The organism is Agromyces soli, assembly GCF_022811605.1.
Classification (GTDB): Bacteria; Actinomycetota; Actinomycetes; order Actinomycetales; family Microbacteriaceae; genus Agromyces; species Agromyces soli.
This window is the reverse complement of the sequence record NZ_CP094533.1, coordinates 1,839,783-1,950,594: the sequence shown is the minus strand read 5'-3', so window position 1 is coordinate 1,950,594 and position 110,812 is coordinate 1,839,783. Positions and strand designations below refer to the sequence as shown.

Here is a 110,812-nt window from a genome sequence, read left to right as displayed (position 1 = left end):
CGGCCGACGCCGTAGATGTAGGTCAGTGCGATCTCCACGCGCTTCTCGCGCGGGATGTCGACTCCTGCCAGACGTGCCATGGTGGCTTCTCCTGTGAGTGAGTGGAGGTGTGAAGCAGTGCCGGTGCCCGGGCCTCCTCCCGAGGTGTCCCCCGCTCCCGAGTCGTCGGGCGGCGGGTTCTGGCACTGCCGTGTTCAGTTGTCGCGGATCCGTGCGCGGCACGGACCGCCGCAGGTCAGCCCTGGCGCTGCTTGTGGCGCGGGTTCGACTTGCAGATGACCATGACGCGGCCGTGACGGCGGATCACCTTGCAGTGATCGCAGATCGGCTTGACGCTGGGGTTCACCTTCATGAGGGATGTTTCCTTCGATTCGCTGTCCTCGTACCCGCGGGATGCCGCGGGCCGTTACTTTCCGACAGCCTTTACTTGTAGCGGTAGACGATGCGCCCGCGGGTCAGGTCGTAGGGGCTCAGCTCCACGATGACGCGGTCCTCCGGGAGGATGCGGATGTAGTGCTGCCGCATCTTGCCGGAGATGTGGGCCAGCACCTTGTGGCCGTTGGTCAGCTCGACGCGGAACATTGCGTTCGGGAGCGCCTCGATGACCGAGCCCTCGATCTCGATGACACCGTCTTTCTTGGCCATAGCCTCACTATCGCTTGGGGTAAAGGTGGTCGGTCGTGCGATGGTTCCGCACCTCTGACGCCCTGTCGGCGCATGCCGCAGCGCAGGTGCAGAACACCAAGGATCTACTGTAGACCACTCGCGGACGAATCGCCAACCGAGCGGCCGCGCACCGATTCGGCGGCGGCCGTCGCCGCCCGCTTGGCCTCGGCCGCGCCCTCGGTCGCCAGCGCGGCCCCGGCGATGGCCCGGGCATCCTCCAGACCGTAGCGCGCGAGCGAGGCGCGCACGTCCGCGAGCGCCGACGGCGACATCGACAGGCTGGTGGCGCCGAGGCCCACGAGGACGACGGCGAGCAGGGGGTCGGCGGCGGCCTCGCCGCAGATCCCCACGGGCGTGCCGGTGCGCGCCCCGGCGGCGCCGACCTCCTCGATGAGGCGGAGCACGGCCGGATGCCACGGGCTCTGCAGCTGGGCGACCGTGCCCAGCAGGCGGTCGGCGGCCATCGTGTACTGGGTGAGGTCGTTCGTGCCGATCGAGGCGAAGGCGCAGGCGTCCAGCACGCGGTCGGCCAGCAGCGCCGCGGCGGGCACCTCGATCATGACGCCCGCGGTGCGGATGCCGAGCTCCGCGGCCAGCGCGGTGAAGTACCGGGTCTCCTCGACCGTCGCGATCATCGGCGCCATGACCCAGAGCTCGGCGTCGGTCGCCGCGTCGGCGGCGGCGAGCGCCGTGAGCTGCTCGCGCAGGACGGCTTCGGACCGGCGCAGCGCGCGGATGCCGCGGAGCCCGAGCGCCGGATTCTCCTCCTCGGCGTCGTTCAGGAAGGCGAGCGGCTTGTCGGCGCCCGCGTCGAGCACCCGCACGACGACCTTCTTGCCGGCGAACTCGTTGAGCAGCTTCGTGTACTGCTCCTGCTGCTCGGCGACGCTCGGCGCCCGATCGGCGTCGAGGAAGAGGAACTCGGTGCGGAAGAGGCCGACCCCCTCCGCGCCCAGCCGCAAGGCCTCCGCCGCGCCCCCGACCGAGCCGAGGTTGGCGAGGAGCGGCACCGGGGCGCCGTCGGCGAGCGCCCCGGGCGTGATGGGCGCCTCCGCGGCGAGCCGTCGGGCCGCGCTGCGCTCGCGCGCCTCGGCGAGCTGCGCCTCGCTCGGCGCCACCACGACGACGTCGTGCTCGGCGTCGACGAGCACCTGCTCGCCGTCGACGAGCCCTGCGGCGCCGGCGGCGCCCACGATCGCGACGATGGACTGCTCCCGCGCGAGGATCGCGGTGTGCGAGGTCGGGCCGCCGTCGACCGTGACGAGCGCGAGCACCTGCTCGAGGTCGAGCACCGCGGTATCGGCCGGCGCGAGGTCGCGCGCGACGAGGACGAAGGGATGGCCCGGGTCGGGCACCCCGGGCGCCGGCAGCTCGAGGAGGTGCGCGACCACCCGCTGCGAGACGTCGTCGAGGTCGGCCGCCCGCTCGCCGAGATACCCGCCCATTCCGGCGAGCACGTCGCGGAAGGCGGCGAAGGCCTCGTAGACGGCGCGCTCGGCGGTCTTGCCCTCGGCCAGCCGCTTCACGACGTCGGTGATGAGGCTCGGGTCGCCGGCCATCATGGCCTGGGCCTCGAGGACGTCCTTCGCGGCGCCGCCGGCCCGCGCGCCCCGGCGCTGCAGTTCGTCGGCGACAGCGGCGAGGGACGTGCGCGCCCGCTCCTCCTCCTGGGACGCGTCGAACCCGCTCGCTCGGTCCTCCGGCGCTGGGAGCGGCTCGGCCATGCGCACGACGGGCCCGACCGCGATCCCCTGCCCGATGCCGATGCCCTGGATCTCGCGCATGCGGTCCTCCCCCGTCGGTGGCGTCCCTTGCTCCTCGTTCACCATAGCCCGCGGACGCGCAGGGAGGAACGGTGGAGGCCGTGCGCGGCCGCCCGGCTCGGGTCGTGGCGCTCAGGGGATGGGGACCGGCGTCACGCCGAAGGGCGCGAGCCCGGCTGCCCCGCCGTCCTCGGCCGTGAGCACCCAGATGCCGTCCGCGTGCACCGCGACGGAGTGCTCGACGTGCGCGGCGTCCGAGCCGTCGGCGGTCGTCACGGTCCAGCCGTCGTCGCGCACGAACGTCTCGATCGAGCCCGCGACGATCATCGGCTCGATGGCGACGACGAGCCCCGGCTTCACCGCCGGCCCACGGCGATCGACGCGGTAGTTGAACACCGGCGGTTCCTCGTGCATGCGCCGGCCGATGCCGTGCCCGACGTAGTCGAGCAGGATGCCGTACTCTCGGCCGGTGCCGCCCGGGGCATCCGCCTCCGCGACGACCGCGTCCTCGATCGCAGCGCCGACCTCGTTCAGGTGGCGCGCGCTCGCGAGCGTCGCGATGCCCGTCCAGAGCCCGAGCTCGGCGACCCGCACGAGCTCGCGGCGGGCCGCGACGACATCCGGGCGCTCGGGGTCGTCGAGCACCACCGAGAAGGCGGCGTCGCCGTTCCAGCCGTCGACCTCGGCGCCGCCGTCGACCGAGACGAGGTCGCCGGGCCGGAACGGCCGGTCTCCCGGGATGCCGTGCACCACGTCGTCGTCGACCGAGACGCAGAGCGTGTGGCGGTAGCCGGGCTCCAGCTGGAAGTTCGAGCGGCCGCCGCGATCGAGGATGAGCCGCTCGGCGGCGGCGTCGAGCTCGAGCGGCGTCGCCCCGACTGCGATCAGCGCGCGCGCCTCGGCGAGGGCCGCCGCCGTCACCTCGCCGGCCGCGCGCATCGCGCGGAGCTCGGCCGGCGACTTCAGGATCGAGCGGCGGAACACGGGCTCAGGCGAGGGCGCCCGGGTGCACCGGCGCGAGGCCGCGAGCCGCGAGCGACTCGAAGATGCGGGTGGTGACCTCGTCGAGCGAGCCGACGCCGTCGATGCGCACGACGATGCCGCGGGCGCGGTAGACGTCGAGGATCGGCGCGGTCTCGCGCTCGTAGATCGCCAGCCGGTTCGCGATGACCTCTTCGGTGTCGTCGGTGCGGCCCTGCTCGACGGCGCGCTGGCGCAGCCGGGCGATCGACTCCTCACGGGGCACCTCGAGCTCGATGACGGCGTCGAGCGCCTCGCCGCGGGGCTCGAGGAAGGCGTCCAGGTCGGCGACCTGACCGCGGTTGCGCGGATAGCCGTCGAGGAGGAAGCCCTCGGCCGCATCGGGCTGGGCGAGCCGGTCGGCGACGAGCGCACTCGTGAGCTCGTCGGGCACCAGGTCGCCGGCCTCGATGATCGACTGCACCTGCTTGCCGAGCTCGGTGCCGCCCTTCACGTTCGCACGGAAGATGTCGCCGGTCGCGATCTGCGGCACGTCGAACGCCGCGGCGACGAGCACGCCCTGGGTCCCCTTGCCGGAGCCCTGCGGGCCGACGATGAGGAAGCGGGCAGAGCGGGCGGAGTCGGCGCTGGTCATCGGAGGAGTCCTTCGTAGTGTCGCTGCTGGAGTTGCGCGTCGATCTGCTTGACGGTCTCGAGACCGACGCCGACGATGATCAGGATCGATGCACCGCCGAACGGGAAGTTCTGGTTGGCCCCGACCAGCGCGAAGGCGATGAGCGGGATGAGGGCGATGAGGCCCAGGTAGAGCGAGCCCGGGAACGTGATGCGCGTGAGCACGTAGTCGAGGTACTCGGCCGTCGGGCGGCCCGCGCGGATGCCGGGGATGAAGCCGCCGTACTTCTTCATGTTCTCGGAGACCTCGTCCGGGTTGAACGTGATCGCGACGTAGAAGTAGGTGAAGCCCACGATGAGCAGGAAGTACAGCAGCATGTAGAGCGGGTGGTCGCCCTTGGTCAGGTAGTTCGTGATCCACGCGACCCAGGGCTGGATCTCCTCGCCCGCCTTCGGCTGGTTGAACTGCGCGATGAGCGCCGGCAGGTAGAGCAGCGACGAGGCGAAGATGACGGGCACGACGCCGGCCATGTTCACCTTGATCGGGATGTACGTGTTGTTGCCGCCGTAGGTGCGCCGCCCGACCATGCGCTTCGCGTACTGGACGGGGACGCGCCGCTGCGACTGCTCGACGAAGACCACCGCGACGACGACCACGAGGCCGATCGCGAGGACGATCGCGAAGACGTCCCAGCCGCGCGAGATGCCGATGGCCCAGAGCGAACCGGGGAAGGTCGAGGCGATCGAGGTGAAGATGAGGAGCGACATGCCGTTGCCGATGCCGCGCTCGGTGATGAGCTCGCCCATCCACATGATGAGGCCGGTGCCCGCGGTCATCGTGATGACCATCAGGAGGATCGCGTACCAGGCGTCGTTCGTGATCAGCTGCGAGCAGGAGGGGTCGGCCGAGCCGCTGAACAGCGCGCCCGAGCGGGCGACCGTGATCAGGGTGGTCGACTGCAGCACACCGAGGGCGATCGTGAGGTACCGGGTGTACTGGGTCAGCTTGCCCTGGCCCGCCTGGCCCTCCTTGTAGAGGGTCTCGAAGTGCGGGATGACGACGCGGAGCAGCTGGACGATGATCGACGCGGTGATGTACGGCATGATGCCGAGCGCGAAGATCGACAGCTGCAGCAGCGCACCGCCGGAGAAGAGGTTGACGAGCTCGTAGAGGCCCGAGGCGCCCTGGTTCGCCGCGAGGCAGGCCTGGACGTTCGAGAAGTCCACGAACGGCGCGGGGATGAACGAGCCCAGACGGAACAGGGCGATGATGCCCAGGGTGAAGCCGATCTTCCGGCGCAGGTCCGGCGTGCGGAAGATCCGCCCGATCGCGTTGAACACTCGTCCTCCTGTTGCTCCGTCGTGGAGCGTCATACACTGCAGCCGGGCGCGGCGCCCGGATGCGATTCGAGCCTGTCAGGACCCCCGTGAATCATACGCGAGGTCCCGACAGGCTCGAACTTCGATGGTGGATCGGTTACTTGACCGAGCCGCCCGCCGCGACGATCTTCTGCTCGGCCGAGCCGGAGACCTTGTCGACGGAGACGTTCAGCTTCACCTGCAGGTCGCCGTTGCCGAGCACCTTGACGCGCTCGTTCTTGCGGACCACGCCCTTGGCCACGAGGTCGGCGACGGTGACGTCGCCGCCCTTCGGGTAGAGCGCCGCGAGCTTGTCCAGGTTCACAGCCTGGTACTCGACGCGGAACGGGTTCTTGAAGCCGCGGAGCTTCGGCGCACGCATGTGGTACGGAAGCTGGCCGCCCTCGAAGCCGGGGCGCACCGTGTTGCGGGCCTTCGTGCCCTTGGTGCCGCGACCGGCGGTCTTGCCCTTCGAACCCTCACCGCGACCGACGCGGGTCTTGTCCTTCTTGGCACCGGGAGCCGGACGAAGGTGGTGCACCTTCAGGACCTGCTCGCGAGCCTCGACGACCTCGGCCTTCGGCGCCGACTTCTTAGCCGGAGCCTTCTTGGCGGGCGCCTTCTCGGCCGGAGCCTTCTCAGCGGTGTCGGCCTTGGCGGCGGCGGCCTTCTTGGCCGGAGCCTTGGCGGCCGGCGCCTTCTCGGCGGCGGCCTTGGCCGGCGCCTTCTTCGCGGGAGCCTTCTTCGGGGTCTCCTCGGCGACGTTCTTCTCGTCAGCCATTAGTCAATCTCCTCAACCTTCACGAGGTGGGCGACCGTCTTGACGTAGCCGCGGTTCTGCGGCGTGTCCTCACGGACGACGGAGTCGCCGATGCGCTTCAGTCCGAGGCTGCGGAGCGTGTCGCGCTGGTACTGCTTCTCGCTCACCTTGGACTTGATCTGGGTCACCTTGAGCTGCTTGGCCATCAGGCACCTGCCTTCGCTGCTGCGGCGGCCTCGGCCGCCTGGGCCTCGGCACGCAGCAGACGGGCGGGCGCGACCTCGTCGTAGTCGAGACCACGACGGGCGGCGACGGCGCGCGGCTCCTCGAGCTGCTTCAGCGACTCGACGGTGGCGTGCACGATGTTGATGGTGTTCGACGAGCCGAGCGACTTCGACAGCACGTCGTGGATGCCGGCGCACTCGAGCACGGCGCGGACCGGACCACCGGCGATGACACCGGTACCGGGCGACGCCGGACGCAGGAGGACGACACCGGCGGCCGCCTCACCCTGCACGGGGTGCGGGATGGTGCTGCCGACGCGCGGGACGCGGAAGAAGTTCTTCTTCGCCTCCTCGACGCCCTTCGAGATGGCCGTCGGGACCTCGCGCGCCTTGCCGTAGCCGACGCCGACGAGCCCGTTGCCATCGCCCACGACGACGAGCGCCGTGAAGCTGAAGCGACGGCCGCCCTTGACGACCTTGGACACGCGGTTGATGGTGACGACGCGCTCGAGGAACTGGCTCTTCTCGGCGTCGCGGCCACCGCGGTCGCGACCGCCCTGGCCGCGGTCGCGGCCGCCACGGCGGCCATCGCGCTCGCGGCGCTCGGGCTGCTGCTCGGTACCGGCAGCGGTCTCGACGGGTGCCTCAGCGGCCACCTCGGTCTCCTTCACAGTGTTCTCACTCACAGGTTCAGCCCTGCCTCTCGCGCTCCATCGGCGATCGCCGCGACACGACCGGCGTACTTGTTGCCGCCGCGGTCGAAGACGACCTCGGCGATGCCGGCCTGCTTGGCGCGCTCGGCGACGAGCTCGCCGACCTTCTTGGCCTTGGCGGTCTTGTCACCGTCGAACGCGCGGAGGTCGGCCTCCATGGTCGACGCGGAGGCCACGGTGCGGCCCTGGGCGTCGTCGACGACCTGCACGAAGACGTGGCGGGCCGAACGGGTCACGACGAGGCGCGGACGCAGCTCGGTGCCGACGATCTTCTTGCGAAGGCGGGTGTGGCGGCGCGAGCGCGCAGCCGACTTGCTCTTCACGGCCATGGTTACTTACCAGCCTTTCCGGCCTTGCGACGCACGACCTCGCCGGCGTAGCGGATGCCCTTGCCCTTGTACGGCTCGGGCTTCTTGATCTTGCGGATGTTGGCGGCGGTCTCGCCGACGGCCTGCTTCGAGATCCCCGACACGGTGATCTTGGTGTTGCCCTCGACCGCGAAGGTGATGCCCGCGGGCGCCTCGACGACGACCGGGTGCGAGAAGCCGAGCGCGAACTCGATCGCGCTGCCCTTCTGCGCCACGCGGTAGCCGGTGCCGACGATCTCGAGGCCCTTCGAGTAGCCCTCGGTGACGCCGATGATGTCGTTGGCGATGAGCGTGCGGGTGAGGCCGTGGAGCGAACGCGACTCGCGCTCGTCGTCCGGGCGGCTGACGATGACCTGGCCGCCATCGACCTTGGCCTCGATGGGGCTCGCGACGGTGAGCGAGAGCTCGCCCTTCGGGCCCTTGACGGTGACGGCGGAGCCGTCGATCTTCACCTCGACACCGGCGGGGATGTCGATGGGGAGTCGTCCGATTCGTGACATGGACTTACCACACGTAGGCGAGGACTTCCCCACCCACGCCCTTCTTCTCGGCCTGGCGGTCGGTGAGCAGACCGCTGGAAGTGGACAGGATCGCGACGCCCAGGCCACCGAGGACCTTGGGGAGCTCGGTCGACTTCGCGTACACGCGGAGACCGGGCTTGGAGACGCGCTTGATGCCGGCGATCGAGCGCTCGCGGTTGGGGCCGAACTTGAGGCTCAGCGTGAGGGTCTTGCCGACTCGCGCGTCGGTCACCTCGAAGTCCGCGATGTAGCCCTCGTTCTTGAGGATCTCGGCGATGTGGCCCTTCAGCTTGGAGTGGGGCATCGACACCGCGTCGTGGTGGGCGGAGTTGGCGTTCCGCAGACGGGTCAGCATGTCAGCGACCGGGTCGGTCATCGTCATGACGATGTGTTCCTAACGTTCACCAGGTTTCAGGACCCGGTACACGGGGACTGACCTGTGGTGGTGCGGTTCGCGGTTGCGAACCGTCGAATGCCTGTGCCGGCGCCGCTCCCCTCGACTGGCTCGGGGAGCGGTGCCGGCTCATGCACAAACTCGTAGAGTCTACTACGCGTTCTCGACCTGCTTGAACGGGAAGCCGAGCGACTTGAGCAGCGCGCGACCCTCCTCGTCGTTCTTGGCGGTGGTCACCACGGTGATGTCCATGCCGCGAACGCGGTCGATCTTGTCCTGATCGATCTCGTGGAACACGCTCTGCTCCGAGAGACCGAAGGTGTAGTTGCCGTTGCCGTCGAACTGACGGTCGCTCAGGCCGCGGAAGTCGCGGATGCGCGGGAGCGCGAGCGACAGGAGGCGGTCGAGGAACTCCCACATGCGGTCGCCGCGCAGCGTGACGTGCGCGCCGATCTGCTGGCCCTCGCGCAGCTTGAACTGCGCGATGGACTTGCGGGCCTTCGTGACCTGCGGCTTCTGACCGGTGATCTTCGTGAGGTCGGCGATCGCGCCGTCGATGACCTTGCCATCGCGCGCGGCCTCGCCGACACCCATGTTGACGACGATCTTGACGAGACCCGGGACCTGGTGCACGTTCGTGTAGCCGAACTGCTCCAGGAGGCCCTTCGAGATCTCCTCGCGGTACTTCTGCTTCAGGCGGGGCTGGATTTTGCCAGCCGCCACGGCAGTCTCAGTCATCAGAGGTCCTTACCTGACTTCTTGGCGTAACGAACGCGGACGGTCTTGGTGACCCCGTCCTTCGTCACGGTTTCGTTGCGGAAGCCGACGCGGGTCGGCTTCTTGGTCTCGGGGTCGACGATCGCGACGTTCGAGACGTGGATCGGGGCCTCATGGGTCTCGATGCCGCCGGTCTTCGAACCGCGCTGGGTCTGGCCGACCCGCACGTGCTTCGTGACGTAGTTGACGCCCTCGACGACGACGCGGTTCTGGTCGACCAGCACCTCGATGACCTTGCCCTGCTTGCCGCGGTCTCCACCGCGGGCCTGGCTGCGGCCGGAGATGACCTGGACCAGGTCGCCCTTCTTGATGTTCGCCATGGGTTAGAGCACCTCCGGAGCCAGCGAGATGATCTTCATGAACTTCTTGTCGCGCAGCTCGCGGCCCACCGGGCCGAAGATACGGGTGCCGCGCGGCTCGCCGTCGTTCTTGAGGATCACCGCAGCGTTCTCGTCGAACTTGATGTAGGAGCCGTCGGGACGACGGGTCTCCTTGCGGGTGCGGACGACGACGGCCTTGACCACGTCGCCCTTCTTCACGTTGCCGCCGGGGATCGCGTCCTTGACCGTCGCGACGATGATGTCGCCGAGGCCGGCGTAGCGGCGGCTGGAGCCGCCGAGCACACGGATGGTGAGGAGTTCCTTCGCACCCGTGTTGTCGGCCACCTTGAGCCGGGATTCCTGCTGAATCACTTCAGTCTCCTTCTCGGAAGCAAGCCCAGGGGCTTACTTGGCCTTCTCGACGATCTCGACGAGGCGCCAGCGCTTGGTGGCGCTGAGCGGCCGGGTCTCGGAGATGACGACCAGGTCGCCGATGCCGGCGGTGTTCTGCTCGTCGTGCGCCTTGACCTTCGAGGTGCGGCGCATGACCTTGCCGTACAGCGGGTGCTTCACGCGGTCCTCGACCTCGACGACGATGGTCTTGTCCATCTTGTCGCTGACGACGTAGCCGCGGCGCACCTTGCGGTACGGACGCTGCTCGGCCGTCTCGGCGACCTCGGCCGTGGCGGCCTTCTTGGTCTCAGCCATGATCAGGCCTCCTTCGTCTCTGCGGCGTCGGCGGCCTCGTCAGCGGCCTTGGCCTTCTTGGTCTTCTTCTCGGCCTTGGCGGGGACCTCGACCGGGGCGGGGGTGGCCCGGATGCCGAGCTCGCGCTCGCGGATCACCGTGTAGATGCGGGCGATGTCGCGCTTGACCGCACGGAGGCGGCCGTGGCTCTCGAGCTGGCCGGTGGCCGACTGGAAGCGCAGGTTGAACAGCTCTTCCTTGGCCTTCTTCAGCTCGTCGACGAGACGCTCGTCTTCGAAGGTGTCGAGCTCGACGGTCTCGAGCCCCTTGGTTCCGACGGACATTACGCGTCGCCCTCCTCGCGCTTGATGATGCGTGCCTTGAGGGGCAGCTTGTGGATGGCACGGGTCATGGCCTCGCGTGCGAGCTCCTCGGAGACGCCCGAGACCTCGAACAGGACGCGACCCGGCTTGACGTTGGCGACCCACCACTCGGGCGAACCCTTACCGGAACCCATGCGGGTCTCGGCCGGCTTCTTCGTGAGCGGACGGTCCGGGTAGATGTTGATCCACACCTTGCCGCCACGCTTGATGTGACGCGTCATGGCGATACGAGCGGACTCGATCTGACGGTTGGTCACGTAGGCGGGGGTGATGGCCTGGATGCCGTACTCACCGAAGCTGACCTTGGTGCCGCCCGTGGCGGCGCCGTCGCGCTTCGGGTGGTGCTGCTTGCGGTACTTGACTCGACGGGGAATCAACATGGTTACGCCTCAACTCCTGCTGCCGCCGGCTCCGCAGCCTTGGGGGCGCGGTCGCGGCGGGGACGGTCGCGGTCGCCGCGCGACGGCTTCTGGGCCGCCTGCTCGCGCGCGAGCTCCTTGTTCGTGATGTCGCCCTTGTAGATCCAGACCTTCACGCCGATGCGGCCGAAGGTGGTCTTGGCCTCGTAGAAGCCGTAGTCGATGTTCGCGCGCAGCGTGTGCAGCGGCACACGACCCTCGCGGTAGAACTCCGAGCGGCTCATCTCGGCGCCGCCGAGACGGCCGGAGACCTGGATCCGGACGCCCTTGGCGCCGGCGCGCTGCGCGCCCTGCAGACCCTTGCGCATCGCGCGGCGGAACGCCACACGAGCGGAGAGCTGCTCGGCGATGCCCTGCGCGACGAGCTGGGCGTCGGCCTCGGGGTTCTTGACCTCGAGGATGTTCAGCTGGATCTGCTTGCCGGAGAGCTTCTCGAGGTCGGCGCGGATGCGCTCGGCCTCGGCGCCGCGGCGGCCGATGACGATACCCGGGCGGGCCGTGTGGATGTCCACGCGGACGCGGTCGCGGGTGCGCTCGATCTCGATGCGCGAGACACCCGCGCGGTCGAGCGAGGTGGTCAGCATCTTGCGGATGCGGACGTCCTCGGCGAGGTAGTCGGCGTAGCGCTGACCGGGCTTGTTCGAGTCGGAGAACCACCGCGACACGTGGTCGGTGGTGATGCCCAGACGGAAGCCGTACGGGTTGACCTTCTGACCCATTACTTCGTACCCTCCTCGGGCGTGGCGAGCACGACGGTGATGTGGCTCGTTCGCTTGTTGATGCGGAAGGCACGGCCCTGCGCACGCGGCTGGAAACGCTTGAGGGTGGTGCCCTCATCGACGAATGCACGCGCGACGTACAGGTCCTGCTCGTCCAGGTAGGTGTTCGTGGCATCGGCCTTGACGCGAGCGTTCGCGATGGCCGAGGCGACGAGCTTGTACACCGGCTCGCTCGCGCTCTGGGGCGCGAACTTCAGGATGGCCAGGGCCTCCTGAGCCTGCTTGCCGCGGATCAGGTTGACGACGCGGCGAGCCTTCATGGGGGTGACGCGGATGTGTCGCACGCGGGCGATCGACTCCACCATTTCTTCCTCCTTCACACCACCGCGACTAGCGGCGGCGGCCCTTCTTGTCGTCCTTCACGTGTCCACGGAAGGTGCGGGTGGGCGCGAACTCGCCGAGCTTGTGGCCCACCATGGTCTCGGTGACGAACACCGGGATGTGCTTGCGGCCGTCGTGCACGGCGATCGTGTGCCCGAGCATGGCCGGGATGATCATCGAGCGGCGCGACCACGTCTTGATGACGTTCTTGCTGCCGGCTTCGTTCTGGACGACGACCTTGCGAAGCAGGTGCTCGTCGACGAAGGGGCCCTTCTTAAGACTGCGAGGCATCTTCTCTTACTCCTACTTGCGCTTCTTGCCGACGGTGCGACGACGGACGATGAGCTTGTCGCTTTCCTTGTTGGGGCGACGAGTGCGTCCCTCGGGCTGACCCCACGGGCTGACCGGGTGGCGACCACCGGAGGTCTTGCCCTCACCACCACCGTGCGGGTGGTCGACCGGGTTCATGGCGACACCGCGGACGGTCGGGCGAACGCCCTTCCAGCGCTTGCGGCCGGCCTTGCCCCAGTTGATGTTGGACTGCTCGGCGTTGCCGACCTCGCCGATGGTCGCGCGGCAGCGCGCATCGACGTTGCGGATCTCGCCCGAGGGCAGACGCAGCTGGGCGTAGGGGCCGTCCTTCGCGACGAGACGCACCGAGGCGCCCGCCGAACGGGCCATCTTCGCGCCGCCGCCGGGACGGAGCTCGATCGCGTGGACGACGGTACCCGTCGGGATGTTGCGCAGCGGCAGGTTGTTGCCGGGCTTGATGTCGGCCGCGGGGCCCGACTCGATCAGGTCGCCCTGACGGAGCTTCGCCGGCGCCAGGATGTAGCGCTTGGTGCCGTCCGCGAAGTGCAGCAGCGCGATGCGCGCCGTGCGGTTCGGGTCGTACTCGATGTGCGCGACCTTGGCGGGCACGCCGTCCTTGTCGTTGCGACGGAAGTCGATGACGCGGTACTGGCGCTTGTGGCCACCGCCGATGTGGCGGGTGGTGATGCGACCCTGGTTGTTGCGGCCACCGGTCTTGGAGAGCGGGCGCAGCAGCGACTTCTCGGGCGTCGAACGGGTGATCTCGGCGAAGTCCGAGACCGAAGAACCGCGACGACCGGGGGTCGTGGGCTTGTACTTACGAATAGCCATTGTTTTCTACGCTCCTCAGCCGACAGCCGTGAAGATGTCGATGGAACCGGACTTGAGGGTGACGATCGCGCGCTTGGTGTCCTTGCGCTTGCCGATCCCGAACCGGGTGCGACGGGTCTTGCCCTGACGGTTCAGGGTGTTGATCGACGCGACCTGCACGTTGAAGATCTTCTCGATGGCGAGCTTGATCTCGGTCTTGTTCGAGCGGGGGTCCACGATGAACGTGTACTTGCCCTCGTCGATCAGGCCGTAGCTCTTCTCCGAGACGACCGGCGCGATGATGATGTCGCGCGGGTTCTTGTTGAAAGCGGCGGAGCTCATGCGGAGACCTCTTCCTTCTTGGCCTGCTTCGCGGCGACGAACGCCTCGAGCGCGGCCGTGCTGAAGACGATGTCGTCGGAGACGAGCACGTCGTACGCGTTCAGCTGGTCGGCGACGATCACGTGCACGGCCGGGATGTTGCGGACGGCGCGCTCCGAGAGCTCCTCGCCACGGGCGAGGACGACGAGGAAGTGCTTCGCCGGGGCGATCTTGCCGAGCAGCGCCACGGCGTCCTTCGTCTTGGCCACGTCACCGGCCGCGAAGCCCTCGACCGCGTGGATGCGGCCGCCGCGGGCGCGGTCGGAGAGCGAGCCGAGCAGGGCGGCCGCGATCATCTTCTTGGGGGTGCGCTGCGAGTAGTCGCGCGGGGTCGGGCCGTGCACGACGCCACCACCGGTGTGCTCCGGGGCGCGGACCGAGCCCTGGCGCGAACGGCCGGTGCCCTTCTGCTTGAACGGCTTGCGACCCGAACCCGACACCTCGCCGCGGTTCTTGGTCTTGTGCGTGCCCTGGCGGGCGGCGGCGCGCTGCGCGACGACGACCTGGTGGATGAGCGGCACGTTGGTCTGCACGTCGAAGAGCTCGGCGGGGAGCTCGACCGTGCCGGTCTTCTTGCCGGTGACGTCGAGGACGTCGATGGTGTTGGCGGTAGCCATGGACTACGCCCCCTTCACAGCGTTACGGACGAACACGAGACGGCCGCGCGCACCGGGGACGGCGCCCTTGACGAGCAGCAGGCCCTTCTCGGCGTCGACGGCGTGCACGCGGAGGTTGAGCACGGTCACGCGCTCGCCACCCATGCGACCGGCCATGCGCATGCCCTTGAAGACACGGCTCGGGGTCGACGAAGCACCGATCGAACCGGGCTTGCGGTGGTTGCGGTGGGCACCGTGCGAAGCGGAGACGCCCTTGAAGTTGTGGCGCTTCATGACACCGGCGAAGCCCTTGCCCTTCGAGGTGCCGACGACGTCGACCAGCTGGCCGGCCTCGAAGGTGCCCTCGACGGTGAGCTCCTGGCCCGCCTCGTACGACGCGGCGTCCGCGGTGCGGATCTCCGTGACGTGACGGCGGGGGGTGACGCCGGCGGCCTGGAAGTGGCCCTGCAGCGGCTGGGTGACCTTGCGCGGGTCGATCTGACCGGCCGCGATCTGCACGGCGGTGTAGCCGTCCTTCTCGGGGGTGCGGATCTGGGTGACCACGTTGGGGTCGATCTGGATGACGGTCACCGGGACGACCTTGTTGTTCTCGTCCCAGACCTGGGTCATGCCGAGCTTGGTGCCGAGCAGACCCTTCACGTTCTTGGTAGCGGTGGACATTTCGAACCTCAGAGCTTGATCTCGATGTTGACGTCGGCCGGGAGGTCGAGACGCATGAGCGAGTCGACGGCCTTGGGCGTCGGGTCCACGATGTCGATTACACGCTTGTGGGTGCGCATCTCGAAGTGCTCGCGGCTGTCCTTGTACTTGTGGGGCGAACGGATGACGCACACCACGTTCTTCTCGGTCGGAAGCGGCACGGGGCCGACGACCGTGGCGCCCGCGCGGGTCACCGTGTCGACGATCTTGCGCGCCGAGGTGTCGATGACCTCGTGGTCATACGACTTCAGTCGAATGCGGATCTTCTGTCCCGCCATGTCGAACTCTCTCTCTGTCAAGGCGTCGTACCCCTTCCGAGGGCATTGGACGCCGCGTGGTTCCTGTCACCACTGTTCTGCTGTCAACGGCCTGATCATCGAGCCTGTCGAAGGCACCCCGCGCGCTGCGAACAGCTGCGATGGCCTCGACACGCTCGACCTCGAGCCACCTCCGCCCGCCCGGACTCGCGTCCGGCCGGAGACACAGGTCGCCCCGGGTCTCGATGATGGAGGTTGTCGTGTCCTGCTGCCTGCGGCCTAGCCTGACGCCGGAGGTCCTCGCGGACCCGGGGGCTATGCACTGCCTGGCAGTGATCCGAACGGCGCGCAGGGGCACACCGTTCGAAATGTTGAACTCAACGAGTTTGCCATATCCGGCGGGTCCGTGCAACCCGGGCGTGTCGCGCGCGCCCGACTCCCAGGCGCCTCCCGGCTACGGCGGCTCCTCCCCCGGAATCCCGGGCCTCCACGGGGCATGATGGAGGAGAACGACCGACGACGCAGGGAGGCCCCCGATGACCGATCCGACCGTGCAGCCGAGCACCCAGGAAGGGCCGGGCAGCGTCTCGGCCACCCGCCGCTCCTCACGCCGATACCTCGGTCGGAACGCCCGCGGCGCGACGGTCGAGATCGGCGCGCCGGAGCTCGACGGGGCGCACTTCACCCCGGGCGAGCTGCTGAAGCTCGCCCTCGCGGGCTGCGTCGGCCTCTCCGCGGATCGCGTCGCCGCCCGACGGCTCGGCGACGACTTCGCACTGACGGTCTGGGCGCACGGGCAGTCGGAGGAGGCATCCAACCGCTACGAGGCGATCGCCGAGGAGCTCGTGCTCGACCTCTCCGGCCTCGAGGAGGCGGAGCGCACGAAGCTCATCGACATCATGGCCCGAGCCATCGAGAAGGCCTGCACCGTCGGGCGCAGCGTCGAGGGCGCGATCGACGTGAGCACCGAGATCGACGGCACCCGGGTGGGCTGAGGCCCCCGCCTCAGCGCTGCGGCGCCTCGCAGGCCCGGCCGCGCTCTTCGGCCGCGATCCCCGGCATCGCCACCCCCGCGCCGACGACGACCGCCACCGCGGTCGCGATGCCGCCGAGCACGAGCGTCGGCCGTGCGAGCACGCGCCCGCGCGCCCGCCGGAACGGATCCTCGATCCAGCGCTTCGACCCCGCCGAGACGGCGAGGGCGAGCACGACGAGCAGCGCCATCAGCCACGGCGGGCTCGGCACGCCGGTCAGGTACGGCGCGAACATGAAAATCGGCCAGTGCCAGAGGTAGAGCGAGTACGAGACGTCGCCCGTCCACTGCACCGGGCGCCACGCCGCGATCCGCGCCGGCGACCAGGCCGGTTCCGGCATCCCCGCCCAGATCACGGCGACCGTGCCGAGCACGGGCGCGAGCACCACGAAGCCGGGGAACAGCTCCGGCTCGCGGAACACGGCGACCGGCACGAGGATCGCGACGAGCCCCGCCCACGAGACCGCGCTCCGCAGCTGCGGGGTCCAGCGCCGCGGGACCGTCTCGGCGGCGCGGTGCCGGGACACCCAGAGTGCGAGCAGCGCGCCGGCGCCGAACTCCCACGCCCGCGCGAAGGTGCCGAAGTAGGCGAGGTTCGCGTCGGCCGCCGTGAGCAGGATCGAGTGCACGAAGGAGGCGGCCGTCACCGCGCCGAGGAGCACGACCGTCAACGTGCGTCCGGAGCGCCCCAGCTTCACTGCGAGCGCGAAGGCGAGGATGACCGCGAGCGGCCAGAGGAGGTAGAACTGCTCCTCGACCGAGAGCGACCAGAAGTGCTGCACCGGCGTCGACTCCAGATCGGCGCGGCGCGGGATCTGCGAGTCGATCGCGAGCTGCCAGTTCTCGAAGTAGAGGGCGCTCGCCACGATGTGCCGGAACCAGCGCCGCCACTCCTCCATCGGCACGACGGCGATCGTGAGCGCCGAGACGGCGACGAGCACGGCGACCGCCGCCGGCAGGATGCGCCGCGCGCGGCGCAGGTAGAAGCGGGCGAGTGAGACGCGCCCCTCGACCTCGGCCTCCCGCACGAGCATCCCCGTGATGAGGAAGCCGGAGACGACGAAGAACACGTCGACCCCCATGTAGCCGGCAGGGGCGACGGCGGGCCAGCCGTGGTGGAGCACCACGACGCCCACCGCGAGGGCCCGGAGCGCCTGGACCTCCGGGCGGATCGCGGATCTCGTGAATGGCGGTGCGGGGGAAGCCATCCCTTCCACGGTACGTCGGGACGTCCCGACGCACCAGGGCGCGTGCAGAGCTCCCTGGTGCCCCTCAGCTTGCGACGGGACGACGAAAGGGGCCGGGCTCGAAAGCCCGACCCCTCTCAGGTCGCTGTCGCGAAGGTCGTTACTTGATGATCTTCGTGACGGTACCGGCGCCAACGGTGCGGCCACCCTCACGGATGGCGAAGCCGAGGCCCTCCTCCATGGCGATCGGCTGGATGAGCTCGACCGTCATGTCGGTGGTGTCGCCGGGCATGACCATCTCGGTGCCCTCGGGCAGCGTGATGACGCCGGTGACGTCGGTGGTGCGGAAGTAGAACTGCGGACGGTAGTTCGCGTAGAACGGGTTGTGACGGCCGCCCTCGTCCTTCGAGAGGATGTAGGCAGTGCCCTCGAAGTTGGTGTGGGGGGTGACCGAGCCCGGCGCCACGACGACCTGGCCGCGCTCGACGTCCTCGCGCTTGGTGCCGCGGAGCAGGAGACCGCAGTTCTCGCCGGCCCAGGCCTCGTCGAGCTGCTTGTGGAACATCTCGATGCCCGTGACGGTGGTCTTCTGCGTCGGGCGGATGCCGACGATCTCGACCTCGGAGTTGATCTTCAGCGTGCCACGCTCGGCGCGGCCCGTGACGACCGTGCCACGACCGGTGATCGTGAAGACGTCCTCGACCGGCATGAGGAACGGCTTGTCCTTGTCGCGCACCGGGTCGGGGATCGACTCGTCGACGGCCTCCATGAGGTCGAGGACCGACTGGACCCACTTCTCGTCGCCCTCGAGCGCCTTCAGGCCCGAGACGCGGACGACCGGAGCGTCGTCGCCGGGGAAGCCCTGCGACGAAAGCAGCTCGCGGACCTCGAGCTCGACGAGCTCCAGGATCTCCTCGTCGTCGACCATGTCGCTCTTGTTGAGCGCCACGAGCAGGTACGGCACGCCGACCTGCTTCGCGAGCAGCACGTGCTCGCGGGTCTGAGCCATCGGGCCGTCGGTCGCCGCGACCACGAGGATCGCGCCGTCCATCTGAGCGGCACCGGTGATCATGTTCTTGATGTAGTCAGCGTGACCCGGGGCGTCGACGTGCGCGTAGTGGCGCTTCGGCGTCTCGTACTCGACGTGCGAGATGTTGATCGTGATGCCGCGCTGGCGCTCCTCGGGAGCCGAGTCGATCGACGCGAAGTCGCGCTGCACGTTGGTGGCCGACGGGTACTTGTCGGCGAGCACCTTCGAGATCGCGGCGGTGAGCGTCGTCTTGCCGTGGTCGACGTGACCGATCGTGCCGATGTTGACGTGCGGCTTGGTCCGCTCGAACTTGGCCTTCGCCACTGTGGTCCTCCTCAGGACATCGTGCAACTTCAACGGGCGCCGGATTGCGCTCGGTGGGTTGCGGGGTTGTGTTGATATGTTACGCGACCCGGGTGGGTCGTGCGGGCAGGGTGCCGAACTCCGTGGAGGAGTTACTCGCCCTTGTTCTTCTGGACGATCTCGTCGGCAACCGCCTTCGGGACCTCCGCATAGCTCTCGAACTCCATCGAGTACACGGCGCGGCCCGAGGTCTTCGACCGCAGGTCACCGATGTATCCGAACATCTCCGAGAGCGGGACGTGCGCACGCACGACCTTCACACCGGCGGCGTCCTCCATGGACTGGATCTGGCCGCGGCGCGAGTTCAGGTCGCCGATGACGTCGCCCATGTACTCCTCCGGAGTACGGACCTCGACGCTCATCAGCGGTTCGAGCAGCACGGGGTTCGCCTTCTTCGCGGCTTCCTTGAAGCCCATCGAACCGGCGATCTTGAACGCCATCTCCGAGGAGTCGACGTCGTGGGCCGCGCCGTCCACGAGGGTGGCCTTGACGCCCACCATCGGGAAGCCGGCGAGGATGCCGTACTGCATCGCGTCCTGGAAGCCGGCGTCGACCGAGGGGATGTACTCGCGCGGGACGCGACCACCGGTGACGGCGTTCACGAACTCGTACGTCTTGTCGCCCTCGACCTCGAGCGGCTCCAGCTTGAACTGGATCTTCGCGAACTGGCCCGAGCCACCCGTCTGCTTCTTGTGGGTGTAGTCGTGACGGTCCACCGCGCGGCGGATCGTCTCGCGGTAGGCCACCTGCGGCTTGCCGACGTTCGCCTCGACCTTGAACTCGCGCTTCATGCGGTCCACGAGGATGTCGAGGTGCAGCTCGCCCATGCCCTTGATGACGGTCTGACCCGTCTCGGGGTTGAGCTCGGTGCGGAACGTCGGGTCCTCCTCGGCCAGCTTCTGGATGGCCGTGCCGAGCTTCTCCTGGTCGGCCTTGGTCTTCGGCTCGATGGCGACCTCGATGACCGGCTCCGGGAACGTCATCGACTCGAGGACGACCTGGTTGTCCGGGTCGCACAGGGTGTCGCCGGTGGTGGTGTCCTTCAGACCGATGACCGCGTAGATGTTGCCCGCGGTCAGCGAGTCGACCGGGTTCTCCTTGTTGGCGTGCATCTGGAAGATCTTGCCGATGCGCTCCTTCTTGCCCTTGGTCGAGTTCACGACCTGGGCACCCGAGTCGAGGTGACCCGAGTAGACGCGCACGTAGGTGAGGCGGCCGAAGAACGGGTGCACGGCGACCTTGAACGCGAGGGCCGCGAACGGGTCCTTCGCGTCGGGGTGGCGCTCGATGACCTCGTCCTCGTTGCGGGGGTTGCGGCCCTCGATGGCGGGGACGTCGAGCGGCGACGGCAGGTAGTCGATGACCGCGTCGAGCATCGGCTGCACGCCGCGGTTCTTGAACGCCGAGCCGCAGAGCACGGGGTAGATCTCCGAGTTGACGACCATCTTGCGGATGGCGCCCTTGATCTCGGCGACCGTGAGCTCCTCGCCGCCGAAGAACTTCTCGAGCAGCGCGTCGTCGCTCTCGGCGACGGTCTCGAGCAGGACCTGACGGTACTCGTCGGCCTTGTCCTTCAGGTCGGCCGGGATCTCCTGGACCTCGTACTTGGCGCCCATGGTCACGTCGCCCTTGGCGTCGCCGGGCCACACGAGGGCGCGCATCTCGATCAGGTCGACGACGCCGATGAAGTCGTTCTCGGCGCCGATCGGCAGCTGCAGCACGAGCGGCTTGGCGCCCAGGCGGCTGACGATCGTGTCGACGGTGAAGTAGAAGTCCGCACCGAGCTTGTCCATCTTGTTGACGAAGCAGATGCGCGGGACGTTGTACTTGTCGGCCTGACGCCACACCGTCTCGGACTGGGGCTCGACGCCCTCCTTGCCGTCGAAGACGGCGACGGCACCGTCGAGCACGCGGAGCGAGCGCTCGACCTCGACCGTGAAGTCGACGTGGCCGGGGGTGTCGATGATGTTGATCTGGTTCTTGTTCCAGAAGCAGGTGACCGCGGCGGACGTGATGGTGATGCCGCGCTCCTTCTCCTGCTCCATCCAGTCGGTCGTCGAGGCGCCGTCGTGGGTCTCGCCGAGCTTGTGGTTCACGCCCGTGTAGAACAGGATGCGCTCGGTGGTGGTGGTCTTGCCGGCATCGATGTGCGCCATGATGCCGATGTTGCGGACCTTGCTCAGGTCGGTGAGCACGTCTTGTGCCACGGGGGTTCCTCCGGATGGGTGGTGCGGAACGGAAGGTCTGGGGCGGGCGGATGCCTGGTCTGGATCCCGTCGACAGGCTCAGGGGGACCAGCCGGGCATCCGCCCGGCCTACTACCAGCGGTAGTGGGCGAAGGCGCGGTTCGACTCGGCCATCTTGTGGGTGTCCTCGCGGCGCTTGACCGCGGCACCCAGGCCGTTCGAGGCGTCGAGGATCTCGTTGGTGAGACGCTCGGTCATGGTCTTCTCACGACGGGCCTTGGCGTAGCTCGTGAGCCAGCGCAGGGCGAGCGTGTTGGCGCGGTGGGGCTTCACCTCGACGGGGACCTGGTAGGTCGAGCCGCCGACGCGGCGCGAACGCACCTCGAGGGTCGGGCGCACGTTGTCGAGCGCCTTCTTCAGGGTGGCGACCGCGTCCTGACCGGACTTGTTGGCGACGTTCTCGAGCGCCTCGTAGACGATGCGCTGCGCGAGGTCCTTCTTGCCGTCGATCAGGATCTTGTTGACGAGCTGGCTGACGACCGGCGAGCCGTACACCGGGTCGGCGACGACGGGGCGCTTCGGAGCGGGACCCTTGCGAGGCATTACTTCTTCTCCATCTTCGCGCCGTAGCGGCTACGAGCCTGCTTGCGGTTCTTCACGGCCTGCGTGTCGAGCGCGCCGCGGATGATCTTGTAGCGCACGCCGGGGAGGTCCTTCACACGGCCGCCGCGCACGAGCACCATCGAGTGCTCCTGCAGGTTGTGACCCTCGCCGGGGATGTAGGCGGTGACCTCGGTGCCGTTCGAGAGCTTCACACGGGCGACCTTGCGGAGCGCCGAGTTCGGCTTCTTGGGGGTGGTGGTGTACACACGCGTGCACACGCCGCGCTGCTGGGGGTTGGCCTTCAGGGCGGGAGCCTTGGTCTTGGTGACCTTCGGCGAGCGACCCTTGCGGACCAACTGCTGAATGGTTGGCACTGCTTCTCCTAGTTGCTGCTGCACGGTGACAGCGGTGATGGATTTCACATCAGACCCGCCGACGCCGCAGAACTGCGTCGTCTTCGTGGTGGGTATGCCGTGGGGGTGAACCGCGGATGTCCGCAGGCACCCGGACATGCACGCGCGAGCGCGCACACCCGATCAATCGTAATGCGGCGTCACGTCGCGGTCAAATGAGGCGAGTCCGGCAGCGCCCGCGTTCGCGCAGGGCGCACGCTCAGGAGCCAGGCCATCCCGGGGCGTCGAGCTCGCGCTCGAGGTCGGCGAGGAGCTCGGCGACCTGCGGCTCCACGAGGCGCTCGACGGCGTTGCCGATGCGGCGGCGGTGCTGGGCGAGCTCCACGCAGATGCGCCGGCCGAGCTGCTTCGCGAAATCGTCGGCGAGGCGCACCTCCTCGCGGAGCGCCTCCTTCTCCTCCGGAGTGAACGGGCGCGGCGCCGGCTCGGCCGCCGCGGCGGCCGTGTCGGCCTCGAGGCCCGCGAGCGTGAACAGGAAGGGCTGGTCGGCCACCGGCTCCGGGTCCAGCTCGAGGCCGAGGTACTCGGGGTCGAGGCCCTCGCCCGCACGGTACGGGCGTCGCGCCTTGCGCTCCTCGGCGAGCCGGATCTCGCGGTGCAGCAGCGGGAGGTTCCTCGCCGTGTAGTCGTCGACGGCGTCGTCGATGACCGCCTTCATGCGCATCGAGAACGAGTGCTGCACGGGGTGCGGCACGTCCACGTCGAGCCCCGCAGCGGCCAGGATCGGCGAGCCGAAGCACTTCTGGCACAGCCGCACGCGGGCACGGTGCGTGCCGGGTCGCCACCGCGGCAGCCATTGCAGCCAGCGGTCGACCTCGGAGCTCACCCGAGCCTCGATCGAACCCTGCACGGGCTTCACGATAGCGCCGCTGCCGCCCGGTCGCGCCGATTCGACGGTCGTTTGGCGCGCCGCAACCGCCCGGCCCGGTTACTCCGCGTCGCCCTCCCAGGGCCAGCGCGGCCGTTCCATGCCGCCGCGTCGGCCTCGGGCGACGAGCACGGCGACCGCCGCCGTCAGCGCCGCGCACACCGGGATCAGCAGTCCGAACCAGCCGAGGCCGAGCACGACGGCGAAGCGCAGCCCCTCCCCCGGGTCGCCGGTCGAGGAGACGATGCGGCCGACGGCGGCGACGACCACGAAGGCGAGCCAGGAGCCGAGCGCCGCGAGCACGACGGTGGCGGCCATCCGCTCTGGGCGGCGGAGCCGCAGTCCCAGCACGAGGAGCACGGTCAGCACCGAGGCGCCGACCGCGACGGGCGCCACGAGCACGCCGACGTCACGGTCGCCGACGACCTCGAGGTCGGCGAGCAGGCTCACGAAGCCGAAGCCGCACACCACGAGGGCGAGGTCGAGCGCCGCCGCGAATCCGGCGACCACCCAGGCGTCCCGCATGCGCTGCTCCATGCCTTCGAGGCTACGCGCCCGCCGGGCTCGCCGCGGCGGGGTTGCGCCCAGGCGAGGCATCCGCTCCGTTCAGCCCTGCTCCCAGCCGGGGAAGCCGGCGCAGCCGTAGGCGAGGCGGATGAAGCCGTCGGTCTTGTCGGTGAGGATCGCGTAGGACTTGGCCGCGTCGCCGCGCTCGACGGCCTCGCGCATCTGCTCGAGGTTGCGGAGGGCCGTGGGGATCCAGTCGCGGAGCGCACCGTCGGGCAGCGCGGCCGGGTCCTCGGCGAGGATGCCGCGCACGAGGCCGATGGCGCGCAGCAGCTCGGGCTGGTCCTGCGCCCGGTAGGCGGCGGACATGCTGATCGCGACGAGCTCGGTGACGGGCTGGCGCAGGCGTTCGCAGCGCTCGGCGAGGGCGTCGGCCATCAGTTGCCGCCCGCCGGCCGGTCGAGCTCGAACTTCTCGAGCGGGGTGCGCACCCCGTCGCGGAAGGCGCCGAGGCCCGCCTCGAAGTCGACCGCGGAGCCGACGAAGAGCACCGTCTCGTCCGGAGCGACGTAGATCTTGCCGCCGCCGCGCACGGCGTGCACGAGGCAGACGCCGAGCCCGTCGGGCAGCTCGACGACGTTCAGCTCGGCATCGGGGGCGAGCTTCTGGAAGAGCGCGCGGCCCACGGCGACGAGGCGGTCCGAGCCCGAGGCATCCGCCCCGTCGGCGCCCGCCGTCTGCAGATGCCGGCGCACCTCCGGCTGGCCCGCGAGCTGGGCGATCACCGCGAGGTGCTCGTACAGGCCGGCGCGCTGCAGCCGGGCCGGGTCGGGCGAGCCGCCGAGCGCGAGCAGCGGCACGAAGCCGTAGCACTCCTCGAAGCCCGGCACGCCGTCGCGGTCGCGCGCGGCCGGGTAGGGCTGCCACTCCCAGGCGACGTCGCGCTGCGCCGGGTCCTCGATCAGGGCGACGAGCTCGTCGAAGCTCGCCCCCTCGATGAGGTCGATCGCGCCCCAGCGGGACTTGACGACGAGGTACAGGCCGTTCACGTGCACGACGAGGTCGCCGAGGGCGGTCGTGAACAGCACCGTGCTGCCCTCGGGCAGCCCGAAGACGCCGTCGAGCATCTCGGCCGCGCGCGCCGGGTCGACGAAGCGGAAGTAGCCGTCGCCGACGAAGCCGGCGCCCTGGGTGCGCCAGAGCTCGGCGACCTCGGCCGGCACGCGGCCCGCGAAGGCGGCGATCGTCTCGTCGGAGATGGGGGCGACCGGGTCGAAGCTCCGGAACCTCGTCATGCGGGCCTTCCTCTGCTCGGCGCGCACCGGTGCGGCGCGCGGGATGCCTCGGGGCGCCTGCCGCGGCGAGAACGCCCGCGGCCGGTCACCTCCGGAAGTCTATCGAGGCTGAGTCCGCGGGCCATGGGGAGGGCTCCCCATGGGCAGTCACCTCGCGGCGTCGGGATGCACCGGCGCGGCCGTGCACGCCCCGCCGGGGTCGCATTCCGACGGGCGGATGCCGTTCGGACAAAGCCCGCGCCGCAAAACAACCCCCTCGGCCGATCAGCCGGCGGCGTCGGGACGGGGAGAAGGGGCGGCGCGCACGTCGCGTCTCAGTCGACCTTGAGCACCGCAGCGAACGGCTGCAGGAGGATCTCTCGCTCCTCGACGGAGAGGCGCTCGCCGAACGCCGTCGCGTGGGCGGCGAACAGCATGTCCGCGACCGCCGCCGCGAGCGCACCGTCGCCGAACGCCATCAACGCCGCGGAGCGCGGCTGAAGGCTGTCGCGGACCCGTGTGTCGAGTGCGCTGAACTCGGACGCCGACAGCTTCGCGGCCTTCCGGGCGGCGATCCGACGGGCCGGGCCGAGGGCGCGACCGGCCGATCGCACCTCATCGAACTGCGCCGGGGAGAGCTCCACCACACGTGCAACGAACGCGTCGAGGGCCACCAGGTCAGGACTCGTCACCGTTTGAGCCTAACGTCCTTCCGCAGAGGGGTCCTACCCCTCCGAACGTTCGACCCGGTAGCCTCGTGCTTCGACCTGGTCGAGGAATGTGCCGAGATCCGGGGCAGCTCGAAGCAGTGCGCCCAGCTCGCCCTCGTTCACAGCCATTCGGAATGTCGCACTCGCGAAGGGATGGGTCACTGGAGCGCTGCCTGGCACGGGCGGCGGCGCGGAGATGCTCACGAGGATCCCGGCACCCTCCCGGAGTTCGAGCGCGAGCTGATCGCCGTCGTACACGAGATATTCGCGGCGGACGTCCTCCTGGTCGCTCACTTGACCCCTCCCGCTCCGGAGAGCTGTTCGAGCAGCGTCGCCCGTGAGGGCGTCGCCCGCCCATCGGCCGATGCGCTTCCCCGTCGGCACATCAGTCGAGTGGGACGCCGGTGCCGCGGAACGGGCTGGCGTCCCCTTCCCGACGTTCGATGTGCAGTGACGGTCACCTGGCGGCGTCAGGGTGCGCCGGCACCTCGACGCCGAGCTCGGTGAACGGCGTCAGCAGGATCTCGTACTGCTCGGGGGTGAGCTGCGCGGCCTGCTGGACCGCGCGAGCGGCGATCACGATCGCGCTCTTCGCATCGGCGTGCAGCCCGGCGCGCGCCGCGTTCAGTTCCTCGGCGCGGGGCAGCAGCAGCGCTCGGACGGCGTGCTCGAGCTCGGAGTTCACCGCCGCCGACGGCTTCGTCGCACGGCTCGCCTCCTTGCCGCCCGCGCGCCGGAGCCGCACCGCCCGGTCGAAGGCGCTCGCCAGCTGCTCCGCGGGCAGCGCGCCGGCCTGCGCGATGAAGCGCTCAGTCGAGGTGTTCAGCATGCCGTCGCCTTCGGATGTCCCGGAGCGCGGTTCACTGGGCCGGCGCGTCGATCGGCGTCATCCGCCGGATCTTCTCGAAGTTCGGCGTGTGGTACTCCTGGCGCACGGCGCCCGTCGCCTTGTCGACGAAGATCGCGAGGTTGTCGTACCGCGCATAGGGCTCGAGGCCGTCGACGAGGAACTCCTTCGCCCCCCAGACGGGCAGGTAGTCGTGCTCGTCCTCGAACCACTCCGGCGCGATGTAGAGCTCTCCCGAGAGCGCGGGCGGGTGCTCGGCGAAGTACTGCTCGAGCAGCCGACGTGCGTCCTGAATGGTCACCATGCTCCCAGTCTCACGCCTTCTCGGAGTCGACGCCAGCCGGCCCGGCCGAGCTCGGCCCATTCCCGTCGGCGGCGGGCGGCGGGGTCTTCAGCTCCAGGGAGAATTGCACCGCCCCTGCCCCGAGCCGCTGGTTCTGCACCTGCAGCGCGTGGATCTCCCCCTGCAGCTTCCCAGCCTCATCGGGAGTGATCGCGGGGTCCTGCAGCCGGACGATCCGCTCGGCGATCAGTTCGTCGTTGCGGGCCTGCCACCGGGCGTTCGCGACGACCTCGCGGTCGATCATCACCTGCGGACGGTCCGCGGGGGTCGCCGCGTCCCTCCACTCGAGCATGAGCTGGTACTCCGGCTGGGACCACGGCTTCGACGTCTTGATCACCTCGGCGGTCGGCACCAGATCGTCGACGCGGAACACGGAGAGGTCCTTCCAAGGCGCCTCGGAGGTGCGGTTGAAGTGCATGGTGTCGAGGTAGCCGGAGGCGTCGATCTGATTGATCTGGCCGTCGTAGAGCTTGATGCCGTCGGGCTCCTTCACGATCGTGAAGATGTGTCCGCCGCCGGTCTTCCAGTAGCCGTTCACGAAGCCGCGGCCGCCGACCGGCCACGACGCGGTCAGCGACTCGAGCGCCTCCATCGGCGTCGAGCCGAGCGCACCGATCTGCTGGAAGTCCCGTCGCGATCCGTCGGCCTGCACCCAGTCCGCGGCGATGCTCACCGGGAAGCGGCCCTCGTAGCTCGCGGTGACGTTGCCGCTGGCCGGGTCGATGTTGGCCCCCATCACGGTCGGGCTCGCGATCACGTCGTAGCCGCGGAACCGCAGCTCGAGGGCGTTCACCACGTAGTGGCAGTTGTTCAGGAAGCGCCCCTGGTCGACGGTGTAGCCGAGCCCGTTCACGATGTGCACGGCCTGGACACGTGCTTCCGGACCGGCCAGGTGCGGGAACGCGTCGTCGAGCACCTGGTGGTGGATCGTGTCCGGCACCGTGGGCTCGGGCGTCGACGTCGCGGCGTCGCCGTCCGGGCCTTCGGGCCCGCTGGAGTCGGCCGGGGCCGCGGCGTCGTCGGTGCCGTCCGCGCCGGACGGCTCCGGCGCTGCCGCATGCTCGTTGGCGTCGGCGGGATCGTGCGCGTCGGAAGCCGCCGACTCGCTCGTGCCGCGGTCGGGATCGGTCGCCGTCGGCTCGCCCCGACTCGGCCCGTCCGCGGCGCTCGTGCGGGTGCCGTCGGTGCTTCCCGCCGCTCCGGTACGCGCGGGCGCCGAGGTCGAGCTCGATGCGGAGGAGGTCGACGCCGCGTGGCTCGTGACGGACGGGCTCGCCACCGTCGCGGCGCTGCTCGGTGCCCCGGTGTGCGGACGAGCGGCGGTGAGCGTCGCCTGCGAGGCTGACGCGCCGGTGTCGACGTGGTGGGCGCCGAGCTCGACGTTCAGCTTGATGTGCGCGTGCAGGGCGGGGTCGATGTCGATCATCGCGTCGGCGACGTCCTGACGGAGGTCGTCGATCCGGTGCTGCCACTGGCTGCCGAGTGAGCTGTTGATGCCGAGGTCGCCCGCTCCGTCGAAGCGGTCGGCGCGGCCGCCGGCGACCTGGTCGGGCCCGTGCAGCACCGCGGGGTTGCTGTGCGGGACGCCCGCGGCCTTCAGGGCCGTGATCGCAGCGCTCTGCTCGCTCTTCGCAACACGGTTGTACTGCTCGTAGAAGTCGACGTTGTGCCGCCACTCGGCGATCGTGAGGGCGTTCAGGCCCTGCTGCTGCATGCCGACCTGGCGCTGATACTCGTCCCAGTCGTGCTTCGCGTCCTGCCGGTTGAAGGCGTCGACCTCGATCGGGTCCTTCAGCGAGTAGGAGCCGTCCTCGTTCCGCACGATGGGCGAGTCGGGCTGCGCGGCGAGCGCGTCGAGCTGCTCGCGGATCTCCGGGGTGAGCCCGGGGATGTCGTAGCCGTTGTACGTCGTGCCGGAGCCCGCGGAACCGTCGGAGGGGTGGCTCGGGTCGACGCGGTCGACCGGCGGAGTCCACTTCGGCCAGCGGCGGCCGTCCCGATCGGGGTCGGTGCCGTCGGTGCCGTCGGTGCCGTCGGTGCCGTCTGCGATCGAGCCGTCCGTGTCGGTGCTGTGGCCATCGGGCGCGGTGCCGTCGGGCGCGGTGCCGTCGGGCGCCTGGTGCGTCGTGGGCGAGGCCTCGGCCGGCGAGCTCGTTCCCGCCTCCGGGGCTGCCGGCGCGGTCGGCGCGGCCGGAGCGGTCGGCGCGCTCGCGTTCGGGTTCGCGGCGTCCGGCGTCGCCGGGGCCTGGGGCGCGTTCGCGTCGGGCTTCGCGTCGACCGGCTTCGTGCCATCCGGGTTCACCACGTCGTCGGGGCGCACCGAGGCATCCCAGTTCGTCGCGTTCGGCTCGTGCGGCGGCCACGGCGAGCGCGTGCCGTTCTGCGCGTCGAGCGACCAGACCGTGTCGCCGTCGAAGTAGGCGTTGAACCAGTGCCCGGCGTCGCCCGCGCGGTCGATGCCGACGACGCAGTGCGAGCCCGGGCCCATCGCCCGCAGCGTCGACTCGATCTGCTCCGGCGTCACGGTGGTCTGCGGGTTGCCCGTGCGGGCCTCCATGTCCGGCGTGCTGAGGGTGCCGGTGGATGCCTCGGCGCTGTCCTTGCCGTTCAGGAAGTCGTTCAGGTTCGCCGAGGTGTTGCCGCAGTTCGTGGCGTAGCCGTTGGCGGGGTCCGAGGGGTCGAAGTTCGGGTTGATCTCGTTCAGCGCCTGGTCGATCTCGTCGATCGAGCGCTCGGAGCTGTTGTTCGACGGGGCCTGGTCCGGCTGCTGGCCCTCGGGCTGCGAGCCGTCGCCGGCCTGGCCGGTGCCGTCGCCGGCCTGGCCGGTGCCGTCCACGCCGTCCGCTGCCGGGGCGTCCGGCTGCGAGCCGTCGACGTTCGTGCTGGCGTCGGGGGCGCCGTGCCCGTTCGAGCCGTCGGCGCTCGGGGCGTCGGGCTTGCCGCCGTTGCCGTTGGGGGAGAAGAGCGAGGGCTTCGAGAAGAGCGAGGGCTTGCCGAGCAGGGTCGCCGCGCCGGCCGCTGCCGCGGCGCCACCGGCGGCCGCGGCCTCTTCGGGGGCGATGCCGTCGGCGTCGCCGTCGGTGCCGCCCTCGCCGTCGGCGGGTGCGCTTTCGGCGTCGGGCTGCGTCGCGTCGGCATCGGGCTGCGCGGCATCCGCGTCGGGCTGGCCGCCGTCGGTGCCGTCGGCGTGCGCCGGGGCGCTGCTCTCGACGGAGCCGGCGTCGCCGGGCTTCGCCGAAACGGCCGCACCGGCCGCCGCGGCACCGGGCGCGCCGTTGCCCTGGCCGTCGCCGGACGAGCTGTCGGCCGCGGGAGCATCCGCCGTAGGACCGTCAGCGGTGCCGGGCGTGCCGGCGTCAGCGGTTCCCGGGGTGCCGGCGTCCGCCGTGCCGGGCGTGCCGGCGTCGACCGTGCTCGGCGTGCTCGCGTCAGCGTGACCAGGCGTGCCCGCGTCAGCGTGACCAGGCGTCCCAGCATCCGCGTGACCAGGAGTCCCCGCATCAGCGTGACCGGGCGTGCCCGCATCCGCATGACCGGGCGTGCCCGCATCAGCGTGACCCGGCGTTCCCGCATCCGCATGACCGGGCGTGCCCGCATCCGCATGTCCAGGCGTCCCAGCATCCGCGTGAGCAGGCGTCCCAGCATCCGCGTGACCCGGCGTCCCAGCATCCGCGTGACCGGGCGTGCCCGCATCCGCATGTCCAGGCGTCCCAGCATCCGCGGAACCGGGCGTGCCAGCATCCGCAGAACCGGGCGTGCCAGCGTCCGCGGAACCGGGCGTGCCGCCGTCCGCGTGACCGGGCGTGCCGCCGCCGTCACCGCCCGCGGTCGGCACGTCGACCGAGCCGCCGGCCCCGCCGTCGCCGGCGCCGCCGCCGAGGTCGCCGGGGGCCGAGGGGGCGTCCGTCGGGATGTCGATCGAGCCGCCGCCGTCGCCGGCGCCACCGCCGGCGTCGCCGCCGCCGGGGGTCGGACCGTCGCTCGGGATGTCGACCCCGCCGCCGCCGTCACCGGCCGAGGTGCCGGCGTCGCCCACGCCGGGCGTCGGTGCGTCGTTCGGGACGTCGACCGCGCCGCCGCCGTTGCCGGCGGTCGCGGTGGTCTGGTTGCCGCCGCCGGGGGTCGGCGTGTCGGCGCCGGGCACGGTGACCGCCGGCAGCGTCGAGCCGTTACCGGGGCCGCTCGGGGCCGAGGGGCTCGAGGGTCCGCCGTGGCCGCCGGGACGGCCCGCGAGCGCACCGCCGAGGAGCGCGCCGGCCGCGATCGAGCTGAGCGGCGAGAACGGCGTGCCGTTCAGCCCGGACTCGGCGAGGCCCGAGGCGAGCCCGTCGACCGCGCCGCCGCCGGTCTCGACGGCGATGTGCGTGACGCGCTGCATGGCGCCCGGGTTGATGCGGTTCGTGAGCCGACCCGCGGCGCCGGAGACGGTGCCGCCGGCCGCGCCGCCCGCCGCCGAGGCGAGGGCCGCGTTCAGCACGTTCTGCGGCTGGTAGTTCGGGTCGAGCGCGCCGCGCACCTGGTTGAAGGAGGCGGTCGTGATCGCGCTCGCGAGTCCGGCGGAGAGCGCCTCGCGGGCGACGCGGATGCCGCCGCGCACCGCCATGCGGGCGACGCGGAGGGCCGCCATGATGAGGCGGCGGAGCTTCTGGCAGAGCGCGGCGATCTTGATCGCCCAGCGCGTGACGGTGAGCATGATCTTCGCGGCCATCGCGGCCGCGCCGGCACCGAAGGTCACGGCGCCGAGGAGGGCGCCGATGCCGATCTCGAGGGCGATCTCGATGGCCATCTGCGCGATGAACCAGCCGATCTCCTCCCAGGCCTTGTCGACGGCGTCGATCATGCCCTGCGCGAAGCCCGCCATCGAGTTCGCGCTCTCGGAGAGCTTGCCGAAGGAGCTGCCGAGCGAGGTCTGGCAGCGGCGGATGTTGCTCGCCTGCGACGGCGGCAGCGTCATCGACGACACGTTCACGAAGGCGGAGCCGACCTCGGACTTCGCCGACGTCATCGCCTGCGAGAGGCTGCTCCACGCCTGCTGCGCGGTCGAGAGCTTGCCGCGGTCGGCCGAGGGCAGGACGACGCCGAGGGTGGCGAGGGCGTCCTTCAGGAAGTCGCCGAACTCGCCGAGCGGGCCCTCCGGGCCCTTGCCGAGCGCCGTGGGCACCGAGGCGTGCGGGTCGTTCACGACGGCGGTCTCTTCGGGGATGCTCGAGGAGGACGCGGGCTTGAACGCACCGACGAGCTGCGCCCCGTCGTAGGCGCGACCCGTGTTGCCGAGCGCCGCGTCGACGATGCGCAGGGCGTTCGACATGCCCTGCACGGCCTTCAGCAGGTCGACCGCGTAGCCGTCGTAGCCGGGCTCGCCGTCCTGGCCGTGCGCGAAGACCTCGGCCGACTCGTCGTCGCCGGCCATGCCGCCCGTGCCGCCGAGGGCCGACTCGCAGGCGCGCGCCGCCTGGGAGGCCGAGCTCGCGATCGAGAACAGCGCGGTGCCGTCGGCGGCGAGCCGTGCGGCGTCGAGGCGGACCTGCGTCATGAGTGCACTCCCGGTGGGATCGGATGGTGGATGTCTGGGGCTGATCGGGGCGCGCGGAGCGCGCCGCGCCGACTCAGCCGCTCAGGCCGTTGGCGAGGTTGCTCCAGGCGCCGTCGAGGGTCTCGATGGTCTCCGTGTAGGCCTGGTGCGCCCCGGAGACCTGGTCCTGCAGGCCTTCGGCGGCCTGGGTCATGGCCTCGGCGCCGAGCTGCCACTTCTCGAACATGCCGATGAAGTTCGCCATGGCCGGGCCCTGCCATTCGGCGGGCAGCATGTAGGCGAAGCCGCTCGCGCCCTGCTTCAGCGCGGAGCAGTACGTGACGAGCTCGCCCAGCATGTCGGCGAGCGCCTTCAGCTCGGTCGTGTCGGCCTGCTGCTCGCTCATGCGCCGGTGCCCTCTCCGTCTGCGTCGCCGATGACCGGCACCTCTCCGATCTCGACCGCCGCGACCTGCGGGGTGATCGCCGGCTCGCCGTCGGCGCCGAGGCGGAACACGCCCTCGCCGATCGAGTCGTCGTCGCCGTCTCCGTCGGTGTCGCCGGAGCCGCCGCCGGTCGCCTGCCCGCTCGACTTGCGGGGACCGAGGGCCCCGCCGCCGAACCGCTCGACCTCGTCGTCGCCCGCGTAGTCGCGACCGAAGAACTCGGCCATGTCCTCGGCCTTCTCCTCACCGCTCGCGACCCGCGTGCTGAGCTGACCCGTGCCGGAGCGCATCGCGGCGAGCGCGGGCGCCCGGCCGGTGAAGGAGCGCTGCACGCCCGACTCGTTCTGCGTGTACGAGCCGTCGGCGGCGATGAGCCCGGCCTGGAGCGCGGCGAGCGACTGCCGGACGAAGCCGGCCGTGGTCATGAACGTCGCCCACCCCTCGGAGAAGCTCTCGGCGTCGTCGCCCTTCCACGTCACGTCGACCGTGCGCTTGACCTGCGCGTCGACGGTCGACAGGTTCGTGTCGAACGTCGCGAGCACGGTGCCGAGCAGCGCGGAGACCTCGCTGAGCGCCGAGGCGCGGACTCTGAACTGGACCACAGGGTTCCCTCCCGACCGGATTGGCTCCGCGGGCGGGTGCCCGCGGAGCCGTCAGCGACGGATGTCAGCCGTTGAACGTGCCGGCGATGGCGTTCTCGCTGTCCTCGTAGGACAGCGCGGCCTGGTTCAGCAGATCGCTGATGCCCTGCAGCGACTCCTTGAGCTGGAGACCGGCCTGGTCCCACTGCGAGTACAGCTCGTTGAAGCTCTGCGACGCGGTGCCCGACCAGTCGCCCGAGATGAGGCCCTCGACGAGGGACTTCAGGTTGGACAGCTGCGACTCGATCGACTGCGAGCCGCTCGAGAGCTGACCGGCGACCCCGGCGAGGGAGTCGGAAGTGACGCGGATCTCCGCCATGGTTTCCTCCAGATTTGGCTGGTGTCGGGGGCCGGACGGGGATGTCCGTTCCCGGCGCGTGCCTCACGTTACCCGGAGTCGGCGCGGATTCCGATGGGGAGAACTCCCCGTCCGCCGCTCCCCCGGACTGGGTACAGTCGTTCTCGCCGCTGTTCTCCACGCGAAAGGCCCGCCGTGCGCCCCTCCGACGCCACCCTCGCCGCCCTGCCGGAGTCGTTCCGCTACGCCCGTTCGACGACGCGGACGGCCGTGTTCTCCGTGCTCGCGGCGGTCGCGCTCGTCGCGCTCGTCCTCGTGCTCGTGAACTTCGGCGCGATCCGCGACGACGCGAGCGAGATGACCGGCCGCCGCTCGGGCCTGCGCGGCGTCGTCGCCCCGACCCTCGTCGTCGTGACGGCCTTCTTCGCGGTGCTCTTCGCCTGGTTCGCGATCGGCGGCGCGCACCGCTGGATCCGGGTCGACACCGGCACGCCGCTGTCGGGCCGGCACTTCCTGGCAGCCGGCGGCCGGGCGGAGGCGGAGGCCCTGCACGCGCGCTTCGCGACCGGCGACCCGGCGGTCTACCTGCCCGTGCCGAATCACAAGAAGGGCGACATCCGGCTCTCCATCTACCTCGCCGTGCCCGACCGCACCGCGTACGTCACGGTGCGGCTCGGCCGGGAGCCCGGCGCGACGGGCCTGCCGCTCATCACGCTGCACGACCGCGCCTACGTGCAGCTGAAGCGGCTCGGCACGGGCGACCTCGTGCGGCCGTCGGCCTCCGGCATCGCCGACCCGTTCCTCCGCGGCTGATGACCGTCCCGGCCGGCCCGGTGCGCTTCGTCGCGCAGCCCGATCCCGCCAAAGCGGCCTCGGTGCCGCGATGGAACCGACGGTTCATCACGACGGGCTGGGTGCTCATCGGGCTCGCCGCCGCGGGCGTCGTCGCGCTCGTAGCCACGGGCTTCGGCAGCTGGTTCACGATCGGTCTCGTCGTCGTCTTCGGGCTCGCGGCCTGCGGCCTGCTCGTCACGAGCGTGCTGCGGGGGCGGATGCTGCGGCTGCTGCTCGCACCCGGCGCCCCCGTCCTCGTCGTCACCGACACGGGCGTCTCGACCGCGGGGCTGCCCGAGATCCCGTGGTCGCAGCTCGCCTTCATCGGCGTGCTGAACGACCGCCCGCGCACGGCGCGGCTGCGCGCGGTGCCGATCTTCGGCCAGGCCGGCGGGCTCGCGCTGAAGGCCGGCAACGGCACCCTGCTCTGCGAACTCGGCGTGCGCGACGGCGAGGCGCTGCGCGCCCGGCTGAGCGATCGGGGCGCCGCCTCCCGCATCGGCCTCTACGGCCGCTGGCCCGACGGCGCGAGGCGCGGGCTCGTGCCGCTGCTGATGGACGCCGTGCTCACCGACGACATCGCCGCGACGGCCGTGCAGCTGCTGCTCGCCGAGGCATCCGCCCGCGGCATCCCGCACGCGCTGTTCGAGCAGGCGCTGCCGTTCACCGCGTGGAAGGGCCCGCTGCTCGACCCCGCGTGGCCTACGCCGCCTGGATGACGAAGCTCAGGTCGCCCAGCCAGACCGTGTCGCCGATGACGGCGGGCACCCGGGTGCCGGCGCTCTCGAGCTCGATCTCGCGGCCGCCGCGCTCGAGGCGCGAGCCGTTCGCCGAGCCGGCGTCGCCGACCGTGATGCCGCCTCCGGCGACCTCGAGGAAGAGGTGCACGCGCGACACCGAGCGGGTGTCGTCGAGGACCTCGACGGCGCGGGCGCCCATCGCGAGCGCAGTGTCCGCGGGCTTGCGGCCGACGACCGCGGCGCCCTCGACGACGACGCGCTGGCCGGTGGAGAACAGCAGTTCGACGCGCTCGACGGCGGCCGGCGCTGCGGTCGGCGGCGCCGGCATCGTCTCGACCCGCGGGGTCTGCTGCCACGGCAGGGAGCGCGGCAGCGGCACGGGCTCGACGGGAGCCGCCTGCACCGGCGCCTGGGCGACCGGGGCCGCGCTCGGCGCGGGCTTCGCGCCGGCGAACGGCGCGGGCACGGGCGGTGCGCTCTGGGCCTGCGGGATCAGCTGACCGCACGAGAGGCAGTACATGCTGTTCGGCTCCAGCGTCGCATCGCAGTACGCGCAGCGGGCAGAGGCCACTCGGATCATCCCCTTCTCGACGGGCTCGGGCCCGATTCCCCCGGGTCCAGCCCGGCCAGTCTACGTGCGCCGGAGGGCGCCTACTGCCGAATGTCCGGCACGCGCACCGGCAGCCATCCGCCGGGCGTCGTGAGCACCGCCGTGCCGGGCGTGCCCCGGCCCAGCATGAACTTCGGCACGGGCGTGCCGATCGCCTGCGTGCCCATGATCGTCGACTCCGGCCGCAGCAGCAGCGCGCGCCGCGAGCGCTTGGCCTCGACCACCGGGCCGCCGAACAGGGTCGACAGCGACTCGGAGTCGGCCGCGACGATGAACGTCGCCCGGTGCTTCGCCCCCGTGAGGGCGTGCTCGAGGGGCGCGTTCTTGTACTGCTCGGCGTCGTCGACGACGACGGTGACGTGCTCGCCGGCGGCGTCGAGGATCGGGTCGAGCTCGGCGGGCGTCAGGTCGCCGCCCTGCACGACCGGGATGCTGTGCGCCCCGGCGACCTCGGTGAGGATCGAATCGCGGGTCGACACGACGACGAGCGGGGTCTTGCGCCAGGCCAGCTGGTGCACGATCGCGGCGAGCGCCGAGGAGCGGCCGGACTTGCGCGCCCCGGTGACGAGGAAGCCGCCGTCGGCGGGCCAGTCGAGCGTGAACCGCGACAGCAGGTCGCCGCCGACCGCGACGACGGGGCCGTCGGCGGGCCCCGAGTCGCCGAGCGGCAGCTCGTACGCCGCCGTGAGGGCGTAGTGCCCGGGCAGCGGGTCGACCCGGAACGGCGAGGGCAGGGACTGCAGCTGCGGGAACTGGTCGTAGTGGTCGCGGACCTGCTCGACGATGCGGCGGAGCGCCGTGGTCTGCGCCTCGCCGCTCGTGTCGCGGCTCAGCACCGCGAGCTGCGCCTCGGCGCCGGCGGCGCCGAACAGCACTCGGCCGGGCGCCAGGTCGAGCGGGATGTCGCGGGCGAGGATGCCGGCGGTGCGGTAGTCGGCGATGTCGCGCATCGGCAGCACGTACTGCTCGTCGACGAACGCGACGACCTTGTCGCCCGTGATGCCGCGGTCGCCCGTGAGGAGCACCCGCACCCCGACCGCCGGTCCCTCGCGGAGCACCCGCATGAACTGGTCGCGGAAGGTGACGAGCTGGTCGGGATTCATCGTCGAGAGCATCCGCTCCCAGCCGTCCACCGCGACGACCGCGTACGGCAGGCGGGTCTCCGGCGTGGACTGGGCGCGCTGCTCCGAGATGTGCCCGACGCCCGCGGCCGAGAGCACCGCCTGGCGGCGGCCGAGCTCCTCGAGCAGCCGCTGCACGAGCCGGGGCAGCCGGTCGGCGTCGAGCTGCGTGACGACGGCGCCGGTGTGCGGCGCGTCGACGAGCGGCAGCAGCGCGCCGTTGCCGAAGTCGATGACGTAGAGGTGCAGGTCGGCCGGCGAGAACTCCTGCACGAGCTGGCCGAGCATGGTGCGCAGCGCCGTCGTGCGGCCCGACATCGCCCCGCCGAGGAAGAGCACGTGCGAGCCCTCGTCGACGCGCCAGGTGAGGCTGCGCTGCGACTGCTCACCGGGGACGTCCTCGAGGCCGAGCACGATCGACTGCTCGGGGATCGCCTCGTCCTGGAACTTCTCGAGCGGCAGCACCGTCGGCAGCGGCATGAGCCACGGCGAGGGGTTCTTCGGCACGCCGAGCTGCACCGTCGCGGCGGTGATGAGGTTCACGATCGCGCGCAGGTCGGTGTCGTCGTGGTCGGTGTTCTGCGCCTGCGTCGAGACCGGCTTGGGGTAGCGCACGGGGTAGCCGAGCTCGTCCCACTCGAGCGGCGCCTTGCGCGGCAGCACCTTGACCTGGCGCTGCACGCCCGGCCGGATGCCCGCCACGCGCGCGGTCTGGAACGGCGCGGGCGCCGAGGCCGGGCCCGTGCGCACGTAGCCCCGGCCGGGCGTCGAGGCGCTGATCAGCGCGGCCTCGCCCGAACCGAGGATGTCGGCCGAGTCGGCCCGGTCGGTGACCCGCAGCGCGACGCGCAGGTTGATGTTCGACTGCATCTCGGGCGTGACGACGCCCGAGGGCCGCTGCGTGGCGAGCACGAGGTTCACGCCGAGCGAGCGGCCGACGCGGGCGATGCGGACGAGGCCGTCGATGAACTCCGGCAGTTCGGTGCGGAGCTCGGCGAACTCGTCGATGACGATCATGAGCCGGGCGAGGCCGCGGCGGGCGGCCGTGTCGGCGTCCTTCGCCCAGGCCGAGTCCACGTCCTTCGCGCTCATGTCGCGGAGCACCTTCTCGCGGCGCTTCAGCTCGGCATCGAGCGAGGCGAGCGCGCGCTCGGTCTCCCGGGCGTCGAGGTTCGTCACCATGCCGACGGTGTGCGGCAGCCGCTCGCAGTCGGCGAAGGCGGAGCCGCCCTTGTAGTCGACGAGCACGAAGTTCAGGGCGTCGGGCCGGTTCGCCATCGCGAGGCTCACGACGAGCGCCTGCAGGAACTCGGACTTGCCGGAGCCGGTGGTGCCGGCGACGAGCGCGTGCGGCCCGTCGCGGGAGATGTCGATCGCGAACTCGCCCTCGCCCGTCGCGCCGACGACGACGAAGGTGTTGCGGGGATGCGTCGACCAGCGCCGCACGAGCGGCTCCGGGTCGTCGAGGTCGAGCTTCATCAGCTCGGCGAAGCGCACCGCGGTGGGCAGCATGGCGTCGTCGCCGACCCCGCTCACGTGCCGCAGCGAGCAGAGGCTGCGGGCGAGCCGCTCGCAGTGCGCGGTCGACAGGCCGTCGACGAGCACGATCGGCCAGTACTCCGCGCCGGTCTCGACGCGCGCCATCGCGGGGTCGCCGTGGTCGATCGCGACGACGCTCTTCGCCTCCTCGGGAAGCCGCGCGCGCTCGGAGTCGAGCGCGACGACGTGGATGCCGTGGCTCGCCCCGTGCTCGAGGAGCGGCACCATCCCGGGCAGCATGCGGTACTCGCGCGCACCGTCGACGACGACGAGCACGTCGCTCGGCGGCTCGGCGCCCCGCTGCCCCGACTGCCGCATCCGCTGCTCGAGCAGCACGCCGAGCTCGCGCACCCGCTCGCGGCGGGTGTCGTCGGTGTTGCCGATCGAGGCGGCCGCCCCGCCGCCGCCGGCGTGCGGGAGCCACTGCACCCACGACCAGTCGGGCGCGGCGTCGTCGGGGCAGACGACGACGAGCTCGGCGTCGCGCGGCGAGCGCAGGGTCGCCCAGCTCGCGACGACGGAGCGGGCCACCGAGCGCACGGCGTCCTGCGGGCCGGCGATGCCGAGGGGCCCGGCGCGGAGCTCGGCCGCGACGGGCGCCGGGGAGACGCCGACGCGACGGGCCTCGCCGCGGTCGCGCCCGCCGCCCTCGAAGCGCACGTCGAGGGCGACCTCGGCGACGCCCACGCGCATCGAGAGCGCGTCGACGTCGCTGCGCCGCCGTTCCCAGAGCCGGGAGAGCGGCCGGGTGGCGATGTCGAGGATGACCACGGGGTCGGGCAGCCGGTACCAGCGCTCGATCCGCTGGCGCTTCGCGAGCTCGTCGATGCGGCGTTCGGCGATGCGGACCTCCTCGATCCACTGCTGCTCGGTCTTCACGCCCTTCTTCTTCGCCAGCTTGCGGTTGGTGAGGAAGGAGCCGACGACCATGATCGGGCTCGCCGCGGCCATCAGGAGCATGATCGGGCGGCCGAAGACCACGGCCATCGTCACGCCGAGGACGACGGGGATGATCGCCGACAGCCACGGCAGCGGCGACTGGTCCGGGTCCTCCGGACGGTCGCCGGGCAGCGGCACGACGGGCTGCTCCGCGGCGGGGCGGATGCGCGACGGGCGGTTGAAGCCGCGGTCGCCGAGCGCATCGCGGGTCAGGTCGGCGTCGGCGGCCGGGGCGATGCCGAGGCGGACGACGCTGCTGCCGAGCTGCACGAGGTCGGCGGGCACGATCGGCGTCGGGCCCTCGATGGGCTGCCCGTTCACCCAGACGGCGGCGCCGGGCGCGGGTTCGACGGTCGCGCCGAGCGGAGCCGGCCGGCCGTCGGCGGAGACGCCGTCGGCGATCGTGAAGGTCGCGTGGGTGGGCGCCAGCGCGTCGTCGGCGATGGCGAGGGTCGCACCGGCGGCGCTGCCGACGGTCACGGCGCCGCCCCTGGCCACCGGTGCCGTCTCGCCCGCGTAGGGGCCGCCGACGAGCTCGAGGCGGAGCGTGCCCGGCTGCAGCGAGGCGTCGGCCGCCGCAGGCAGGGTCGCCCCGGAGAGCAGCGTGCTCTCCGCGAGCGGCGCCGCGGGACCGGCGAGCGGGTCGAGCGCCTCGCTCGGCAGCCCGAGCGACTCGGCGACCTCGCCGACGGTGGTCGCCTCGTCGACGTCGAGCGCCCAGCTGCCCGCGGCGTCGGCGCTCGCGGTGCGATCGATCGTGAGTCTCAGGCTCATGGCGTGCGCCTCCAGCGACTGGTCATCGGGCCCCCACACGGTCGAGGGTGGCGAGGAGCGGGGCGAGCAGGCCGCCCGCGCCGTGGTGGTCTTCGACGGGCCGGCGCGGGACGATCGCGCTCGCGACGCCCTGCTTGCCCTGCTTCGGCTTCGCGATCGGGGCCGTGCCCGGCCGCAGGGACGCGGACGCGGCATCCGCCCCGTCGTCGCCGGCCGGCACGAGCGTCACCGAGGCGAGCGCCTGCTCGCCGCCGGTGGTCGCGAGCTGCACGGCGAACTGGTCGGCGGCGCCGTCGCCGCGGTAGTCGATCGCGCCGTCGGCGTCGCACTGCAGCTGCCCGCGGATCGCGGTGCCGCAGCCGACGAGCACGAGCTCGTCGTCGCCGAGCACGAAGGCGAGCTGTTCGAGCGAGAGCTCGGCCGCCCCGTCGTCGAGGGCGACGACGAGGTCGCTCGTCACGAGCGGCGCCGCAGCCGGGCGGAGCACGGATGCCTGGATCACGCCCTCCGGCGACCAGGTGCCGTAGTCGTCGGCGAAGCGGTAGACGAGCTCGGCCGGGCCGGTGTAGCCCTGCGCGGCCCGGAAGACGAGGTGCGTCGGCGTCGCCCAGAGCGAGCCCGCCTCGGCGGGGTGCACGGCGACGGCGCGGAGGCGACCGCCGGCGTCGCACACCGCGCACTCGACGCCGAGCTCGGAGATCGGCAGGCGGAGGAGGGCGCCCGCGGCGGTCGGCCGGATCGCCCGGCCGGGCTCCGCGCTCGGCGTCTCGGGGGCCTCGAGGCTCACCCGGTACTCGGCGAGGGTCGTGATGCGGCCGTCGGTGAGGGGGACGGGGACGGCGACGGCCGCGGCGTCGGGGTCGTAGTCGGGGGCGGCGAGCGAGATGCTGCGCTCGTCGCAGCCGACGACGAGCGGTGTCGCCTGCGCGGGCACCCGGCAGTCGGTGATCCGCCACGGCGCCGCGATGTCGATCGTGGTGCTGCCGCGGTACGGGATCGCGACGTCGCCCGAGCCGGCCCCCGGGGGCGCGTCGTCCGCGGCCCCGGCCGGCGAGGCCGTCGCGAGAGCGGCCAGCACCGCGAGCAGCATCGACAGCGCGGCGGCGCCGAGCCGTCGTCGCGTGCTGCCCACTCCGGTCCCCCTCCTCGCGTGCCCCGTTCGGGGCAGGCGCACCGATATAGCATGGTACGCGGTCGCGCGGCCGGGCCGGGCCCGCTGCGCGCCGCCGAGCCGTTCGACCCCGAGGGAGCCGAGATGACCGACCGCACGCCGCCGCCCGCCGCAGGGCCGGCCGCGCTCGGCCAGACGCCCGCGCCGACCCGCGTCGCCGGCGGCGCCCGCGCCCTCGGCAGCGGCTCCTCCGTGCTGCCCGAGCTCGCCGAGGCCCCGCCGCGCACGCGACGCTGGTGGCTGCACCCGGCGTTCCTCGTCTCGGTCGGCCTCACCTTCCTCGCGCTCGCCGGCGCCCTCGCCTGGTGGATCGTGTCGATGGCGACCGATTCGAGCGTGCGCGTCGAGGGCCTCAGCGCCTCGGTCGAGTCCGGCAACCTGCGACTCGACTGGTCCGGGCCCGACGCCGACTACCAGCTCTTCGTCGTCGACGGCGACGGCAGCCAGTCCGACCTGAGCGGGCTCGTGCGCGGCACGGAGGCGTGGATCCCGGCCGCCGCCGGCCTCGCCGACGACCGCAGCTGCTTCGTCGTCCGCCCCGGCGGCACCGAGGGCGAGGTCTCGCTCGACGCCGCGACGCTCTCCGGCCAGCGCGGAGCCAGCGTCTGCGCCGCGGACGCCTCCTCATGAGCCGGGCCGACGGCGCACGGCCGGCGGGGCGCCGTCGCGGCATCCGCACGGCCCTCCTGCTCGCCGCACCGTTGCTGCTCGTCGGCTGCGCCGCGACGCCCCCGCTGCCGACCGCGCCGCCCGGGATCGACGCGGAGTCCTTCGACGGCGCCAGCGGCAACGGCCTCTGGCTCGTGCCGCAGGCCGAGCTCGCCGATCGGATCCTCGACGCGGTGCGCGGCGGCGGCTCGGTCGCGGTGACCGGAACGGTGCACGAGTTCCTCACCTCGGAGGAGGGCGAGCTGCTGCCGGGGCGCACGATCACGGTCGACTACGCGGGGCGGGCGGGTGCGTTCCGCGCGAGCCTCGCGGCCGACGGCGTCTCGACCTCGATGCTCGTCGACGAGGGCCGCACCGCGGTGCGGGGCAATCCCGCCTTCGCCGCCGCGAGCGAGCGGCCCGAGCTCGTCGAGGGGGTCTGCACGGTCGGCACCGACCCGGCGGTCGCCCAGTGGGCGCCCTTCACCGACCCGGAGGTCCTGCTCGAGGCGATCCTCTCCGGGGCCGAGCTGTCGGTCGCCGCCCCGAGCGGCGACGGCGAGACGCTCGCCGTCCAGATCGGGGCGAGCGACAGCCGCGCCGGCGTGCTCGTCGTGGAGCGCTACGGCCCGCCGCTCCCCCGGGCGCTCACGCTCGCCGAGACCGACGGCGATGCGCAGCTCGCGTTCGCCGACTGGGGCGCGGAGCTCGAGCTCGGCGCCGCGGCCGCCGAGCTCGGCTGCGAGTAGCCCGCGCTCAGCGCGGCTGCGCCTGCGGCCCCGCCGCGATCTCGCGGTCGTAGGCCTCGAGGGCGAGCCGGTTGCGCTCGGTCACCTTGCGGCCGCGAGCCGCGATCCAGCCGCCGAGCCAGATCGGGATCTCCCGGGCGATGACGGCCGCGACGATCGCGAAGGGGTCGAGCCAGCGCTGCGCCACGAAGCCGGGCACGTCGCCCGGGGTGATCGTCCACGCGACCGACCAGAGCGCGCCGCCCACGTAGGAGAAGTACACGGCGACGGCGACGAGCAGGCCGAACACCGCGTAGCACCACCAGCCGCCCTTGTTGACGATCGCGGCGAGCAGCGCGAAGCCGAGGAAGAACACCGCGACGGGCACCCAGAACAGCTGCTTGGCGGCGAACTGGGTGAGCTGCTCGGTCGCCGAGCCCGCGTCGCCCTGGCTGAGCAGCAGCAGGTACGCGGCGCCCAGGTACAGCGCGGCGAAGAGCACGGTGCCGATGAGGGCGACGAGGATGCCGAAGCCGCGGTTGCCCTTCGCCTTCGGCGGCTCGGGAGCCTGCACGTACACGGTCTGCGGGCCGGCCGCGTAGCCGGGCTCCGGGGCGAGCGTGGCCGCGCCTGCCGCGGTGCCCGCCGCAGCGCCCGCGGGCACGTAGGTCTCGCGGCGGACCGTGTCCGCCGCCACGGGCTCCGGGTATTCCTCGGCGGGCGCGTCGCCGCCGGGCACCACGCCGGCGCGCTGCACGGCGGCGTCGAGCCTGGCGTTGGCGTCGAGGTCCTCGCTCGCGGGCTCCGGCTCCTCGATGACGCCGGGGGCCTCGCCGAGAGCCGCGCTCGCGGGCTCGGGGGCCGGGCTCGCGTCGTGCGCCGTGTCGTCGGCCGCAGCTTCGTCGGCGGGCGATTCGGGCTCCTCCGCGGGCGAGGCGGGCTGCGAGGCATCCGCGCCGGTCGTCGCGACGGGTTCCGGGAGCACCGCGGTCGGGTGCTCGGTGTCCGCACCGCGCGCTGCGGGCGTGAGGTCGGCGTTCGCGGCCGAGTCGTCGCTCGCGCGCGTCGGCTCGTCGTCTCCGGGCGTCGTGCTCGTCATGGTCTGCTCCCTCCGGGCACCCCGTGTGACCGATTCGGCTCATGCTAGCGCCGAGGCGGCGCCTGCCAGCGGAAGCGCGCGGGAGACGCCGAAGGGCCCCGGATCGCTCCGGGGCCCTGCGGTTCAGCGCGTCACGCTCAGCTGTAGTTGCCGGGCGTGAAGTCGTCGCTCGAGAACGCGTCGAAGTCGACGAAGCTGAGGTCGCCCTCGTTGAACGACGCGTCGTCGGCGAAGATGCGGTTCGGGTAGCGCTCCGCCTTCGCCTCCTCCGTCGCCTCGACCGTGACGTTGCGGTACTTCGCAAGGCCCGTGCCGGCGGGGATCAGCTTGCCGATGATCACGTTCTCCTTGAGGCCGACCAGCGGGTCGCTCTTGCCCTCCATGGCGGCCTGCGTGAGCACGCGGGTCGTCTCCTGGAAGGACGCGGCCGACAGCCACGACTCGGTCGCCAGCGAGGCCTTGGTGATCCCCATGACCTCCTGACGCGCCGAGGCGGTCTTCTTGCCCTCGGTGAGCGCCGCGCGGTTGATCGAGTTGTACTTCGACCGGTCGACGAGCTCGCCGGGCAGCAGGTCGGTGTCGCCGTGGTCGACGACGGTGACCTTGCGCAGCATCTGGCGCACGATGACCTCGATGTGCTTGTCGTGGATCGGCACGCCCTGCGAGCGGTACACGTCCTGCACGCCGTTCACCAGGTGCTTCTGCACCTCGCGCACGCCCTTGACCCGGAGGACCTCCTTCGGGTCGACGGTGCCGACGATGAGCTGCTGGCCGAGCTCGACGTGCTGCGCGTCCTCGACGAGCAGCGTCGAGCGCTTGAGCACGTTGTACGTGATCGGCTCGTCGCCGTTGTCGGGCGTCAGGATGACCTTGCGCTGCTTGTCGGTCTCGTCGATCGTGATGCGGCCGGGGGCCTCGACGATCGGCGACGCGCCCTTGGGGGTGCGGGCCTCGAAGAGCTCCTGCACGCGGGGCAGACCCTGCGTGATGTCGTCGGCCGAGGCCGAACCACCGGTGTGGAAGGTACGCATCGTGAGCTGGGTGCCCGGCTCGCCGATCGACTGGGCGGCGATGATGCCGACGGCCTCGCCGATGTCGACGAGCTTGCCGGTCGCGAGCGAACGGCCGTAGCACTTCGCGCAGACGCCGACCGCCGACTCGCAGGTGAGCACCGAGCGGACCTTGATGGACTCGACGCCCGCCGCGATCAGCTTGTCGATGAGCACGTCGCCCACGTCCTCGCCGGCCTCGGCGACGACCTCGCCCTTGGCGCTCACGGCGTCGGCCGCGAGCGAACGGGCGAACACGGAGTTCTCCACGTTCGGGTCGCGCACGAGCTCGCCCGAGGCGTCGGTGAGGCCGATCGGCAGTTCGAGGCCCTTGCCGGTGCCGCAGTCGTCCTCGCGGATGATGACGTCCTGCGAGACGTCGACGAGACGACGGGTCAGGTAGCCGGAGTCCGCGGTGCGGAGCGCCGTGTCGGCCAGACCCTTTCGGGCACCGTGGGTCGCGATGAAGTACTCCGCGACCGAGAGACCCTCGCGGTACGAGGAGATGATCGGGCGAGGGATGATCTCACCCTTCGGGTTGTTCACCAGGCCTCGCATGCCGGCGATGTTGCGCACCTGCAGCCAGTTACCACGGGCGCCCGAGGTCACCATGCGGTTGATGGTGTTGTCGGTCGGGAAGCTCTCCTGCATGGCCTTGGCGACCTCGTCGGTGGCCTTGGTCCAGATCTGGATGAGCTCCTGGCGACGCTCGAGGTCGGTCGTGAGACCCTTCTCGAACTGCGACTGCACCTTGGCGGCCTGCTTCTCGTACTTCGCCACGATCTCGCCCTTGCTCGGCGGCGTGATGATGTCCGAGAGGGCGACGGTCACGCCCGAGCGGGTCGCCCAGCGGAAGCCGGCGTCCTTGATGCGGTCGAGGGTCGCGGCGACCTCCGTCTTCGGGTAGCGCTCGGCGAGGTCGTTGACGATCGCCGAGATCTGGCCCTTGCCGGCCTGCTTGTTGAAGTACGGGTAGTCGACGGGCAGCGCCTCGTTGAAGATCGCCCGACCGAGGGTGGTCTCGAGCAGGAACGACTTGCCCGGCTCGAAGTTCTCCGGCTCCTGGCCCTCACCGAAGTGCAGGCCCTCGAGGCGGATCTTCACGACCGCGCCGAGGTCGAGCTTGATGTCGCCCGGACGGTTCTGGTCGAACGCGAGGATCGCCTCGGCGATCGACGAGAACGCGCGGCCCTCGCCGGGGGCGCCCGGCTTCTCGGTCGTCAGGTGGTGCAGGCCGATGATCATGTCCTGCGAGGGCAGGGTCACCGGACGGCCGTCCGACGGCTTCAGGATGTTGTTCGACGCGAGCATGAGCACGCGGGCCTCGGCCTGGGCCTCGACCGACAGCGGCAGGTGGACGGCCATCTGGTCGCCGTCGAAGTCCGCGTTGAAGGCGGCGCAGACGAGCGGGTGGAGCTGGATGGCCTTGCCCTCGACGAGCTGCGGCTCGAACGCCTGGATGCCGAGACGGTGCAGCGTGGGCGCACGGTTCAGCAGCACGGGGCGCTCGCGGATGATCTCCTCGAGCACGTCCCACACCTGCGGGCGCGAACGCTCGACCATGCGCTTGGCGGCCTTGATGTTCTGCGCGTGGCTCAGGTCGATCAGACGCTTGATCACGAACGGCTTGAAGAGCTCCAGCGCCATCTGCTTGGGCAGACCGCACTGGTGCAGCTTCAGCTGCGGGCCGACGACGATGACCGAACGGCCCGAGTAGTCGACGCGCTTGCCGAGCAGGTTCTGGCGGAAACGACCCTGCTTGCCCTTCAGCATGTCGCTGAGGGACTTGAGGGCGCGGTTGCCGGTGCCCGTGACCGGGCGGCCGCGACGGCCGTTGTCGAACAGGGCGTCGACGGCCTCCTGCAGCATGCGCTTCTCGTTGTTCACGATGATCTCGGGGGCGCCGAGGTCGAGCAGGCGGCGGAGACGGTTGTTCCGGTTGATGACGCGGCGGTACAGGTCGTTCAGGTCGGAGGTCGCGAAGCGGCCGCCGTCGAGCTGGACCATCGGGCGCAGCTCCGGCGGGATCACCGGCACCACGTCGAGCACCATCGCCGCCGGCGAGCTGCCGGTCTGCAGGAACGAGTTGACGACCTTGAGGCGCTTGATGGCGCGGATCTTCTTCTGACCCTTGCCCTCGGCGATCTGCAGGTGCAGGTCCTCGGCCTCGGCCGCGAGGTCGAACGAGAGCAGGCGCTTCTTGATGGCCTCGGCGCCCATGTAGGCCTCGAAGTACATGCCGAAGCGGTCCTGCAGCTCGTGGAAGACCGAGTCCTCGGGCTTCAGCTCGCCGACCTTCAGCGTGCGGAAGTCCTCCCAGACGCGCTCGAGGTGCGCGATCTGCTCGTCGGCCGACTTGCGGACCTGGGTCATCTCCTTGTCGGCGGCGGCCTCGGCGCGCTTGCGGACGTCGGACTTGGCGCCGTCGGCCTCGAGCTGCGCGAGCTCCTCCTCCTTGCGGGCCATGAGCGTCGCGATGCGGGCGTCGCGCTGGTCGCCGATGGTCTTGATCTCGAGCCGGAGCTCGTTCTCGAGGCCGGGCATGTCGGCGTGACGGCCGTCCTCGTCGACATCGATCACCATGTAGGCGGCGAAGTAGATGACCTTCTCGAGGTCCTTCGGCGCCATGTCGAGCAGGTAGCCGAGGCGCGAGGGGACGCCCTTGAAGTACCAGATGTGCGTCACCGGGGCGGCGAGCTCGATGTGGCCCATCCGCTCGCGGCGGACCGAGCTCTTGGTGACCTCGACCCCGCACCGCTCGCAGACGATGCCCTTGAAGCGGACGCGCTTGTACTTGCCGCAGGCGCACTCCCAGTCACGGGACGGCCCGAAGATCTGCTCGCCGAAGAGCCCGTCCTTCTCGGGCTTCAGCGTGCGGTAGTTGATGGTCTCCGGCTTCTTGACCTCGCCGTGGGACCACTTGCGGATGTCCTCTGCGGTGGCCAGGCCGATACGAAGCTCATCGAACGTCGTTGCGTCGAGCAATTTCTCTCCTAGATTCCTGAAGTCGTTTCGTACCTGGCGGTTCAGATCTCGTCGATGTTCGACGACTCGAAGCGCGCGGAGATGTTGATGCCGAGCTCCTCCGCGGCGCGGAAGGCCTCGTCATCGGTGTCGCGGAGCGAGACCGCGGTGCCGTCGGCCGAGAGCACCTCGACGTTCAGGCAGAGCGACTGCATCTCCTTCATGAGCACCTTGAACGACTCGGGGATGCCGGGCTCCTGGATGTTCTCGCCCTTGACGATCGCCTCGTACACCTTGACGCGGCCGAGGATGTCGTCGGACTTGATCGTGAGGAGCTCCTGGAGGGCGTAGGCGGCGCCGTACGCCTCGAGCGCCCACACCTCCATCTCGCCGAAGCGCTGGCCGCCGAACTGCGCCTTTCCACCCAGCGGCTGCTGCGTGATCATCGAGTAGGGGCCGGTGGAGCGGGCGTGGATCTTGTCGTCCACGAGGTGGTGCAGCTTCAGGATGTACATGTAGCCGACCGACACGGGGTACGGGAACGGCTCGCCCGAGCGACCGTCGAACAGCTGGGTCTTGCCCGAGGAGTCGATGAGGCGCTCGCCGTCGCGGTTCGGCAGCGTCGAGTCGAGGAGACCGGCGATCTCCTCCTCGTGCGCGCCGTCGAACACCGGGGTGGCGACCTTGGTGCCGGGGGCGGCCTCGCGGGCGCCCTCGGGGAGGGTCTTCGCCCACTCGGGGGCGCCGTCGACCTTCCAGCCCTGCTTCGCGACCCAGCCGAGGTGGGTCTCGAGGACCTGGCCGAAGTTCATTCGACCCGGGATGCCGAGCGGGTTCAGCACGACGTCGACCGGCGTGCCGTCCGCGAGGAACGGCATGTCCTCGACCGGCAGGATCTTCGAGATGACGCCCTTGTTGCCGTGGCGGCCGGCGAGCTTGTCGCCCTCGGTGATCTTGCGCTTCTGGGCGATGTACACGACCACGCGCTGGTTGACGCCCGAGCCGAGCTCGTCGTCGCCGTCCTGCGAGTCGAACACCTTGACACCGATGATGGTGCCCTGCTCGCCGTGGGGCACCTTCAGGGAGGTGTCACGGACCTCGCGGCTCTTCTCGTTGAAGATCGCGCGGAGCAGGCGCTCCTCGGCGCTGAGCTCGGTCTCGCCCTTCGGCGTGACCTTGCCGACGAGGATGTCGCCGGGGCGCACCTCGGCACCGATGCGGATGATGCCGCGCTCGTCGAGGTCGGCGAGCAGGTCGGGGCTCACGTTCGGGAGATCGCGGGTGATCTCCTCCTTGCCGAGCTTGGTGTCGCGGGCGTCGACCTCGTACTCCTCGATGTGGATCGAGGAGAGGACGTCGTCCTTCACCAGGTTCTGGCTGAGGATGATCGCGTCCTCGAAGTTGTGGCCCTCCCACGGCATGAACGCCACGAGGAGGTTCTTGCCGAGCGCGAGCTCGCCGTTGTCGGTGGCGGGGCCGTCGGCGATGACCTCGCCGACCTCGACGCGCTCGCCGGCCGAGACCACGACGCGGTTGTTGTACGAGGTGCCCTGGTTCGAACGGTCGAACTTGCGCAGGTAGTACGTCTGCGTGCCGCCCTCGTCGAGCTGCACGGTGACGGAGTCGGCCGAGACCTCGGCGACGACGCCCGCACGGTCGGCGGTGATGACGTCACCGGCGTCGACGGCCGCGTAGCCCTCCATGCCGGTGCCGACGAGCGGCGAGTCGCTGCGCAGCAGCGGCACGGCCTGGCGCTGCATGTTCGCACCCATCAGGGCGCGGTTCGCGTCGTCGTGCTCGAGGAACGGGATGAGGGAGGTACCCACCGACACCATCTGGCGCGGCGAGACATCCATGTAGCCGATCTCGGCGGCCGGGAACAGGTCGACCTCGCCGCCCTTCTTGCGGGCGAGCACGCGGTCCTCGACGAACGAGCCGTCGGTCTTCAGCGGGGCGTTGGCCTGGGCGACGATGAAGTCGTCCTCCTCCGACGCGGTCAGGTAGTCGATCTGGTTGCTGACCTTGCCGTTCTCGACGCGGCGGTACGGCGTCTCGATGAAGCCGAACGAGTTGATCCGCGCGAACGAGGCGAGCGAGCCGATCAGGCCGATGTTCGGGCCTTCCGGGGTCTCGATCGGGCACATGCGGCCGTAGTGCGAGGGGTGCACGTCGCGGACCTCGACGCCCGCGCGGTCGCGCGAGAGGCCGCCGGGGCCGAGCGCCGAGAGGCGGCGCTTGTGGGTGAGGCCGGCCAGCGGGTTGTTCTGGTCCATGAACTGCGACAGCTGCGAGGTGCCGAAGAACTCCTTGATCGCGGCGACGACGGGTCGCACGTTGATCAGGGTCTGCGGCGTGATCGCCTCGATGTCCTGCGTCGTCATGCGCTCGCGGACGACGCGCTCCATGCGGCTGAGGCCGGTGCGCACCTGGTTCTGGATGAGCTCGCCGACCGCGCGGATGCGACGGTTGCCGAAGTTGTCGATGTCGTCGACGTCGAGGCGGATGTCGACCGCCTTGCCGCCGCGGCGACCCGGCAGGGTCTCGCGACCCTCGTGCAGCGCGACGAGGTACTTGATCGTCGCGACGATGTCGTCGACGGTCAGGACCGAGTCCGTCAGCGGGGCCTCGAGGCCGAGCTTCTGGTTGATCTTGTACCGGCCGACCTTCGCGAGGTCGTAGCGCTTCGGGTTGAAGTAGAAGTTGTCGAGGAGCGCGCGGGCGGCCTCGGCGGCGACCTGCTCTCCCGGACGGAGCTTGCGGTAGATGTCCTTGAGCGCCTCTTCCTTCGTGAGGATGTTGTCCTTCTCGAGGGTGAGGGCGATCGACTCGTAGCCGGCGAACTGCTCGAGGATCTCCTCGGAGGTGAGGCCGAGTGCCTTCAGGAAGACCGTGACCGACTGCTTGCGCTTGCGGTCGATGCGGACGCCGACCTGGTCGCGCTTGTCGATCTCGAACTCGAGCCAGGCGCCGCGGCTCGGGATGACGCGAGCGGAGTAGATGTCCTTGTCGCTCGTCTTGTCGGGGGTGCGCTCGAAGTACACGCCGGGCGAGCGGACGAGCTGCGAGACGACGACGCGCTCGGTGCCGTTGATCACGAAGGTGCCGCGGGCGGTCATCAGCGGGAAGTCGCCCATGAACACCGTCTGGGTCTTGATCTCGCCCGTGAGGTGGTTCATGAACTCGGCGTTCACGTAGAGCGGCGCGGAGTAGGTCTTGCCCTTCTCCTTGCACTCGTCGATCGTGTACTTCGGCGGCTCGAGCTCAGGGTTGGTGAACGAGAGCTGCATGGTCTCGCCGAGGTCCTCGATCGGGGAGATCTCCTCGAAGATCTCCTCGAGGCCGGTGGCCTCGGGAAGGTCCTTCCGACCATCTGCGGTGGCCTGCTCGACGCGCGCCTTCCACGCGTCGTTGCCGACGAGCCAGTCGAAGCTCTCGGTCTGCAGGGCGAGCAGGTCGGGGACCGTCAGGGTGTCGGTGACCTTCGCGAACGAGAGGCGACTTGCCTCGCGTCCGTTCTTGGGGGTGGGCGTGGTCGCGTTGCGCGCAGCAGCCAAGGAAATGACCTCCATGGGCCCGTCGGCCCGGTTCATTGTCACAAGTGGAGAGTTGCCCCGAGACGTGTGCGGGAGTCGGTGATCGCGAGATCACGGACTACACGGAGCCGACCGCAATATGAAGGCAGAGTGGGTCTGGGAGCGCAAAGGTCAAGCATATGCGACAAGACGCGCCATGTCCAGCCGGATTCTTGATTTCGTCGGAGATCTCCGGTATAACCGCGGCGCGCGGGGATCGGATGCCTCGTCGCGACCCCCGCCTCGCCCGGGATTCCGGGCCGCTCCTCCCCGATTCCGCCGCCTGCGATCCCTAGACTGACCGGCACGAGGAGGTGCCATGACCGAGCCAGGTACCGTTCACCGCCCGCCCGGCGTCCGCGGCGCCCGCCGCGCCGCCGTCGTCGCACTCGTCGCCTCGATCTCCATCACCGCGGTGGTCGGCATCGTCGTGCTGCTCACCGGGGACTTCGGCGAGGTGCAGGGGCGCGTGCTGACGACCACCCTCCTCGTCGCCGGCTTCAGCACCGTCGCGCTCTGCCACCTCGCCGTCGCCGGGCGCCCCGTCCGGGTCGTCGGCTTCGTCGGGCTCGCCGTCAGCGCGATCGCGCTCGTCATCGGCCTCGTACTGATCTGGACGCCCTGGGATGCCTGGAACGACGGCTCCGGCGAGCTCTGGCGCTGGTTCGGCGTGACCGGGGTGCTCGCGCTCAGCCTCGCGCACGCGAACCTGCTGCTCCTCCTCGCCGGCCGACGGCATCCCTTCGTGCGCGCCGCGATGGCCGTCACCCTCACCGCGATCGCCCTCGTCGCGCTGCTCGTCATCCTGCCGATCCTGAGCGACGGGCGGATCCCGGGCGACGGCGGCTGGGACGCGTACTGGCGCTGGTTCGGCGTCATCGCGATCGTCGACGCGCTCGGCACGATCGTGCTGCCCGTCGTCGGGCTGCTGCTGCGCGACCGGCCGGCCGAGGCATCCGCCACCGGCCTCCCCGCAGCGACCTCGGCCGCGCCGCTCGCCCCCGACGCGCTCGATCAGCGCATCGCGGCGCTCGCGGCCGAACGCGGCCTCGACCGCGAGGCCCTGCTCGCCGCCGCGCTCGATGCGCTCGAGGCCCGCCCCGGCCGGCCGGAGGACGTCGCCGAGGGTCGCTGACCCGGCGACGGCACCCGGATGGCCCGCCTCGAGTTCGCGCGCGACGTGTTCAGCAGCACCGGCTGGACCCTGCTCGTCGACGGCACCGCCCAATCCCACGTCGACGCCGACGACCCCGGCCGCCTCTTCTTCGAGTACGTGCGCCGGATCGGCCACGTGATCGACGCGATGGCGACGCCCGGCGCACCGCTGCGCGCGCTGCACCTCGGCGGCGGGGCGCTGACCATCCCGCGCTACGTGGCGGCGAGCCGGCCGGGCTCCGCGCAGCTCGTCGTCGAGCTCGACGCAGAGCTGCTCGACCTCGTGCTCGAGCGGCTGCCGGCGCCCGCGGGCGTCGAGACGCGCATCGCCGACGCCGCCGACGCCGTGCCGGCGCTGCGCGAGGCGGGCGCCGGCTTCGACCTCGTCGTACTCGACCTGTACTCCCGGCTCGACCCGCCCGCCTTCGTCGCCGACGTCGCATTCCAGCGCGAGCTGCTCGCCCTCCTCGACCCCGCCGACGGGCCGCCGCTGCTCATCGCGAACGTGGCGGACGCCGCCGGCCTCGGCCGGCTGCGCGAGCAGGCCCGCGCGATCGCCAGGGCGCAGCCGGGCATCGAGCTGCTCGTCGCGGGCGACGCGGGCGTGCTGGCCGGCACCGAGGAGGGCAACGCCGTGCTCGTCGCCGGCCCGGCGGGCATCCCTGCCCTCGTCGCCGAACACCTCGCGCTGCACGGACCGCACCCGGCCGCCGTGCTCGAACGGGACCGGCTCGACGCGGTGCTCTTCGGCGCCTGCTGAGGGCGCCTGCCCGGCCCGCCCGCCCAGGGCGCGGGGTAGCGTTGAGCCGTGCCGCATCACGCCGACCCGCCGCTCGAACGCCGCCTCTCCGCGAGCGGCCACCTCGCGAAGCTCGAGGAGTCCCGCAGCACGCCCGGCTCCTGGACGCTCTACGTCGACGGCACCCCGCAGTCGCACGTCGAGCTCGAACGGCCCGAGTGGCTCGGCTTCGAGTACGTGCGCCGCATCGGGCACGCCGTCGACCTCGTCCGCGCCGAGGGCGAGCCGATCACGGCGCTGCACCTCGGCGGCGGGGCGCTCACCCTGCCCCGCTACGTCATCGCGACCCGGCCGGGCTCCCGGCAGCAGGTGATCGAGCTCGAGTCGGAGCTCGTCGAACTCGTGCGCGAAGTGCTGCCGCTCCCCCGCGGCGCGCAGCTGCGGGTGCGCCACGGCGACGCCAGGGCGGTGCTGCAGAAGCTGCCGGCCGGTCTCGACGGCGCCGTCGACCTCGCCGTCGTCGACATCTTCTCCGGCGCACGCACGCCCGCGCACGTGACGAGCGCCGAGTTCTACGGCCTGCTGCAGCCGCGGCTCGCGCCCGGCGGCATCGTCGCGGTGAACGTCGCCGACGGGGCTGGGCTGGGCTTCGCCCGCGCGCAGGCGGCGACCCTCGGCCACGTCTTCGCCCACGTCGCGATCGCCGCCGACGCCTCGATGCTGAAGGGGCGCCGCTTCGGCAACGTCGTCATGTACGCGAGCGACGCCGAGCTGCCCTTCGCCGAGCTGCCGCGCCGCCTCGCGAGCGACCCGGCGCCCGCCAAGCTCGTCGACGGCGAGGAACTGCGCCGCTTCGTCGCGGGCGCGCCGGTGGTCACGGATGCCACGGCGGTGCCGAGCCCGCCGCCGGCCCGCTCCGTCTTCCTCGCCAAGTAGCACCCGGGCCCCGCCCTCCCCCCTTCCCCCTTCCCCCGGTTCACAACTCAGGAAGCATCCGATCGGCATCCCTGCGCCGACGCCGATCGCCGATCGCCTCGAGGCGCATAACCGCCGGATGTTCCTGAGTTGTGTGAGGAGAGGGGGCGGGTCAGCGGGCGTGACGGAAGCGCACGGGCTGGCCCGGGCGGAGCTGGGCGACGCGATCGAGCGAGGCGGGCGCGACGATCGCGATCACCGGGTAGCCGCCGGTGACCGGGCGATCGGGTCCGAGGATCGTCGGCTGACCCGAGGTCGACACCTGCATCGAGCCCGGCACCGTCGCCTCGCTCGCGAGTTCGCCGGCCACGAGCCGGTCGAGCACCGGCCCCTCGAGCCGGGTGCCGACGCGGTCGGCCGCCGCCGAGGTGCGCCACTCCGTGTCGAAGAGGAGCGCCCGGGCCGCATCGGTGAACCAGTCGGCACGGGGGCCCGGCACGAGTTCGAGCACGACGGGCCCGTCCACCGGGGCGAACGCGGCCTCCCGGTCGAGCAGCGCGACCGGCGCCTCGGGTTCGGGGCCGATCGGCAGGCGGTCGCCCGCCGCGACGGGGTCGGGCCCGAGCCCGGCGAGCGTGTCCCGGGAGCGCGAGCCGAGCACCTCGGGCACCGCGATGCCGCCGCGCACCCCGACGAGGTAGCGGAGGCCGTGCTCGGCGGGCCGCAGCTCCAGCTCGGCGCCGGCCGGCACCCGCACGGCGACGGCCGGCGACGCCTCGACGCCGTCGACGAGGACGGGGCCGCGCGCGCCCGTGACGGCGATCCAGGCGTCCGCCTCCGCCACGGCCCGGAAGCCGCCGAGCAGCACCTCGAGGCCCGCCGCCCCCTCGGCGTTGCCGACGAGCCGGTTCGCGAGCGCGAGCGCGCCGCGGTCGGCGGCGCCCGAGCGCCCGACGCCCAGGCGGGCGAGGCCGGGCCGGCCCAGGTCCTCGACGAGGCAGGATGCCCCGGGCGCGACGATACGGAGGGCGGTCACGAGCCCGCTCCCGGCGACGATCCGGCCTCGCGGAACCGCACCCGCGCCCCGGGCACGAGCCGGGCGGGCGGATCGGCGCCCTCGTCCCAGAGCACCGCCTCGGTGCGGCCGATGAGCCGCCAGCCGCCCGGGCTCTCGCGCGGGTAGGCCCCGGTGTAGCCGTCGGCGAGCGCGAGCGATCCGGCGGGCACGCGGGTGCGCGGGGCGTCGAGCCGGGGCACCCGGTAGGGCCAGTCGTCGCTCACGAGGTAGGCGAAGCCGGGCGCGAAGCCGATGAACGCGACCCGCCACTCGGCGGCGAGGTGGCGGGCGACGAGCTCGGCCGCCCCGATGCCGAGCAGGCGCGCGGTGTCGTCGAGGTCCTCGCCGTCGTAGCTCGCGTCGAGGACGACGGGCGGTGCGCTCGCGACGCCGCCGGACGACGCTGACCCGGATCCGACGTCGGCCCCGCCGTGCTGCGCCGGGCCGTGCTGCATCGCACGCCGCACCCAGCTCGCCGCCGTCTCGAGCGGCAGCACCCGGTGGTCGACGGCGACGAGCACGGTGCGCGCGGCCGGCACGAGCTCGACGAGCCCCTCCGGCGGGTCGCTGGCGAGCGCCTCGTGCAGCGCGAGCACCTCGGCCTGCGAGCCGCACTCGACGAGGATCGCGTCGGGTCCGCTCGGCAGCAGCCGCACGCTCATGCGAACGCCCGCACCCGGACGCCGGCGTCCTCGAGCGCCGCCCGGACGCGCCGGGCGAGCTCGGGCGCGCCGGGGGTGTCGCCGTGCAGGCAGATCGAGTCGGGGGCGAGTTCGAGCGCGCCGCCGTCCGCGAGCGGCACGGCGCCGGTGGTGGCGAGGGCGACGGCCCGGGCGGCGACCTCCTCGGGTTCGGTGACGAGCGCGCCCGCCGCCCCGCGCGGCCGCAGCAGCCCGTCGGCGCCGTAGCCGCGGTCGGCGAACGCCTCGCGGGCGAAGCGCAGCCCGGCCGCGGTCGCCGCCCGCTCGATCGCCCCGCCGGGCGCGCCGAGCACGGGCAGGGCGGGGTCGTAGGCGGCGAGCGCCTCCGCGAACGCCGCCGCGGCCCGTTCGTCGGCGCCGAGCCGGTGGTAGAGCGCCCCGTGCGCCTTCACGTAACGGACGCGGACCCCCTGCGCCCGGGCGAGCCCGTCGAGCGCGCCGAGCTGGTAGAGCAGTTCGGCGGCGAGCTCCTCGGGCGCGGCGTCGAGGGCGCGGCGGCCGAAGCCCGCGAGGTCCCGGTAGCCCGGGTGCGCGCCGAGGGCGACGCCGTGCCGCGCGGCGAGCTCGACGCTGCGCCGCATCGTCAGCGGATCGCCGGCGTGGAAGCCGCAGGCGACGTTCGCGCTCGTCACGAGGCCGAACATCGTCTCGTCGTCGCCGAGCCGCCACGCCCCGAACGACTCGCCGAGGTCGCAGTTCAGATCGATCGCCGCCGCCATCCCCCCATTCTGCCGCGACGCGCGCGGCGTCGCGCGGCGGGCGTTGCCGCGCGGGTGCGCGACGCGCAGACTGGACGCGACGACGTCGACGAGGAACGGGGGCAGGATGCCGGGCCGCACCCGCCGAGCGAGCGGCACCGCCGCGCTCGCCGCCCTCGCGCTGCTCGCACTCGCCGCCTGCGCCCCCGGTGCGGGCCCGGCGCCGACGAGCCCGCCGCCGAGCAGCCCGGAGGCGCCCACGGCCACGGGCCCGGCCCCGTCCCCGCCGTCCGCGCCGCCCCCGGTGCTCCGGCCGGACGGCTCGGTCCGCGAACTCGCGACGGGCCTCGACGCCCCGTGGTCGGTCGTCGCCCTGCCGAACGGCGCGGTGCTCGTGAGCGAGCGCGACCTCGCCCGCATCGTCGAGGTGCTGCCGGGCGGCGGCACCCGCGTGGTCGCCGAGGTGCCCGGCGTCGCCCCGGGCGGCGAGGGCGGGCTGCTGGGCCTCGCCCAGCTGCCGGGCGACGGCGAGCGCGAGGCATCCCTCTACGCGATGTTCACGGGGCCCGAGGACAACCGGATCGTGCGGATGCCGGTGACCGGCGAACCCGGCGCCATTGCGCTCGGCGCCGCCGAACCGGTGCTCACCGGCATCCCGAAGGCGGGCAATCACAACGGCGGCCGGCTCGCCTTCGGCCCGGACGGCTTCCTCTACGCGACGACCGGCGACGCCGGGCTGCGCGAGGCGGCGCGCGACCGGGGCTCGCTCGCCGGCAAGATCCTGCGGATGACGCCCGACGGGGCGCCCGCGCCCGGCAACCCCTTCGGCACGCACGTCTGGAGCCTCGGCCACCGCAACCCGCAGGGCATCGCCTGGGATGCCTCGGGCCGGCTGTGGGCGGCGGAGTTCGGTCAGAACACCTGGGACGAGCTCAACCTCATCCGCGCGGGCGGCGACTACGGCTGGCCCGTGGTGGAGGGCGTCGCCGGCGACCCGGCCTTCGTCGACCCGGTGCTGCAGTGGCCGACGTCGGAGGCGAGCCCGAGCGGGCTGGCCGCGACCGGGGACGCGCTGTTCCTCGCGGCGCTCCGCGGCGAACGGCTGTGGGCGATCTCTCCGGCGAGCGCGGCGGCGCCGACGGCGGAGGCCTGGTTCGCGGACGAGCACGGGCGGCTGCGCGACGTCGTCGCGGCGCCCGGCGGCGGGCTCTGGGTGCTGACGAACAACACCGACGGGCGGGGCGACCCCCGCGCGGGAGACGACCGGCTGCTGCTCGTCGGTCTCACGGGCTGAGGCGGCGCGGACGCCGCGCGCGGGCCCCGTGCCGGTGGGCGGCGCTATTCTCTGTCCCATGGCGGAACTCGAGCGGGTCAGGCGGTGGGCCGAGGCGCTCATCGCCCTGCACCTCGACCCCGCCCAGTGGAGCTTCGGCTTCGACAATGCGAAGAAGCGGGCGGGTCTCTGCAACTACACGGCCAAGCGCATCTCGGTGTCGCGCTACCTCGCCGCCCGCTACGACGACGACGAGATCCACCAGATCCTGCTGCACGAGGTCGCGCACGCGCTCGCCGGTCCGCGCGCCGGGCACGGCCCCAAGTGGGCGAAGACCGCGGCCGAGCTCGGCTACGTCGGCCGCCGCACGCACGACGGCGAGATCGCCGACGAGCTCGCGCCCTGGGTGGGCAGCTGCCCGGCGGGGCACGTGCACTACCGGTACCGGCGGCCCGAGCGGGCGCTCAGCTGCGGGCTCTGCCGTCGCGGCTTCGACCGGGCGAACCTCATCGAGTGGCACCGCCGCGACATCACCCCGGCGATGCGCCGCCGCGCCGCGAGCGCCGCGGCCGGCTGAGCCGCGCCGCCCGCGCCGGGTCGGACCCGTCGCGGCATCCGGCAGAATGGACAGCGCGCCCGAGCGGCGCCCCGCACCTCCCCACCCGAAAGCGCAGCATGCCCGTCTCCACCGTGCAGATCCCCGTCGGCCAGTGGGTCGTCTCCGGCGACGGGCTCCGCTGGTGGTTCGACTCCGGCTCGCTCGCGCTCGACTTCGCGTGCACGGGCCCGATCGGCGCCTCGCTCGCCGAGGAGCTGCTGCACTCCCCCGACGACCTCGCCGGCTGGCTGCGCGAGCGCTTCCCGATGGCGATCGGCGACGCCCGCACCCGCGACCTCTTCGACGCCACGGCGCTCCGCGACGCGATCACCCGGCTCGCCCTCGCCGCGGCGCACGGCGGCGAGCGCCGCAGCGACGACGTCGACATCGTGAACCTCTACGCCGCGACCCCCGACATCCCGCCGTCGCTCGCCGGCGGCGCGCGTCAGGCGGGCCGCTCGGTGCAGCTCGTCGGTCAGGCGCTGTCGACGATCGCCCGCGACGCGGTCGACCTGCTCGGGGCGGCGAACGCCGAGCGCATCCGCGTCTGCGCGGGCGACGACTGCGACATCGTCTTCCTCGACACCTCGCGGGCGGGCAGCCGCCGCTGGTGCTCGATGCAGCGCTGCGGCAACCGGGCGAAGGTGCGCGCGCACCGCGCGCGAAAGCGCCCCGTCACCGCGGGCTGAGCCGGCTCAGCCGACGCGGAACACCTCGCCGCGGAGCTCGGGCACGAGTTCGGTGACGTCGGTCTGCGCCGCCGCGGCGACGCCCGCACCCACGCCGCGCCCGACGAGCTCGACCCCGCTGCCGCTCGCGCTCTGCAGGTGGCCGACGGCGCGGCGCAGGCCCTCGAAGGCGGCGCAGGCGACGGCGGCCTCCGGCGCGGTGTGGTCGATGCCGAGGGCGACGAGGGCGTCGACGACCGCGCCGCCGGCGAGCTGATCCTCGACGGCGAAGCGCACCCCGTCGCCGCCGCGCTCGCCGGCGGCGAGGATCGCGACGCTGAGACGTCGGCCGCGCTCCTCCTGCAGAGCGAGGATGCGGCGGGCGACCGCCGTGCGGTTGCGCAGCGAGGCGGCGAGCACGACGGGGGCGGCGGCGCCGTCGGCCTCGGCTCGCACGGCGAAGCCGCGCGCCAGGGTCGCCCCGTTCGGCGAGGCGAGCACGACGGTCGCACCAGGGCGGGCGGGCAGCTCGTGCCCGCTCGCGAGGCCGGCGAGGAAGGCGGCGGGGGCGCTGAGCGCCGTGCCGTCGCCGAGGCCCGCGGCGAACGCCTCGGCGCGGGGCTCGCCCTTCGGCCAGGGCGCGACGGCGAGGCCGTGCTCGGCGGCCGCGACCACCGCGGTCGTGAAGGAGAGCGCGTCGACGAGCACGACGACGTCGGCGGGGGCGAGCCGTTCGAGGCCCTCGGCGCCCCACTCGAACCGGACCTGGTACTTGGACTGGGCGAAGGGGGCGTCAGGCTGCACCGGGCCAGGCTAGTGGACTCGGGAGGGACGGCCCGCCCGTGCGTCCTCGTGCGTCAGCGCCGCCCGGCGCCGGCGTCCCAGGAGGCGAGCGCCTCGGCGTCCGCGGCCCGCGCCGCCGCACGCCGGGCGGCGTCGAGGGCGGCCACCGGATCGGGCTCCTGGCGGGCGATGACGAGCTGGCGCTCCGCCTCGGCGAGCCGGGTGCGCGCCCCCGCGCCGACGAGGCCGCGACCGCGTTCGACGAGGGCACGGGCGACGCCCAGCTGGCTCTCGGCGATCGCGAGCGCGCCGCCGAGCGCCGAACGCGCCCCGTCGAGCCTCGCCTGCGCGGTGCGCGCCTCGGCCCGCGCCGACTCGAGGCGGTCGAGGGCCGCGTCGAGCCGGTCTCGCTCGGCGAAGGGGTCGGGCAGTTCGACGACGTCGGTGGCGGTGCCCGCGACGCCGATGAGCGCGGCGACGCCCGCGATGGCCTCGCCGAGCTCACGGGCGTCCTCGGGGTCGCTCAACGCGTCGCGCTGGTGCCGGGCGTCGACGAGCTCGGCGTCGAGGCGGCGCATCGCCTGCTCCGCGGCGCGCTCCGCGTCGGCGAGCTCGAGCTCGAGCCGGTCGATCGCGTCGAGGTCGGCGGTCGCCCGGTCGAGGTCCGCGGCGATCCGCGCGGCGCGCTCGGCGTCGCCCGCACCGGCCGTGGGCCCGGTGGCGGTGAGCGCGGCGCCCGCCGCGGCGAGCGCGAGGTCGACGCGGGCGAGGGCGGCGCGCCCGCCGACGAGGGCGGTGGGCCGGAACCGGGTGCCGAGCCGGTCCAGGGCGGCCGCGGCATCCTGCCGGCGTCGTCCGAGCCTCGCGGCGGTCTCCGGCAGCTCGGCGAGCGTCGCCCCCGCGCCTCGTTCGGCCGCCCGGCGGACGCCGAGCGCCTGCTCGGCCTGGTCGAGCGCGCCGAGCGCCGAGGTGCAGAGCCCCGCGATGCGTTCGCTCCAACGGCGTCGCTCGGCGGCCGTGTCGGGCTCCGCGTCGTCGAGCCGCTGCTGCAGCAGGAAGGCCTCGCGCAGCCAGCGTTCGGCCCGCTCGCTCGCCTCGCGCACCGGGCGGGCGGCCTCGGCACCGAACTGCGCCCCGGCGAACGCGATCTCGCGGCGGGCCTCGCGGACCCGCTCGTCGGTCTCGACGATGAGCTGCTTCGCCCGCACCTCGACCGCGCGACCGCCTTCGAGGTCGGCGAGCTCGCGGCGGCGTCCGAGCCGGCGCACCCCGACGATCGCGGCGACGAGCGCGACGGCGGCGCCGCCGAAGACGAGGAGGGAGGGCAGCCACCAGAGTCCATCGGCCATGGCCGGAGTCTACGGCGCGCGCCTCGACGGCGGCCGGGGGTCCGCGTAGCCTCTCGAGCATGCGCGTGCTGCTGAAGCTCACCCTCGACTGCGACCCGGACGCCGCGTGGCGGGCGCTGCGGAGCCCCGCAGTGCTGCGGGAGGTCGTGGCGCCCTGGCTCGACTTCCGCTCCCTCGAGCCGGGCGGGCTGCCGACCACCTGGTCGGAGGGGCCGCACCGGGTGCAGCCGCTCGCGTTGCGGCGCTGGCCGGCGGGCGAGGAGGTGGTCGATCTGCGCTTCCTCGAGGGCGAGCGCGACGGCCTGCCCGCCGACGTGCGGATGCTGCGGGACGGCGGCGGCGCCACCTCCGGCCCGTTCGCGGCGTTCCGCAGCTGGGACCACCGGATGGCCGTCTCCCCCGCGCCCGGGGGGCGCACCCGGTACCGCGACCAGCTGCGGGTGCGCTCGGGGTCGGCGCTCGGCGACGCCCTCGCCTGGTACCCGGTCTGGGCGTTCTGGCAGTGGCGCGGCGCGCGCCTTCGGGCCCTCGCGCCGAGCTGGGCGCACGAGCCCGAATCGGCCGAATGAGCGGCATCGGCTAGACTGCAGGTGTGGCGCGCCTCGCGCGCCCCGCGTCGTAGAACGCTTCCGGGCCGGCTCAGGCCGCCCCGATGACTCATTCGTACGGCGAACGGATGCGCCGACCGGCGCCTTCGCCATTCACCCACCGACGGGTCGAACCGCCACGGCGTGCCGCACGAATCGCGACGCCCGTGCGCGCTCCCGCCCGTGGGCCATGCCCGAAAGGCACGTATGACCACCCCTGATTTCCGCACGCTCGGCGTGCCCGCCCCGCTCGTCGACATCCTCGCCGCCGACGGCAAGACCACCCCCACCCCGATCCAGGCCGACTCGCTGCCGGACACCCTCGCCGGGCGCGACGTGCTCGGCCGCGGCCGCACCGGCTCGGGCAAGACGATCGCCTTCGCCCTGCCGATGGTCGCCCGCCTCGGCACCGTGCTCGCCGGCGGTTCGCGCCGCGCCGGCCGGCCGCTCGGCCTCGTGCTCGCGCCGACGCGTGAGCTCGTCACCCAGATCGCCCGCACGATCGAGCCCCTCGCCGAGGCCTACGGCCTGAAGGTGACGACGATCTTCGGCGGCATCAACCAGAAGCGCCAGGTCGAGGCGCTGCGCGCCGGCGTCGACATCGTCGTGGCCGCGCCCGGCCGCCTCGAGGACCTGATGAAGCAGGGCTTCGTGCACCTCGACGCCGTCGAGATCACCGTGCTGGACGAGGCCGACCACATGGCCGATCTCGGCTTCCTGCCGGTCGTCACCCGCATCCTCGACAAGACGCCGCGCGGCGGGCAGCGCCTGCTCTTCTCGGCGACCCTCGACAACGGGGTCGACAAGCTCGTGAAGCGCTACCTGCAGAACGAGGTGCTGCACTCCGTCGACGAGGCGAACTCGCCCGTCGCCGCGATGACCCACCACGTGTACCTCACTGAGGACCAGGACACGAAGTTCGAGCTCGTGAAGTCCCTCGCGAGCGGCACCGGCCGCCGCATGCTCTTCATGCGCACGAAGCACCAGGCCAAGAAGCTCGCGAAGAAGCTGACCGAGTCCGGCATCCCCGCCGTCGACCTGCACGGCAACCTCTCGCAGCCGCAGCGCGACCGCAACCTCGCCGCCTTCGGCGACGGCTCGGTGCGCGTGATGGTCGCGACGGATGTCGCGGCGCGCGGCGTGCACGTCGACGAGGTCGAACTCGTGGTGCACGTCGACCCGCCCGTCGAGCACAAGGCGTACCTGCACCGTTCGGGCCGCACCGCGCGCGCCGGCAACGAGGGCGACGTCGTCACGATCGCCCTGCCGAGCCAGCTGCAGGATCTGAAGCAGCTGCTCCGCAAGGCGGCGATCACCGTCACCCCGAAGCCGGCCACGCCGGCCTCCCCCGAGGTCGTCGCGCTCGTCGGCGACGTCGCGCCCTACGTGAAGCCGGCTCCGCGCCAGGCGAAGCCCCAGGGCGGCGGCGGCACCTCGCAGGGGGCGAACGCGCAGCGCAAGCGCGCCCGTCGCACCGGCGGTGCGGAGGGCGGCGAGCTGCGCGAGAGCGGTCGTGGCCGCGGCGGTCGCGGCGGCGCGCCCCGCGGCGACGCCGAGCGCACCGAGCGCAGCGGCGAGGGCGGCGGCTCGCGGCGTCGTCGCGGCGGCGGCCGCGGTCAGGGCGGGGCGGATGCCGCCTCGCGCACGGCCTCGTCGCAGGGCTCCGGTCGCGGCGGAGAGCGCGGTTCGTCGAGCACCTCGGGCGGCCGGGCCTCGGGCTCCGGGCGCGGCCAGGGCGGCACCGCGAAGTCGGCGGGCGCGAGCGGCGGCCGTGGCCAGAGCGCTCGCGGCCCGCAGCCGCTGCGCGTCGGCAGCCTCGTGGGCGGCTCCTCGCGGGGCGCTCGCACGAACCGCCGCGCGCAGGGCTGACCCGGTCCTTCCCGATGATCGGGCGGCGACGGTGCTCCGTCGCCGCCCGATTTCGTCGTGCGGCCGTGCTGGCCTACTCTCAGGTGCATGAGCACCGAGGTTGTTGCACAGGTCGTCGTCCGCCCCATCCGCGATTCGGATGTCGAGGCTCTCGGTCGCGTGCACGCGACGTGCTGGCACGAGACCTACGACCACCTGATCTCGAAGGCGGCGCTCGAGAACCTCTCGCCCCGCCGCATGGCCGAGCTGTGGAGCCACATGGCCTCCCGCGGCGAGGAGTACCGCCAGTTCGCGGCGCTCGTCGACGGTGAGATCGTCGGCTTCGTCGGCTCGGGCCCGGCCCGCGACGAGGACGCGCCGCGCGAGCGCGAGCTGAACTTCATCTACGTGCTCGACGCGTACCACGGCACCGGCATCGGCAAGAAGCTCTTCGACGCGGCCGTCGGCGACGAGGCCGTCTACCTCTGGGTCGCCGCCGACAACCCGCGCGCGCACCGCTTCTACGAGCGCAACGGCTTCGCCCTCGACGGGGCGACGCAGCGCCAGCCGTTCCTCGGCGAGGAGATCGACGAGGTCCGCTTCGTGCGCTGAGCCGCGCGTCACGGACGACTCGGCGGGCTTAGGCTTCTCGTCATGCCGATTCCCGTGATCCTCGACGTCGACACCGGTGTCGACGATGCCCTCGCCCTCCTCTTCGCCGTCGCGCACCCCGAGATCGACGTGCTCGCCGTCTCCTGCGTCGCGGGCAACGCCTCGCTCGAGCAGGTCGTCGACAACACGCTGCGCATCCTCGACGTCGCCGGGGCCGGCGACGTGCCGGTCGCCGCGGGCGCCGTGCGGCCGCTGCTCGAGCCCGCCCGCTCCGCCTCGCACGTGCACGGCGCCGACGGGCTCGGCGGGCTCGTGCTGCCCGAGACCTCGCGTCACGCGGTCGAGTCGAGCGCGGTCGAGCTGCTGCGTCGCACCATCCTCGAGCACCCCGAACCCGTGACCCTCGTCGCGCTCGCCCCGCAGACCAACCTCGCGCTGCTGCTGCGCACCCACCCGGAGGTCGCCGCGAACCTCGAGCGGATCGTCTTCATGGGCGGCTCGGCGAGCGTCGGCAATGCGACCGCCGTCGCCGAGTTCAACGTCTGGCACGACCCGGAGGCCGCGGCGATCGTGCTCGACTCCGGCGTGCCCTGCTACATGTACGGCCTCGACGTCTTCAACCGGGTCTCGGTCGCGCAGGACCGCGCCGCCGAGCTCGAGGCGGGCGAGCACCCCGTCGGACGCGTCGTCGGTGCCCTGCTCGGCCACCGCATCGCCCTCAGCGAGGACGAGCGCGCCCAGTACACGGGCCTCATCGGCGACGCCGGCGCGGTCTGCGCACTCGTCGCCCCGGAGGCCCTCCGCACCGAGCAGCGCCCGGTCCGGGTCGAGCTGGCCGGGTACAGCCGCGGGCAGACGCTCGTCGACCTCCGCGAGTTCCCGGGCGAGGACGTCGTGCACGGCCTCGCCGGCGAGTGGACGACCGCGGAGGTCGCGCTCGGCGTCGACGCGGAGCGCGTCGCCGCGCTCTTCCTCGACACCGTGCTCGGCTGAGCCGTAGACCGACGGATGCCGCGCCGGCACGTGCCGGCGCGGCATCCGTCGTCTGCGCTGCGGCTCAACCCAGGCCGCGGGGCTCCTGGTGCCCGTCGCCCTCGGCGAGCTCGCCCTCGACCGGCTTGCCGGAGAGGCCGACCGCCCCGCTGCCGGGCGCGGCCGAGGTAGCCGCGTGCACCGCGATCTCCTCGTTCTCGACCGGGAACGCGGTGTGCAGGCGCACCGGGTCGCGCTGGGTGGCGAGGCGCTTCGCCCGCCGGCTCGCGGCGATGAGGTTCAGCGCCTCGACGAAGATCGCGAACGCCATCGGGCCGTAGATGAGCGCCTTGTCGATCTTCACCCCGAAGCCGTCGGCGATGAGGAACACGCCGATGAGCAGCAGGAACGCGAGCGCGAGCATCTTCACGGTGGGATGCGCGTTCACGAAGGCGAAGATGAACCGCGCGGCGAAGAGCATGATGCCGAACGACAGCACCACGACGGTGATGATGACGACGAGGTTCTCGGTCATGCCGACCGCGGTGATGACCGAGTCGAGCGAGAACACCAGGTCGAGCACGAGGATCTGCGCGATCACCGAGCCGAAGCTCGCCCGGGCCGCCGAGCCCGCGGTGTGCTCCTCGGTCCCCTCGAGCTTCTGGTGGATCTCGTGCACGGCCTTGTACACGAGGAAGAGGCCGCCCGCGATGAGGATGAGGTCGCGGCCCGAGAAGCCGATGCCGGCGATCTCGAAGAGGTCGGTCTTCAACGTGATGATCCAGCCCGCGAAGAGCACGAGCAGCACGCGCATGAGCATCGCGAGGGTGAGGCCGAGGTTGCGGGCCTTCGCCTGCTGCTCGACCGGCAGCTTCGAGGCGAGGATCGAGATGAAGATGACGTTGTCGACGCCGAGGACCACCTCGAGCACGAAGAGCGTCAGGAAGACGGCGATCAGGTCGGGCGTGAACTCGAGCGAGAACTCCATGTGCACATGAATACCACGGCGGGCTGCGCGGAATCCGCGCAGCCCGCCGCTCGACGTCCGGGTCGGCTCAGTCCGCCCCGGGCCCGAGGTGCCGGGCGAAGAAGCGGGCGGCGTCCTCGCCCGCGAACGCGGGCACGCCGGTGTGGCCGCCGAGGTTCGCCAGCAGGGTCTTCTCCGTGGAGCCGAAGGCGTCGAAGAGCTCGAGCGCCATCGCGCGGTCGTTGCCCTCGTCGTCCCACTGCAGGAGCACGTGCAGCGGGATGGTGACCTCCCGCGCCTCCGCCAGGGTCGCGCGCGGCACGTAGCTGCCGGCGAAGAGCCCGGCCGCCGCGATCCGCGGCTCGATCGCGGCGAGGCGCACCCCGATCGCGATGACCCCGCCGGAGAAGCCCACCCGTGGGGCGAGCTCGGGCAGCTCCAGCAGCCCGTCGAGGGCGGCCCGCCACTCGGGGACGGCCCGATCGACGAGCGGGAGGATCAGCCGGTCGACGGTGTCCGCCGTCGGCGGGATCCCGGCCGCGATCGCGCGAACGAGCTCGGCCCGGGCCTCGGCCGCGCCCGGCAGCGGGGCGCGCTCGCCCGCGCCGGGCAGTTCGAGGGTGGCCGAGGCGAAGCCCTGCGAGGCAGCGCTGCGGGCGCGCGCGGCGAGGCGTGGATGCATCCGCGCCATGCCGATCCCGCCGGGCTGACCCATGAGGATCAGCGGGGCGGGCGAGGCGGCGGTCGCGGTCGGCGGCGTCCAGAGGATGCCGGGGACCCCGCCGAGGGCGAAGGTCCGCTCGACGAGGCCGTCGTCGAGCTGGTGCGTGGAGGTGAAGTGCATGGTCGTGCCTTTCGGAGTGCGGCGGATTCGCGGCGCTCCCGGACGACTTATCGCCCGACCGTGACTCCGCTGGGGAGCACCGACGTGGATTCGTTCACGGGTACCACCTCCTCGGCTCGCTGCACGGACGGTTCAGGCTAGCAGCTCGGCCGCCGCTCAGCGCAGGGCGCCGACCGAGGCGAGGGCCTGGCGCACGAGCACCCCGCGGCCGCCCTCGAGCTCGTCGCCGACGGCCCGGCTCGCCGCCTCCTCCGGCGGCATCCAGCTCACCTCGAGCGCGTCCTGCCTCGGCTCGCAGGTGCCCGTCACCGGTACGACGTAGACGAGCGAGACGGCGTGCTGCCGCTCGTCGGTGAACGGCGTGATGCCGGGCATCGGGAAGTACTCGGCGACGGTCGCTGGCACCGGGCTCGCGGGCAGCAGCGGGAAGGCCATCGGGCCGAGGTCCTTTTCGAGGTGGCGGAACAGCGCGTCGCGCAGGGTTTCGCCGTACATCACCCGCCCGGAGACGAGGGTGCGGGTCATCTCGCCGACCGTGTTCGCGCGCAGCAGCAGGCCGACCTCGGTGACCTGGCCGAGCCCGTCGACCCGCACCGGCAGCGCCTCGACGTAGAGCAGCGGCAGCCGGCCTCTCACCTCGGCGAGCTCGAGCTCGCTCAGCCAGCCGGGATTGGTGGGCTGCGGGACGTCGGGCTCGTCGCCCGGGGTCCAGTCGGGGTCCGGGGTGCGCACGCTCATGCGTCGATTCTGCCCCACTCGGCCCTCCGGCGTACGCTCGGACGATGCGGATCGATGACGAGGCGGTGCTCTGGTCGGCCTCCGGCGACGACCGGGCCGGCCGGCCACTGCTCGTGCTGCTGCACGGCTACAACTCGAACGAGGGCGACCTGTTCGGGCTCGCCCCGTACCTGCCGCTCGATCCCGTGATCGCCTCGCTGCGCGCCCCGCTCGACGCCGGCTACGGCTACGCCTGGTTCGAGATCTTCGATGCGGCCGGTCGGCTCGACGACGATGATCCGGCGAAGCTCGCCGCCGCCGAGGAGGCGGTCGACGCGGTGATCGGCTGGCTCGACCGGAACGCCGGCGACGCGCCGTCCATCGGCCTCATCGGCTTCTCGCAGGGCGGGGCGATGAGCCTCGAACTGCTGCGCCGCGCGCCCGAACGCATCGCCTTCGCCGCCATCCTGGCCGGCTTCGCGATGCCCGGCGTGCGCGATGGCGACGCCCGCCTCGCCGAGCTTCAACGCCCGGTGTTCTGGGGACGCGGCACGGAGGACGCGGTCATCCCCGACTCGGCCGTCGCCCGCACGGCCGCCTGGCTTCCCGGGCACAGCGCGCTCGACTCGCGGATCTACGAGGGGCTCGCGCACTCGGTCTCCGAGCGGGAGCTCGCCGACCTCACGGCCTTCGTCGGCGCGCGGTACTCCGCCGCGGCCGCGGACTGAACCGCGCTCAGTCCTGCTCGGCGGCGCGCGCGGCGCGCTCGCGGTCGCGGTCGGCGATGCGGGCCTTCTCGGCGCGCACGGCGGCCTGCGTGGCCCGCTCCTGCACGAGCCAGGCGGGCGGGGCCGCGAGGAGCGCCTTGATCTCGGCGGTCGTCAACGGGTCGGTGATGCCGCCGCGGGCGAGGCCCGAGTTCGAGACGCCGAGCTTGGCGGCGACGACGCCGCGCGGGTGCGGGCCCTCGGCGCGCAGGGTGCGCAGCCACTCCGGCGGCTCGGCCTGCAGCGCGGCCAGCTCGTCGCGGGAGACGACGCCCTCCTGGAACTCGGCGGGTGCCGCCGACAGCAGGATGCCGAGCTTCTTCGCCGCGGTCTCGGGCTTCATGGTCTGCGCCTTGGCGCGGCTCGGCTGGTTCTCGCTCACCCTGCAACCGTAGCCGACGGTAGCCTTGGACGGATGACGATGCGACTCGACTACGTCGCCGGGGTGAGCCCGGCGAAGTGGCTGCGCGCGTGGGCCGAGCGGCATCCGGAGCTCCCGCTCGAGGCCGTGCGCGTCGACGAGCCCGCCCAGCTCGACCGGCTGCTGACGGGCGAGGTCGACCTCGCCTTCGTGCGGCTCCCCGTCGACGACGCAGGCCTGCACGTCATCCCGCTGTGGGAGGAGCAGCCCGTCGTCGTGCTCGAGAAGGGGCATCCCTTCGCCGACGCCGAGGCGCTCTCCCTCGCCGAGCTCGAGGGCGAGCCGCTCGCCCCCGTGCAGGACGACCCCGCCATGACCATCGAGCTCGTCGCCGCGGGCACGGGCTACGCGATCGTGCCGCACGCGATCGCCCGGCTGCACCACCGGCGCGACGTCGTCGCGCTGCCGCTCGAGGGGGCGCCGACCACCCGTATCGCGCTCGTCTGGCGCGTCGAACGCGACGACGAGACCGTGCAGGAGTTCGTCGGCGTCGTGCGCGGGCGCACCGCGCGCAGCTCGCGCGGGGCCGAGGGCGACGCCCCGGCGGAGCGCGGCGGCTCCGAGCGGCATCGCGAGCGCGAGCGCGGCAGCGGCGAGCGCGGCGGCTCCGGGAAGCCCGGCGCGGGGCGCGGCGGCGGCCAGGGTCGCGGGGGCTCCGGCCGCGGCGGGTCCGGCCGCGGCGGGTCCGGGCGCGGGGCGGCAGGCGGTCGAGGCCGCCAGAACCGCGGGCGCAAGCGCTGAGCCCGCGTCACCGAGTGGCGCCGGCCCGGCGTTCCAGGAGACGATGGACGGCATGACCCGGCCCTTCCTCTTCCTCTCGGCGCGGCCCGAGGCCGAGGCGGTCGGCCCCGAGTACGAGGCCGTGCGGCGGGCCATGGGTCTCGACGCCGGACGTCTCGAGCACCTCCGCCTGGATGCGGAGCCCCTGTCGCAGCTCGTGCTCGGCGACTTCGCGGGCATCGTCGTCGGCGGCAGCCCCTTCAACGTGACCACCCCCGAGGCGCGCAAGGGCGCGATGCAGCTCCGCGTCGAGGACGACCTCGCCCGGCTCGCCGAGTGGGCCCTCGCGGGCGACCGTCACGTCATGTTCACCTGCTACGGCATCGGCGTGCTCACCCGGCTGCTCGGCGGCACCGTCGGCACCCGCTTCGGCGAGGACGCCGCCGCCGTCGAGCTCGCGCTCACCGAGGCCGGCCGGGCCGACCGGCTCGCGGGGGTGCTGCCCCCGCGCTTCGACGCCCTCGTCGGGCACAAGGAGGCCACGGAGGAGCTGCCCCGCGACGCGGTGCTCCTCGCCGGCTCGGCCGGATGCCCCGTGCAGTTGTACCGGGTCGGCGAGCACGTGTACGCGACGCAGTTCCACCCCGAGGTGTCCACGGCCGACTTCGTCGCGCGGGCGCGGGTGTACCGGCACCACGGCTACTTCCCGGCGAGCGAGCTGCGCGAGGTCGAGCTGCGGCTCGGCGCGGCATCCGTCACCGAGCCGCAGCGCCTGCTGCGCCGCTTCGTCGAGCTGGCGGCGACCCCCGCCTGAGCGTCACCTCATCGACTTGCCCGACTTTCATGAAAGTCGGGCAAGTCAATGGGAGGTCAGCCGAGCGGGTAGCGGCGGCGCAGCACGAGCCGCTGCACGAGGGTCCACGCGACCGTCGTCAGCAGGTACAGGCCCGCCGCGAGCGGCACGAACATCGCGATGCCCGCGGTGAGGAAGTGCAGGGGCAGCAGCGCCTTCGAGAGGTCGGGCATCGCCGGGGCGCCGGGCGCCGGAGCGGTGCTCGCGGCTGGGCGGGGCACCGCGAGCGGGCCACCGGGGCGCGCCGCCCGCAGCGTCAGGAAGCCGACGGCGGCGATCGCGACGACGAGCCCCGCGAAGACGAGCAGATCGAGCGGCTGCGGCACCCCGGCGGCGATCGTGCCGACGAGGCTGTGCCCGAGCGGCACGCCGAGGAGGGTCTGGTCGAGCAGCAGGTTCGGATGCCCGTTCACCACCGGCAGGATGAACAGCGCGTAGATGATGCCGACGACGGGCGCCTGCACGAGCATCGGCAGGCAGCCCGCGAACGGGCTCGTGCCCTCCTCGGCGTAGAGCGCACGGAGCTCGCGCTGCAACCGCTCGGGGTTGTTCGCGTGCTTCCGCTGCAGCTCCTGCAGCTTCGGGGCGATCCTGGTGCGGGTCTGCTCGCCCTTCGCCAGTGCGACGCCGACGGAGATGAGCGCGGCGCGCACGACGAGGGTGACGAGCACGACGGATGCCGCGGCGGCGGCCCCACCGAGGAGGGGCTCGAGGAATCCGGCGAGCCCCATGAGCAGGGTGTAGGCGCCGTCGATGACGGCGGCGATGGGCGGAAAGGCGTAGAAGTCCACAGGTGCGTCCTAGCGGTCGGCGCGACGAACGTCGCGCGCGGAACATGGTTCCGTCTGGCCGCGGGGCCGCAGCTCACGCAGGGCGCGGTGGCGTGCGGGTCAGGCGGCCGCGGCCGCCAGCCCCGGAGCCCTCGGCCGCGCCCGCCCGGGCGCGTCGGGATCGGACTGCGAGAGGAGCCGCCACGGATCGGCGGTCTGCCGGAGCCTCGTCGCCGCACCGGCGGGATCGGCGGCCACGAGCGCGGGCAGCGCACGCACCGAGAGCACGACCACGGCGACCGCCGCGGCGCCGACGACGCCGAGGAGCAGCACGCTCAGCTGGCCGTTCGCGGCCGCGCCGAGTTCGAACGCGGCCGCGAGGAAACGCAGCAGGTTCGTCAGCAGCTCGATCATCGCGGGCCAGCCTTCTGCGCCCGTTCGGGCGCTCAGTCCGACCGTACCAGGCTCGTCGGGGGGGGCTGACCGCCCGGGCATGCCGACCGGGCATGCCGACCGGGCGACGGCGCTCGCGCACCGCCGCCCGGGTCAGCCGTGCGGCCTCAGCCGCGGCGACGCCGCCGTTCGATCCGGGCGAGGAGGGCCGCCAGACCGCCGAGCAGCAGCAGCACCGCAGCCGCCGTGAGGCCCAGGCCGATCTCGGCGCCGGTCCGCGCCAGATCACCGTCGCCGGAGCCGGCCGGCGTCCCCGGCGGTGCCGGAATCGGCGTGCTCGGCTGACCGGGCTCCGTCACATCGACATAGCCGATCGTGACGGTCGCCCGGGTCGCGTTGCCCGCACGGTCGGACACGGTGTAGTCGATCGGGGTCGGGTCGCCTTCGAAGCCCGGCTCGGGGGTGAAGGTGAGGTCCCCGGTGTCGGGATCGACCGTCCAGGTGCCCTCACCCGGCACGACGAGCTCCGTCACCGGTTCCCCGCTCGCCGGGTCGATGATGCGCACGGTCGAGGGGTCGAGATCGCCCGCGTCATTGCCGAGGACCGGCACGGTCACGGCGGAGCCCCGCGGGTTGCCGAGCGACTCGTCGTCCACCGCCTCCGGGACGTAGGTCACCGTCACGGTCGCACCCGTCGCGTTGCCGTTCACATCATCGACGGTGTAGTCGATCGGCGTCGGGTTGCCGGTGAACCCGGCCCCCGGCGTGAAGGTGATGTCCCCGGTGTCGGGGTCGACCGACCAGGTGCCCTCGCCAGGGACCAGGAGCTCCTCGACCGGATCGCCTGACTCCGGATCGGTGATCCGCACCGTCGAGGGATCGAGCTGCCCGCGGTCGTTGCCCACCGTCGGGACGGTCACCGTCGCACCCTGCGGGTTGTTCAACGACTCGTCGTCCACCGCTTCCGGGACGTAGGTCACGGTCACGGTCGCACCCGTCGGATTGCCGGTCACATCATCGACCGTGTAGTCGATCGGCGTCGGGTCGCCTTCGAAGCCCGGCTCGGGGGTGAAGGTGAGGTCCCCGGTGTCGGGATCGACCGACCAGGTGCCCTCGCCAGGGACCACGAGTTCGGTCACCGGGTCGCCCGACTCCGGGTCGGTGATCCGCACCGTCGACGGATCGAGCTGCCCGCGGTCGTTGTCGAGGGTCGGCACGGTCACCGGATCGCCGATGCGGTTGCCGTGCGACTCGTCGTCCACCGCCTCGGGCAGGTACGTCACCGTCACGGTCGCACCCGTCGCGTTGCCGTTCACATCATCGACCGTGTAGTCGATCGGCGTCGGATTGCCGGTGAACCCGGCCTCCGGCGTGAAGGTGATCTCACCCGTGTCGGGATCGACCGACCACGTGCCCTCGCCAGGGACGACGAGCTCCGTCACCGGGTCGCCCGACTCCGGATCGGTGATCCGCACCGTCGAGGGATCGAGATCCCCGCGGTCGTTGTCCACCGTCGGAACCGTCACCGTCGCACCCTGCGGGTTGTTCAACGACTCGTCGTCCACCGCCTCGGGCAGGTACGTCACCGTCACGGTCGCACCCGTCGGATTGCCGTTCACATCATCGACCGTGTAGTCGATCGGCGTCGGATTGCCGGTGAACCCGGCCTCCGGCGTGAAGGTGATCTCACCCGTGTCGGGATCGACCGACCACGTGCCCTCGCCGGGGACCACGAGTTCGGTCACCGGGTCGCCCGACTCCGGGTCGGTGATCCGGACCGTCGACGCGTCGAGCTCCCCTCGGTCGTTGCCCACCGTCGGGACCGTCACCGTCGCACCCTGCGGGTTGTTCAACGACTCGTCGTCCACCGCCTCGGGCAGGTACGTCACCGTCACGGTCGCACCCGTCGCGTTGCCGTTCACATCATCGACCGTGTAGTCGATCGGGGTCGGATTGCCGGTGAACCCGGCCTCCGGCGTGAAGGTGATCTCACCCGTGTCGGGATCGACCGACCAGGTGCCCTCGCCGGGGACCACGAGCTCCTCGACCAGATCGCCCGACTCCGGATCGGTGATCCGCACCGTCGAGGGATCGAGCTCGCCCTCGTCGTTGCCGAGCGTCGGCACGGTCACCGGGTCGCCGATGCGGTTGCCGTGCGACTCGTCGTCGACCGCCACCGGGAGCACCACGAAGCCGCCGTCGACGTCGTCGGCCGTCGGCCGCGCGGAGTCGAGCTCGATGACCTCCGATTCGCCGGTCGCCGGGTCGAGGTCCGAGTCGGCGGCCGAGTCGCCGCCGGCACCGCGGACGGTCGGCGCCATGCCCTCGGGGGCCCCGCTCATGCGGACCTTGTACGCGCCGAACGGCAGCTCGCCGAACGAGTACTCGCCGTCGGGCCCGGTGGTCGTCGTGACCGGCTGACCGTTCTCGTCGAGCACGGGGTCGCCGTTGCCGTCGAGGAGCTCCACGGTGACGCCTTCGAGCCCCGGTTCGCCCGCATCCTGGATGCCGTCGGCGTTCTCGTCGTGCCAGACGCGGTCGCCGATCGCGCCGAGCTGCGGCAGCCGGAAGGAGACGCGCTGGAGGTCGGAGTTCTGGGAGGGGTTCGGGTTGCCGGTCAGGCTCGTCTCGCTCGGCGTGAGGTTGCCGCCGTTGACGCCGTCGAACGCGCCGGTGCCGTCATCCACGAAGTACGCCGATCCCGTGCCGTGGGTCGCGGCCGGGAACTGGGTGAACGGCGTCGCCAGTGCGGCGATGTCGAAGGACACGGAGGTGAAGGTGCCGGAGAGCGTCACCGAGCCGCAGCCGCTGTAGTCGGTCTCGGGGAACGCCACCGAGGTGCCCGCGTTGTTCTGCGTGCGATCGTTGCACTGCGTGGCGGAGTTGCGATTCGCCACCCCGAGCGTGGTGCCGTCGGTCGTGAGATTCGTCGCCCCGCCGGAGAGTGCGGTGAACGCGACGTCGGCCGAGGCGAGCCTCCAGACCGTGGAGTTGAACGAGCCGCGCGCCTTCGACTGACCGTTGGGCTCGGACGTCCAGGCGAAGCCGCCCAGCCCGGACAGGTCGAGCACCGGGTCGGTGACCGGCTTCGAGAACGTGAACGTCAGCACGCCGACGTCGCAGGGCTCGGCGGTGTTCTGATGTCCGGCGGACCCGAGCGGACCACCGCAGCCTTCAGAGGCGTTGGGGTAGAGCCCGAGTGCCGGCACGTCGGCCGGATTCGGCGCACCGGTGAACATCGCGGCCTGGCCGCCGAAGTTGCTCTGGGTCGCACCCGGGCGGAGGAGCGTCGATCCCGGACTGCGGTCGGGGTTCGGCGCGAAGTCCGCCGTGATCTGGATCGGCCCGAAGCGGGTCGGGAGCTGGCTGCTCGCGGAGTGGTAGCCGGGGGAGTTCGGCGAGTACTGGGTGCTGACGTCGTCGCCGGTCAGCTCCCAGGCGTCGTTGAAGACGTACCCGTTCTGCTCGGCGGCCGCGGCCGCCGGGGCGGGCCCGAGGGCCATCGCCGCCAGTCCGCCGGCGGCCATCGTCATCGCCAGCGCGATCGCTGTGACCCGGCGCGGCCGTGCGCCGGCTCTCCGTCGCATGTTCATGAAGCGTCCCCTCGTCTGCTCTGGTGCGGTGCGTCCCGATCGCAGCCGGCGGACGGCGCATGGTCACCGTCCGCCGGCGTGGGATACCACACCGCATGACAGGCTACTCGCGGAGCCGAGGATTTGTCCAACCGGCACTGGTCACATTGCGCCGCGCAAGAATGCTCATTCGATCGGCAAAGCGATCACGGCGCCGAGGCGGCGATCGGCAGGCCCGCTTCCGGGTCCATGCGATCCGGGATCCCAGGATCGTCCAGCGCCGCCCTCCTGCAGCGCCCCGCTCGGCTCAGTCCTCGAGCAGGCGCTGGAACAGCACGTGGTCCTGCCACTCCCCCGCGATGCGGAGGTAGCGCGGCGCGAGCCCGATGCGCGTGAAGCCGTTGCGCTCGAGCACCGTCTGCGAGGCCGCGTTGTGCACGAGGGTGCCGGCCTGCACCCGGTGCAGTCCGGCCCGGCGGGCGAAGTGCAGAGCACCGCCGACGGCGGCGGTCGCGAGTCCGCGGCTCTGCCGTTCGGCGTCGATCCAATAGCCGAGGTGCGCGTTCAGGAACACGCCGCGCACGAGGTCGCTGAGGTTCACCCGGCCGACGATGCGCTCGCCGTCGTCGCCGCGCTCGACGAGCACGAGCGGGATCGCCGTGCCCTCGGCGAGCCGGCGCAGGCTCGCGCCGACCTCGCGCTCCTGCACGGTGGCGCTGAAGAACTCCGGCGTGCGCTCGGGCTCCCACGGCGCGAGGTGCGCCCGGTTGCGTTCGTAGGCCGCGGCGAGCGCGGCGCCGTCACCCTGGGTGATCGCCCGCAGCTCGATGCCGCCGTCGAGTTCGATGGGGGCGATCATCGCGCGACGTCCGCCGGAACGGGGAGGGTCGCCCCGAGGAGCGCCCCGCCGAGGTCGAGGATGGTGGCGAGCGCCTCCTCGCTCGTGAGCCGCCCCGTGATGACAGGCCCGGCTAGGCCGTCCTCGGCGGCGAGCAGCAGTCGGGCGACGCGGGCCGGCCCGAGCTCGGTGCGGAACTCGCCGCGGTCGACGCCGTCGCGCACGATCTCCTCGAACAGTTCGAGCTGCGCGCGCTCGAACTCGGTGGCGGGCGCTTCGAAGCCCTGGTCGCGCACGCACTGCGCGCCGAGCTCGATGAGCAGCACGGTCGCGTCGAACGACGGCTCCCCCGCGATCGGGATGCCGAGCCGGAGGCACTCCGCGAGTCGCGCCGCGGCTCCCTGCACCCGCTCGACCCGGTCGCGGCGTCGCGCGATGTACTCGAGCGCGGCGGTCGCATACGTCTCCGCGTACAGCGCGGGAAGCTCGGGGTAGTAGTAGGACACCGACGCCGGCGTGAGCTTCGCCGCCTCGGCGATGTCGGTGAGGCGCGCCGCCGACGCGCCGCGCTCGATGAGCAGGCGGGATGTGACCGTGACGAGCTCGCTGCGTCGCTGCGCCTGGTTCCGTGGTCGCGCCATGCGGCAATTCTTCCACGTTCTTTTGACGAACGCTTGACAGGCCGTATATTCATTCTTCAAACTTTGACGAATAAATGGAGGTCTGCGATGACGCGGAGTCTGACCATGGCGCTCGCCCAGGTGGCGGCGGAGCCCCGATTCGACGTGGCGGTGTTCGCCGAGCGGCTGCGCACGCTCGTCCGACGCAATCCCACCGCCGAGTTCTGGGCCTTCCCGGAGCTGCATCTCGACGCGGCCGACACGGCCGAGGGCATCGAGGCATCCGCCCGACCGCTCGACGACCCCCGCCTCGACGCGCTCGGCGCGCTGGCCCGCGAGCTCGGCGTCTGGCTCGCGCCCGGCACCGTCTACGAACGCGGCGACCACGGCGCGGTGCACAACACGGCGCTCGTGTTCGCCCCGAGCGGCGACCGCGTCGCGAGCTATCGCAAGATCTTCCCCTGGCGGCCGGCCGAGTCGGCGGCGCCCGGCGACCGCTTCGAGGTGTTCGAGCTGCCGGGCCTCGGCCGCATCGGGCTCTCGATCTGCTACGACATCTGGTTCCCGGAGCACGCGCGCCACCTCGCCTGGCTCGGCGCCGACGTCATCCTGAACCTCGTCCAGACCGCCACCAGCGACCGCGAGCAGGAGCTCGCGATCGTGCGCGGCAACGCCGTGATGAATCAGCTCTGGATCGCCTCGGTCAACGCGGCCGCGCCCACCGGCCGCGGCCGGTCCCTCGTCGTCGACCCCACCGGCTCGGTGCGGGCCGCCTCGCCCGACGCATCCGAGGAGGTGCTGACCGTCGTCGTCGACTTCGGCCTCACCGAGCTCACCCGCGATCGCGGCACCGCCGGGGTCTCCCGACCCTGGTCGCAGTTCCACGAGGGCGACGCCCCCGTCGCGCTCCCCCTCTACGACGGCCGCATCGAGCCGTCGAACTGGCACCCCCGTTCGAAGGAGAACCGCCCGTGACCGCCCCATCCCCCACCTCGACGCCCGCTGCGGCGCCCGACCCCCGCCGGCTGCTGCGTCGCCTCGGCCTCGCCGGCGTCGTGTTCTTCGGCCTGGCGTACATGGCGCCGGGCATCGTCACCTCGACGTTCGGCGTGGTGTCCTCCACGAGCGGCGGCGCGGCCCCGACGGCCTACCTCGTCGCGACCGTCGCCATGGGCCTCACCGCGGTCTCCTACGCGATGCTCGCCCGCGCCTACCCGAGCTCCGGCTCCTCGTACAGCTACGTCGGCCGGCTGCTCGGCCGGCACGCGGGCTTCCTCGCGGGGTGGGTGATCCTGCTCGACTACCTGTTCCTGCCGATGGTCGCCTGGCTCATCCAGTCGGTGTACCTCAACGCGCAGTTCCCGAGCGTCCCGCTCTGGGTGTGGGTGCTCGTCAACATCGTGCCCACCACCGTCGTGAACCTGCTCGGCATCACGCTCGCGGATCGGGTGAACACGTGGCTCACCATCGCGGCGATGGCGATCGTCGCCACGACCACGGCCATCATCATCGGCTTCGTGGTGAGCGGCTCGAGCCCTGCGGCCGCGCCATCGGACGCGTTCTGGGGAACGGATGCCTCGGTCCTCGCCGTCGCCGCGGCGGCCGCCGTCGCCGCCTACTCGTTCCTCGGCTTCGACGCCGTGTCGACGCTCAGCGAGGAGACCAGGAACCCGCGCCGCAACATCCCGCTCGGGATCATCCTCGTGGTGCTCATCGGCGGCGCGATCTTCGTGGGCGTCTCCTTCGTGATGCAGCTCGCGCACCCGGGCGGCGACTTCGACAACCCGGACATCGCCGGCTACTCGCTGCTCGTCGCGGCGGGCGGCGAGTCGCTCGCGAACGTCATCAACCTCGTCGGCATCATCGCGGCCTTCGGTTCGGGGCTCGCGATCCAGGCGACGTCGAGCCGACTGCTGTACGTCATCGGCCGGGACGGCGTGCTGCCGCGCCAGCTCTTCGGCCGGCTGAACGTGTTCCGGGTGCCGTGGGTCAACATCCTGCTGATCGCCGGCATCGGCATGATCGGCATGCTGCTCGACATCGCGCAGGCGACCGCGCTCATCAACTTCGGCGCCTTCCTCGCCTTCGCGCTCGTGAACGCCGCGTTCCTCGCCTGGATCTGGCGCACGCGGGCGCAGCGTGCCGGCTGGGGCTCGGCGCTGCTCTCGCTCGTCCCGATCGCGGGCATCCTGATCGACCTGTCGCTCTTCTCGCAGCTGCACGACACCGCGTTCCTGATCGGCGGCGCCTGGCTCGTCCTGGGCGTGGTCGTGCTCGCCGTCGCGACCCGCGGCTTCCGCCGTCCGGTTCCGCGGCTCGAGGAGGACGCCGGCGACCTCGCCCCGGCGAAAGCCGACCCCGAGGCCCTCTCCGCCCCGTAGGCGCCGGCGGGGCGGGGTGCGCGCGGCCCGCCCGCCCCGCCCCGCCGCGGGAAACCCGGGCGGATGCCGCTCCGAGCATCTATATTTGTCTTGACATATCCAGGCTCGGAGGATGACGTGGCAGAGACGACGACGGTGGGCGACGCCCCCTTCCCGCCGGAGCTGTTCATGGACCTCGATCGCTCGAGCCCGGTCCCGCTGTACTACCAGGTCGCCGAGCGCATCGAATCGGCGATCACCTCCCACGCCCTGCCCGCCGGATCGCGCATCGAGAACGAGATCGCCCTCAGCGAGCGGCTCGGCATCTCCCGGCCGACGATCCGCCGGGCCATCCAGGAGGTCGTCGACAAGGGGCTGCTCGTCCGTCGTCGCGGCATCGGGACGCAGGTCGTGCAGGGGCAGGTGACGCGCGGGCTCGAACTGACGAGCCTCTTCGACGACCTCATCCGCGGCGGGCAGGTGCCCACGACGGAGCTGCTCTCCCGCGAAACCCTGCCGGCGAGTGCGGCGGTCGCCGAGGCGCTCGCCGTGCCGCTCGGCAGCGACACGCTGCACCTGCGCCGGCTGCGCTCCGCCGACGGGGTGCCGGTCGCGGTACTCGACAACGTGCTGCCCGCCGACTACCTCGACCTCGACACCGCGGCGCTGCAGAACTACGGGCTCTACCAGGTGCTGCGCTCCCGCGGCACGACCATGCGGGTCGCCCGGCAGCGCATCGGGGCGCGCCGGGCCAGCGCCGACGAGAGCGAACTGCTGGAGCTCGAAGACGGCGCCCCGGTGCTCACCGCCTCGCGGACGGTCTTCGACGACTCCGGGCGCGCGGTGGAGCTCGGCACGCACTGCTACCGCCCCGACCTCTACTCCTTCGACGTGACGCTGGTGCAGAAGTAGGGCCGCTTCGACGGGCTCAGCGAACCAACGGAACGACGAGTTGCCCGACTTCCATGAAAGTCGGGCAACTCGGTGGTGTGGGGGACTCGCTCAGGCCGCGTCGGACTCCGTGCGGACCGTCTCGCCGCGGGCGGCCGCGACGGCCTTCGCGAGCGCCTGCAGGCTGCGCACGTCGCGCCTGGCCCCGGCGAAGTCGGAGACGACCGGCTCGTCGTGTCGGATGGAGCGCGCGAAGGCGTCGAGCTGGCGCAGGAAGCCCGTCTCGTAGCCGTCGGCGTAGCTCGTGTCGCGGCGCTCGAGCCCCGTGTTCCGCTCGACGCGGAGGCGGCTGCGCTCCTCGAGCAGGTACGGCTTCGCGAGGTGGTACTCGAGGCGGCCGTTCGAGGCGAGCACCTTCAGCTCCTCGTCGTACTCGGGGTACTCGGGCAGCCAGTTCCAGCTCAGCACGTAGCGCACGTCGCCGACGGCGGCGGTCGCGATGAGCGAGGCCGGCGCGCTGCCCTCGAGCGACGGGAACGCCTCCGCGGTCCACGTCTCGGGCAGTTCCAGGCCGAGGGCGCGCAGCAGGCTCAGCTCGTGCACGACCGAGCCGTTCAGCACGTTCCGGTAGTAGCGCTGGACCGCCTCGGAGGCGCCGGGCAGGGCGATCGCCGACTGCTCGGCCTCGTACGCCTGCGCCCGCTCGATCTCGGCGAGGTCGGCGTCGGGCTGCGGCGGCGTCATCCGCAGGTGGTCGACCTGCGGCAGGTCGTCGGGGTGGGCGACGGTGATGCGCACGAGGCGCACGTCGTCGAGCTCGGCGAGCTCCGCGCGCGCCCGCTCGGTGAGCGGGTCGTACATCTTCATGTAGCCGACCTGCGCGACGACGCCGGCCTCGGCGGCCGCCGCCTCGAGCTCCTCGATCTCGGCGATGGTGAGGGCGAGCGGCTTCTCCGCGAGCACGTGCTTGCCGGCGCGGATGGCGGCGAGCGCGAGCTGCGCGTGCGAGCCGGGCGTGGCGATGAGCACCGCCTCGACCTCGGGCGCGGCGATCGCCTCGGCCGGGGAGGTGGTGCCGCGGATGCCGGTGCGCCCGGTGACCTCGGCGACGCGCGACGGCGACAGGTCGCAGACGACGGCGATCTCGTAGCCGGCGCGCGTGAGGCTCGGCAGGTGCACCGACTGGGTGATGGTGCCTGCGCCGATCACGGCGATGCGGACGGGTGCGGTCATGCGGTTCTCTCTTCTCGTGATGCCGGGCCGGCCGCGGGCGGCGGTGCGGCCTCGGAGGCGGTGGCGGTGGCGAGCTCCCAGGCGAGCGCGGCGGCGCCCAGGAGTCCGGGGTTGGCGGGGACGGCGCTCGGCACGAGCGGCGGCGGGGACGGCCGGCGCGACGCGAGGCGCTCGTACTCGGCGCGGATGCCCCGGGCCAGCCGCGTGTCCGCGGAGCCGAGGCCGCCCGCCAGCACGATGGCGGGCGGGTCGAGCAGCGAGACGAGCTGCGCGATGGCGCGCCCGATCGCGGCGGCGGCGGTGTCGACGATCTCGGCGGCGACGGGGTCGCCCGAGGCATCCGCCTCGAGCACGCCGCGCGCGCCGCCCTCGGCGAGCTCGGCGCCGGTGCGGGCGAGGTAGCGGGCCGCGATGCCGGAGCCGGAGGCGAAGCCCTCGAGGTTGCCGCGCCACTCCGGGTCGAGCTCGGCGGGCACCGACCATTCGCCGAAGCCGATCGCCTCGCCGCGGACGCCGTCGTGGAGCGTGCGGTCGAGCACGATCGCGGTGGAGATGCCGGTGCCGAGCGAGACGTAGACGAAGCCGTCGTGCTCGCGCCCGCGGCCGAGGGCGAGCTCGCCGAGCGCGCCCGCCTTCACGTCGCTCGCGATGCGCACCGGCACGCCGCCCGCGAGCGCGGCGAGCGCCTCCCCGGGCTGCACGGTCCAGTCGAGCACCTCGTGCGCGGTCACGACGCCGTCGTTCGAGACGTACTCGGGGAAGCCGGCGACGACGGCGCGCACCGTCGTGCCGGCGGTCCGAGCCCGTTCGAGCAGCTCGGCGGCGAGGCCGAGGGTCGCCGCGAGGCCGGGATCGCGCCCGGCCGTCCGCGCGAAGCCCTCGTCGAGCAGCCGGTACTCGCGGTCGACGAGCGCGCCGTGCGCCTTCGTGCCCCCGACGTCGAGGGCGAGCACGGCCTCGGTCATCGGCCGAGCCGCTCGGCGATCCAGTCGTGGTTGTGCCGCTGGTCGCCGACGATGCGGTCCCAGGTCTCGGCGGTCGCGGGCGCACCGTCCTGCTCGACGACGAGCCAGCCGTCGTAGTCGCTGCGGCGGATCTGGGCGAGGAACTCCTCGAGCGGGCCGTCGCCGGTGCCGAGCGGCACGGAGACCTCGTCCCACCAGTCGTCGATGCGCTCGTTCCCCGAGGCCTTCGCGGCCTCGAGCACGGCGGGACGGACGTCCTTCACGTGCACGTGGTTCACCCGGTGCCCCCACTCGCGCAGGTAGGCGACCGGGTCGGCGCCGCCGAGCACGAAGTGGCCGGTGTCGAGGCAGAGGCCGATGCCGGTGCGCTGCAGCAGCACGTCGATCTCGGGCGCCTGCTCGACGTAGGTGCCGAAGTGCGGGTGGAAGCTCGTGCGCAGGCCGGCCTGGCGCGCCAGCTCCTCCGCCGCGGCGAGCCGCTCGAGCGCGAGGTCCCACTGCGCGGCGTCGAGGCCGCGCTCGGCGTTCGGGCGGAACGGGTGCGCGATGATCGCCTCGTCGCCCTCGTCGGCGAGGATGGCGAGCCCGTCGCCGCCTGCCGCGGCGAGCTCCTCGAGCGTGCGGCGCATGCCCTCCAGGTCGGCCGCCATGACCTCGTCCGGCTGGCTGAGGTGCAGCGGGACGTAGGCGCCGAGCACGGCGAGGCCGTGGTCCGCGAACAGGGTCGCGGTCTCCTCGGGGCTGCCGAAGAAGCCGGGCGGGCCGAGCTCGGAACCGGTGTACCCGGCGGCGGCCATCGCCGCGACGAGCTCGCGCGGGGTCGCGGCGAGCTTGGAGACATCCGCCCCGCCGTGGATGCCGAAGCTGACGGGGGCCGAACCGATGCGCATCTGCTGCTCCTTCTTCGTGCGGTCGTTCACGCGGCCGGGGCCGCGACGAGGTCGTCGGCCGACTCGGCCTCGGGCGCCGCCTCGCGATAGTAGTCGTCGGACTCGGGGACGAGGGCTGCGGCGCCCACGCGGATGCCGGCCTCCTCCCCCGGCGCGGCCGCCACCGGACGGCGGTGGTCGACCTCGCACAGCGTGCCGTCGGCCAGTCGCAGCGCCGATCGGTAGCCGCGACCGTGGTAGCTCGAGCGCACCAGGGTGCCGCGGAGGTGCGCGTGCTCGACGTCGTCGACGAGGTCGAGGTCCTCCGGCCGCAGCACGAGCTGCGCCCGGCCGGTGGGCAGCGCGCCGTCGAACGCGGGCAGCGCACCCGCGATCGGCAGGTCGGAGCGGAACCCGCCCGCGCCGTCGCTCACGCCGCCGAGGAGCGTCACGTGGCCGATGAAGGAGGCGACGAACGCCGTCTCCGGCGTCTCGTAGATCGCCTGCGGCGAGCCGACCTGGTCGATCCGGCCGTCGTGCATGACCGCGACCTGGTCGCTCATCTCGAGCGCCTCCTCCTGGTCGTGCGTCACGTAGACCGCCGTGATGCCGACCTCGCGCTGCAGGCGCAGCAGCTCCTGGCGCATGCCGATGCGCATCTTCGCGTCGAGGTTCGACAGCGGCTCGTCGAGGAGCAGCACGTTCGGCCGGAGCGCGAGGGCGCGGGCGATGGCGACGCGCTGCTGCTGCCCGCCGGACAGCTGGCCGGGGAACGCCTCGGCGCGCCCGTCGAGGCCGACCATCCGCAGCGACTCGGTCACCCGCTCCGCGATCTGCTCCTTGCCGAGCTTGCGCAGCTTCAGCCCGTAGGCGATGTTGTCGCGGATGCTCATGTGCGGCCAGAGCGCGTAGTTCTGGAAGACGAAGCCGATGTTGCGCTTCCACGACGGCATCCGCGCGATGTCGCGCCCGTCGAAGGTGACCCGGCCGCTCGTCGCGGTCTCGAAGCCCGCGAGGATGCGCAGCAGCGTCGTCTTGCCGCAGCCCGAGGGCCCCAGCAGCGTGGTGAACGAGCGGGCCTCGATCTCGAGGTCGACGCCCTTCAGCGCGACGTGCCCCGGGAACTCCTTGCTGATGGCCTCGACGCCGACGGCGACTCCGTTGCCACGTTCCATTGCTCTCTCGCTTTCTCTAGACGCTCGTGACCGAGGCGAACTTGCGCCGCACGAAGTACAGCGGGATGTAGACGGCCAGCATCAGCACGACGGTCATCGCGGAGGCGACGCCGAAGGGGCTCGCCGGCTGCATCGCGTTCGTGAAGATGACGACGGTCATCGTGATGAACGGCACCGAGTACAGCATCACCGTGGCGCTCAGCTCGGTGACCATCTGCAGGAAGCCGACGGTGCCGCCGGACACGATCGCGGGCCGCACGAGCGGCACGGTGATCTGCCGGAAGGCGCGCATCGGCTTCGCGCCGACGCTCATGGCCGCCTCCTCGAGGGCCGGGTGCACCTGCGTGAGTGCGGCCTCGATCGACTTCGTGACGTAGGGGATGCGGCGGATGAAGTACGCCAGCACGAGGATCGTCGCCGTGCCGGTGAGGATCAGCGGTCCGCTGCCGAAGGCGAGGATGAGGCCGATCGCGAGCACGGTGCCCGGGATGATGTACGGCACCATCGTGATGACGTTCAGCGCGGGGCTGATGACCGAGTAACGGCGGCGCACGGTGAGGTACGCGACGAGCACGGCGACGATGACGCACAGCACGCAGGCGATGCCCGCGAGGAGCAGGCTCATCAGGATGACCTCGAGGTTCTCGTCGAAGAGCCGCACGTAGTTGTCGAAGGTGGGGATCCACTTCAGGATGCCCGCCTTCCAGGTGAGCAGGCTCGTGCCGACCACGACGAGGTGCGGCACGAAGGAGAGGCCGAAGACGACGCCCAGGTAGGCGATCATGAGGCCCTTCTTCACGCCGCGGACCGGCTGCAGCGGACGGCGCCGGCTCGACACCGAGGCGTAGGTGCGGCGGCGCAGCGCCCACTGCTGCAGGGCGAGGGCGATGCACGCGACGCCGAGCATGACGAGGCTGCCGGCCGAGGCGATGGCCGGGTTCGTCGAGACCTCGGAGAGGAACTCGTAGTACACGGCCGTGGGCAGCATGGGGGTGCCGCCGCCGATGATGAGCGGCGTGCCGAAGTCGGTGAAGATCTTCATGCTCGACATGTAGAAGCCCGTGACGAGGGCCGGCACCGCCATCGGCAGCACGATCCGCAGGCGGGTGCGCCAGGGGCCGGCACCGACGCTCGAGGAGGCCTCGTCGAGGCTCGGGTCGATCGCCCGGAACGCGTCGTAGGCGAGCAGGAACACGAGGGCCTGGGTCGCCCAGACGGTCACCCAGACGATGCCGCCGGGGCCGATGATGGTGTCGAACGGCAGCTCGATGCCCCACGCCCGCAGCTGGGTGGTGAGGATGCCGCCGCGCCCGAGCAGCAGCACCCACGCGTAGGCGCCGAGGAACGGCGGCGACACCGTCGCCATCGTGGCGAGCGTGAGGAAGCCGTTGCGCCCCGGCAGGTCGAACTGCGCGAGCACGTAGGCGGCCGGCACCGCGACGGCGCAGGCGAGCACGCCCGCGACGACCGCGACGACGAGGGAGTTCAGGATGGCTTCCTGGAACCTCGGCGTCGTGAAGAACTCGATGAAGTTCGCGAACGAGAAGCCGCCGTCGTCCGTGAACGCCTCGCCGACGAGCCGCAGCTGCGGGAGCACGATCGTCGAGGCGAGCAGCAGGAGCAGCCCGAGCGCGACGAGGAGCCAGACGCCGGGGCGACGGCTCGCGCGGCGCTTGACGGGGACGGGTGCGGGCGGCGCGAGCGTCTCCTCGAGCGGTTCGACGCGCTCCCGCAGGTCGTTGCTAGGCATGTTGGCACCGTTTCCGGCCGGGCCGACGCGTCGCGTCGACCCGGCCTCGGGGATGGATTACTTGGCGCTCGCGAGCTTCTCGTCGAAGCGGGTGAGCACGGCGTCCTTGTCCGTCGCGAAGACCGCGGGGTCCGGAGCGGCGAGCTTCAGCTCGTCGGCGGCCGGCAGCCCGGCGGGCGGGGCGACGTCGGTGCGCGCGGAGCGGCGGCCGACCTCGTCGACCATGAGCTGCTGCGCCTCCTTCGACATGAGGTAGTTCACGAAGGTCTCGGCGGCCTTCGGGTGCTTCGCGCCCTCGATCACGGCGGCGACGCCGATCTGGTTCGACACGACGTCGCTCGGGTAGACGAGCTCGAGCGGGGCGCCCTCGGCGACCCAGGTCGCGCCGAGGTCCTCGTTGATGAAGCCGAGCGCGTACTCGCCGGTGCGCACGCCGTCGAACATCTGCGAGCTGCCGTCGACGACCTTCGCGTTCGGCAGGAAGCCGTCGAGGAAGTCCCAGTCGTGCGCGGTCACCATGGCCGCGAGCAGCGAGTAGGAGGTGCCAGACGAGCGCGGGTTCGCGAACGCGATCTGGCCCGCCTCGCGCCACTTCGGGTCGGCCAGGTCCTCGAAGCTCTGCGGGTAGCTCGACGCGTCGGTGACGCGCTCGGTGTTCACCGCGATGGCCTGGAAGAGCGCGTCGGTGGCGTGCCACTTGTGCTCGGGGTCGGTGACGACGGTGGCTTCGTCGTTCTCCAGCTCGACCGTGGCGAAGGCGCCGTCGGACGCGGCCGCGTAGTTCTCGCTCGAGCCGCCCCAGGCGACGTCGCCGAGCGGGTTCTTCATCTCGCTCTCGACGCGGCTGATGAGCTCGCCCGTGCCGGGGCTCGCGGTGAGCGAGACCGAGATGTCGGGGTACGCCTTCTCGAACGCGGCGATGATCGGGTCGGTCACCTCGGGGCCGTGCGCCGCGTAGACGACGACGGTGCCGGACTCGGCCGAGTCGTCGCCGCCCGCGGGCTGGCCGCCGACGATGGCGCTGCAGCCGCTGAGGACGAGCGACGCCGAGACGGCGGCGATGCCGACCGCGGCGAACTTCCTGCCGTGCTTCATGATTCTCCTTCGTGCGTGTGACTGGTGGTGCGATGGACAGTGCGGACGAAGCTCGTGAGGGCTTCGAAGGACTCGTGCGAGCGCCAGGCGGAGGCCCAGTGCCGGGGGTCGTCGGAGCGGCGGTGCAGCTCGACGCGGTACGCCGCGGCGACGGGCTCCTCGTCGAGGACGACGAGCCGCGACTCGTCGGGCTCGACGTCGCCCTGGAACCACATCAGCCCGTCGCGCAGCACGAACAGGGCGCAGGGCACGTCGATGCGGAAGTCGATCTCGAGCTCGACGGGGCCCGCCCCGAGTTCGAGGTGCTCGCCGAGGCCGGCCTCGCGGCCCTCGCTGCGCAGCCGCAGCTCGAGCTCCGCGCCGCGGGTCACGACGGTGGCGGCGCGGCGGAGTCCGTCGAGCAGCCCCTCGGCGCTGCGCTCGGCGACCCGCACCGCGGTGACCACCTGGCCGAGGCGCTGGGCGGGGTCGCCGAGCTCGTGGCAGTCGGTGCCGGCGACGGGGGCGATGTCGTGACCCTCGGCGAGCAGCCGGTCCCAGAGGCCGATGGCGGCGTCGTTGTTCGCGTCCTGCCCCTGGTTCACGACCTCGAGCAGGTCGACCTCGGCCCACGGCACGTCGGCGCGCCGCCAGGCCTGCTGGCCGCTGAAGGGGTGGTTGACGCCGAACAGCCCGCCCTGCGCGTGGACCTCGCGGACGAGCTCGCCCGCGCCCCGCTCGGGCCCGTCGACGTACACGTCGACCCACTCGCGCAGGCCGTGGGCGTTGCCGTGGCCGCGGTGCGTGGTGACCTCGATCGAGGGCAGCACGATGGGCCCGCCGGCCGCGGTCGCGGCCTCGGCGAGCGGCCCCCAGTGGCTCCAGGTGAAGTGGTCGCTGAGCGCGAGGAAGTCGAAGCCGCGGTGGCGCGCCTCGGCGACGATGGCGTCGACCCCGTCGCGCCCGTCGCTGTGCACCGAGTGGCAGTGCAGCTCGCCGCGGAGCCAGGCCGGGCCGCTCGCGGGCTCGGCCCCGGACCCCGGGACGGCTGACGCCGGGGCCGCGGATGCCTCGGGGCGCCCCTCGGCGTCGGGCGCCGGAGCGTCCGGCTCCCCCGGCACCGCGATGAGCCGCAGCGCGTAGGGGCCGTTCTCGCGGAAGCGGTCGAGATCGATCCTGAGGGTCCAGGCCCCGGCCGGGATCGGCCCGGCGATCGCGCCGGGGCTCGCGTGCCGCTCGCCGACGGCGAAGCGCAGCTCGCGCGGGCCCGGGCCGCCGGGGCACTGCACGTGCCCCCGGAAGACGCCGTCCGGGTCGATGAGCGCGGCGTAGAGCTGGAAGCGGTCGGTGACCTTGTCGTAGTCGAGCTCGACCCGCAGCTCGCCCGTGCCCGCGGGCACCTCGACGACGCGATCGAGGTATTCGCCGGGCAACGGCTGCCGCAGCACGTCGGCGACGTCGAGCAGCACGGTGCCGGTTCGATCGGCAGAGGGTGCGGTCATGATGCGTCCTTGAATCGGGGGAGGTGCGCGAGCGCAGTCCCATCCTCGACCAGCGATGTCAGAATGTCAATTTGACAATACAAAGTCATCGAATGGGGTGGCGAGCCGCCTACTCGCGCACGCCGGCGGCGGCGCGATCCGCGACGACGAGCGCGTCGGCGCACTCCGCGACGACGGTCGCGGGCCACTCCGGGTCGTACGCCGCAGCGGTCGAGATGCGCTCGAACGCCTCGCGCTTCTCCGCCGTCGTGATGATCATGACGGCGCTGCGGGAGAGCTCGGCGATCGTGCCGATGCCGACCGTGAGCCCGTGACTCGGCACCGCGTCGAGCGAGCCGAACTCCGGGAAGGTGCCCAGGTTGTCGATGCGGGTCTGCTCGGCCAGCCGCACGATCCGGCTGCCGCTGTCGCGGGCCGAACCGGGCGGGTTGAACGCGACGTGCCCGTCGCCGGCGCCGCTCGCGAGCAGGAAGCAGTCGATGCCGCCCGCCTCGCGGAGCAGTTCGTCGTACGCCTCGGGGTTCGCCGGATCCGGCTGGAGCAGCCGGTCCTCCGCCATGCCCTCGTCGGCGGCCGCCGCATTCAGCGGGCCCACCACCTCGTCGCGGACGAAGCGGCGGCAGCTGTTGTGCGCCTCGAGGTCGACGTTGCGGAAGCCCGACTCGGTCTCGACCACGTAGTCGTCCATCAGGGCGATGCGCACGTGCGAGATGGCGAGCCCGCGCTCCCGGACGAGGCGCGTGAGCGCCCGGTACGTCGGCAGCGGCGTGCGGCCGCTCGGGCAGCCGAGCACGTAGTCGGCGCCGGCCTCGCGGGCGCGCTCGATGCCGTCGGCGATGCGCTCGGCGACGAAGTCGGCGACGGCCTCAGCGTCGGCCAGCACCCGGGTCACGGGGACGGTGGACATGGTTCTCCTCTCGAGTGGGGCGCCGGGCGCCCCGATGATTCGGTCGCGCGGGCTCAGACGAGCGGGCGCTGCGCCTCGCGGGCCGCCTCGTACGCCGCCCGCGCGCGCTGCGTGCTCGACAGCTCCGAGACGGCCGCGACGGGTACGTCCCACCAGCCGCCGCCGTCGGGCGCGGGGACGAGCGGGTCGCTCTCGACGTGGATGAGCGTCGCAGTCGGCGAGGCCTTCGCCGCCCGCACCGCCTCGCCCAGCTGCGCGACGACGTCGGCGCCCGGCTCGATGCGGACGACGTCGATGCCGAGGCTCGCCGCGTTCGCCGCGAGGTCGACGGGCAGCGCGCGCTCCGGGTCGACGTCGTTCGCCTCGGCATCCTGATAGCGGTACCGCGTGCCGTAGCGGTCGGTGCCGACCGTGTCGCTGAGCGCGCCGATCGAGGCGTAGCCGTGGTTCTGGATCAGCACGATGATCACCTTCAGCCCCTCGGCGACCGCCGTGACGATCTCCGTGTGCATCATCAGGTACGAGCCGTCGCCGACCATGACGATCACGTCGCGGTCGGGGGCGCCGCGGCGCACGCCGAGGCCGCCCGCGATCTCGTAGCCCATGCAGGAGTACGCGTACTCGACGTGGTAGCCGAGGTCGTCGCGCACCCGCCAGAGCTTGTGCAGGTCGCCCGGCAGCGAGCCGGCGGCGCAGACGACGACGTCGCGGGGATCGCTCGCCGCCTGCACGGCGCCGATGATCTCGGACTGCGCGGGCCGCGGCCGGCCGCTCGGGGCGAACGCGGCATCCACCACGCCGTCCCAGACCGCCTTGCCCTCGGCGAGCGCGCCGCGGTAGTCGGACGAGGTGGCGTAGCCCGCCAGCTCGGCGCCGAGCGCGGCGAGGCCGGCCCTCGCATCAGCCACGAGGGGCAGCTCGGTGCCGTGCTTCATCGCGTCGAAGCTCGCGACGTTGAGGTTCACGAAGCGCACCCCGGGGTGCTGGAACGCCGAACGCGACGCGGTGGTGAAGTCGCTGTACCTCGTGCCGATGCCGATCACCAGGTCGGCCTCGGCCGCGAGCCGGTTGGCGGTCGTGGTGCCGGTCGCGCCGACCGAGCCCGCGGCGAGCGGGTGGTCCCACGGCAGGGCACCGACGCCGGCCTGCGTCGTCGCGACCGCGATGCCCGTGGCCTCGGCGAAGCGGCGCAGCTCCTCGGCCGCGTCGGAGTAGAGCACGCCGCCGCCGGCCACGATGAGAGGGGATGCGGCGTCGCGGATGGCCGCCACGGCGCGGGCGAGCTCGCCCGGCTCGGGCTGCGGTCGGCGCACGTGCCACTCGCGCTCGCGGAGGAACTCGAGCGGCACGTCGATGAGCTCGGCCTGCACGTCCTCCGGCAGCGAGATCGTGACCGCGCCGGTCTCCACCGGGTCGGTGAGCACCCGCATCGCGCCGAGCGCGGCCGAGAAGAGCTGCTCGGGGCGGCTCACCCGGTCGAAGAAGCGCGAGAGCGGGCGGAACGCGTCGTTCACCGACACCGTCGCGTCGTGCGGCAGCTCGAGCTGCTGCAGCACCGGGTCGGCGACGCGCGTCGCGAAGGTGTCCGAGGGCAGCAGCAGCACGGGCAGCCGGTTGGTGGTGGCGAGGGCCGCCCCCGTCAGCATGTTCGTCGCGCCGGGGCCCACCGAGGCGGTGCACGCGTAGGTCGCGCGCCGACGGTGCATCCGCGCATAGCCGACGGCCTGATGCACCATCGCCTGCTCGTTGCGCGCCTGGTGGTACGGCATGCGGGCCGGGTCCTCGCGGGCGAGCTGCTTCAGCGCCTGCGCGACGCCGGCGATGTTGCCGTGGCCGAAGATGCCGAAGGTGCCGGCGATGGTGCGTTCGCGGACGTCGCCGTCGACGGTCCACTGATTGGCCAGGAACTCGACGAGGGCCTGGCTCACGGTCATCCGCCGGGTGGCGTTGCGTGCGGTCATGGTCGTGCTCCTTCCGAGGCGGGGGCGAGGTACGGCAGCCGGGGGTCGAGGTCCTGCCCAGCCCAGCTGTCGCGCACCCACGCGTGCGCGGGGTCGTCGCTGATCCGCCAGGCGCGCTCCGGCCCGGGGCCGGCCATGACGTTCAGGTAGTACAGGTCGTAGCCGGGCGCGGCGACGGCCGGCCCGTGGTAACCGAAGGGGACGAGCGCGATGTCGCCCGTGCTCACCCGGCCGTCGATCTCGATCTCGCCGGCCGGGGAGCTCGCGGTGGAGAACAGTCCGAACGGCCGGGCGCCGGCCGGGGCCTCGGTCCCGCGGGTCACGGCCGTCTCGAAGTAGTAGATCTCCTCGAGCTGGGTCTCGGCGCCCGGCACGTGCTCGTCGTGCTTGTGCGGCGGGTACGACGACCAGTTCTCGGCCGGCGTGATCACCTCGCAGACGATGAAGCGCCCGGCCGCGAGCGTCTCCGGCGTGCCGAAGTTGTGCACCTGCCGGCTCGAGCGCCCGGCGCCGCGCAGCTCGACGGGCACCTCGTCCTCGGCGATCCGCCGGGTGGGGTGCCGTTCGTCGCTCGGCGCCTCGGCGACGGCCACCCGGCCGGAGCCGCTGAGCGTCGCGGCGGTGCCGACGCCGAGGTAGGCGACGTCGCTCGGGCCGGCGAAGACCGAGGCGCGGCCGCGCAGCTCGAGGCGTTCGCGGCGCCCGTCGGCGTGCTCCAGTTCGAGCGCGAAGCTGCCGGCGAGCGGCACGACGAGGCGTTCGAGCCCGCCGGCGGGGAGGGCGAGCGCGGCGTCGGCGTCGAGCTCGGCCACCCGCAGGCCCGTCCAGTTCCAGCCCTCGAGGCCGTCGTCGACGACGGACTCCCAGGGCCCGTCGGCAAGCTCGCCGCGCCGGTGCAGCCAGCGCGGGCTCATGCCAGGCCTCCGGGATGCACGAGGCGGGCCGCGGTGTCGATGGCCCCGTGCACGTCGCCGTCCGGCGGGTAGAGCAGGGTGCGGCCGACGACGAGCCCGTGCACGCCCGGCAGCTCCAGCGCGTCGGCCCACGAGGCGTAGGTCTCGTCGGGGCGCTCGCGCGGGTCGCCGCCGAGCAGCAGGGTCGGCAGGGTGGAGGCGGCCATCACGCGCTCCATGTCGGGAACGACGGGCAGCTTCAGCCAGGAGTACGCCGAGCTCGTGCCGAGCCCGGAGGCGATCGCCATCGAGGTGATCACGGCCTCCGCGCTCAGATCGTTGACGATGCGCCCGTCGCGCCAGGAGCTCATGAAGGGCTCGAGCATGATCGGCAGCCGGGCTGCGGCGGCCTGGCCGACGGCCTCGGCGGTGGCCTGCAGGGTCGGCGCGGTGGCGCGGTCCTCGAGGTTCACCCGCACCAGGAGCTTGCCGAAGTCGAGACGCGAACGCACCATGGTCGGCACGTCGTAGCCGGTGTAGCGGTCGTCCATCTCGAAGGCGGCGCCGCGCAGGCCGCCGCGGTTCATCGAGCCCACGACGATCTTGTCGTCGAGGAGGCCGAGCAGGGCGAGGTCCTCGATGACGTCCGGGGTGCCGAGCACGCCGTCGACGCCGGGATGGCGGAGGGCGACCGCGAGCCGGTCGAGCAGGCGGTAGCGGTCGGCCATGGCGAAGTCGTCGTCGCGCACGCCGAGGGCGCCCCTGGCCGGGTGGTCGGCCGCGACGATGAACAGCCGGCGGTCGCCGCGGAGGAGCCGGCGGGACCGGCGGGCCTCGAGCGCGCGGGCGATCGCGTCGGGGTCGGCGGCGCGGGCCTCGCGGAGCGCGGCGTAGGACTCGGGCGGCAGCCCGCCCACGGCGGGGGCGGCGGCGATGATCGGCTCAGGCATCCCGGGCCCCCTCGGCGAGCGCGGTCTCGACCTCGGCGGTCGTCGGCATGGCGGTGGAGCACTCGCGGCGGCCGGCGACGATGGCGCCGGCCGCGTTGGCGAAGCGGATGACCCGGTCGAGCGGCTCGCCGGCGAGCAGCCCGCGGCACAGCGCACCGCCGAAGCCGTCGCCCGCGCCGAGGCCGTTCACGACGGACACGGCGTGCGGCGGCACCTCGACCGTCTCGTCACGGGTCTTCGCGAGGACGCCGCGCGGCCCCTGCTTAACCACGGCGAGTTCGACGCCGCGGTCGAGGAGCGCGTCGGCGGCTCGCCGGGGGTCGCGCTCGCCGACGGCGATGTCGCACTCCTCGAGGTTGCCGACGGCGACCGTGACGTGCTCGAGCGCGGCGGACACCCGCTCGCGGGCGAGCTGCTCGTGCTCCCAGAACACCGCGCGGTAGTCGAGGTCGAGCACGGTGAGCGGCGCGCGGCCGCGGGCGGCCCAGGCGGCGTGGTGCGCCGCGCGGCTCGGCTCGGCGGAGAGCCCCGTCGCCGTCGCCCAGTAGACGCGGGCGTCGCGGATCGCGTCGAGGTCGAGCTCGGCGGCCTCGATGAGGAGGTCGGGCGCGATCGGGTCTCGGTAGAAGTACAGCGGGAAGTCGTCGGGCGGGTAGATCTCGCAGAAGGTGATCGGCGTCTTGCGGCCGGGCAGGGGCGCGACGAAGCGGGCGTCGACGCCGAGGCGGGTGAGCTCCTGGCTCACGAAGCGGCCGAAGGGGTCGTCGCCGGTGCGCGTGACGACGGCGGCGGCGAGGCCGTGCCGGGCGGCGGCGACGGCGACGTTGGTCGCGCTCCCGCCGAGGTACTTGCCGAAGGTCGACACCTCCTCGAGGGGGGTCGCGTCCTGGAGCGGGTAGAGGTCGACGCCGACCCGGCCGATGGTCAGGACGTCGAGGGCGGCGTCGGGGGTGGGGTTCATACGGCTGGCGCTCCGGTTTCGAGGGCGAACTTTGTCTTGACAAAGTAACATGGATTGCGGATGGTTGGATCAGCGAACTGACCACTGGTCCTGAAACTGGACTAATTGGTCTCATCATGACACGATGACGACGTCCGCGGTGCCGAAGGCGACAGCCCGAGACGCACGGGCGTTCCCCCGATTCGGCAGCGATGCCGACCACCCCGAGAGCGACATCGCTGCCGCTCCGGAAAGGACCACTCATGCCCACCCGTCGAATGCGTCTCACCGGTGCCGCCGCCGCGGTCACCGCACTCGCCCTGGGGCTCGCCGCGTGCAGCGCGCCCGGCGGCTCGCGCACCGAGCCCTCCGCCCCGGTCGAGAAGATCACCGCCCCCGTCACCCCGGAGCAGGTCGCCGAACTCGGCGAGGTCACCCTCAGCGTCTGGGCCGACCAGGGCGAGCAGGACTTCATGGACCAGCTCGTGCCCGCCTACGAGGCGGAGTTCCCGAACGTCACGGTCGACATCCAGTTCAAGAGCTTCAACGACCTCACCGCGACGGTCCTGAACGCGATGAACTCCGCCGACGCCCCCGACGTCGCCCAGGGCAACCAGGGCTGGGCGACCGACGGCGCGCTCGTCAAGGCGGGCCTCATCCGCCCGCTCGACGACGTCGCCGACGCCTACGACTACCGCGACGCCGCGGGCGACGCCATCACCCAGCTGCAGTGGTCCGAGGACGGCAGCGCCTTCGGCGAGGGCGCCGTCTACGGCATGTCGCCCGACAACCAGATGGTCGGCCTGTTCTCGAACCGCGAGAAGCTCGCCGCGCTCGGCCTCGGCACCCCGACGACCCTCGACGAGCTCGAGGCGGCCTTCGCCGCCGCCAAGGCCGCCGGTCAGACGCCGCTCGTGCTCGGCAACGCCGACAAGGCCTCCGCGATGCAGACCTTCTCGATCCTGCAGGGCGCGCTCACCCCGGCCGCCGACACCCGCGAGTGGATCACCGGCGCGAAGGGCGCCGACTTCGCCGTCGACTCCAACGGCGAGGCGCTCGACCGCTTCGCCGAGTGGGTCGCGAAGGGCTACGTCTCGGCCGGCTACGACGGCACCAGCCCCGACGACGCGGCGGCGGCGTTCGCCTCGGGCGAGGGCGTCTTCTTCATCGGCGGCAATTGGTACGCCGGCGCGATCTCCGACGGCGCCGCCTTCGACTTCACCCCCGGCCTCTCCGACGGCGACTACGCCTCCAGCGGCTCGTTCGGCATGCCGTGGCACGTGAGCTCGAAGTCGGACGCGACCCTCGCGGCGATCGCCTTCGTCGGCATGGTGAACTCCCCCGAGTCCGCCGAGCTGCTCGCCGGCATCCACCGCGTGCCGATCCAGCCGGTCGAGGCGGCCGGCGACGACGCGATGTTCGCCGCGCTCCTGGACGCCTCCGCCACCCAGCTCGACGGCGCGGGCCCGCTCTACTGGTACGGCTGGGCGACCGACACGATGTTCGACACGTTCACGGGCGGCCTGCAGGAGGTGCTCGCCGGACGCGAGAGCGCCGACGCACTGCTCGAGCGCGTGCAGTCCGACTGGGTCGACTTCCACACCGACTGACCGCGACCGGGGGCGGGCCGCGAGCGGCTCGCCCCCGGCATCCACCCGGAGACTCCTCGATGACGACCCTCTCGCCCCCGCGCCCGGGCCCAGCCCGGGCCGCCGGCAGCGCCCCGCGCCGCCGGCCGTTCCTCCGCCGCTACGACTGGGACGCGTACCTCTACCTCGTGCCGGCCTTCGCGTTCTACCTCGTCTTCCTCGTGCGTCCCGTCGTGGAGTCGATCTGGATCGCGCTGTTCGACTGGGACGGCATCACCGCGAGCGAATGGGTCGGCTTCGACAACTTCGCCGAGGTGCTCGCCGACCCACAGATCTGGCAGGCGACGCTGCACTCCCTCGTCTTCGTCGTCTTCTACGCGCTCCTGCCGACGGCGCTCGCCCTCGTCTTCGTCGGGGCGATCGCCCGCATCCGAGTGCGCGGCCTCGCCGCCTTCCGCGCGCTGCTGTTCGTGCCGTACATCCTCTCGACCGTCGTCGTCGCGATCTCCTGGCGCTGGATCTTCGCCGAGACCGGGCCCCTGAACACCGCACTGCGCGCGATCGGCCTCGACGGGCTCACCCGCACCTGGCTCGGCGACTTCACCACGGCGCTGCCGTCGGTCGGCATCATCGGCACCTGGGTGATGTTCGGCCTCGCCTTCGTGCTGTTCGTGAGCGGCCTGCAGAACATCCCCGCCGAGCAGTTCGAGGCCGCCCGCCTCGACGGCGCCGGGCCCGTGCGCGAGTTCTTCGCGGTCACCCTGCCCGCGCTCCGCGGCGAGATCCAGGTCGCGCTCGTGCTGATGATCACCGCGGCGCTGCGCAACTTCGACATCGTCTGGAACACCACCTCCGGCGGCCCGGGCACCTCGACCACGGTGCCCTCCTACTTCATCTACCGCGAGGCATTCGTCACCCACCAGGTCGGCCGCGCCTCGGCGATCGCCGTCGTGCTGACGCTGCTCATCTTCGCCATCGTCGGCGCGGTGATGTGGCTCACCCGCGACCGCGACGCCGCCGCACCCCGAGGAGGGACCCGATGAGGATCCGCCGCTCCGAGCAGTTCCTGGGGCACCTGCTGCTCGTCGTCGGGGCCCTGCTCGCCCTGCTCCCCTTCCTCTCGATCGTGCTGCTCGCGCTCACCCCGCCCGGCGAGCGCACGGGCGGGGGCGGTCTGCCGTCGAGCCTCACGCTCGAGAACTTCGCGACCGCGTGGACGCGCGGCGGCTTCGGCCAGGCCCTCTGGTCCTCGCTCGTCGTCGCCGTGGCGGTCGTGCTCGGGGCGAGCCTCGTCTCGGTGCTCGCCGGCTACGCGTTCTCCACCATGCGGTTCCCCGGCCGCTTCGTGCTGCTCGGCATCCTGCTCGTCGGTCTCGTGATGCCCTACGAGGGCATCATCGTGCCGCTCTACTACCTGCTCGAGGGCATGGGGCTGCTGAACACGTACTGGGCGCTCATCCTGCCGCAGATCGCGACCTCGGTCTCACTCGGCGTGCTGTGGATGCGCACCGCCTACGCGAACGTGCCGCGCTCGCTCGGCGAGGCCGCCTCGATCGACGGGGCGGGCCGCTGGGCGACGCTCTGGCGCGTCTACGTGCCGGTCTCCGCGCCCGCGATCGCGACGCTCGGCACGCTCCTCTTCCTGTACACGTGGAACGAGTTCCTGATGGCGCTCGTGCTGGTACCGCAGAACCCCGACGTGCAGACCGCGCCGCTGGCGCTCTCGTTCTTCGCCGGCAGCACGCGCAACTTCGACCCCTCGGTGACGGCGGCCGCCGCGGTCATCGTCGCGCTGCCGATCCTCGTCGTCTACGCGATCTTCCAGCGCCGTTTCATCACGGGCGTCGTCGCCGGGGCGGTGAAGGAGTGAGCCGGGCGCCCGGCGGCACGCCCCGGCCCGGCTTGACCGGTGGCCACCCGCTCAGGAGAATCGGGGCGGGGAGGCGGCCACGATGAGCGAACACGCGACCGCGACGGCGGCGCCGCGCCAGCTCGGACGCACCGCCGCCCGGGCGAGGGACGCGATCCGCGAGCTCATCGAGACGGGCGTCTTCGAGCCCGGGCAGAAGCTGCCCGGCGAGCGCGAGCTCGCCGAGCGGGTCTCGGTCAGCCGGGTCGTGCTGCGCGAGGCGCTCGCCTCGCTCGAGCGCGACGGCCTGCTCGAGAGCTCGCCCTGGCGCGGCTGGTTCGTCACCGCCCCGCACATGGCGGAGCGGGTCGCCCTGCAGTCGTTCACCGAGATGGCGCTCGCTCGCGGACTGCGGCCCGGCGCCCGGGTGCATCGCAGCGAGCTGCGCCCCGCGAGCCTCGGCGAGGCGGGCAGTCTCGCGCTCGCCCCGGCCTCCCCCGTGCTCGAGGTGCACCGGGTGCGCACCCTCGACGAGGTGCCGATCTGCTACGACGTGTCGATCATCCCGGCGCAGCGAGCGGTCGGGCTGGAGCCCGCGATGCTCGAGGACGCCTCCCTCTACGGCACGCTCGAGTCGGTGTGCGGGCTGCGCGTCGTGCGCAGCGACTACACGGTGCGCGCCGAGGCCGCCGACGAGACGATCGCCGCCGCGCTCGGCATCGCCGCGGGCGCCCCGGTGCTGGTCGGTGAGGAGACCGCCTCGGAGCTCTCCGGCACGCCGGTGCTGCTCGGCCGGGTCACCTACCGGCACGACGCGTACGAGTTCCAGGCGACGCTCTACCGGCCGAACTGAGCAGCGCCGCGGCCGACTCGGCCGCGCTCCCGAGCTCGGGCGGGCCGAGCAGTTCGAACGGCCGCTCGAACTGCAGCAGGCGCGCGAGGACCCCCGCCCACGACCAGGATCCGAGCGCCAGCCGGCAGCGGCCGTCGGCCGCCTCGATGAGCTCGCCCGGCTCCAGCCACGGCGCGAGCTCGGATGCCTCGGCGCGCACCACCGCCTCACCGATGCAGGGCCAGGCGGGACCGGCCTCGGTGCCGACTTCCGCCCCGTCGCGCTCCACCGCCCCGCGGAAGCGCGCGGTCAGGAACGCCAGCGCGTCGCCGTGCGGGAGCCCCCGCGGGGCGAAGCGCGCCCCGTGCGGCGCGCGCGGCGCCATCCGGTCGAGCCGGTACAGCCGCCAGTCCTCGCGCTCCGGTTCGAAGGCGACGAGGTACCAGCGGCCGTCGCGGGCGACGAGCTCGTGCGGCTCGACGCGGCGCGGCGGGCCGCCGTCGGCCCCGGCGCCGTCGCCGCGGCGGTAGTCGAAGCGCAGCACCCGGCGTTCGCGCACCGCCTCGCTGACGGCGAGGATCACCTCGGGGTCCGTGCGCACGGCGCTCGGCTCGTGCGCGAAGCGCACCCCGTCGACGCGGTGCCGGAGCCGCGATGGCAGCACCTGCCGAACGGTGGCGAGCGCCCGTTCGGCCGCCTCCTCGATCGCCGCGCCGCCGCCCGCGACCGAGCTCAGCGCGATCGCGAGGGCGACCGCCTGCTCGTCGTCGAAGCGGAGCGGCGGCAGCTCCTCCCCCGCGGCGAGCCGGTACCCGCCGTCGGGGCCCATCGTCGCGGCCACCCGGTAGCCGAGCTCGCGCAGCCGCTCGACGTCGCGACGGATCGTGCGGGTGCTGACCTCGAGCCGGCCGGCGAGCTCGGCGGCCGGCCACGCGCGTCTCGCCTGCAGCAGGGAGAGCAGTGCGAGCATCCGCGCCGAGCCATCCGTCATGCCCTTCAGTCTGCGTCATGTGGCGGACATTCAGTGTCCTCGACTGCGGGAACACTGGGCGCGAGCGGTCGAACGGGGCCGCCCACGACCGAGAGGAACGGCGATGAGCCTGCGCACCACCACCCACCTGAACTTCCGCGACGGCCGCGCCCGCGCGGCGCTCGAGCACTACCACCGCGTCTTCGGCGGCGAGCTCGCGCTCACGAGCTACGGCGAGCTCGGCATGCCCGCCAGTGCCCCCGATGCCGAACGGATCGTGTTCGGCAGCGTCACGAGCCCCGACGGCTTCCGCGTCATGGCCTACGACGTGCCCGGCGACGCCGGGCCGGCGGATGCCTCGCCCGCCGGAACCCGGCGCGAGCGCGGCGCGACCGTCACGGACCGCCCCTTCTTCCTGTCGCTCCGGGCCGACTCGCTCGCCGAGGCGGAGCGCGCCTGGGACGGGCTCGCCGAGGGAGCGAACATCGTCGAGCCGCTCACGGCGTCGGCGTGGTCGCCGGGCTTCGGCATGCTCGCCGATCGCTTCGGCGTCACCTGGGTGATCGACGTCGCCGGCTGAGCGCGACGCGAACGGCCCCGGCCCGCGATGGTCGCGGGCCGGGGCCGTCGTGCCGGTCGCGCCGGCGGGTGCGCGTCAGGCGCGGACGAGCTCGCCGTCGGCGGTCGTCGCCTCGCCTTCACCGGCCACGTCGGGCTGCTGCAGGCGGGGCAGGATCAGCACGCAGACGATCATCACCGCGGCGGTGACCGCCGGGATCAGCGCGATGAAGAAGACGTCGCCGCCGGTCGCCTCGAGGATCGCCGTCGCAGCGATCGGCGCCAGGCCGCCGCCGATGACCGCCGCCAGGTGGTACGAGAGCGAGGCGCCCGTGTAGCGCGTGTCGGTGGTGAACAGCCGGGCCACGTCGGAGGCGAGCACGCCGTAGGCCGCGCCGACGAACACCATCGAGACGCCGACCGAGACGTACAGGCCCCACGGCGGCGCCGCCGCGGCCAGGTAGAACGAGGGGAACGCCCAGAGCAGCAGCGCGACGGCGGACACGACGTTGATCCGCTTCGTGCCGATCCGCACGCTGAGCACCGCCGCGATCACGATGAACACGCCCTCGACCACCGCCGCGATGAGGTTCGCCGGCAGCGACACCGCCGAGGACAGCCCGACGGAGTCCGTCGCGTACACGAGCATGAAGCTCGTCATCAGGTAGTAGGTGAGGAACACGGCGGCGAACGAGCCGATGCCGACGAGCAGGTGCGGGGTCTGGAAGCGGAACAGCTTCACGATCGGCACGGAGCCGCTGCGCTCCTGCTTCGAGAGCGCCGCGAACTCGGGGCTCTCCGCGACCTTCGAACGGATGATGAAGCCGATCGGGATGAGCACGATCGAGGCGAGGAACGGGATGCGCCACGCCCACTCCTGCATCGCCTCCTGACCGAACGCGGCGTTCACCGCGAGGGTCATCGAGGTCGCGAGCACGAGCCCGATCGGGGAGCCGAGCTGGGCGAAGGAGCCGAACAGCGCCTTCTTCTCCGGCGGCGCGTGCTCGACGCCGATGAGGGCGGCGCCGCCCCACTCGCCGCCGGCCGCGAGGCCCTGGCAGAGCCGCAGGGCGACGAGCAGCACCGGCGCGGCCGCGCCCCAGCTGTCGTAGCCCGGCAGCAGGCCCATCGCGAAGGTCGCGACGCCCATCATCAGGAGGGTGATGATCAGCGTCTTCTTGCGGCCGATGCGGTCGCCGATGTGGCCGAAGATGATCGCGCCGAGCGGGCGGGCGACGAAGCCGACGCCCATCGTCGCGAAGAGGATGAGGACGCCGGTGAGCGGCGAGACCTCGGGGAAGAAGACGACGTTCAGCGCGAGGGCGGCGGCCTGCGCGTAGACGAAGAAGTCGTACCACTCGATCGAGGTGCCGATCACGGCCGCCGCGGCGACGCGGCGCATCGAGGTGGGTTGGGAGGGGGTGGGGGAGGTGGTGCTCATCGCTGATGCTCCTTCGCATAGCCATCGGTGGTGTCGGATTCTCTGGCGCGCGCCGAACGGGAGCCGGGATCGCCGATGCCGCCGCCGCCTCCGGTCAGCACCTCGATCCGGTCTCCGCGGTCGAGCGTGCCGCTGAACACGGCGGTGATCGGCTCGACGCGGCCGTCGGCCCGCGTCAGCCGGAAGCGGCCGACCGCGCCCGGTTCGCCGCCGGCGAGGCCGGGGGCGCCGCTGCGATGCCGGTCGGCGTAGCCGGCGATCTGCACGCCGTCGGCGAGCGCCTCGTAGACGCGGCGGATGCCGAGGCCGCCGCGGTGCTCGCCGTCGCCGCCGCTCGACTCGACGAGCGAGTACTCGGTGATCGCGAAGTGCGAGTAGTCCGTCTCGAGCGATTCGATGGGCGCGTTCGCGCAGTTCGAGATGGGGTTGTCGAGCGCGTCGGCGCCGTCGTGCCCCTGGCATCCGCCCCAGCCGCCGCCGAGGATCTCGACGACGACCTGGTAGTCGCCCGTCGCGGCGAGGTGGCTGATCGCGAAGGCGGTCGTGGTGTCGAAGCCGGTGGCGACCGCGGCCTCGGGCACCGCCTGGCCCATCGCGCTCACCACGACGTTGAACACGCGGCTCGCGGGGGTGAGCCGGGCGCGCACCGCGGCCGGCGGGGCCGGGTTCAGGATCGAGCCGTACTCGGTGAGCACCGTGATCGGCCGGTTGCAGCCCTCGTTGAACGGGATGTCGGTGTCGCTGATCATGCAGCGGATCGCGCTCTGCACCGCGGACACCGTCGAGGCGAACGGGCAGTTCACGTTGCCGACCACCTGCGGCCCGCTGCCGCCCAGGTCGACGACGATCTCGTCGCCGGCGACGGTCAGCACGACCTCGACGGGGATGTCGCCGGCGCCCCAGGGGGAACCGTCGACGAAGTCCGCCGCGCGGTACTCGCCGTCGGGGATCGCCCGGATCGCGCTGCGGAAGCGTCGCTCGGCGTAGTCCTGCAGCTCGTCCATCGCCGCGAGCGTCGGCTCGAGCCCGTACCGCGCCGCGATCTCGGCGAAGCGCTGCTGGGCGATGCGGTTCGCGGCGAGCTGCGCCTCCAGGTCGCCGATGACGAGGTCGGGCACCCGCACGTTCGCCTCGATGATGCGCCGCACGAAGCCGCGCTCGCCCCAGTCCCGGCTGAGCGAGAAGGTCGAGACGGGCAGGCGCAGCCCCTCCTGGTAGATCTCGGTGGCGTCGGCGCTGAGGCCGGCGTAGGCGCCGCCGACATCGACGTGGTGCGCCGTGGTCGCCGCGAAGCCGACGAGCGAGCCGTCGAGGAAGATCGGGTTGAACAGGTAGATGTCCTGCAGGTGCTGCCCGCCCTTGTACGGGTCGTTGTAGAGGATCGCATCGTCCTCGGTGAGGGCGTCGACGTCGAGCTCGGCGAGCGCGTGCTGCAGGGCGATGGCGACGCCCGCCGTCATGATCGGGATGCACTCCGCCTGCGCGACGATCGCGCCGCGGCGGTCCGCGAGCGCGACCGAGAAGTCGCGCGCCTCGCGCACGATCGAGGAGAACGCGGCGCGGCGCAGGTTCACCGCCATCTCGCGGGTGAGCGACTCGAAGGCCGACTTGAAGAGGCCGAGTTGGTGCTGCTGGGTCATGCGGCGCTCCGTTCCAGGAGGAGGTTTCCGTGCTCGTCGATCTCCGCCAGCCAGCCGGCGGGCACGAGCGTGGTCGAGGTGTCGTCGGCGACGACCGCGGGCCCCTGCACCGGGGCGGACATGCCGCCGCGGTGCAGCACCGGGGCGTCCCGGCGCTCGCCGTCGACGAGGATCGAGGTCGTGCCGGCCGGGGTGTCGTTCGCGGCGGTCTGCACCGCGGCGACGGGCGGCTTCTCGCCGGTGAGCCGCAGGCGCACCGTGACGAGCTGCGCGGCGCGCTGCTCGCTCGAGTGGCCGAACTGGCGATGGTGCGCGGCGTGGAAGCCGGCGAGCAGCTGGCTCGCCTCGTCGCCGGGCACGAACGGCACCGCGAGCTCGAAGCCCTGGCCGCGGTAGCGGATGTCGGCGAGCCAGCTCGCGACGAGCCCGTCGGCGGCGACGCCGGTCGCGGCGATCTCGGCGCGCGCGGCGGCCTCGATCTCGCGGCAGGCGTTCGCGAGCTCGGCGGCGGAGACGGCGGCGAGGTCGGGCTGGAACCAGGTGGCCGAGAAGTCGCGCTTGAAGGATGCCGTGAGCAGGCCGTAGGCGGAGGTGAGCCCCGCGTGCGGCGGCACGAGCACCCGGTCGATGCCGAGCTCCTCGGCGACCGAGGCGGCGTGCAGCGCGCCGGCCCCGCCGTAGGCGATGAGTGCGGCGCCGTCGAGCTCGTGCCCGCGCTCGAGGGAGACCTCGCGGATCGCGCCGGCCATCGTGACGTCGGCGAGCTGCAGGGCGTCGGCGGCGACCTGCTCGACCGAGCGCCCGAGGGCGGCGGCGAGCGGCTCGAAGGCGGCGCGCGCGGCGTCCCGGTCGAGCTCGAAGCGACCGGCGAGCCGGGCTCCGGCGGGCATGGCGCCGACGAGGAGGTTCGCATCGGTGATCGTGGGGCGGGTGCCGCCGCGGCCGTAGCAGGCGGGGCCGGGATCGGCGCCAGCGCTCTCCGGGCCGACCGAGAGCAGCCCGCCGGCGTCGATGTGCACGATGCTGCCGCCGCCCGCGCCGACGGTGTGGATGTCGACGAGCGGCACCCGCAGCGGCAACCCGTCGACGACGGTCCCCGTCGCGAGCTCGGGCTCCTCGCCCTCGACGAAGGAGACGTCGGTGCTGGTTCCGCCCATGTCCATGGTGACGATGCGGTCGACCCCGGCCGCGGCGGCGATCGTGACCGCGCCGCTCACGCCCGCGGCGGGCCCGCTGAGCAGCATGGTGACGGGCCGGGAGATGGCGGCCTCGGGCGGGACGATGCCGCCGTTGGACTGCATGACGGCCATCGAGCGGATGCTGCGCTCGGCGACGTGCGACCGCAGGTTCTCGAGGTACGCCCCGACACGGGGACGGATGAAGGCGTCGACCACCGTCGTCGTGGTCCGCTCGTACTCGCGGAACTCGCGCACGACCTCGTGGCTGAGCGAGACGGGCAGCTCGAGCCCGGCGGCCTCGATGGCCGCGGCGACCCGGCGCTCGTGCTCGGGGTTGGCGTAGGCGTGCAGCAGGCAGACCGCGATCGCGGAGACGCCGGCCTCGGCCAGCGTCGCGACGGCGCGGGCGACGCCCACCTCGTCGAGGCTGCGGAGCACCTCGCCCTCGGCCGAGACGCGCTCGTCGACCTCGACGATGTGGCGTCGGGCGACGAGCGGCTCGGGCTTGGTGTAGCCGAGGTCGTACATCCGGGTGCGGTCCTGCCGCTGCAGGAAGACGAGGTCGCGGAAGCCCTTCGTGGTGATGAGGCCGATCGGGCCGCCCTTCCGCTCGAGCAGGGCGTTGGTGGCGACGGTGCTGCCGTGCAGCAGCTCGGCGCCGTCGACGAGCTCGTCGGGGAGCCCGCCGAGGCCCTCGAGCACGGCGAGCGAGGGGTCCTCGGGGGTGGAGAAGACCTTGTTCGTCGCGACGATCCGTCCGACGTCATCGACGACGACGACATCCGTGAAGGTGCCGCCGCATTCGATTCCGATGCGCATGGTGTTCCTCTTGCTTTCTGTGGGGGTCAGTAGCTCGGCGGCGACATGAGCCACACGGCGACCGCGCGGCCGCCGTCGGCCTCGCGCGCGCGGTGCGGCGTCGACGACGCGTAGGAGATGCTGTCGAGCGGGCCGAGCACGTGGGTCTCGGTGCCGATGGTGACCTCGAGCCGGCCGCTCACGACGAGCAGGGTCTCTTCGGAGTCGCCGTGGGCGTAGAGCTCGTCGCCGGTCGTGCCGTGCGCGTCGAACTCGCCGATGAACGATTCGAGCTGGGTGTTCGTGGTCGGCGTGATGCGCACCTTGCGCGCGCCGATGCCGTAGGGGTTGAAGTTCGCCGAGGCGTGCCGGTGCACGGAGAGCTGGCGGCGCTCGTTGAAGAGGTCGCCGACGGGCATCTCGAGGGCGGCGCAGATGCGCTGGAGGGTGGCGATGCTCGCGCTCGCCCGGTCGCGCTCGAGCTGGCTCAGGAAGCTCTCGCTGATGTTCGCCTCGGTCGAGACGCTCGCGAGGGTCTTGCGCAGCACCCGTCGGCGTGAGCGCAGGCGTTCGCCGACGGTGTGGGTGTTCGGGAGCTCGTTCTCCGGCATGGCCACGAACGTACAGCAGAGTTCACACCCACGCAAGAAGACTTGAATATTGGTTCAGAAAACTTTACAGTCGAGGGGCAACGACGAGGTATGTGAAGGGCGGACCCCACGTGATCAACGGTGAATTCGGCTTCTGGGCGAACCGGAACGAACCCATCCGAGCCGACCCGCTGCGCGAGTCCGGCCGCGCCGACGTCGTGATCGTCGGCGGCGGATACACCGGCCTCTGGACCGCCCTCGCCCTGCGCGCGGCCGACCCCTCGCTCGACATCGCCGTGCTCGAGGCCGAGCAGTTCGGCTTCGGCGCCTCGGGTCGCAACGGCGGATGGCTCTCCTCGAAGCCCGTCGGGATGCGCCGCGTGCTCGCCCGCGGCAGCGGCCGCGAGGCCGTGCTCGACGTAGAACGACGTCTGCTCGAGACCATGGAGACCGTCGTCGACGAGTTCGCCGCCGAGGGCGTGGACATCGGCGCCGAGCGCGGCGGGTGGATCCAGGTCGCCCGCACCGCCCCCGAGCTCGCCCGACTGCAGTCGAGCCTCGCCGGGCATCGCTCGTGGGGCCTCGGCGAGGAGCGCGTGCGCCTCGTCGACGGCGACGCCCTGCGCGAGCGCATCGACATCCACGACGCCGTCGGCGCCCTCGTCTCCCCCGACTGCGTGCGGGTCGACCCGTTCCTGCTGCTGCGCGGCGTCGTCGAGCGGGCGCGCGCCGCCGGTATCCGCCTCTTCGAGCGCTCCCGCGTCACCGCCGTCGAGCCCGGCGCGGTCCGCGTCGGCGCGCTCGAGCTGCGCGCCGAGCGGATCGTGCTCGCCACCGAGGGCTACACCGCCGCCCTCGCGGGGCGGGGACGCGAGATGCTGCCGCTGAACAGCGCCATGATCGCGACCCGTCGGCTCGACGACGCCGAGTGGGCTCGGATCGGCTGGGACCCGGCCGCCGGGCTCTCGGGCTCGGCGCACACCTACTTCTACGGACAGCGCACGCCCGACGGCCGGATCATCATCGGCGGCCGTGGCAAGCCGTACCGCTTCGGCTCCGGCTTCGACGAGCGCGGCCAGGTCGACCGCGGCACCGTCCGGGCGCTCGAGGCCATCGTCGAGGATCTCTTCCCCGGCCTCGGCGCCGAGGCGGAGTACGCCTGGTGCGGCGTGCTCGGCGTGCCGCGCGACTGGACGCCGTTCATCGACTGGGACTCGGACAGCGGCATCCTCCAGCTCGGCGGCTACGCCGGCCAGGGCGTGACGGCGGCGCGGCTCGCGGCCGACGCGGCGGCCGCGCTCCTCACCGGCAGCGACGACCCGATCGCGCGCATCCCCTGGGTCAGGCAGCGCCCGCGGCGCTGGGAGCCGGAGCCGCTGCGCTGGATCGGGGCGAACGGCCTGTACCGCGCCTACTCCGTGGCCGACTGGGTCGAGCAGCGCTCCTCGAGCCCGCGCACCTCGGTGATCGCGAAGGTCGCGGACGTGATCGCGGGGCGCTGACGGCGCCGCGGTCGACGACCATCACGCACGGATCCCTGGCAGGCGGCGCCTCACGACTCCCGCCGCGAACCGCCGTCCGCATCGCGCCGGCCGAGCACGCGCTGCCACCAGCCGCGCTTCGGCGGCGTCTCGGGTTCCGGCTCGGCCGCGGGCTGCTCGCCCTTCCAGATCAGGTAGGCGAGGTACGGGTCGTCCTCGGGGTTCGTCGGCGGCGGCGCGGCCCGCCGTCGTCTGATGCCCATGGTCGCCTCCCCCCGTCGGCCCGGTCACCGTTGCTTCCAGTGTCGGTCATCCACCCGGGAACTCCCCCAGAGCGACGGACGAGCGGTCGCGTTCGCGGACGTCACCCGGTCAACGGCAGCTCGGAGGTGGGGATGAACTCCACGGTCACCTGCGCGAGGTCGACGCCGGCGGCTTCGAGCGCCGAGGCGAGCGCGGCGGTGTCCGGGGCCGGCGGTCAACCGGAGACCTGGAGCCTCGCCCGCTCGCCGTCCGAGTCGAGCCGTTCGATGACGAGGTCGTTCGCCTCCGCCCAGGGCTCGGCGGCCTGCCGGACCGCGTACTGCAGGAGCTCCTGCTGCGTGAAGCGCACGGAGGTCGCCGTCAGCGGCACCGCGATGAGCGCCAGCGTCACCAGGGTCACGGCGATCGCCCGCCCGTTGGAGTGCTTCGGGCCGTCCGCGGTGCCCGCCCCCGGCCGCACCCGTTCGACGAGTTGGCCCGCACCCGCGATCCGGTACCCGGCGAGCACGATGACGCCCGTCGCGATGATGGCCGCCACGTTCGTGGCGAACAGGAGCAGCGCGCCGAGCGCCTCGCCCGGCGCACCCGACTCGAGCGTCAGCCCGACGGTCGCGAGCGGCGGGACCAGCGAGATCGCGATCGCGACACCGGGGAGCGTGTCCGACACGTCGCGCCGCACGAGCGCGATGGCGCCGACCGCTCCGGTGGCCAGGGCGGCGAGCATCGCGATGAGGTCAGGGCTCACCCGGCTCGCGATCTCGCCGTCGGTCGAGGCGACGACCGGCGCCGCCACGAGCAGGCCCACGAGATAGCCGACGGCGATCGCCGCCGAGGCACCGCCCAGGACGAACGCCCAGGAACGGACGAGATTGCGCCGGTCGCCGATGACCGTCGCGAGCACGGTACCGAGGATCGGGGTCATCAGCGGGGCGACGATCATCGCGCCGATCACCGTGGCCGCGGAATCGCCGACGAGCCCCGCCGCGGCGATCACCGCCGACAGCCCGAGCAGCAGCCAGAACCGGCTGGCCTTGCGCCCGCCCTCCGGGCCGTCGAAGAACACCGCCTGACGCATCTCCGCGACGCTGTTCACCGCCACCCCCGTCCCCCGGCGATTGGCTCCGAGTATCGCGGAGCATCGCGCACGGGCACAAGGGGCGAGTCGGCCGATCGCGCGACGAACGGCGGGACTCGCGGCGCGGCTCAGCGCGCGGCGAGCCGTTCGGCGAGCTCGAGCAGTCCTTCGGCGCGCACGTCGAAGGTGTCGGTATCGCGCGGCGGGTCCCCGACCGGGCGATGCACGTACGCGGTCCGCATGCCGGCCGCCTGCGCGGCGCGCAGATCCCAGGCGTGCGCCGCGACCATCAGGATGCGGTCCGGCCGGCACCCGCTCGCCTCGACGGCGAGTCGGTAGACCGCGGGGTCCGGCTTGTACGCGCGGACCGTCTCGGCCGAGAGCACCCCGTGCCAGCGGAGGCCGGCGTTCGCCCCCAAGCGGCCGAGGGTGCGCGCGCTCGCGTTCGAGAGGCCGAGCACCCGGACCCGCGGCGTCAGCCGGTCGATGCCGGCGGCCGAGTCCGGCCAGGCGGGGAGCCGCTCCGCGGCCGTCGCCAAGCGGCGGACGAGGGCGCGATCGGTGATGCCGGCCGCCGCCGCGACCGCCGTGGCGGCCTCGTCGTCGAGCACGTCACCGTTCGCGTACGCGCGATGGCCCTCGGCGATCCGCTGCTGCTCGCCCCCGACCAGCTCCTGCCAGCGCGCCCGCAGCGGCCCGACCTCGCGCTCGCCGCTCGCGGCGCGGAGCGCGGCCTCGATCCCGCCCGGTTCGTCCACCAGGGTGCCGAGCACATCCAGCAGCACGACGTCGATCTCAGCGAACGCAGCCATGCTCCCGAGCGTACCGGAGACGACGGTCCGTACCGCCCGGCGTGGGATGCTCCGTTCAGCGGTACCTGGCGGCCACCGGGCAGTCGAAGGGATCGCGCGCGGCGAGCCCGACGCGGTTGAGGTACGCGATCACGATCGCGTAGGAGCGCCAGATCGACGTCTCGGTGTACGGCACGTCGTGCGTCTGGCAGTACTCGCGCACGATCTCCCGGGTCTGGGCGAGGTGCAGGCGCGACATGCTCGGGAAGAGGTGGTGCTCGACCTGGTAGTTGAGGCCGCCGTAGAGCCAGGTCGCCCACCAGCCGCCGCGGATGTTGCGCGAGGTGCGCACCTGCTTCTGGAAGAAATCGAGCTTCGCGTCGGGCGCGATCACCGGCATGCCCTTGTGGTTCGGCGCGAAGGAGGCGCCCATGTAGACGCCGAAGACGGCGAGCTGCACGCCGACGAAGGCGAACGCCATGCCGAGCGGCAGCACGAGGAACACCGGCACGAAGAGCACGGCGAAGCGCGCCGCGATGAGGCCGAGCTCGGTCCAGCGACCGGGCACCGGCCCGCGGGCGAAGAGGTAGCGGAGGCTCTGGAAGTGCAGGTTCAGACCCTCGAGCGTCAGCAGCGGGAAGAACCACCAGCCCTGCTTGCGGGTGAGGAGCCGGCGCAGACCCCGGGCGTTCGCGGCATCCTCGTCGAGGAAGGAGATCGTGTCGACCTCGATGTCGGGATCCTTGCCGACGCGGTTGGGGTTGGCGTGGTGCCGGCTGTGCTTGCTGTCCCACCAGCCGTAGCTCATGCCGACGAGGCCGGCGAGCACCCTCGCGAGTCGGTCGTTGGCCGGCCCGGAGGCGAGGATCTGGCGGTGCGCCGCCTCGTGCGCGAGGAACGCCAGCTGCGTGAACAGCACACCCAGCGCTCCGGCGATGAGCAGCTGGTACCAGCTGTCGCCGAGCAGGATGAAGCCGGCGACCGCTCCGCCGACGGCGAGCGCGATGCCCGCGCCGACGAGGCCGTAGAACCACGGCGTGCGGCGGAGGAGCCCGGTCTCGCGGACGATCTGGGAGAGCTGGCTGTAGGCCCGGGTGATCGGCGGGAAGTCGCCGGCTCGGGCGTAGGTCTGTCGGACGGGGCCGAGCACGGCCTCCTGGACGATGGGGACGGTCGGCATGGGGGCTGCCTGTCTGTGCTGGGCCGCGAGTCTTCGGCCGTGGAGCCAAAGGCGGGTGCCCATCGCTGTTCCCACGCTAGGCGGCGAACCATGCCGCTGCCTGCATACCTCCCGAGATCCTGCTGGGAGTGGGCGGCCGGCCCCGCCTCGGGCGGGGCCGGCCGGGAGCTCACAGGCCCCGGATGTTGGTGGCCTGGAGGCCCTTCTGACCCTGCTCCACGTCGAACTCGACGCGCTGGTTCTCGGTCAGCTCGCGGTAGCCGTTGCCGGTGATCGCGCTGAAGTGCGCGAACACGTCGGCGGAGCCGTCGTCGGGAGCGATGAAGCCGAAGCCCTTTTCAGTGTTGAACCATTTGACGATGCCGGTGGCCATGACGTCATTCCTTCGTTGTCTGGGACCACGGGTGTGATCCGTGAATCCGCGGCGACGGCGCCGCCGCGGGGCTTTGGTGCGCCGGGCGAGGTGATCGCCGGCGGAGTGGATGCCTGCTGGGGTCG

Annotated in this window: 113 protein-coding genes (1 of these 113 running past the window's edge); 27 read left to right on the top strand and 86 right to left on the bottom strand. The window is 72.5% G+C overall.

Annotated elements, in window-relative coordinates; all coding sequences use genetic code 11:
- The 27 genes from rpsM to rpsJ form a co-directional block, all read right to left on the bottom strand.
- On the bottom strand, positions 1-80 hold the 5' portion of the coding sequence (gene rpsM, locus MTP13_RS09425) for a 30S ribosomal protein S13 (RefSeq protein ID WP_243567479.1). It extends 301 nt beyond the left edge of the window; 80 of the gene's 381 nt are visible here — the first part of the coding sequence; its start codon is at positions 78-80; its stop codon lies beyond the left edge, outside the window.
- Between the two features lie 155 nt (positions 81-235).
- Positions 236-352 carry a 50S ribosomal protein L36 gene (gene rpmJ, locus MTP13_RS09420; protein ID WP_005050492.1) on the bottom strand — a complete coding sequence of 39 codons (117 nt, stop codon included), beginning with the start codon at positions 350-352 and terminating at the stop codon, positions 236-238.
- Between the two features lie 71 nt (positions 353-423).
- Positions 424-645, bottom strand: a complete 222-nt coding sequence (infA, locus tag MTP13_RS09415) for a translation initiation factor IF-1 (protein ID WP_011186713.1) — start codon at positions 643-645, stop codon at positions 424-426.
- Positions 646-749: 104 nt separating this feature from the next.
- Positions 750-2,450, bottom strand: a complete 1,701-nt coding sequence (ptsP, locus tag MTP13_RS09410) for a phosphoenolpyruvate--protein phosphotransferase (protein WP_243567478.1) — start codon at positions 2,448-2,450, stop codon at positions 750-752.
- A gap of 111 nt (positions 2,451-2,561) precedes the next feature.
- Positions 2,562-3,368, bottom strand: a complete 807-nt coding sequence (gene map / locus MTP13_RS09405) for a type I methionyl aminopeptidase (protein WP_243570795.1) — start codon at positions 3,366-3,368, stop codon at positions 2,562-2,564.
- A 49-nt stretch (positions 3,369-3,417) separates the two neighbouring features.
- Entirely contained in the window at positions 3,418-4,044 is a 627-nt protein-coding gene (locus MTP13_RS09400) for an adenylate kinase (RefSeq protein WP_243567477.1), read from the bottom strand.
- Positions 4,041-5,363: a preprotein translocase subunit SecY gene (secY, locus tag MTP13_RS09395; protein WP_243567476.1), complete on the bottom strand. Its 1,323-nt coding sequence runs from the start codon at positions 5,361-5,363 to the stop codon at positions 4,041-4,043. The genes MTP13_RS09400 and secY overlap by 4 nt, the downstream gene beginning before the upstream one ends.
- Before the next feature lie 136 nt (positions 5,364-5,499).
- On the bottom strand, positions 5,500-6,162 hold the full coding sequence (rplO, locus tag MTP13_RS09390) for a 50S ribosomal protein L15 (protein WP_243567475.1): 663 nt from the start codon (positions 6,160-6,162) through the stop codon (positions 5,500-5,502).
- Positions 6,162-6,347 carry a 50S ribosomal protein L30 gene (gene rpmD / locus MTP13_RS09385; protein ID WP_067948559.1) on the bottom strand — a complete coding sequence of 62 codons (186 nt, stop codon included), beginning with the start codon at positions 6,345-6,347 and terminating at the stop codon, positions 6,162-6,164. Before rpmD ends, rplO begins: the two co-directional genes overlap by 1 nt.
- The gene (rpsE, locus tag MTP13_RS09380; RefSeq protein WP_372458675.1) at positions 6,347-7,051 is read right to left on the bottom strand and encodes a 30S ribosomal protein S5; all 705 of its coding nucleotides are present in this window, start codon (positions 7,049-7,051) and stop codon (positions 6,347-6,349) included. Before rpsE ends, rpmD begins: the two co-directional genes overlap by 1 nt.
- Positions 7,048-7,407 (bottom strand): 50S ribosomal protein L18, encoded by a 360-nt coding sequence (rplR, locus tag MTP13_RS09375; RefSeq protein ID WP_243567474.1) that lies wholly within the window; start codon positions 7,405-7,407, stop codon positions 7,048-7,050. The genes rpsE and rplR overlap by 4 nt, the downstream gene beginning before the upstream one ends.
- A 2-nt stretch (positions 7,408-7,409) precedes the next feature.
- Positions 7,410-7,946 carry a 50S ribosomal protein L6 gene (gene rplF, locus MTP13_RS09370; protein WP_243567473.1) on the bottom strand — a complete coding sequence of 179 codons (537 nt, stop codon included), beginning with the start codon at positions 7,944-7,946 and terminating at the stop codon, positions 7,410-7,412.
- Between the two features lie 4 nt (positions 7,947-7,950).
- On the bottom strand, positions 7,951-8,349 hold the full coding sequence (gene rpsH / locus MTP13_RS09365) for a 30S ribosomal protein S8 (protein WP_243567472.1): 399 nt from the start codon (positions 8,347-8,349) through the stop codon (positions 7,951-7,953).
- 165 nt (positions 8,350-8,514) lie between these two features.
- On the bottom strand, positions 8,515-9,099 hold the full coding sequence (rplE, locus tag MTP13_RS09360) for a 50S ribosomal protein L5 (RefSeq protein WP_243567471.1): 585 nt from the start codon (positions 9,097-9,099) through the stop codon (positions 8,515-8,517).
- Entirely contained in the window at positions 9,099-9,458 is a 360-nt protein-coding gene (rplX, locus tag MTP13_RS09355; protein ID WP_189083721.1) for a 50S ribosomal protein L24, read from the bottom strand. The genes rplE and rplX overlap by 1 nt, the downstream gene beginning before the upstream one ends.
- Before the next feature lie 3 nt (positions 9,459-9,461).
- The gene (gene rplN / locus MTP13_RS09350; RefSeq protein ID WP_243567470.1) at positions 9,462-9,830 is read right to left on the bottom strand and encodes a 50S ribosomal protein L14; all 369 of its coding nucleotides are present in this window, start codon (positions 9,828-9,830) and stop codon (positions 9,462-9,464) included.
- Positions 9,831-9,863: 33 nt separating this feature from the next.
- Complete coding sequence (gene rpsQ, locus MTP13_RS09345) at positions 9,864-10,166, bottom strand: 30S ribosomal protein S17 (protein ID WP_189083719.1); 303 nt, start codon at positions 10,164-10,166, stop codon at positions 9,864-9,866.
- 2 nt (positions 10,167-10,168) lie between these two features.
- Complete coding sequence (rpmC, locus tag MTP13_RS18210) at positions 10,169-10,489, bottom strand: 50S ribosomal protein L29 (protein WP_189083718.1); 321 nt, start codon at positions 10,487-10,489, stop codon at positions 10,169-10,171.
- Entirely contained in the window at positions 10,489-10,908 is a 420-nt protein-coding gene (gene rplP, locus MTP13_RS09335) for a 50S ribosomal protein L16 (RefSeq protein WP_189083717.1), read from the bottom strand. Before rplP ends, rpmC begins: the two co-directional genes overlap by 1 nt.
- A 2-nt stretch (positions 10,909-10,910) precedes the next feature.
- Positions 10,911-11,666, bottom strand: a complete 756-nt coding sequence (gene rpsC / locus MTP13_RS09330) for a 30S ribosomal protein S3 (RefSeq protein ID WP_243567469.1) — start codon at positions 11,664-11,666, stop codon at positions 10,911-10,913.
- The gene (rplV, locus tag MTP13_RS09325) at positions 11,666-12,031 is read right to left on the bottom strand and encodes a 50S ribosomal protein L22 (protein WP_189083715.1); all 366 of its coding nucleotides are present in this window, start codon (positions 12,029-12,031) and stop codon (positions 11,666-11,668) included. Before rplV ends, rpsC begins: the two co-directional genes overlap by 1 nt.
- Before the next feature lie 25 nt (positions 12,032-12,056).
- Complete coding sequence (gene rpsS, locus MTP13_RS09320; RefSeq protein WP_022889728.1) at positions 12,057-12,338, bottom strand: 30S ribosomal protein S19; 282 nt, start codon at positions 12,336-12,338, stop codon at positions 12,057-12,059.
- A gap of 12 nt (positions 12,339-12,350) precedes the next feature.
- Positions 12,351-13,190 (bottom strand): 50S ribosomal protein L2, encoded by an 840-nt coding sequence (gene rplB / locus MTP13_RS09315; RefSeq protein ID WP_189083714.1) that lies wholly within the window; start codon positions 13,188-13,190, stop codon positions 12,351-12,353.
- 15 nt (positions 13,191-13,205) lie between these two features.
- On the bottom strand, positions 13,206-13,511 hold the full coding sequence (gene rplW / locus MTP13_RS09310) for a 50S ribosomal protein L23 (protein ID WP_189083713.1): 306 nt from the start codon (positions 13,509-13,511) through the stop codon (positions 13,206-13,208).
- Positions 13,508-14,167 (bottom strand): 50S ribosomal protein L4, encoded by a 660-nt coding sequence (rplD, locus tag MTP13_RS09305; RefSeq protein ID WP_243567468.1) that lies wholly within the window; start codon positions 14,165-14,167, stop codon positions 13,508-13,510. The genes rplW and rplD overlap by 4 nt, the downstream gene beginning before the upstream one ends.
- A 3-nt stretch (positions 14,168-14,170) precedes the next feature.
- On the bottom strand, positions 14,171-14,827 hold the full coding sequence (gene rplC / locus MTP13_RS09300; protein WP_189083711.1) for a 50S ribosomal protein L3: 657 nt from the start codon (positions 14,825-14,827) through the stop codon (positions 14,171-14,173).
- Between the two features lie 8 nt (positions 14,828-14,835).
- Entirely contained in the window at positions 14,836-15,144 is a 309-nt protein-coding gene (gene rpsJ / locus MTP13_RS09295; RefSeq protein ID WP_087135818.1) for a 30S ribosomal protein S10, read from the bottom strand.
- Positions 15,145-15,659: 515 nt separating this feature from the next.
- On the opposite strand from rpsJ, the gene MTP13_RS09290 reads away from it, so the two are divergent.
- Positions 15,660-16,118, top strand: a complete 459-nt coding sequence (locus tag MTP13_RS09290) for an OsmC family protein (RefSeq protein ID WP_243567467.1) — start codon at positions 15,660-15,662, stop codon at positions 16,116-16,118.
- 10 nt (positions 16,119-16,128) lie between these two features.
- Here MTP13_RS09290 and MTP13_RS09285 read toward each other — a convergent pair whose 3' ends face one another.
- The 17 genes from MTP13_RS09285 to MTP13_RS09205 form a co-directional block, all read right to left on the bottom strand.
- Entirely contained in the window at positions 16,129-17,364 is a 1,236-nt protein-coding gene (locus tag MTP13_RS09285; RefSeq protein ID WP_243567466.1) for an acyltransferase family protein, read from the bottom strand.
- 139 nt (positions 17,365-17,503) lie between these two features.
- The gene (gene tuf / locus MTP13_RS09280; protein ID WP_231430092.1) at positions 17,504-18,697 is read right to left on the bottom strand and encodes an elongation factor Tu; all 1,194 of its coding nucleotides are present in this window, start codon (positions 18,695-18,697) and stop codon (positions 17,504-17,506) included.
- Between the two features lie 131 nt (positions 18,698-18,828).
- Positions 18,829-20,943: an elongation factor G gene (gene fusA, locus MTP13_RS09275; protein WP_279399716.1), complete on the bottom strand. Its 2,115-nt coding sequence runs from the start codon at positions 20,941-20,943 to the stop codon at positions 18,829-18,831.
- A 111-nt stretch (positions 20,944-21,054) separates the two neighbouring features.
- Positions 21,055-21,525 carry a 30S ribosomal protein S7 gene (gene rpsG / locus MTP13_RS09270; RefSeq protein ID WP_092668506.1) on the bottom strand — a complete coding sequence of 157 codons (471 nt, stop codon included), beginning with the start codon at positions 21,523-21,525 and terminating at the stop codon, positions 21,055-21,057.
- Positions 21,525-21,899 (bottom strand): 30S ribosomal protein S12, encoded by a 375-nt coding sequence (rpsL, locus tag MTP13_RS09265; RefSeq protein WP_022889720.1) that lies wholly within the window; start codon positions 21,897-21,899, stop codon positions 21,525-21,527. The genes rpsG and rpsL overlap by 1 nt, the downstream gene beginning before the upstream one ends.
- A gap of 238 nt (positions 21,900-22,137) precedes the next feature.
- Entirely contained in the window at positions 22,138-22,788 is a 651-nt protein-coding gene (locus MTP13_RS09260; protein ID WP_243567465.1) for a spermidine/putrescine ABC transporter substrate-binding protein, read from the bottom strand.
- Positions 22,789-22,866: 78 nt separating this feature from the next.
- Positions 22,867-23,343 (bottom strand): DUF6121 family protein, encoded by a 477-nt coding sequence (locus tag MTP13_RS09255; RefSeq protein WP_243567464.1) that lies wholly within the window; start codon positions 23,341-23,343, stop codon positions 22,867-22,869.
- A gap of 69 nt (positions 23,344-23,412) precedes the next feature.
- Positions 23,413-23,751: a hypothetical protein gene (locus MTP13_RS09250; RefSeq protein ID WP_243567463.1), complete on the bottom strand. Its 339-nt coding sequence runs from the start codon at positions 23,749-23,751 to the stop codon at positions 23,413-23,415.
- Complete coding sequence (locus MTP13_RS09245) at positions 23,751-24,608, bottom strand: T6SS immunity protein Tdi1 domain-containing protein (RefSeq protein WP_243567462.1); 858 nt, start codon at positions 24,606-24,608, stop codon at positions 23,751-23,753. The genes MTP13_RS09250 and MTP13_RS09245 overlap by 1 nt, the downstream gene beginning before the upstream one ends.
- A 314-nt stretch (positions 24,609-24,922) precedes the next feature.
- The gene (locus tag MTP13_RS09240; RefSeq protein WP_243567461.1) at positions 24,923-25,261 is read right to left on the bottom strand and encodes a hypothetical protein; all 339 of its coding nucleotides are present in this window, start codon (positions 25,259-25,261) and stop codon (positions 24,923-24,925) included.
- A 51-nt stretch (positions 25,262-25,312) separates the two neighbouring features.
- The gene (locus MTP13_RS09235) at positions 25,313-25,591 is read right to left on the bottom strand and encodes a hypothetical protein (RefSeq protein ID WP_243567460.1); all 279 of its coding nucleotides are present in this window, start codon (positions 25,589-25,591) and stop codon (positions 25,313-25,315) included.
- 163 nt (positions 25,592-25,754) lie between these two features.
- Positions 25,755-26,126: a hypothetical protein gene (locus tag MTP13_RS09230; protein ID WP_243567459.1), complete on the bottom strand. Its 372-nt coding sequence runs from the start codon at positions 26,124-26,126 to the stop codon at positions 25,755-25,757.
- Between the two features lie 31 nt (positions 26,127-26,157).
- Positions 26,158-26,448 (bottom strand): hypothetical protein, encoded by a 291-nt coding sequence (locus MTP13_RS09225; RefSeq protein WP_243567458.1) that lies wholly within the window; start codon positions 26,446-26,448, stop codon positions 26,158-26,160.
- Between the two features lie 10 nt (positions 26,449-26,458).
- Positions 26,459-32,020 (bottom strand): polymorphic toxin type 15 domain-containing protein, encoded by a 5,562-nt coding sequence (locus MTP13_RS09220; RefSeq protein ID WP_243567457.1) that lies wholly within the window; start codon positions 32,018-32,020, stop codon positions 26,459-26,461.
- 73 nt (positions 32,021-32,093) lie between these two features.
- Positions 32,094-32,405 carry a WXG100 family type VII secretion target gene (locus MTP13_RS09215; RefSeq protein ID WP_189083696.1) on the bottom strand — a complete coding sequence of 104 codons (312 nt, stop codon included), beginning with the start codon at positions 32,403-32,405 and terminating at the stop codon, positions 32,094-32,096.
- Positions 32,402-33,046: a WXG100 family type VII secretion target gene (locus MTP13_RS09210; RefSeq protein ID WP_243567456.1), complete on the bottom strand. Its 645-nt coding sequence runs from the start codon at positions 33,044-33,046 to the stop codon at positions 32,402-32,404. The genes MTP13_RS09215 and MTP13_RS09210 overlap by 4 nt, the downstream gene beginning before the upstream one ends.
- Before the next feature lie 64 nt (positions 33,047-33,110).
- The gene (locus MTP13_RS09205) at positions 33,111-33,404 is read right to left on the bottom strand and encodes a WXG100 family type VII secretion target (RefSeq protein ID WP_056010942.1); all 294 of its coding nucleotides are present in this window, start codon (positions 33,402-33,404) and stop codon (positions 33,111-33,113) included.
- Between the two features lie 174 nt (positions 33,405-33,578).
- Here MTP13_RS09205 and MTP13_RS09200 point away from each other — a divergent pair, with 174 nt between their 5' ends.
- Both MTP13_RS09200 and MTP13_RS09195 read left to right on the top strand, forming a co-directional pair.
- Positions 33,579-34,196 carry a hypothetical protein gene (locus MTP13_RS09200; RefSeq protein ID WP_243567455.1) on the top strand — a complete coding sequence of 206 codons (618 nt, stop codon included), beginning with the start codon at positions 33,579-33,581 and terminating at the stop codon, positions 34,194-34,196.
- Entirely contained in the window at positions 34,196-34,936 is a 741-nt protein-coding gene (locus MTP13_RS09195; protein ID WP_243567454.1) for a hypothetical protein, read from the top strand. Before MTP13_RS09200 ends, MTP13_RS09195 begins: the two co-directional genes overlap by 1 nt.
- On the opposite strand, the gene MTP13_RS09190 is transcribed toward MTP13_RS09195, so the two are convergent.
- The 3 genes from MTP13_RS09190 to MTP13_RS09180 form a co-directional block, all read right to left on the bottom strand.
- Entirely contained in the window at positions 34,920-35,528 is a 609-nt protein-coding gene (locus MTP13_RS09190) for an FHA domain-containing protein (protein WP_243567453.1), read from the bottom strand. The genes MTP13_RS09195 and MTP13_RS09190 overlap by 17 nt on opposite strands.
- Before the next feature lie 80 nt (positions 35,529-35,608).
- Positions 35,609-39,940, bottom strand: a complete 4,332-nt coding sequence (locus tag MTP13_RS09185) for an FtsK/SpoIIIE domain-containing protein (protein ID WP_243567452.1) — start codon at positions 39,938-39,940, stop codon at positions 35,609-35,611.
- Positions 39,941-39,962: 22 nt separating this feature from the next.
- The gene (locus tag MTP13_RS09180) at positions 39,963-41,072 is read right to left on the bottom strand and encodes a hypothetical protein (RefSeq protein WP_243567451.1); all 1,110 of its coding nucleotides are present in this window, start codon (positions 41,070-41,072) and stop codon (positions 39,963-39,965) included.
- 51 nt (positions 41,073-41,123) lie between these two features.
- On the opposite strand from MTP13_RS09180, the gene MTP13_RS09175 reads away from it, so the two are divergent.
- Together MTP13_RS09175 and MTP13_RS09170 are read left to right on the top strand one after the other, a co-directional pair.
- Complete coding sequence (locus tag MTP13_RS09175) at positions 41,124-41,741, top strand: hypothetical protein (RefSeq protein WP_243567450.1); 618 nt, start codon at positions 41,124-41,126, stop codon at positions 41,739-41,741.
- Positions 41,738-42,508: a hypothetical protein gene (locus MTP13_RS09170; protein ID WP_243567449.1), complete on the top strand. Its 771-nt coding sequence runs from the start codon at positions 41,738-41,740 to the stop codon at positions 42,506-42,508. The genes MTP13_RS09175 and MTP13_RS09170 overlap by 4 nt, the downstream gene beginning before the upstream one ends.
- Before the next feature lie 7 nt (positions 42,509-42,515).
- On the opposite strand, the gene MTP13_RS09165 is transcribed toward MTP13_RS09170, so the two are convergent.
- From MTP13_RS09165 to rpoB, 3 genes are all read right to left on the bottom strand, one after another.
- Positions 42,516-43,586, bottom strand: coding sequence for a hypothetical protein (locus MTP13_RS09165; RefSeq protein ID WP_243567448.1), 1,071 nt, complete (start codon positions 43,584-43,586; stop codon positions 42,516-42,518).
- Between the two features lie 137 nt (positions 43,587-43,723).
- Complete coding sequence (gene rpoC / locus MTP13_RS09160; protein WP_243570782.1) at positions 43,724-47,620, bottom strand: DNA-directed RNA polymerase subunit beta'; 3,897 nt, start codon at positions 47,618-47,620, stop codon at positions 43,724-43,726.
- A gap of 41 nt (positions 47,621-47,661) precedes the next feature.
- Entirely contained in the window at positions 47,662-51,153 is a 3,492-nt protein-coding gene (rpoB, locus tag MTP13_RS09155) for a DNA-directed RNA polymerase subunit beta (RefSeq protein ID WP_243570781.1), read from the bottom strand.
- Positions 51,154-51,490: 337 nt separating this feature from the next.
- On the opposite strand from rpoB, the gene MTP13_RS09150 reads away from it, so the two are divergent.
- Genes MTP13_RS09150 through MTP13_RS09140 form a run of 3 tightly spaced genes read left to right on the top strand, consistent with a single transcriptional unit; the run spans position 51,491 to position 54,001 of the window.
- Entirely contained in the window at positions 51,491-52,306 is an 816-nt protein-coding gene (locus MTP13_RS09150; protein WP_243570780.1) for a hypothetical protein, read from the top strand.
- 18 nt (positions 52,307-52,324) lie between these two features.
- Positions 52,325-53,086 carry a spermidine synthase gene (locus MTP13_RS09145; protein WP_243570779.1) on the top strand — a complete coding sequence of 254 codons (762 nt, stop codon included), beginning with the start codon at positions 52,325-52,327 and terminating at the stop codon, positions 53,084-53,086.
- Between the two features lie 48 nt (positions 53,087-53,134).
- Positions 53,135-54,001, top strand: a complete 867-nt coding sequence (locus MTP13_RS09140; RefSeq protein ID WP_243570778.1) for a spermidine synthase — start codon at positions 53,135-53,137, stop codon at positions 53,999-54,001.
- A gap of 151 nt (positions 54,002-54,152) precedes the next feature.
- On the opposite strand, the gene MTP13_RS09135 is transcribed toward MTP13_RS09140, so the two are convergent.
- From MTP13_RS09135 to MTP13_RS09125, 3 genes are read right to left on the bottom strand one after another with little or no spacing between them, the layout of a single operon-like run.
- Positions 54,153-55,016 (bottom strand): 5-oxoprolinase subunit C family protein, encoded by an 864-nt coding sequence (locus MTP13_RS09135; RefSeq protein WP_243570777.1) that lies wholly within the window; start codon positions 55,014-55,016, stop codon positions 54,153-54,155.
- Positions 55,013-55,699, bottom strand: coding sequence for a 5-oxoprolinase subunit B family protein (locus tag MTP13_RS09130; RefSeq protein WP_243570776.1), 687 nt, complete (start codon positions 55,697-55,699; stop codon positions 55,013-55,015). Before MTP13_RS09130 ends, MTP13_RS09135 begins: the two co-directional genes overlap by 4 nt.
- On the bottom strand, positions 55,696-56,457 hold the full coding sequence (locus tag MTP13_RS09125) for a LamB/YcsF family protein (protein WP_243570774.1): 762 nt from the start codon (positions 56,455-56,457) through the stop codon (positions 55,696-55,698). The genes MTP13_RS09130 and MTP13_RS09125 overlap by 4 nt, the downstream gene beginning before the upstream one ends.
- A gap of 106 nt (positions 56,458-56,563) precedes the next feature.
- Here MTP13_RS09125 and MTP13_RS09120 point away from each other — a divergent pair, with 106 nt between their 5' ends.
- The 3 genes from MTP13_RS09120 to MTP13_RS09110 all read left to right on the top strand — a co-directional run bounded on the left by MTP13_RS09120 (position 56,564) and on the right by MTP13_RS09110 (position 58,996).
- Entirely contained in the window at positions 56,564-57,730 is a 1,167-nt protein-coding gene (locus MTP13_RS09120; protein ID WP_243570773.1) for a PQQ-dependent sugar dehydrogenase, read from the top strand.
- Positions 57,731-57,788: 58 nt separating this feature from the next.
- Positions 57,789-58,286, top strand: a complete 498-nt coding sequence (locus MTP13_RS09115; RefSeq protein ID WP_243570772.1) for a SprT-like domain-containing protein — start codon at positions 57,789-57,791, stop codon at positions 58,284-58,286.
- A gap of 98 nt (positions 58,287-58,384) precedes the next feature.
- The gene (locus MTP13_RS09110; RefSeq protein WP_243570770.1) at positions 58,385-58,996 is read left to right on the top strand and encodes a CGNR zinc finger domain-containing protein; all 612 of its coding nucleotides are present in this window, start codon (positions 58,385-58,387) and stop codon (positions 58,994-58,996) included.
- A gap of 6 nt (positions 58,997-59,002) precedes the next feature.
- Here MTP13_RS09110 and MTP13_RS09105 read toward each other — a convergent pair whose 3' ends face one another.
- Together MTP13_RS09105 and MTP13_RS09100 are read right to left on the bottom strand one after the other, a co-directional pair.
- Complete coding sequence (locus tag MTP13_RS09105) at positions 59,003-59,779, bottom strand: 2-phosphosulfolactate phosphatase (RefSeq protein WP_243570769.1); 777 nt, start codon at positions 59,777-59,779, stop codon at positions 59,003-59,005.
- Positions 59,780-59,832: 53 nt separating this feature from the next.
- Positions 59,833-61,107 carry an ATP-binding protein gene (locus tag MTP13_RS09100; RefSeq protein WP_243570768.1) on the bottom strand — a complete coding sequence of 425 codons (1,275 nt, stop codon included), beginning with the start codon at positions 61,105-61,107 and terminating at the stop codon, positions 59,833-59,835.
- 59 nt (positions 61,108-61,166) lie between these two features.
- On the opposite strand from MTP13_RS09100, the gene MTP13_RS09095 reads away from it, so the two are divergent.
- From MTP13_RS09095 to MTP13_RS09080, 4 genes are all read left to right on the top strand, one after another.
- Positions 61,167-61,676 carry a hypothetical protein gene (locus tag MTP13_RS09095; RefSeq protein WP_243570767.1) on the top strand — a complete coding sequence of 170 codons (510 nt, stop codon included), beginning with the start codon at positions 61,167-61,169 and terminating at the stop codon, positions 61,674-61,676.
- Between the two features lie 225 nt (positions 61,677-61,901).
- Positions 61,902-63,563, top strand: a complete 1,662-nt coding sequence (locus MTP13_RS09090) for a DEAD/DEAH box helicase (protein ID WP_243570766.1) — start codon at positions 61,902-61,904, stop codon at positions 63,561-63,563.
- An 87-nt stretch (positions 63,564-63,650) separates the two neighbouring features.
- On the top strand, positions 63,651-64,154 hold the full coding sequence (locus tag MTP13_RS09085; RefSeq protein WP_243570765.1) for a GNAT family N-acetyltransferase: 504 nt from the start codon (positions 63,651-63,653) through the stop codon (positions 64,152-64,154).
- A 42-nt stretch (positions 64,155-64,196) separates the two neighbouring features.
- Positions 64,197-65,147, top strand: coding sequence for a nucleoside hydrolase (locus MTP13_RS09080; RefSeq protein WP_243570764.1), 951 nt, complete (start codon positions 64,197-64,199; stop codon positions 65,145-65,147).
- Between the two features lie 64 nt (positions 65,148-65,211).
- On the opposite strand, the gene MTP13_RS09075 is transcribed toward MTP13_RS09080, so the two are convergent.
- The 3 genes from MTP13_RS09075 to MTP13_RS09065 all read right to left on the bottom strand — a co-directional run bounded on the left by MTP13_RS09075 (position 65,212) and on the right by MTP13_RS09065 (position 67,675).
- Positions 65,212-66,114 carry a TerC family protein gene (locus MTP13_RS09075; RefSeq protein WP_243570763.1) on the bottom strand — a complete coding sequence of 301 codons (903 nt, stop codon included), beginning with the start codon at positions 66,112-66,114 and terminating at the stop codon, positions 65,212-65,214.
- A gap of 67 nt (positions 66,115-66,181) precedes the next feature.
- Positions 66,182-66,937 carry a dienelactone hydrolase family protein gene (locus tag MTP13_RS09070; protein ID WP_243570762.1) on the bottom strand — a complete coding sequence of 252 codons (756 nt, stop codon included), beginning with the start codon at positions 66,935-66,937 and terminating at the stop codon, positions 66,182-66,184.
- 156 nt (positions 66,938-67,093) lie between these two features.
- A complete protein-coding gene (locus MTP13_RS09065; RefSeq protein WP_243570761.1) occupies positions 67,094-67,675 on the bottom strand; it encodes an NUDIX hydrolase family protein in 582 nt (193 codons plus the stop codon).
- Positions 67,676-67,719: 44 nt separating this feature from the next.
- Here MTP13_RS09065 and MTP13_RS09060 point away from each other — a divergent pair, with 44 nt between their 5' ends.
- Positions 67,720-68,382, top strand: a complete 663-nt coding sequence (locus MTP13_RS09060) for an alpha/beta hydrolase (RefSeq protein ID WP_243570760.1) — start codon at positions 67,720-67,722, stop codon at positions 68,380-68,382.
- 7 nt (positions 68,383-68,389) lie between these two features.
- Here the strand turns inward: MTP13_RS09060 and MTP13_RS09055 are convergent, their stop codons facing one another.
- Positions 68,390-68,764 carry a DUF5997 family protein gene (locus MTP13_RS09055; RefSeq protein WP_243570793.1) on the bottom strand — a complete coding sequence of 125 codons (375 nt, stop codon included), beginning with the start codon at positions 68,762-68,764 and terminating at the stop codon, positions 68,390-68,392.
- A gap of 72 nt (positions 68,765-68,836) precedes the next feature.
- Here MTP13_RS09055 and MTP13_RS09050 point away from each other — a divergent pair, with 72 nt between their 5' ends.
- Together MTP13_RS09050 and MTP13_RS09045 are read left to right on the top strand one after the other, a co-directional pair.
- Positions 68,837-69,583 carry a LysR family transcriptional regulator substrate-binding protein gene (locus tag MTP13_RS09050; protein ID WP_243570759.1) on the top strand — a complete coding sequence of 249 codons (747 nt, stop codon included), beginning with the start codon at positions 68,837-68,839 and terminating at the stop codon, positions 69,581-69,583.
- A 52-nt stretch (positions 69,584-69,635) separates the two neighbouring features.
- Positions 69,636-70,376 carry a glutamine amidotransferase gene (locus tag MTP13_RS09045; RefSeq protein WP_243570758.1) on the top strand — a complete coding sequence of 247 codons (741 nt, stop codon included), beginning with the start codon at positions 69,636-69,638 and terminating at the stop codon, positions 70,374-70,376.
- Between the two features lie 56 nt (positions 70,377-70,432).
- Here MTP13_RS09045 and MTP13_RS09040 read toward each other — a convergent pair whose 3' ends face one another.
- From MTP13_RS09040 to MTP13_RS09020, 5 genes are all read right to left on the bottom strand, one after another.
- A complete protein-coding gene (locus MTP13_RS09040) occupies positions 70,433-71,206 on the bottom strand; it encodes a YidC/Oxa1 family membrane protein insertase (RefSeq protein ID WP_243570757.1) in 774 nt (257 codons plus the stop codon).
- 99 nt (positions 71,207-71,305) lie between these two features.
- The gene (locus tag MTP13_RS09035; RefSeq protein WP_243570756.1) at positions 71,306-71,599 is read right to left on the bottom strand and encodes a DUF6412 domain-containing protein; all 294 of its coding nucleotides are present in this window, start codon (positions 71,597-71,599) and stop codon (positions 71,306-71,308) included.
- Between the two features lie 146 nt (positions 71,600-71,745).
- A complete protein-coding gene (locus tag MTP13_RS09030) occupies positions 71,746-75,165 on the bottom strand; it encodes an Ig-like domain-containing protein (protein WP_243570755.1) in 3,420 nt (1,139 codons plus the stop codon).
- A 292-nt stretch (positions 75,166-75,457) separates the two neighbouring features.
- Positions 75,458-76,009 carry a GNAT family N-acetyltransferase gene (locus MTP13_RS09025; protein ID WP_243570754.1) on the bottom strand — a complete coding sequence of 184 codons (552 nt, stop codon included), beginning with the start codon at positions 76,007-76,009 and terminating at the stop codon, positions 75,458-75,460.
- Positions 76,006-76,629: a TetR/AcrR family transcriptional regulator gene (locus tag MTP13_RS09020; protein WP_243570752.1), complete on the bottom strand. Its 624-nt coding sequence runs from the start codon at positions 76,627-76,629 to the stop codon at positions 76,006-76,008. The genes MTP13_RS09025 and MTP13_RS09020 overlap by 4 nt, the downstream gene beginning before the upstream one ends.
- An 87-nt stretch (positions 76,630-76,716) precedes the next feature.
- Between MTP13_RS09020 and MTP13_RS09015 the strand changes: the two genes are divergently transcribed.
- From MTP13_RS09015 to MTP13_RS09005, 3 genes are all read left to right on the top strand, one after another.
- Positions 76,717-77,583 carry a carbon-nitrogen hydrolase family protein gene (locus MTP13_RS09015; RefSeq protein WP_243570751.1) on the top strand — a complete coding sequence of 289 codons (867 nt, stop codon included), beginning with the start codon at positions 76,717-76,719 and terminating at the stop codon, positions 77,581-77,583.
- Positions 77,580-78,989, top strand: coding sequence for an APC family permease (locus tag MTP13_RS09010; RefSeq protein ID WP_243570750.1), 1,410 nt, complete (start codon positions 77,580-77,582; stop codon positions 78,987-78,989). The genes MTP13_RS09015 and MTP13_RS09010 overlap by 4 nt, the downstream gene beginning before the upstream one ends.
- A gap of 168 nt (positions 78,990-79,157) precedes the next feature.
- Entirely contained in the window at positions 79,158-79,880 is a 723-nt protein-coding gene (locus MTP13_RS09005; protein ID WP_243570792.1) for a GntR family transcriptional regulator, read from the top strand.
- Positions 79,881-79,970: 90 nt separating this feature from the next.
- Here the strand turns inward: MTP13_RS09005 and MTP13_RS09000 are convergent, their stop codons facing one another.
- The 12 genes from MTP13_RS09000 to iolC all read right to left on the bottom strand — a co-directional run bounded on the left by MTP13_RS09000 (position 79,971) and on the right by iolC (position 94,099).
- Entirely contained in the window at positions 79,971-81,092 is a 1,122-nt protein-coding gene (locus tag MTP13_RS09000; protein WP_243570749.1) for a Gfo/Idh/MocA family protein, read from the bottom strand.
- Complete coding sequence (locus MTP13_RS08995; RefSeq protein WP_243570748.1) at positions 81,089-82,057, bottom strand: ROK family protein; 969 nt, start codon at positions 82,055-82,057, stop codon at positions 81,089-81,091. Before MTP13_RS08995 ends, MTP13_RS09000 begins: the two co-directional genes overlap by 4 nt.
- Positions 82,054-82,947, bottom strand: coding sequence for a TIM barrel protein (locus tag MTP13_RS08990; RefSeq protein ID WP_243570747.1), 894 nt, complete (start codon positions 82,945-82,947; stop codon positions 82,054-82,056). The genes MTP13_RS08995 and MTP13_RS08990 overlap by 4 nt, the downstream gene beginning before the upstream one ends.
- Before the next feature lie 26 nt (positions 82,948-82,973).
- Positions 82,974-84,101, bottom strand: coding sequence for an ABC transporter ATP-binding protein (locus MTP13_RS08985; RefSeq protein WP_243570746.1), 1,128 nt, complete (start codon positions 84,099-84,101; stop codon positions 82,974-82,976).
- A 16-nt stretch (positions 84,102-84,117) separates the two neighbouring features.
- Entirely contained in the window at positions 84,118-85,851 is a 1,734-nt protein-coding gene (locus tag MTP13_RS08980; protein WP_243570745.1) for an ABC transporter permease, read from the bottom strand.
- A 57-nt stretch (positions 85,852-85,908) separates the two neighbouring features.
- Positions 85,909-86,946, bottom strand: a complete 1,038-nt coding sequence (locus MTP13_RS08975; protein WP_243570744.1) for an extracellular solute-binding protein — start codon at positions 86,944-86,946, stop codon at positions 85,909-85,911.
- Positions 86,943-88,427: a CehA/McbA family metallohydrolase gene (locus tag MTP13_RS08970; protein ID WP_243570743.1), complete on the bottom strand. Its 1,485-nt coding sequence runs from the start codon at positions 88,425-88,427 to the stop codon at positions 86,943-86,945. Before MTP13_RS08970 ends, MTP13_RS08975 begins: the two co-directional genes overlap by 4 nt.
- Before the next feature lie 109 nt (positions 88,428-88,536).
- Positions 88,537-89,334, bottom strand: a complete 798-nt coding sequence (locus MTP13_RS08965; protein ID WP_243570742.1) for a 6-phosphogluconolactonase — start codon at positions 89,332-89,334, stop codon at positions 88,537-88,539.
- Between the two features lie 53 nt (positions 89,335-89,387).
- On the bottom strand, positions 89,388-91,295 hold the full coding sequence (gene iolD, locus MTP13_RS08960; RefSeq protein WP_243570741.1) for a 3D-(3,5/4)-trihydroxycyclohexane-1,2-dione acylhydrolase (decyclizing): 1,908 nt from the start codon (positions 91,293-91,295) through the stop codon (positions 89,388-89,390).
- Positions 91,292-92,209, bottom strand: a complete 918-nt coding sequence (gene iolB / locus MTP13_RS08955; protein ID WP_243570739.1) for a 5-deoxy-glucuronate isomerase — start codon at positions 92,207-92,209, stop codon at positions 91,292-91,294. Before iolB ends, iolD begins: the two co-directional genes overlap by 4 nt.
- Positions 92,206-93,138: a Cgl0159 family (beta/alpha)8-fold protein gene (locus tag MTP13_RS08950; RefSeq protein WP_243570738.1), complete on the bottom strand. Its 933-nt coding sequence runs from the start codon at positions 93,136-93,138 to the stop codon at positions 92,206-92,208. Before MTP13_RS08950 ends, iolB begins: the two co-directional genes overlap by 4 nt.
- The gene (gene iolC / locus MTP13_RS08945; protein ID WP_243570737.1) at positions 93,131-94,099 is read right to left on the bottom strand and encodes a 5-dehydro-2-deoxygluconokinase; all 969 of its coding nucleotides are present in this window, start codon (positions 94,097-94,099) and stop codon (positions 93,131-93,133) included. The genes MTP13_RS08950 and iolC overlap by 8 nt, the downstream gene beginning before the upstream one ends.
- Before the next feature lie 242 nt (positions 94,100-94,341).
- Here iolC and MTP13_RS08940 point away from each other — a divergent pair, with 242 nt between their 5' ends.
- The 4 genes from MTP13_RS08940 (at position 94,342) to MTP13_RS08925 (ending at position 98,369) form a co-directional block, all read left to right on the top strand.
- Positions 94,342-95,688 (top strand): ABC transporter substrate-binding protein, encoded by a 1,347-nt coding sequence (locus tag MTP13_RS08940; RefSeq protein WP_243570736.1) that lies wholly within the window; start codon positions 94,342-94,344, stop codon positions 95,686-95,688.
- Positions 95,689-95,747: 59 nt separating this feature from the next.
- Entirely contained in the window at positions 95,748-96,710 is a 963-nt protein-coding gene (locus MTP13_RS08935; RefSeq protein WP_243570734.1) for a carbohydrate ABC transporter permease, read from the top strand.
- Entirely contained in the window at positions 96,707-97,537 is an 831-nt protein-coding gene (locus MTP13_RS08930; protein WP_243570732.1) for a carbohydrate ABC transporter permease, read from the top strand. Before MTP13_RS08935 ends, MTP13_RS08930 begins: the two co-directional genes overlap by 4 nt.
- Before the next feature lie 82 nt (positions 97,538-97,619).
- Positions 97,620-98,369, top strand: a complete 750-nt coding sequence (locus MTP13_RS08925) for a GntR family transcriptional regulator (protein WP_243570731.1) — start codon at positions 97,620-97,622, stop codon at positions 98,367-98,369.
- On the opposite strand, the gene MTP13_RS08920 is transcribed toward MTP13_RS08925, so the two are convergent.
- The gene (locus tag MTP13_RS08920; RefSeq protein ID WP_243570730.1) at positions 98,314-99,339 is read right to left on the bottom strand and encodes a helix-turn-helix transcriptional regulator; all 1,026 of its coding nucleotides are present in this window, start codon (positions 99,337-99,339) and stop codon (positions 98,314-98,316) included. The genes MTP13_RS08925 and MTP13_RS08920 overlap by 56 nt on opposite strands.
- Before the next feature lie 103 nt (positions 99,340-99,442).
- Between MTP13_RS08920 and MTP13_RS08915 the strand changes: the two genes are divergently transcribed.
- Complete coding sequence (locus tag MTP13_RS08915; protein WP_243570729.1) at positions 99,443-99,898, top strand: VOC family protein; 456 nt, start codon at positions 99,443-99,445, stop codon at positions 99,896-99,898.
- A gap of 75 nt (positions 99,899-99,973) precedes the next feature.
- Here the strand turns inward: MTP13_RS08915 and MTP13_RS08910 are convergent, their stop codons facing one another.
- From MTP13_RS08910 to MTP13_RS08895, 4 genes are read right to left on the bottom strand one after another with little or no spacing between them, the layout of a single operon-like run.
- Positions 99,974-101,317, bottom strand: coding sequence for an MFS transporter (locus MTP13_RS08910; protein ID WP_243570728.1), 1,344 nt, complete (start codon positions 101,315-101,317; stop codon positions 99,974-99,976).
- On the bottom strand, positions 101,314-102,957 hold the full coding sequence (locus MTP13_RS08905) for a hydantoinase B/oxoprolinase family protein (protein WP_243570726.1): 1,644 nt from the start codon (positions 102,955-102,957) through the stop codon (positions 101,314-101,316). Before MTP13_RS08905 ends, MTP13_RS08910 begins: the two co-directional genes overlap by 4 nt.
- The gene (locus tag MTP13_RS08900) at positions 102,954-104,954 is read right to left on the bottom strand and encodes a hydantoinase/oxoprolinase family protein (protein ID WP_243570725.1); all 2,001 of its coding nucleotides are present in this window, start codon (positions 104,952-104,954) and stop codon (positions 102,954-102,956) included. Before MTP13_RS08900 ends, MTP13_RS08905 begins: the two co-directional genes overlap by 4 nt.
- A 26-nt stretch (positions 104,955-104,980) precedes the next feature.
- Positions 104,981-105,544, bottom strand: a complete 564-nt coding sequence (locus MTP13_RS08895; protein ID WP_189083636.1) for a helix-turn-helix domain-containing protein — start codon at positions 105,542-105,544, stop codon at positions 104,981-104,983.
- 92 nt (positions 105,545-105,636) lie between these two features.
- Here MTP13_RS08895 and MTP13_RS08890 point away from each other — a divergent pair, with 92 nt between their 5' ends.
- Positions 105,637-107,025: an NAD(P)/FAD-dependent oxidoreductase gene (locus MTP13_RS08890; RefSeq protein ID WP_243570724.1), complete on the top strand. Its 1,389-nt coding sequence runs from the start codon at positions 105,637-105,639 to the stop codon at positions 107,023-107,025.
- 50 nt (positions 107,026-107,075) lie between these two features.
- Here MTP13_RS08890 and MTP13_RS08885 read toward each other — a convergent pair whose 3' ends face one another.
- The 5 genes from MTP13_RS08885 to MTP13_RS08865 form a co-directional block, all read right to left on the bottom strand.
- On the bottom strand, positions 107,076-107,267 hold the full coding sequence (locus MTP13_RS08885) for a hypothetical protein (protein ID WP_243570723.1): 192 nt from the start codon (positions 107,265-107,267) through the stop codon (positions 107,076-107,078).
- A 215-nt stretch (positions 107,268-107,482) separates the two neighbouring features.
- Positions 107,483-108,361 carry a DUF389 domain-containing protein gene (locus tag MTP13_RS08880; RefSeq protein WP_243570722.1) on the bottom strand — a complete coding sequence of 293 codons (879 nt, stop codon included), beginning with the start codon at positions 108,359-108,361 and terminating at the stop codon, positions 107,483-107,485.
- A 110-nt stretch (positions 108,362-108,471) separates the two neighbouring features.
- Positions 108,472-109,155: a haloacid dehalogenase type II gene (locus MTP13_RS08875; protein ID WP_243570721.1), complete on the bottom strand. Its 684-nt coding sequence runs from the start codon at positions 109,153-109,155 to the stop codon at positions 108,472-108,474.
- A 55-nt stretch (positions 109,156-109,210) separates the two neighbouring features.
- Positions 109,211-110,314, bottom strand: coding sequence for a fatty acid desaturase family protein (locus MTP13_RS08870; protein ID WP_243570720.1), 1,104 nt, complete (start codon positions 110,312-110,314; stop codon positions 109,211-109,213).
- 169 nt (positions 110,315-110,483) lie between these two features.
- Positions 110,484-110,687 carry a cold-shock protein gene (locus MTP13_RS08865; RefSeq protein ID WP_243570791.1) on the bottom strand — a complete coding sequence of 68 codons (204 nt, stop codon included), beginning with the start codon at positions 110,685-110,687 and terminating at the stop codon, positions 110,484-110,486.
- Positions 110,688-110,812: the final 125 nt, after the last annotated feature.

Coding starts and splice junctions, on each gene's coding strand:
- iolB (WP_243570739.1), bottom strand. CDS start 92,209: ATGAGCCCGCGCTGGCTGCACCGGCGCGGCGAGCTTGCCGACGGGCCC.
- MTP13_RS08985 (WP_243570746.1), bottom strand. CDS start 84,101: ATGGAACGTGGCAACGGAGTCGCCGTCGGCGTCGAGGCCATCAGCAAG.
- MTP13_RS09185 (WP_243567452.1), bottom strand. CDS start 39,940: ATGAGCCTGAGACTCACGATCGATCGCACCGCGAGCGCCGACGCCGCG.
- rplB (WP_189083714.1), bottom strand. CDS start 13,190: ATGGCTATTCGTAAGTACAAGCCCACGACCCCCGGTCGTCGCGGTTCT.
- MTP13_RS09175 (WP_243567450.1), top strand. CDS start 41,124: ATGGTACGCGGTCGCGCGGCCGGGCCGGGCCCGCTGCGCGCCGCCGAG.
- MTP13_RS09120 (WP_243570773.1), top strand. CDS start 56,564: ATGCCGGGCCGCACCCGCCGAGCGAGCGGCACCGCCGCGCTCGCCGCC.
- MTP13_RS08905 (WP_243570726.1), bottom strand. CDS start 102,957: ATGACCCAGCAGCACCAACTCGGCCTCTTCAAGTCGGCCTTCGAGTCG.
- MTP13_RS09095 (WP_243570767.1), top strand. CDS start 61,167: ATGCGCGTGCTGCTGAAGCTCACCCTCGACTGCGACCCGGACGCCGCG.
- MTP13_RS09035 (WP_243570756.1), bottom strand. CDS start 71,599: ATGATCGAGCTGCTGACGAACCTGCTGCGTTTCCTCGCGGCCGCGTTC.
- MTP13_RS09150 (WP_243570780.1), top strand. CDS start 51,491: ATGACCGAGCCAGGTACCGTTCACCGCCCGCCCGGCGTCCGCGGCGCC.
- rpsS (WP_022889728.1), bottom strand. CDS start 12,338: ATGCCTCGCAGTCTTAAGAAGGGCCCCTTCGTCGACGAGCACCTGCTT.
- map (WP_243570795.1), bottom strand. CDS start 3,368: ATGCGCGCGGCCGGCGAGGTGACGGCGGCGGCCCTCGCCGAGGCGCGC.
- rplR (WP_243567474.1), bottom strand. CDS start 7,407: ATGGCCGTGAAGAGCAAGTCGGCTGCGCGCTCGCGCCGCCACACCCGC.
- MTP13_RS09285 (WP_243567466.1), bottom strand. CDS start 17,364: ATGGCTTCCCCCGCACCGCCATTCACGAGATCCGCGATCCGCCCGGAG.
- MTP13_RS09205 (WP_056010942.1), bottom strand. CDS start 33,404: ATGGCGGAGATCCGCGTCACTTCCGACTCCCTCGCCGGGGTCGCCGGT.
- MTP13_RS09165 (WP_243567448.1), bottom strand. CDS start 43,586: ATGACGAGCACGACGCCCGGAGACGACGAGCCGACGCGCGCGAGCGAC.
- rplX (WP_189083721.1), bottom strand. CDS start 9,458: ATGGCGAACATCAAGAAGGGCGACCTGGTCCAGGTCATCTCCGGCCGC.
- MTP13_RS08895 (WP_189083636.1), bottom strand. CDS start 105,544: ATGCCGGAGAACGAGCTCCCGAACACCCACACCGTCGGCGAACGCCTG.
- MTP13_RS09225 (WP_243567458.1), bottom strand. CDS start 26,448: ATGGTGACCATTCAGGACGCACGTCGGCTGCTCGAGCAGTACTTCGCC.
- MTP13_RS09000 (WP_243570749.1), bottom strand. CDS start 81,092: ATGACCGCACCCGTCCGCATCGCCGTGATCGGCGCAGGCACCATCACC.
- iolC (WP_243570737.1), bottom strand. CDS start 94,099: ATGAACCCCACCCCCGACGCCGCCCTCGACGTCCTGACCATCGGCCGG.
- MTP13_RS09215 (WP_189083696.1), bottom strand. CDS start 32,405: ATGAGCGAGCAGCAGGCCGACACGACCGAGCTGAAGGCGCTCGCCGAC.
- MTP13_RS09090 (WP_243570766.1), top strand. CDS start 61,902: ATGACCACCCCTGATTTCCGCACGCTCGGCGTGCCCGCCCCGCTCGTC.
- MTP13_RS09025 (WP_243570754.1), bottom strand. CDS start 76,009: ATGATCGCCCCCATCGAACTCGACGGCGGCATCGAGCTGCGGGCGATC.
- MTP13_RS09045 (WP_243570758.1), top strand. CDS start 69,636: ATGACCCGGCCCTTCCTCTTCCTCTCGGCGCGGCCCGAGGCCGAGGCG.
- MTP13_RS09245 (WP_243567462.1), bottom strand. CDS start 24,608: ATGACGAGGTTCCGGAGCTTCGACCCGGTCGCCCCCATCTCCGACGAG.
- MTP13_RS09290 (WP_243567467.1), top strand. CDS start 15,660: ATGACCGATCCGACCGTGCAGCCGAGCACCCAGGAAGGGCCGGGCAGC.
- MTP13_RS09080 (WP_243570764.1), top strand. CDS start 64,197: ATGCCGATTCCCGTGATCCTCGACGTCGACACCGGTGTCGACGATGCC.
- MTP13_RS08930 (WP_243570732.1), top strand. CDS start 96,707: ATGAGGATCCGCCGCTCCGAGCAGTTCCTGGGGCACCTGCTGCTCGTC.
- MTP13_RS09065 (WP_243570761.1), bottom strand. CDS start 67,675: ATGAGCGTGCGCACCCCGGACCCCGACTGGACCCCGGGCGACGAGCCC.
- MTP13_RS09170 (WP_243567449.1), top strand. CDS start 41,738: ATGAGCCGGGCCGACGGCGCACGGCCGGCGGGGCGCCGTCGCGGCATC.
- MTP13_RS09220 (WP_243567457.1), bottom strand. CDS start 32,020: ATGACGCAGGTCCGCCTCGACGCCGCACGGCTCGCCGCCGACGGCACC.
- MTP13_RS08900 (WP_243570725.1), bottom strand. CDS start 104,954: ATGCGCATCGGAATCGAATGCGGCGGCACCTTCACGGATGTCGTCGTC.
- MTP13_RS09070 (WP_243570762.1), bottom strand. CDS start 66,937: ATGCACTTCACCTCCACGCACCAGCTCGACGACGGCCTCGTCGAGCGG.
- MTP13_RS08970 (WP_243570743.1), bottom strand. CDS start 88,427: ATGACCGCACCCTCTGCCGATCGAACCGGCACCGTGCTGCTCGACGTC.
- rplD (WP_243567468.1), bottom strand. CDS start 14,167: ATGGCTACCGCCAACACCATCGACGTCCTCGACGTCACCGGCAAGAAG.
- MTP13_RS09005 (WP_243570792.1), top strand. CDS start 79,158: ATGGACCTCGATCGCTCGAGCCCGGTCCCGCTGTACTACCAGGTCGCC.
- MTP13_RS09400 (WP_243567477.1), bottom strand. CDS start 4,044: ATGACCAGCGCCGACTCCGCCCGCTCTGCCCGCTTCCTCATCGTCGGC.
- MTP13_RS08980 (WP_243570745.1), bottom strand. CDS start 85,851: ATGCCTAGCAACGACCTGCGGGAGCGCGTCGAACCGCTCGAGGAGACG.
- MTP13_RS08915 (WP_243570729.1), top strand. CDS start 99,443: ATGAGCCTGCGCACCACCACCCACCTGAACTTCCGCGACGGCCGCGCC.
- rplE (WP_243567471.1), bottom strand. CDS start 9,099: ATGACTGAGACTGCCGTGGCGGCTGGCAAAATCCAGCCCCGCCTGAAG.
- rpsQ (WP_189083719.1), bottom strand. CDS start 10,166: ATGGCTGAGACCAAGAAGGCCGCCACGGCCGAGGTCGCCGAGACGGCC.
- rplV (WP_189083715.1), bottom strand. CDS start 12,031: ATGGTGGAGTCGATCGCCCGCGTGCGACACATCCGCGTCACCCCCATG.
- rplW (WP_189083713.1), bottom strand. CDS start 13,511: ATGAGCTCCGCCGCTTTCAACAAGAACCCGCGCGACATCATCATCGCG.
- MTP13_RS09100 (WP_243570768.1), bottom strand. CDS start 61,107: ATGGCCGATGGACTCTGGTGGCTGCCCTCCCTCCTCGTCTTCGGCGGC.
- MTP13_RS09195 (WP_243567454.1), top strand. CDS start 34,196: ATGACCGTCCCGGCCGGCCCGGTGCGCTTCGTCGCGCAGCCCGATCCC.
- MTP13_RS08990 (WP_243570747.1), bottom strand. CDS start 82,947: ATGCGCATCGGTTCGGCCCCCGTCAGCTTCGGCATCCACGGCGGGGCG.
- MTP13_RS08950 (WP_243570738.1), bottom strand. CDS start 93,138: ATGCCTGAGCCGATCATCGCCGCCGCCCCCGCCGTGGGCGGGCTGCCG.
- MTP13_RS08995 (WP_243570748.1), bottom strand. CDS start 82,057: ATGACCGAGGCCGTGCTCGCCCTCGACGTCGGGGGCACGAAGGCGCAC.
- MTP13_RS08920 (WP_243570730.1), bottom strand. CDS start 99,339: ATGACGGATGGCTCGGCGCGGATGCTCGCACTGCTCTCCCTGCTGCAG.
- ptsP (WP_243567478.1), bottom strand. CDS start 2,450: ATGCGCGAGATCCAGGGCATCGGCATCGGGCAGGGGATCGCGGTCGGG.
- MTP13_RS08910 (WP_243570728.1), bottom strand. CDS start 101,317: ATGAGCACCACCTCCCCCACCCCCTCCCAACCCACCTCGATGCGCCGC.
- MTP13_RS08925 (WP_243570731.1), top strand. CDS start 97,620: ATGAGCGAACACGCGACCGCGACGGCGGCGCCGCGCCAGCTCGGACGC.
- rpmJ (WP_005050492.1), bottom strand. CDS start 352: ATGAAGGTGAACCCCAGCGTCAAGCCGATCTGCGATCACTGCAAGGTG.
- MTP13_RS09050 (WP_243570759.1), top strand. CDS start 68,837: ATGACGATGCGACTCGACTACGTCGCCGGGGTGAGCCCGGCGAAGTGG.
- rpmD (WP_067948559.1), bottom strand. CDS start 6,347: ATGGCCAAGCAGCTCAAGGTGACCCAGATCAAGTCCAAGGTGAGCGAG.
- MTP13_RS09115 (WP_243570772.1), top strand. CDS start 57,789: ATGGCGGAACTCGAGCGGGTCAGGCGGTGGGCCGAGGCGCTCATCGCC.
- rpsH (WP_243567472.1), bottom strand. CDS start 8,349: ATGACGATGACCGACCCGGTCGCTGACATGCTGACCCGTCTGCGGAAC.
- rpsC (WP_243567469.1), bottom strand. CDS start 11,666: ATGGGTCAGAAGGTCAACCCGTACGGCTTCCGTCTGGGCATCACCACC.
- rpsJ (WP_087135818.1), bottom strand. CDS start 15,144: ATGGCGGGACAGAAGATCCGCATTCGACTGAAGTCGTATGACCACGAG.
- MTP13_RS08875 (WP_243570721.1), bottom strand. CDS start 109,155: ATGGCTGCGTTCGCTGAGATCGACGTCGTGCTGCTGGATGTGCTCGGC.
- rpsG (WP_092668506.1), bottom strand. CDS start 21,525: ATGCCTCGCAAGGGTCCCGCTCCGAAGCGCCCCGTCGTCGCCGACCCG.
- MTP13_RS09060 (WP_243570760.1), top strand. CDS start 67,720: ATGCGGATCGATGACGAGGCGGTGCTCTGGTCGGCCTCCGGCGACGAC.
- MTP13_RS08975 (WP_243570744.1), bottom strand. CDS start 86,946: ATGAAGCACGGCAGGAAGTTCGCCGCGGTCGGCATCGCCGCCGTCTCG.
- MTP13_RS09110 (WP_243570770.1), top strand. CDS start 58,385: ATGCCCGTCTCCACCGTGCAGATCCCCGTCGGCCAGTGGGTCGTCTCC.
- MTP13_RS09055 (WP_243570793.1), bottom strand. CDS start 68,764: ATGAAGCCCGAGACCGCGGCGAAGAAGCTCGGCATCCTGCTGTCGGCG.
- rplF (WP_243567473.1), bottom strand. CDS start 7,946: ATGTCACGAATCGGACGACTCCCCATCGACATCCCCGCCGGTGTCGAG.
- MTP13_RS09230 (WP_243567459.1), bottom strand. CDS start 26,126: ATGCTGAACACCTCGACTGAGCGCTTCATCGCGCAGGCCGGCGCGCTG.
- MTP13_RS09030 (WP_243570755.1), bottom strand. CDS start 75,165: ATGCGACGGAGAGCCGGCGCACGGCCGCGCCGGGTCACAGCGATCGCG.
- MTP13_RS09145 (WP_243570779.1), top strand. CDS start 52,325: ATGGCCCGCCTCGAGTTCGCGCGCGACGTGTTCAGCAGCACCGGCTGG.
- MTP13_RS08965 (WP_243570742.1), bottom strand. CDS start 89,334: ATGTCCACCGTCCCCGTGACCCGGGTGCTGGCCGACGCTGAGGCCGTC.
- MTP13_RS08870 (WP_243570720.1), bottom strand. CDS start 110,314: ATGCCGACCGTCCCCATCGTCCAGGAGGCCGTGCTCGGCCCCGTCCGA.
- MTP13_RS09085 (WP_243570765.1), top strand. CDS start 63,651: ATGAGCACCGAGGTTGTTGCACAGGTCGTCGTCCGCCCCATCCGCGAT.
- MTP13_RS09130 (WP_243570776.1), bottom strand. CDS start 55,699: ATGAGCGTGCGGCTGCTGCCGAGCGGACCCGACGCGATCCTCGTCGAG.
- MTP13_RS08885 (WP_243570723.1), bottom strand. CDS start 107,267: ATGGGCATCAGACGACGGCGGGCCGCGCCGCCGCCGACGAACCCCGAG.
- MTP13_RS09020 (WP_243570752.1), bottom strand. CDS start 76,629: ATGGCGCGACCACGGAACCAGGCGCAGCGACGCAGCGAGCTCGTCACG.
- MTP13_RS08940 (WP_243570736.1), top strand. CDS start 94,342: ATGCCCACCCGTCGAATGCGTCTCACCGGTGCCGCCGCCGCGGTCACC.
- iolD (WP_243570741.1), bottom strand. CDS start 91,295: ATGACCGCACGCAACGCCACCCGGCGGATGACCGTGAGCCAGGCCCTC.
- MTP13_RS08865 (WP_243570791.1), bottom strand. CDS start 110,687: ATGGCCACCGGCATCGTCAAATGGTTCAACACTGAAAAGGGCTTCGGC.
- MTP13_RS09250 (WP_243567463.1), bottom strand. CDS start 23,751: ATGGCCGACGCCCTCGCCGAGCGCTGCGAACGCCTGCGCCAGCCCGTC.
- rplP (WP_189083717.1), bottom strand. CDS start 10,908: ATGTTGATTCCCCGTCGAGTCAAGTACCGCAAGCAGCACCACCCGAAG.
- rplO (WP_243567475.1), bottom strand. CDS start 6,162: ATGGCTGACGAGAAGAACGTCGCCGAGGAGACCCCGAAGAAGGCTCCC.
- rpmC (WP_189083718.1), bottom strand. CDS start 10,489: ATGTCCGTCGGAACCAAGGGGCTCGAGACCGTCGAGCTCGACACCTTC.
- MTP13_RS09255 (WP_243567464.1), bottom strand. CDS start 23,343: ATGGAGCAGCGCATGCGGGACGCCTGGGTGGTCGCCGGATTCGCGGCG.
- rplC (WP_189083711.1), bottom strand. CDS start 14,827: ATGTCCACCGCTACCAAGAACGTGAAGGGTCTGCTCGGCACCAAGCTC.
- infA (WP_011186713.1), bottom strand. CDS start 645: ATGGCCAAGAAAGACGGTGTCATCGAGATCGAGGGCTCGGTCATCGAG.
- MTP13_RS09075 (WP_243570763.1), bottom strand. CDS start 66,114: ATGGAGTTCTCGCTCGAGTTCACGCCCGACCTGATCGCCGTCTTCCTG.
- MTP13_RS09015 (WP_243570751.1), top strand. CDS start 76,717: ATGACGCGGAGTCTGACCATGGCGCTCGCCCAGGTGGCGGCGGAGCCC.
- MTP13_RS09125 (WP_243570774.1), bottom strand. CDS start 56,457: ATGGCGGCGGCGATCGATCTGAACTGCGACCTCGGCGAGTCGTTCGGG.
- MTP13_RS08935 (WP_243570734.1), top strand. CDS start 95,748: ATGACGACCCTCTCGCCCCCGCGCCCGGGCCCAGCCCGGGCCGCCGGC.